The sequence below is a fragment of the Mucilaginibacter lappiensis genome, from assembly GCF_900155965.1.
GTDB lineage: Bacteria > Bacteroidota > Bacteroidia > Sphingobacteriales > Sphingobacteriaceae > Mucilaginibacter > Mucilaginibacter lappiensis.
In genome coordinates, this window is sequence record NZ_FTMG01000002.1 from 171,443 (window position 1) to 286,785 (window position 115,343).

Sequence of the window (115,343 nt, forward strand, 5' to 3'; positions counted from 1 at the left end):
CTATATAAAATAATAGAGCCTTTACTATTTGGGGGCTTAAAAAAGTACAAAAGCATTCCTGCTGCAAAAGTAGCATCGGCTATGTACAAACAATCAATGCATACTAACACGGGCTTGTTTATATATGAGTCTGACAAAATAAAAGAACTATCGTGAGCACTTACATTTCTGCTGAAAATCTTGGTCATCAATTTCATGACAACTGGCTGTTTAAAAATATAACCATCGGTATAAACCGTGGCCGCAGGGTTGCGCTGGTGGGTGTGAATGGCGCGGGTAAATCTACCCTGCTTAAATTACTGGCCGGTCACCTCAAACCTACCGAAGGGAAGGTGGTTCAGAGCCGAGACTTGAACATGGGTTATCTGGAGCAGGACCCTGGTTTTAAAGATGCGGTAACCATCAGTGATTATATTTTTCATGCCGATGATGTGCAGCAGCAACTGATCCGTAAATATGAGGAGCTTCTGGAAAACGAGCCCGACAATTCCAAGGCCATTGAAAAGGTGATGGAAGAGATGAGTGATGTTGATGCCTGGGAGTATGAGTACAAGATCAAGACTATTTTGGGCCGGTTAGATATCCATCACCTGAACCAAAAGATCAATACACTATCTGGCGGACAAAAGAAACGTTTAGCCTTGGCTAAGCTATTGATTGAAGACCCGGACATTTATATTCTGGATGAGCCCACCAACCACCTGGATATTGATACCATAGAGTGGCTGGAGAAATTACTGACCGAAGGAAACAAAACCATTTTGATGGTTACACACGACAGGTATTTCCTGGATAACGTATGTAACGAAATATTAGAGATAGACCGAGGCAAAATACAACCCTATAATGGTAGCTATGGATACTATCTGGAAAAGAAAGCAGAACGCGATGCTGCAGACGAAGCCACTTTCCAAAAAAACAGCAATCTGCTTCGCAAGGAGTTGGAATGGATGCGCAGGCAGCCTCAGGCACGCGGAACAAAATCAAAAGCCCGTATTGATGCCTACTATGACCTGGAAGACAAAACTAAAAGTGGTGGCATACGTGAAAAGGTTGAACTGAGTGTAAAAACAGCACGCCAGGGTAACAAGATCATGGAGATGGAACATCTTTATAAATCATTCAACGATCATACCTTTATTAAGGACTTTAATTACGTATTTAAAAAGGGCGATCGCATTGGTTTAGCTGGCCGCAATGGTAGTGGTAAGTCAACATTACTTAACCTCATTACTGGAGGTTTACAGCCAGATAAAGGAACGGTAGTAAAAGGAGAAACTACCGTATTGGGGTATTTTCATCAATCAGGTATTAAATTCAAGGAAGATGAGCGTGTAATTGATATTGTAAAAAACGTTGCCGAGTTCATCACCATGGCCGATGGTAAAACTATCTCTGCTTCTGCCCTGCTTACTTTATTCCTGTTTCCACCGGCAAAACAATATGGTTTTATATCTAAATTGAGCGGTGGCGAAAAGAAACGCTTGCAGTTAATGAGTATTCTGATGAAGAATCCTAATTTCCTGATACTGGATGAGCCTACCAATGATCTGGATATTGATACCCTAAACGTATTAGAAGAGTTTTTAACCAATTACACGGGCGTATTAATGATTGTATCGCACGATAGGTATTTGTTAGATAAACTAACCGATCAACTATTCATTATGGAAGATGGCGGTCAGGTGCGTATTTATAATGGCAATTACTCCTCTTATCGTATTGATCTGGAAGAAGAGAAACAACAGGCTAAAAAGCCAGCCCCTGTTGCTCCTACTACAGTTACTGCCCCTAAAAAAAGCAAATTAAGTTTTAAGGAAGCTAAAGAACTGGAAACAACAGAAGCAGAAATACAAGCTATAGAAATACAGATAAAAGATAAAACCGAGCAGTTAAATACTACAGGTATAGCTCCTATAAAACTGAATGAGATACTGGCCGAAATTGAAATTCTGAATAGAAAACTGGATGCTAAAAGCATGCGCTGGATGGAGCTAACCGAATTAAACGAGTCCTAGTATGAAAACATCAGATATTATTGCTTCTGTAGGTGTGATTATCCTTTTGATCGCTTTTTTGTTAAATTTATCTAACAAATTATCAGCCGAAAGTAAGACATACAAGCTCATGAACTTTATTGGAGCAGGCACTTGCTGTTATGCTTCTTATATGGTTAGTTTTTATCCATTTGTGGTATTAGAGGGTGTATGGGGCTTTGTAGCTTTAATATCATTATTAAAGGTTCCACGTGGAACATCAGTATAGATTGAATAATTTTGTATTCTATTATTCGAATCAAACTAAAAAAATCTAATGTTCCACGTGGAACATTAGTAATAAATAAGATCACCAAATCGCTTGTTTCAAGCATAATTGACTATAAGATCATAATGTTCCACGTGGAACATGGAGGTAAAAATGTTTAAGAAATATAATGTAATAGTTGTTGGTGCAGGCCATGCCGGCTGTGAAGCTGCTGCTGCTGCTGCCAACCTGGGATCATCTGTATTGCTCATTACCATGAATATGGGCACCATTGCACAGATGAGTTGTAACCCTGCTATGGGCGGAGTTGCCAAGGGACAAATAGTTCGCGAGATAGATGCTTTAGGTGGTTATTCAGGCATTATTACAGACAAAACTTCCATCCAATTCCGCATGCTGAACCAATCAAAAGGTCCTGCTATGTGGAGTCCCAGAGCTCAAAGCGACCGTATGCGTTTTGCAGAAGAGTGGCGCTTAGCACTGGAAAGAACTCCTAATGTCGACTTCTGGCAGGATACTGTTACCTCCCTTTTAGTAAAGGATAATTCCATCAAAGGGGTACGTACTTCTATCGGTGTAGAAATAGAAGCCGATGCTGTGGTATTAACCAATGGTACCTTTTTAAATGGTGTGATTCATATAGGCGAAAAGAAGTTTGGCGGTGGCAGATCCGGTGAAAAATCAGCTACCGGCTTAACCGAACAGCTAGTTAAATTAGGTTTTGATTCAGGCAGAATGAAGACCGGTACACCTCCACGTGTTGATGGTCGTAGCCTTAACTATAGCCTCATGGAAGAGCAATGGGGCGACGAAGAACGTGGCCGCTTCTCGTTTACCGATGTTGATATGATCCAAGAACAACGCTGCTGCTGGATCACTTATACCAATACCAAAGTACACGAAACTTTAAAAGAAGGCTTTGAAAGATCCCCAATGTTTACCGGGCGGATTAAAGGATTAGGTCCGCGTTATTGTCCTTCTATTGAAGATAAAATAAACCGTTTTGCCGAACGTGACCGCCACCAGATATTTGTTGAACCCGAAGGATTAAACACTGTTGAAATTTATGTAAATGGATTCTCAACCTCCTTACCAGAGGATGTACAATACAAAGCACTTACCCAAATACCCGGTTTTGAGAACGCCAAAATGTTTCGCCCGGGTTATGCCATAGAGTATGATTACTTCCCACCTACCCAATTAGGTTTAACTTTAGAGACAAAATTGATCAGCAACCTGTACTTTGCCGGACAGATTAATGGTACCACCGGTTATGAAGAAGCAGCATCCCAAGGGTTCATGGCTGGCATCAACGCACACCAAAAACTCAATGATAAACATGAGTTGATATTGAAAAGATCAGAGTCATACATCGGTGTTTTAATAGATGACCTGGTAACCAAAGGGACTGAAGAACCTTATCGTATGTTTACTTCCAGGGCCGAACATCGTTTACTATTGCGTCAGGACAATGCCGACATCAGGCTTAGTCCTATGGGTCATGAATTGGGATTGATCAACGATGAGCGCTTAGAAAAAGTAAAACAAAAGGTTAAAAACTCCGATGATATTGTTGCTTACACCAGGAGCAAATCAATAGATCCATCAAATGTGAATGGCTTATTGGATGACTTGGGTACTAGTACCCTATCGCAAAGTGCCAAACTCTTTAATTTATTAAGTCGCCCGCAAGTAGGTTTCAACGATCTTAAAAAAGTAGATGAACCCTTGGCCGAATTATTATCAGCTTATGATAAAGAAACTGTGGAGCAGGCTGAAATAAAAATCAAATATGAGAGTTACTTTATAAAAGAAATGGAAATTGTTGATCGCATGAAAAAAATGGAAGACAGGGAAATCAATCCGGAGTTTGATTATCACACCCTGGTATCACTTTCAAAAGAAGCACGCGAAAAACTGATGAAGATAAAACCACGCACTTTAGGTCAGGCTTCCCGAATTTCGGGGGTATCACCGTCTGATATTTCAGTTTTGATGGTTCATGTCTCCAGATAAACTATAACTTATTGATAATAAATACTTTATAAAATATTGTTTTAGATCAATTATTTTCATTTTTTAATATCGTAGCTCATAAAACTATAAAAATCGCTTATATCGCCTAAAAACCATGTTAAACAAAAAACGGGTCAATTTTCACAATTTTCCATTCTCTTTTTTGGCACTTTTAATTCTTTTTGGCTGCGCAGCTCAACAACCTCCCCAGGGAGGTCCGCGTGACCTTACTCCACCAAAATTGGTGAAGGCAATACCAGCCAATAAAACTCGGAATTTTAAAGCCAAGGAAATTGACCTCGAATTTGATGAGTTTATCAAACTCACCAATCAGTACCAGGAAATAAGCATGAGCCCGGCGATGGAAAAACAACCGGAGTACACTTCCAGCAAAAGAATCTTAAAAATAAAACTTAAGGACTCGCTTCAAAAAAATACTACTTATGTTATCAATTTTGGAAAAGCTATCCAGGATGTTAATGAAGGTAACGTGCTTAAGAATTTCACTTATGTTTTTTCGACCGGTCCGCATATTGATTCCTTAAGCATCTCGGGAAGTGTTACCAATACTTTGACCCAGGAGAAAGAAAAAGATGTAACCGTGATGCTTTTTACGTTAAAGCAAGACTCTCTCCTTTTCGGCAAAAAGAAACCAAGTATTTTTGCAACTACAGATTCTTCCGGAAATTTTAGTTTAAATAATTTGCGCGAAGATGATTACCGGATCTATGCCTTGAAAGAAGCATCTCCTAATAAAATATTTGACAACGATCAGGAACTAATCGCTTTCTTAAAAAAGACCATCCACCTCAGATCTGATACCTCAAACGTTCAATTGAATCTCTTCAAGCAAATTCCAGAAAAATTCAGATTTTCTGAAAAACGGTTTGATACCGACGGAAAATTACTTTTTGTTTTTAATAAGGCCTTAGCCAATCCTTCCATAAAAGTTATCTACCCTGCAGATATTGATAAACAAAAACAGGTAGATTTTAGTAAAACAAAAGATACGGCATCTGTTTATCTGCGAAATATGAATTTCGATTCTATCAGGGTGGCTGTATTTGATAATGGTAAACCTATCGACTCTACTTCGCTTTTAAAGGGTAAAAAGGAGAGCTTCCAGCGATCATTAACCTTTCAGTATAACATTAATGGCAACAACCTGTTAAAGCCTGGTACAGATTTGAAGTTGACAGCCAGCTTGCCCATAGAAAACTTTGACAACTCACTCATCACGCTTAATGAGGATTCTGTTTCTGTTGCTACCAGTGACCTTACGCTACAAAAAGATACCGGTAACTTTAAAAAACTAACTGTGAAATACCGTTGGCGGCAAGGCAGTAAATACGAACTTATTTTTAACGAAGCTGCATTTACCTCTATTTATGGTGATAAGAATAAAAGAATATCAAAAAAGTTCCAGATAGATAAAACAGATAATTACAGCACACTCACTTTAAAAGTTACGCTTCCGGATACCGGAAAAGCATATGTTGTTGAATTGCTAAACGAACAAAAGAAAGTTTTACAAAGTGATCCTATAAAACGCAATGGCTCTATCGTTTACAAAAATATCATTACAGGTAAATATATATTCCGGGTAATTTATGATGAAAATAAAAACGGTAAATGGGATAGCGGCAACGTACATCTGAGAAAACAGCCGGAACATATTTGGGTAAGTGAAAAGATAATATCGTTAAGACCAAACTGGGAAGCAGAGGAAGCCATAACAGTGCCTAAAGAGCCCATTACTCCTTAAACCAACCGGAGTACATGATATAATTATTGGGGAGCTGTTTAAGCATTACTTTCTGTTCATCAGTTAGCGGCTTAATCTTTTTTGCGGGGATACCTGCATATAGATATCCTGATTCACAAATAGTGTTCTCCAGTACTACAGCACCTGCTGCTATGATTACAAACTCGTTCACTACAGCGTGATCCATCACAATGGCACCCATGCCTACTAAGGTATGATCATGCAATGTACAGCCATGCACCAAGGCGTTGTGACCTATAGAAACATTGCTGCCTATATTCGTAGCTGCCTTTAAATAAGTAGCGTGTATTATTGCTCCATCCTGTATATTGGTATTGTCCCCTATTTTAATATAATGCACATCGCCCCGGATCACCGCATTAAACCAAACTGAACAATTTTTACCCATCACAACATCACCTACAATGGTAGCATTTGGAGCAATAAAACAATCCTCACCCCAAACCGGGATTTTATCTTTAACAGGCAATATAACAGGCATATTTTAATTATTGAACTATTGATTTGATGTACTTTTTATTTATGTTTGAATACAAATTTAAGCGGAAATAGCTCAGCTGGTAGAGCATCAGTTTCCCAAACTGAAGGCCGCGGGTTCGAATCCCGTTTTCCGCTCAACCTTAATACACTCTTATTAATTGTCATCCTGAGAAACGAAGGATCCATTAACCTATATGCAAACAGCCCAATAGATTCTTCACTTCATTCAGAATGACAAACAGCAGTTTTTAAAAAACCGTATCCTCCACTTTCTCCGCATGTACCGGGTAATCTGTTGTATAATGTAAACCTCTACTTTCCTTCCTCAACATAGCTGATTTTACAACGATAAAGGAAACCTGGATAAGATTACGTAGCTCGCAAAGTTTTACGGATAGTTTTGTTTTCTTATAAAAAGATTCTGTTTCCTCATACAATAAACCTAACCTCCTCAACGCCCTTTCTAACCTGAAATCAGAACGTACAATACCTACATAGTCATTCATCAGCTTTTGCATTTCACGTACGTTGTGTGTTACCAGGATATCTTCATTAGATAACTGTACACCTTTTTCATCCCAATCAGGGATATTATCCGGGATAACAAAATCCTGAAATTTACTTACCGCATCTTTATATATCCGATGCGCAAAAACTAATGCTTCTAATAATGAATTGGATGCCAACCGATTAGCACCATGTAAACCTGTTGATGAACATTCACCACAAGCATATAATCGTAATATAGATGACTGCCCAACATGACTTACCATAATGCCCCCACACATATAATGACAGGCCGGAGCAACCGGTATCATATCCTTGGTCATATCAATACCTATCTCCAGGCATTTGGCATATATATTAGGAAAATGATTTAAAATATCTTTTTTACTGCGATGCCTGATATCCAGATACACAAAATCCTCACCTGATTTCTTGATCTCGGCATCAATAGCCCGTGCAGTAATATCCCGCGGAGCTAATGATTTACGCGGATCATACTCCTGCATAAACTCTTCCCCATTAGTACGTCTCAGTACACCTCCAAAACCACGTACCGCTTCAGATATCAAAAAAGAAGGATACTCACCGGGATTATACAAAGCTGTGGGGTGGAACTGTATAAATTCCATATTCCTTACTTTTCCTTTAGCTCTGTAAACCATGGCAACTCCATCACCGGTAGCAATTGTTGGATTAGTAGTCACCGCATATATATGCCCTGCGCCACCAGATGCCATTACGGTTACCTTTGATAATATCTTTTCTACAATATTACTTTCGGTGTTGAAAGCATAAATACCATAGCAAGTGATGTCGGTACTGGATTTACCTACCAGCTCACCCAAATGATGCTGAGTGATCAGATCAACCGCGAAATAATGTGTTAATATCTCAATATTTGGATTTTTATGGATCTCTTCTAATAGAGAACGTTCTATTTCCCAGCCTGTTACATCTTTATAATGTAATACCCTAAATTCCGAATGCCCTCCTTCTTTAGCCAGGTCATAAAAACCTTCATTGGTCTTGTCGAAATTGGTTCCGTAATCAATAATTTCATTAATTCGGGCCGGTCCTTCTTTAACAACCGCTTCTACAACTTCTTTGTCGCAAAGGCCATCACCCGATATTAAGGTGTCTTCTATATGTTTTTCAAAAGAATCTTCCTTTTTATCCACAACCACCGCAACACCTCCCTGGGCATACTTCGTGTTTGATTCATCCTCATTTGATTTTGTAACTATCAGAACCTTACCATGTTTGGCTGCTTTTAGTGCAAAACTCAATCCGGCTATTCCCGATCCCACTACTAAAAAATCAACAGTTTTAGTCATCTTAAATGTATAATGTGTGTAAAAGTACCACTTGTGTTAATAACCCGTATAAAACGTGTTAACTTTATGTAAACAAATAACCAGTAAATAATCAAATTGTGGATAACCACCATTTTTGATGCTAATATGAATAATTTTTGAGCGACTTTTGAGGTACTAAAGTCATATACCTAACATTTTACCCACTCACAAAATATTAACATAAAACTTTTTTTAATAAAATTTGATTGTCATACAAATCACAAAATCAATCAAATATAAGATCAAAAGATGTGGATAACTGTTAGTAAAATGTGAAAACTAATTAATGAAACAAAATATATACCGACTTTTGCACATTACTAACACACCAATAAACAATAGTTTTATTTATATAAAAAAGTAGTTGTTATTAATTGAAATGTTGAAATGGATATCTTCGAAGAATTAAATGTGAAAGGATTTGTGGACGAATACATCGACCCCACGCTGGATCTTTTTGATGAAATTGAAAAACTTAAAAAGGAAAAAAATGCAGTTATTTTGGCGCATTATTACCAGGAACCCGATATCCAGGATATTGCGGATTATATTGGAGATAGTTTGGGGCTCTCACAGCAGGCCGCAAAAACTGACGCCGATATTATCGTTTTCGCCGGGGTACACTTCATGGCCGAAACTGCCAAAATACTGTCACCTAACAAAAAAGTTTTATTACCCGACTTAAAGGCAGGTTGCTCATTAGCAGATAGTTGTCCGCCTCATTTATTTAGAAAGTTTAAGGAAAACTATCCCGATCACCTGGTGATCACCTATGTAAACTGCACGGCCGAATTGAAAGCTTTAAGTGATATTGTTTGTACATCAAGTAATGCTGTGGCCATTGTAGAGAGCTTACCAAAAGATCAAAAGATCATATTTGGGCCGGATAAAAACCTGGGTGCTTATGTGGCTAAAAAAACAGGACGGGACCTGGTACTTTGGAATGGAGCCTGTATGGTTCATGAAATTTTTTCGAGAGAAAAGATAACTAAACTCAAGGAAAGATATCCTAATGCCAAATTACTGGCACATCCTGAATGTGAGGAAGTTATATTGAAGATGGCCGATTATATAGGTTCGACAACCGGGATATTAAAATATGCTGGCAGTCACCCGGATAAAGAATTTATTGTAGCTACCGAAGCAGGCATACTACACCAGATGCAAAAGGAAAATCCGGATAAAACTTTTATTCCGGCACCACCGAATAATAATTGCGCTTGTAACGATTGTCCGCATATGAAACGGAACACATTAGAAAAACTGTACCTATGCTTAAAAAACGGATCGCCTGAAATTACGGTACCTGAACATATTATTGAACGTGCAGTAAAACCTATTGAGCGTATGCTGGAAATATCGGCGCAACTGGGTTTATAAAGGAAAGGATTTTGTTGTGGACCTAAAAATCCTAAAAATTTTTTCCGCCTTCAGCGAATATCGGGCCTTGTTGCGCTACCGGTGGAAAAATTGCTAAGGGGCCTGAAATCTCAAAAAAATTTCCCGCCTTCGGCGGAAGACATCACGCGGGTTTTGCGACAGCCCGAAATTTTTTATACCGGTAATTGTAACCATTCGGTAATGCGATGGACAATTTTGTACTTTTGCAGATTATTATAGTTTAAAAGAAATGTTTGAAAATCAGGACAGGACGAATTTAGAGGACTTGGGCGAATTTGGCTTAATAGGACATCTTACAAAAAACATAAAGCTAACCCAACCAAGTACCGTAAAAGGTGTTGGCGATGATGCCGCTGTACTTGATTTTACCGGCAAAAAAGTGTTGGTAAGTACCGACATGCTATTAGAGGGCATTCATTTTGATCTGGCTTATACTCCTTTAAAGCATTTAGGTTACAAAGCCATACAGGTAAACCTGAGTGATATTTATGCGATGAATGGTACCGCTTCACAGGTTACAGTATCTATCGGGATGTCGAGCAAATTTCCGCTGGAAGCTATTGAAGAACTATACGAGGGCATTTACATAGCCTGCGAAAAATATAATGTTGACCTGGTTGGTGGTGATACTACTTCGTCAAAACAAGGTTTGGTGATTAGTGTAACCTCTATTGGTTATGCCGATGAAGCTGATGTAACCTATCGTAATACAGCTGGCGAAGGCGACCTGATCTGTGTATCCGGAGATTTGGGCGGAGCCTATGTTGGTTTACAGTTGTTGGAGCGTGAAAAACAGATTTACCTGGAAAATCCAAAAATTCAGCCCGATCTGGAAGGCAAAGATTATATCGTAGAACGCCAGTTAAAACCAGAGGCCCGTAGGGATATTGTGGAATTGTTGAAAAGCATCGATGTAAAACCAACAGCTATGATAGATGTATCTGATGGCCTGGCTTCAGAAATACTGCACATCTGTAAAGAAAGCGATAAGGGGTGTAACCTGTATGAAGATAAGATCCCGTTGGACCCGATGACTTATGAAACCGCCCGCGAATTTAACCTTGACCCTACCGTGTGTGCGCTGAGTGGCGGCGAAGACTATGAACTGCTTTTTACCGTAAAACAAGCCGACTACGACAAGATCAAGTTCAAGATGGATATCACCATCATTGGGCATATCACCGAGCCTTCAGCAGGCTGTAACCTTATTACCAAAACAGGGAACGTACATGCCCTTAAGGCCCAGGGATGGAATGCATTTAAAAAGGATTGATAAAGATGTTTAATAGTCTTTTCAAAAAGCTTAATACCGGACAAGATCAGGATAACAACAAACCAAAGGAGGTTGCTACCTCGGTAATATTTCTATATATTGGGTTTATCTTGTCTATGATCACCGATTGGCTCGATGGCATTACCGCCGTTCCATTTATTATTGTTTTTATTGTGATTAGCCTGGTGATTACTGCTGTTTCAGCCGGTAAAAAATGGGCTCGCATCCTGATTTTTCTGTTTGTTATTTTTAACCTGCTTTCCTTTGGGTTTAATATAGTTCAGTTGCTGAATCATAGTGTAAAGGAGAAATTCACCAATCTGGTTATGGTACTATATAGCATGGAAATCATCATAGAACTGATAGCCTTGCGTCTGTTGTTTTCAAAACCGGCTAATGGCTGGTTTAATGAGCAAAGGGAAGCGACAACGTAAGGGCATCTTTTTTCTCTCTTTTTGTCATGCTGAACGCAGTGAAGCATCTATATGCAATATGCAAAGTTCACTAATAGATCCTTCGTTCTTCAGGATGACAAATAAGTTAAATAGTTCATCTACTCATCCCCAATAAATTTCTGATCGATCTGCTTATCTGCTTTTGCCCCTAACTTTTTGATCTTCTCGGCAGTGGTAGTTAAATTTCCGCGACCTTCGGATAGTTTGTTCAGGGCGGTATTATAAGCACTTTGGGTTTGATTGATGTTACGGCCAATACTGTCCATATCGCCCAGGAAACCCACAAACTTATCATACATATCACCACTCAGGCGGGCAATTTCCAGTACGTTACGGTTTTGGCGCTCCTGTTTCCACATACTGGCGATGGTACGCAGCGTAGCCAACAATGTTGATGGACTAACGATCACCACCTTTTTATCCCAGGCATAGTTAAACAGCTCGCCATCCAATTGCACGGCAATACTAAAGGACGATTCAATAGGCACAAAAAGCAGCACAAAATCGGGTGAATTGATCTTGTACAGATCATGATATTTTTTGGAGGACAGGCTATTGATATGTGCCCGGATAGACTCTATATGAGCCTTGGCAAAAAGCTTCCTGTCTTCTTCTGTATCGGCATTCACCAGGCGCTCATAAGCTATCAGTGACACTTTAGAGTCGATTACCAGGTGTTTATCATCGGGCAGGTCTATGATCACATCAGGTTGATAACGGGTACCATCTACGGTTTGCATGGCCGCTTGGACTCGGTATTCCTGGTCGCGAAGCAGGCCAGAGCGTTCCAATACTCGCTCCAATATCACCTCGCCCCAGTTACCTTGCTTTTTATTGTCGCCTTTAAGCGCTTTGGTTAGATTCTGAGCTTCATCGCTGATCTGTTTATTCAGATCCATCAGCTGGGTAATTACCCCTTTCAGCGTGTTGCGCTCGGCAGCTTCCATATTGTAAACCTTTTCTACCTTATCCTCGAACGCCTTAAGGTTCTCTTTTAGCGGAGTAAGGATCATATCCAGATTGGTGCGGTTTACATCAATAAACTCTTTCGACTTTTCTTTCAGCAGCTTTTCGGCCACATTTTCAAATTCACGCTGAAACTGCGTACGGATCTGCTCCACCTCTACTTTTTGCTCCTGTAGTTTTTCCTGCTGCGATTGATAATATGATTTAACGCTTTCCAGTTGTTGGTTGGCCTGGGCCAGTTGGGTGCGCTCAAATAATAATTCATCCAATAGCCGGGTTTTCTCATCTTTTAGTAGCTGGATAATATTTTCCTTTTCTGAAGATATGATGCTGCCCTTTTCTTCGGCTTTGGCCAGATTAATTTTAAGCAGATACTGCTCATTCCGGAGCCGGTTCAATTCCTCGGCCGATATCAATTCCTGCGCTTTTGGCTTTTTTAGAAACAAAAATACCGATAACACCAGGATCACCAACGAAACAACTAATAAAATATCACCACTCATTTTGATAAAAATATTAGTAAAATTATGATAATATTTTTAGTATTTCAAAAATAAAATGTACCAGAATTTGACGGGTTTTATTTTTTGTTGCTAAGCGAGCTAATCAAACCGGGTTTTAGTAATTCCAGGTAAGGATTGCCATTTAACCCTAGTAATTTGGCAAAAGCAGACTCGGTTTTATAGCCTTGTTTTTTGAGTTCAATTACTTGTTGCCTGAATGATTCACCATAATGCTCGAGCAACAGATATTCAACTACCATATGGCGGTAGGCGTTTTGTTGCCTGGTAGGTATATACTGACCGAAAACCTCCACTGGCCAGCCATCGACAGAAAAAGCAGCTACTATGGTTTCCTGTTGATTAATAACAGTATCTGTAAGCTGGAAACCCTCAAAATCAGAAAAGGCCAAGGCTATGGCGTTTTTGAAATCTGCTTTACTGTTAAAACAGCAGATAATATCCAAATCACTGTTTTCTATATCGATATTGATAGGAATGGTACCGGCAAGTATAGGATGAAACTTCTTCAGAAGTTTCATCAATGGATATTGAGTAAACAATTGATAAGCTTGCTGTTGCCGAGGTGAACCGCTGGCTAAATACCGGATATCATCAAATTTAGCGAAAGACATAGTAAAAAACTACTTCGCTTTCTCCACCCTCAAACCAACGTCGCTAATCTCATGCAGGGGGTTGTCGCGCATGTTTTGTTCGATCTCGAAATGATAATTACCCTTGACCGGGAATTTAATATTTGTTTTAAAGGGCACCTGGTAACTATACAAGTTGCCCGATCCTTTGCCAAACCATTCGCCATCGCGGCCGGCCAGCTTTACTTCGTACCGGGTAACGCTTACCTTTTTATCGGGTGATGTTTCATAGATAAGCACAAACAGGTTAGAGTATTTGTAATTATCGGTAACCCGCAAATTCAGGTACAGGTTATAGGTTGCTGCATCATCATCAATTTTACAATCAAACCTTATTCTGTTCACGTAACTCCAGTTATGATCGGTAATGGGCGTATTATTATCCATCACCCAATTGGAGTTGGTACAGCTACTCAACAGTGCAATCAACAAAACACCTGTTATTGTACAAATGGTTTTTAATACCCGTTTCATTCTGATTTACTATCCGGCGGTGGGTTGCTATTGTTTTTATTCGGGCGGTTTGGCCTGCGCCTGTTGTTTCGGTTACGATTTTCCTGGGCCGGTTTATCGCCCTCTGCTTGCGGGGGGCGGTTAGCCTGTTGCTGTTGTGGCGGCCTGTTTGGTTGCGGCGCTTTAGGAACATCGGACTTCTGTTGCGGAGCCGGCTTATCTGTTGCTGCCCCCTGCTGGCGTGGTTGATTGGGTTGATTACCTCCGCGGTTATCCGGTGCTGGGCTGCCTGGTTTGCGGTCCTTATTGCTGCGGCTCCGGTTATTGTTATTCTTCTTTTTATTATTGTTGCGGCGCTCGTCAAGACGGGTTAAGCTGTCCTGCCCAACCACGTTTTCATAATCAAGCACTTTAGCCGGTTGGGTTTCTACTTCTACCAGTTCGCCCAGATCGGCAGGGATAATACCCTCTTTATTTTGCTGCTGAATTTCTTTTACTTTGCTGATAGGCAAAGGCACCCATGACTCTTCACGCGGATAGCTAAACCACATGATCTTTTTAAAGATATCCGTTTTTTGCAAGCGTGCGTCACCCTTTTCGGTACGCAGTACATTCACGTTATCGGGGATATATTTCAGGGCATCCATATAGGTGTCCAGTTCATAGTTGAGGCAACATTTCAGCTTGCCGCATTGGCCAGCCAGCTTTAAGGTATTAAGCGAAAGATTCTGATAACGTGCCGCCGAAGTGGATACGGTTTTAAAATCGGTAAGCCAGGTTGAGCAGCAAAGTTCGCGACCACATGAACCGATACCGCCAAGACGGCTTGCTTCCTGTCTCATGCCTATCTGCCGCATCTCGATACGGATACGGAAGGTTTCGGCCATTTTTTTGATCAGCTCCCTAAAATCAACGCGGCCTTCGGCCGTATAGTAAAAAGTGGCCTTGGTTTTATCGCCCTGGTAGTCCACATCGCTCAGTTTCATACTCAGGTTCAAGTCAAGGGCCAGCTTGCGCGATTTATGCATGGTTTCCCACTCCATATCTTTGGCGGCTTTCCACTTATCCACATCGGCAATAGTAGCTTTGCGGTATATCTTTTTAACCACCTCGGCTTCTTTTACGTGGCGTTTAACCATTTGCATGCGCACCAGTTCGCCGGTTAAAGATACGTGACCGATATCATAGCCACCGGTAGTGGCTTCTACAGCTACCAGTTCGCCGGCTTCCAGGTAAATATTGTCGGTATTTACAAAAAACTCCTTTCGTGAGCCTTTAAATTTTACTTCAATAACCGGGAACGGCTTATAATTTGTCGGCATGTCCATATGTGACAACCAATCGTAAACATCTAATTTGCTGCAACCATTAGTAAGGCATGAACCATTACTTTTGCAGCCCGCAGGCGAACATCCGCCACCTGTTGAGCAACTTCCACAACCCATAATTAATTTGGTATATATTGACTCCCCTGAGGGATGGTTTTTAAATTTAGTATTTTAATAATCTGTAAAGATACATCTAAAAATAAAATTTTAGGGTTTGCATTTCTCTCCACATGATAATGTGCTTTTTCAAGCTCATCACTTATATATTGTGCCTTGTCGATACTCAGGACCTGGGTCATTTTTTGCGCGGTTTCCAGCTCTTTTGCCGGCAGATGTACCAGGTTTCCGGCACCAGCCATCAGCAGGCAGCATTCGCGTATAAAGCTGATACCATAGCGTAAAAAGTTTTTCTGGTTCTCGCGGCCCATTTTGGCAAACTGGTCAACAAAGGTTAAAACCTCCAGTCCCTTATTACCAAAGCAAAGGCGCAGCCATTGTACAAAAAGGTTATGATAGCCTTTATTGTCCTGCTGCAACATGGTGAGGGCCTCGGTTAAGTTACCGTTGCTCAAATAAGCAATTTCGGCAGCGGCATCCTCGGTTTGGTTATGCCCGGTAAGCAAGTGTTGTTTTATTTCCTCGTAAGTAAGGCAGGGGATCTTGATTAGTTGCGTACGCGAAAGAATGGTGTTCAGTATCTGATCCTGATTTTGTGCTACTAATATAAACAGCGTGTTGGGCTGTGGTTCCTCAATAATTTTTAGCAGCGCGTTACCCTCTTTGTCCAGGTATTCAGGTAGCCAAAGGATCAGGATCTTATAAACCGATTCAAAAGGCTTAAAACTTAACTTTTTAATGATCTGGTGGCACTCGGCTATATTGATATTGGCTTGTTTGTTTTCGGCTTCGAGGTATCCGCGCCAGGCATCCAGGCTCAGGTACGGATTAGTGGTAAAGGCTTCGCGCCATTGCTCAATAAAAGTAAGTGCGGTATCATCCTTATGTTTAGCGAAAAACGGGTATGAGAAATGCAGATCGGGATGCATCAGTTTTTGGTACTTGCGGCAGGAACTGCACTCGCCGCAAGAATCATCCGGCTGTTTATTTTCGCACGATAAAAACTGCGCGTAAGCAACAGCCAATGCCAGGCTGCCCGATCCTTCGGGACCCAAAAATAACTGCGCATGGCTTACCCGGTTCTCGTTTACCGTGTTCACCAATCTTTGCTTTACAGCTTCTTGTCCAACTATATCTTTAAACTGCATTTGGTGCAAAATAAGAATTAGATATGAGATATGAGATATGAGATGTGAGATTGCCTTGCTTTTTTGTAATTAAAAATCTGTTAATAAGCTATTTAATTGATTGTTGCGATAGCAATAGTTTAAAAGGAATATCCCATACCTTTGCACAATGAAAATCTCATATCTCATATCTCATATCTCACATCTATTATGCGGATAATGGCTTTTGATTATGGTACCAAGCGTATAGGCATCGCAGTAACCGACCCTTTACAGATCATCGCTACCGGACTGGACACCATACATCCGCAGTATATTGTAGATTACCTGAAAACCTATCTGCAAGCCGAGCAGGTGGAGCGCTTTATTGTAGGCGAACCTAAGCAGATGGATAACACCCCATCCCAATCGGCTGTATATGTAAAGGGGTTTGTGACTATACTCAGAAAAAACTTTCCCGAGATACCCATCGAAATGCTCGACGAGCGCTTCACCTCCAAAATGGCATCAGCCACTATTGCCCAAAGCGGCATGGGTAAAAAGGCCCGTCAAAATAAAGAACTGGTTGATACCATATCGGCCGTGATATTGCTGCAAAGCTACATGGACCGCAGATTATTTTGATTGCGTTGATTTCGCTGATGCTTTGATTTTTTTAGATGATTTTAATCACTGATATCTTGCGGGCGATCAGTGATTTTTATTTGATGATTGTTGTTTAGCTAATTTGTATTCGTTAGTGATGCGTTTAAACTCAAGGCTTTTTGAGCCAAAGTTAAGGAGCAAGCCGGTTTCCAGCCTGTAGGCTTCCAGATAATTTATTACTTGTGCTAAATGTGCGTCCTCTAATTTTGATGTTGCTTTAATCTCTACCATAACTATATCGGCTATCAAAAAATCTACACGCCTTTTGCCAACTTCAATTCCTTCGTAGTATATCATCATTTCAAGTTCTCGGGTAAATGCTAAGCCTTGTTTTTCCATTTCAATAGCCAAAGCTCGCTGATAAATCACTTCCTGAAAACCACTCCCTAACGCACTATGAACTTTCATTGCGCAACCTATTATTTTTCCTGTCAGATCGGAGTATTTATAGGAATTATTTACTATTTCTTTCATTAATATAGGGTTATAGGTTTTGTTTAATAAAGCTATAAAAACCACATAAATAAGAGAAATATCAATACAAAAGAATCAACGAAATCAGCTCAATAAATCAAAATCAGCGGTTCTGACAATTGATTAGTCAAATAAAATCAATTAATAATCAGCTGTTTACAACAAAAATCAACGAAATCAACGGAATCAAACCCATCAACGGTTTATCTTTGCGCCATGGATATTCTACCCCATGACCTACAGGCATACTTAGATGACCATTGCGACCCCGAGCCCGCAGCGTTGCAAAAGCTCAACCGGGAAACGCATTTAAAAGTGCTCCGTCCGCATATGCTGTCGGGTCATTATCAGGGCCGTTTGCTCAGTTTTTTGAGCAAAATGGTACAGCCCAAACTCATCCTAGAGATAGGCACTTTTACCGGATACTCTGCCATTTGCCTGGCGGAAGGCCTGGTGGAAGGCGGCATCCTCCATACCATTGAAGTAAACCGCGAAATGGAGGAAATCATCAATTCACACCTTAAATCAACAAATGTTGAAAACAAAATAAAGCTGCATTTCGGCCAGGCAGAGGCCATTATTGCTGATTTAGAGGAAGATAATTTCGACCTGGTGTTTATTGATGCAGATAAAAAGAATAATTTTACTTACTTTCAAATGACTTTTGACAAGGTCAGGTCCGGAGGATTAATAATAATTGATAATGTTTTGTGGAAAGGAAAGGTGTACGGTGACGAAAAAGATACCGATACCGAGAACATCCGCAAACTAAATGACCAGATAACTGTTGACCCCAGGGTAGAAAAACTAATCCTGCCGGTACGCGATGGGCTGCTGGTTATCAGAAAAAAATAAATTATGAAGAAAATCTTACTGATTACATCATTGTTGATCTCAACATTAGCTGCTTCAGCACAGAAAAATACCTCAAGTTCTTACATTGAAAAGTTCAGAGATGATGCCATCCGCATCATGCACGAAACAGGGATACCCGCAAGCATCGTTTTAGGTGTAGCCATGCACGAATCGGCCTGCGGTAACAGCACCCTGGCGCAACACCTAAACAACCAGTTTGGTGTAAAAGGCGGCGGTGGCGCGGTTTTTTACAAAGGGCATAAAAAAGTACATACAGCCTATAAAAAATACGATTCGGTAATGGACTCCTTCCAGGATTTTGCCCGGATCATGACCGAGCGTAAACAATTCAGCCACTTGGCGGATGCGCTTACCCATTATGATTACCTGGGCTGGGCCAAAGGCATACAACGCAGCGGTTATGCCGGCAGTCGTAAATGGGCCTCACAGGTGTTGGGCATCATTAAAAAATATGATCTGCATGATCTGGATGAGAAACCAGAAGATCAGCCCAAGGCGACCGATAAGCCCCAATTAGCAGAAACAAATTAATAATTAAAGTGCCAGGAAATTAGAGTCAAGAATAAAGAAAAAATCTTTGCTGGTTGTTGGTATGCCGAAACATTTCCTGATTTTTTTCAGATGAATATTCAACATTTAGCTATTTTCTTACATCTTGCTTCTCGATTCTTGATTCACATTTGTAATTTGGCATATTTAAACCCATGTACTAAGGTTTAACCGTATGCAAAAACAAATCTATCTACTACTCATAGCGGGTATTTGCCTGGCGTCCTGCTCGGCCAAAAAGAAAACTATCTCCAACAGGCAGGTTCGGCAGAATAATAATACCATCAAAAAACAGAATCAGGATGCTATTACTAACTATCAGTCATATACATCCCTGTCCTATATCGACCGGTTTAAAGGCATAGCCATACAGGAAATGAACCAATATGGCATCCCGGCAAGTATTACCCTGGCGCAGGGTTTATTTGAATCGGGCAGCGGCAACAGCGACCTGGCCAAGGTTGCCAACAACCACTTTGGTATTAAATGTACCAGCGAGTGGAGGGGAAAAAGTTATTATAAAGATGATGACAGCCATAACGAGTGTTTCCGTGTGTATGACAATCCCGATGATTCCTACCGCGATCACTCCGCTTTCCTGAAACGTAAAAACTATGCCCGCCTGTTTGAGCTGGATAAAAACGATTACGAAGGTTGGGCTCGCGGACTAAAACAATGCGGTTACGCCACAAACCCGAAATATCCAGACCTCCTGATCAATATTATTGTACGCTACCATCTTGATCAGTATGATCGCCCGGAAGGAGAAATTGCCAAGATTAAACGGGAAGACCGTGTGCTGACGCAGATCAACAATAATATTGGCAAAGCCGATACCGATACGATTGCCAAAACCAAACCCGACGATAAAATATATACCGTTAAACAAGGCGATACACTATACAACATATCCAAACGTTTTGGAATAACAGTTGATGAGTTAAAGGGGCTAAACAATATTGTTGATGACCACATTGCCATTGGCCAGAAGCTGGTGGTGGTGAAGTAGCTGGGAAGTATCAAGTAGTTAGTATCAAGTATCACGCCTTTTAAAATTACATCTGTAGCCTGCCAGAAATCATGATACTTGATACTAACTACTTGATACCATCAAAAAGCTGTTAATTGTTGTTAAATAATATGACCAGACACGGCCGAACGCTTATTTTTGGCGCTGCAATGAAAATATGGCTGCTAATGTTTTTATGTACGTTATCTGCAACGGTTTTTGCACAACAAAAAACCGTTGACGGTATTGTATTTGATAAAGACAGCAAAGGCCGTATTGCCAAAGTGAATGTGCAGAATGCCACAACGGGCAAGTCTGTTTATAATACCTTTAAGGGCGAGTTTAATATTGAGGCCAAACCCGGCGACGTACTTATTTTTACCAAGCCCGATCATTACGCCGATACCCTGCAATTACAAAACAATGCCTCACTGGCTGTTTACATGAAACGCTCGGCTATACAGCTGAAAGAGGTTTTTGTGCGCGACACGATGCTCAATCCACAAAAACTACTGGAAGCAACTAAAAGAGACTACACTAAAATTTACGGATCTCTGGATAATCACGATCTGCTTACGGTTGCGCCGGGTATGGGAGCTGGCATAGGTATTGATGCTTTGTGGAACTCATTAAGTCGTAGTGGCCGTAATGCCGAAAAGCTACGCGGCATTATTGAACGGGATTACAAACAAAATGTAATCGACTTTAGGTTTAACCGTACTTATGTAGGCAACATTACCCAATTAAAAGACCAGCAGCTAACTGATTTTATGCAGCGTTACCGCCCTGGTTATTACCTGGTGACCACTGCCAGCGATTATGAGTTTATTGCCTCCATCAAATCAAACCTAAGGCGCTTTTTACGCTCACCCCGGGCGTTTGCTTTGCCTCAGCTGATTACGCCAAAGCCGCAGGATCTGGCCAATTAATTTGCCGTTTCTGGCAGATCAATATCATCATATATTAAATAGCTATTTCTGAAATTTTATGGCTCATTCACAACAATTTTTGATGTACGGCGGCCATCAACAGCTCGGCAGTGTTTTTTACTTCAAACTTTTGCAGCAGATTTTTTCGGTGAGTATCAACCGTTAGTGGGCTCAGGAACAGTTCGGTGGCAATGGCTGCTGTGGTTTTGCCCTGGGCCAGTAGCTGCAAAATCTGTTTTTCTCTTTTGGTAACGGAAGCCACTTCGTTAAGTCCGGCTTTTGACGGACGGCCCATAATCTCCTTGGCCTCTCTGCTAAAAGTGATCAGGCCATGCAGCGCTTCCTGTATACAGGTCAGTAATTCATCGGGCGATACATTTTTTAATAAATAGCCGCTGGCCCCGCTTTGCAGCATTTGCAGCATCATGCTCCGTTCGGTTTGATTGCTGAGGCCCAGCACAATAGTTTTAGGCGAAATTTTCTTGATCTCTTTACACAATTCAATACCATTAGCATCGGGTAAGCTAATATCCAGAAATACCAGGTTTACCTCGTTCTGACTCAAAAAAGAAATAAACTCCCGCCCTTTTGTAAAGCTTACTGAGGTATAAATAGCCGTTTCGGATTTTAATAATGATTTTAAACCTTCAATCACCATAGGATGATCGTCGACAATGGCGAGTATGATCTTATCCTGCTGCATTCAATTCAATGTTAATGATGGTACCCTCGTTGATCACCGATTCTATATCCATTTTTCCTTTCATATAATCTACCCGGTTTTTAATGTTGCTAAACCCTATTCCCTCTGCCTTTAAACCGGCTACGGTATCAAATCCAATCCCGTTATCTTCTATGGTTATTAAAAAGATCTCGGCATTTTGGCTGCATTGTAATACAATTTTGCTGGCTCTGGCATGCCGTACCGCGTTTGATAAAAGCTCCTGTACAATACGATAAATATTGGCCTGGATAACCGCCGTCATATCTTTCCGGATATCATATGCCTGAAATTTAATCTGTGTCTGATCGCTCATTAACGATTCGCACAGATCGCGCAGTGCGGTTTCCAGGCCCAGACGCAATAAGCTTTCGGGCATCATGTTACGGGCAATGCGCCGCAGTTCTGTTACCGAATGGTCCAATTGCTGTATCACCCCGTCAAGTTCCTGGTGCCCACCGGCCTTAGCCTGCCCCGAAAGTTTTATTTTGATGCCAGAAAGCATGCCCCCCAAACCATCATGCAGATCCCTTGCTACCCGCTGCCGCTCCTGCTCTTCGCCGGTGAGCATGGCTTGTGTAAATTGGAGTTTTTGCCGCTGCTCAATATCTTTAAGCTGTTGCTGATAATTTAACTCTTTTTGTTGCGCCAGTTTTTTGCTGTTGCGATAATAAAAAACGAGGGAAGCCAGGATAACCAGCAGCATAATACTGGCTATACCCAATAACCAGTTGGTGAATACTGCTTTTTGCCTGCCAGCTTCCAGTTCCGTAATTTTTTTCTGTTTTTGGGCGGTCTGGTATTTTATTTCCAGCGAGTTTATTTTGGTTTCCAGGGTACTGTGGGAAATACTATCGCTCAATGCGCTATATCGTTTCATCCAATCGTAAGCGCCGGCCTTGTCTTTTAACTCTTCATCCGTTAAAGCCAGGCAGTAAAACAACTGCGATCTGTTGGCGGCCATGTTCATGAATGGCTTACGATGGGTAAGGTCAAGCGCCACATCCTTAGCCTGCTGAAAAGCTTTTTTATTATAAAGGGCATAAAATTTTTGCATCAGCAGCCGCTGCTCCGGGTATTCCTGTTTTAGTTTTTGCGCCAGTTCAATGCCCTTGTCAATAACGCCGAGCGATTGATCAAACTGTCCGGCTATAGTAAGGCGCATGCCCTCGCCGGCATAGTAATCGAGCCAGTCATCAGCCTCGGGGTAAGGTGTTAGTAAAACCCGCATACTATCCAGCATAGCCGCGGCCTGTTTGGCCTTGCCCGACAAAGAGTAATTTTCAGACAAAGTATGATAGGCCGATGCCAGGTACTGAGGAGCTTCCGGTGCATTTTTTAATGTAGAAATGGCTTTAAACAAATAAACTTCGGCCTTTTTAAAGTTGCCTAAGTTTTTGAAAGCGAAAGCTACATCCAGATAAATTTTGCCGGTATATCCCAGGTCGCCGGCCTGTTGGGCCAATGGAAGGGCTTTATTCAGCAGGATATCTACGTAGGCTTCCGGGTTGTCATTTTTAAATTGCAGTAACCGGGCGTAATCGTGCCAGCCCTTGGCCCGTATTAAAAAAGCGTCGCGGGTATTATACTTTTTGAGCTCCTTCTCGGCTTCTAAATAGGTTTTTATTGCTGAATCTGGTCGTGCGCCCGGTAACACGCCTGCATTAAAAACCAGGGAAACAGATTGCAGATATTTATTATCCTTGCTGTATTGAAGCCCCAGGTGCAAATATTGCCGGGCTTTTACAGTGTCTTCAGACAGGATAAAATAGTCTGTTAAGCGGAAACAGCTCCTGGCTTTCGCGCTATCGGGTGCCGGTTTTTTTAAAGATAGCTGGATGCTATCGGCATAATGTTTTCCATTAAGAGGGAGCTGTGCCTTGCTGCCCAGGGCAATAGCCATAAAAATAATAAAGCTGTAATATATTTTCATATGGTATAAGCTGAGAACGATGGTAGATGCCGGCCCTTACCGGCCGAAATTAATGATCATGCTTTTTTATTCAAAAGTTGCCTCCAGGTATTTCCTTTTATGCAAAGTTGAATTATTTACAAAGTATTAAAAATACCTAACTATAGGTATAAAAAAATACCAAATATACCCGATTGATTGGTTTTGCCGCCAAACCTACTTTTGAGCCGCCTACTCCCTAACATGGCACCCGCCGGCAAAAAAGTGAAAACGCATTGGAGGAATGAAATATAAATAAGAACAAATAGTACAATCAGGAACAACAAGCATACCCGTATCGAATGATGTGGATGGGGAAGGATTTACCATAGTCGGGCGATTTTAAATATATAGCGAAGAAATAAAGAAGTAGCCTATCCTTATCAATAACAACATCTATATCTTAAAAAACCCCGGACGCGAGGCCCGGGGTTTTTTTATAAATCATAAAATATCCCGGCTGTTAGTGAATATGTGTATCTGCCAGGTTTAAAAAGGCATTATAAAATAGTTTGCAGCAGTCCACCGTCTGCGCGGAGCGCTGATCCGTTAGTGGCTGCAGATAATGGGCTTGACAAATAAACCACGAGGTTGGCCAATTCTGAGGGTGTTATAAACCGCTGGAGTAATGATGTTGGATTCATCGTTTTTGATAAATTATCCTTTACCTGCTCTACTTCGATATTGGCCGTCGCCGCAATTTGTTCAACAACCCCGGAAACGCCCTCTGAATAAGTGGGACCGCCTAAAATGGTATTCACTGTAACTGATGTGCCTTTGGTAAGCTCGGCAAGTCCGCGGGCTATGGATATCATCGCGGTTTTGGTCATGGCATAATGGATCATGTTACCAGGTATTTTTACAGCCGACTCACTACTGATAAAGATAACCCTGCCCTGCGTTTTTTCAATCATTTTTGGTAGCAGTGCTCTGGATAAGCGCACTCCGCTCATAACGTTTACTTCAAAAAACCTGAGCCAATCCTGATCCGTGATATCGGCAAATTGTTTCAGTTCAAAAATGCCCACATTATTAACCAAAATATCAATTTCAGGAAGCTGCGTTAGGAGTTTAGTGACCTCGTCTACATCCGCAAAGTTTGCAGTTATTCCGGAAACAACAGCTTCTGGAATAGCCAGTCTGAGTTTCTCGACGGCTGCGGCTACCTTTTCGTTGTTTCGGCCGTTAATAATTACATGGGCTCCTTCCTGAAGTAATTGTTTGGCTATGGCAAAACCAATTCCCTGTGTTGATCCGCTCACAAATGCGGTTTTTGATGTCAATTGTAAATTCATGATTGTTAATTGGTTTTTAATTTTGTGTTGATCAATACAAAAACAGATAAAAAAAATCAACGGATAATTTCAAGCTGCATTTCAATAAGTTCACTCAATTGCTGCTGATCGGGATACATGCGGCGGGTAACGTTTAAACCATTATAAAGATTAATAAGGTAACGGCCCAGGAGTGCGGGATTGGTTTGGTTTTTCAGTGTTCCGTTTTTTTGTGCTTTGGCAATGGTTTGAGTGTATAGTTGCTCTACATCCTTTAAAATAGCGATGTTTTCATTTTCCAATTCCGCGTCAAGCCCGGCCATTTCTACAATAGTATTGGCTATTAAGCAGCCTCTCCTATGTGTGTGTGTATCGGCATGGGCTAGGCTTCTAAAAAAACCTTTGATCAGATCAACAGGAGCATTGCTTTTTTCTACCTCGTATGCAAATTGTTTAAATGCCTGTCGCCGCTGATTTACAGCTTGCCTAAACAGTTCTTTCTTTCCGCCTTTAAACGCATTATAAAAACTTCCGCTACCCATGTTCATGGCTTCAAGTACATCTTCTAAAGATGTCGCAGTAAACCCTTTGGTCCAAAAAGCCTGTTGTGCCTTAATAACAACCTCTTCGTGTTTAAATGTATTTGGTCTCCCTCTCATGGCGTGTATGGTTAATTGTTTTATTTTGTGCTGATCGATACAAAAATACAAACAATTTTGAAACCGGGAAAATACATTCCAAAAATTGTTTTGCGGTTAGTAGCGCTGTTAATTCCTGGGTTTCGATTATAAACTACCACAAGCAGTGTTGCTTGCGGTAGCAGGGGTATTAAATTATTGTTTGATCAATTGGATATCGAAATGTAGTTTGATCTCGTCGCCTATCATTAAACCTCCGGTTTCGGTAAGCATGCTCCAGGTTAGGCCATAATTTTTACGGTTAATTTTTCCGTTTACCTCAAACCCAGCCCGGGTATCGCCATTGCGTCCTTTACCGGTACCGGTAAATTCTACATCCAGTACAATGGGTAGGGTGTTTTGGCGTATGGTTAAGTTACCTGTAAGTTCATACTTCCCGGATTGCTTTTGTAATAGGCCACTAAAAGTGATCTGGGGAAATTGAGGGGTATTAAAAAACTCTTCAGTTTTAAGATGGCCATCCCTGATCTCGTGGTTGGTGTCAATACTATCTGTGTCGATCTCCAAACTAATTTCTGCGTTGTCGAAATCCTCGTTGGGGCTGATTACATCTCCCTTAAATATTTTAAAAGTACCGGCAATATTTGATATAGCCAGGTGTTTTACCTTGAATTGTATCTCGGAGTGATCGGGGTCAATTGACCATGTTGATTTTGTGTGTTCCATTATCCTTATTTATTTGAACACAAAATTAAAACGCGGCCAGCCGGCACAAGATGAACCAGGTTATGAAATGAAGGGGGAAATATTGAACCAGGTTAAGCTTACTTTAATAACAACCGCTTACGGATCTTACTCAAAAACTCGGGTGTTATACCCAGGTAGGAGGCTATATGTTTTTGAGCGATGTATTGATCGATAGTAGGGAATTTTAATTGAAATTTTAAATATCGCTCCTCGGCAGTTAAAGAATAGCTTTCAATAAAGCGCAGTTGCTGCCTGATGAGTGATGTTTGAAAGCTGATGCGGAAATACCGTTCGAACTTGGGATATTTTTCAAATAACTGTTCCTGTGCCGACCGGGGTAGTAATAATAGTTCGCCATCGCTCAGGCCTTTGGTTGAATAAATGGTTCTGGGATCGGGGCTCAGGCTAAACAGATCGCCGCTCCACCAGCCCTGCGCGGCAAACTGAACCACATGATCGTCCCCCTCCTGGTCGGTATAATAACTCATGATGTACCCCGCGTTTACAAACATGATATACCGGGCAACATCACCGCTTTTTACAATCAGCTCGTCATGCCTGAAAGGTCTTGAAATTAAAACCGATTCCAGGTATGCGCGTTCATCCGCAGTTAACTGCACATGTTCGTTAATATTAGAAAGGATGATGGCGCTGTTCATTTGCTCTGATAAAAAAGCAAAGTAACCAAAATTTATGATTTGGTGCTACTTCCGCCACCGCAAACGGCACTTGGGATAGCGGGAAAACAAATGGATGTATTTACCACAACCAGGAAATCAGCAAAGCTACCAGGGCAGTGAAAGAGAAAGCTCCCCTGATCAAAATTAATTTTACCCAGGTGAGCTGCAGGCCCCGCCAATCAGAAACACCACCGGCAGGGTATTGATTGAATCGATTATTAATAGGGATGCTTCCTTTTAAGGCGATGAGTACATCCACCACAATGCATAGGGTTGCCACCAATGTACAAAGGAAAACCAGGCCGTTCATTTGCTGTCGCGACAACATTAATACGGTTATGCCTAAAGCCAGGGCGATGTAATAAAGGACCCTTAATCTGCCGGCTATGAAACTGTCCAATGCTTTCCGGTAATCGGCAAAAACGGGTACGGTGAGGTGCTTCATGGCTTCGGCGCAGCCAATAAAATAAAATATACCTTGAGAGGCAATGATGATGACAACTAATAATTGAAGAAGTCTGATTTTTTCTGTGTACATATTTTTATATTTAATAATGGTACAAAAGTCTTTATCTTCAATACCTTAAACCTTGATTGAAATCAAGAAATTCAGCTAATGACATTGATTATGGAACATGCACGCTTACGACAGCTGATTGCACAAGTGACGGAAATGAACGATGAAGCCTGGGAAGCATCCATTGATCGGTTTAAAATTAAACGCCTCAAAAAAAGGCAGTACTTTTTAAAACAGGGCGACGTTTGCCGGCAGGTGGGCTTTATTGTGTCTGGCTATACCCGCCTCTTTTATAGCCTTAAGGATGCTGAGGTGACCAAAGATTTTAATACAGAATATATGTTTTGCGGGTCATACGCCAGTTTTATAAGCAAAGCTCCCGCACATTTTAATGTTATTGCGATGGAGCCACTAACGCTGCTGGTGATTAACCGGGAAGATTTGCTCGATTTAACCGAGCGGTTCCCGTCCTGGCAAAAATTTTTACGCATTGCGATGGAGCAGCTTTTTATTAGCAAGGAAGACAGGGAAGCGCTTTTCCTGACCTGTACTCCCGATGAACGCTATGCAGACCTGGTTCACCATCATCAGGACTGGGTGAACAGGATTCCGTTAAAATACCTGGCATCTTATCTTGGCATGACACCGGAAACCTTAAGCCGGATCAGGGCTAAAAAAATATAAATTAAGTCCGCTATAAAACATTCAACTGGCATTCAGCCACATTGCACGTGTTACCTGCCTTATCAGCTCCACAGAGTTTTTAACCTCCATTTTTTCGAGCAGATGGCGCCTGTGTGTTTCAACCGTGTTGATGCTGATAAATAACTCTTGTGCAATACGTTTAGTTGAAAAGCCCTCTCCTATGAGTGTGAGCACTTCCATTTCTCTCTTCGTGAATTTTCTAACTTTTTCTATATACATGACGACTGTTTATTTAATGGGATAAAATTCCAGAAGTTTACCATCGCAAACCTTGATTGAAATCAAGAATTTTATACAGGCAGGGCTCCTTCTGGGCCCTTTTACCTTTCTTTTTGCGATGGCCCAGGGCCCCTTCACCAATTCCTCACCCGAGGCCGCGATCTTCACTTTTTTAAAACCATCGCCTCAAATTTTTATTAATCTGTTATAAAAGGAGATTTTTTGCTTTAATTTGTTTACTATGTTTAAAACCCGACTTGTACTGCTATTCCTGGCATTAATAGCCCTGGGCATCAACGCCAAAGCACAACAAACCGACTCCCTGAAGCACGACACTGTTAAAATTGATACCGCCCAGATCAACAAACTCCGGATAGATTCCCGTAAAAATGCCATCCCAACCCGTATAAGGCCGGTACAACTGCAAAGGGAACAGGTGCCGTTAACTATGCTGGATTACAAGGTAAACTACTGGAAAAAGTCCGTCACCTTTGGGTTAAACTTTAATCAATCGTCATTTACCAGCAATTACGCGGCGGGTGGTGTAAACGCAGTAGCGCTGGGCTCAAACTTTATTTACCATACGGAGTATAACAAGGCGCCGTTTAGTTATGTATCTGAATTGAACCTGCAATACGGTGTATCCAAAAATAAAGGTCAAGGCAAACGCAAAACCAACGACCGTATTTACTTTGACAACAAGGTGGCTTCGCAATTATCCAAGCATTGGTACGTGTTCGGGTCGTTAACGTTTGAGTCGCAATTTGATAAAGGCTATAATTACGTTGACTTGGGTAACGGCAAGTTTGAACAGGATTATATTTCCAATTTCATGTCGCCGGGTTATTTAACCGAATCATTCGGTTTTGAATATAAGCCTACCGGGTATTTTGATTTACGCATAGGTACCGGTACAGCGCGTCAAACGTTTGTTTTAGATGACTCCATTCATAAAAAACAACCTGACAATTACGGTGTACCAATAGGCCATACCATAAAAAACGACCTGGCCTTTCAAATGGTGGCCTTGTTTGATAAGGATATAGCGAAAAACATCCACCTCAACACCCGGTACGCCTTATTTATACCCTACGGACAGGATCTTAAATATATTACGCATCGTGTTGATATGGTTTTATCAGCCAGGGTTAACCGGTTAATCAATGTCAGTCTTAACGGTACCCTGCTTTATGATAAACATACATCGAAAGATGCCCAGGCTACGGAGGGTCTGGCGCTGGGCGTGTTGTATAAATTCCCGTAAGGTTAGTGAAACTTATTTTTGAGTCCCCGGCGAATAGCCATGATATTGTTTAAATGCCCTTATAAAAGAAGCATCAGAGAGGTAGCCCGTAATAGCGGCTGCCTCTCCTACTGTTATACAGCCGCCACGTATCAGCGTTAAAGCATGGTTCATGCGCAGGCTTTGCACATAGCCGAAAACCGTGCTGCCAAACAGTTTTTTAAAGCCGCTCTTCAACTTAAATTCATTCAGCAAAAAATCGCGCGACAGGCTTCGGAGGCTCATGTCATCCAGGTAATGGATGCTCAAATGGTCCTTAAGGCCATGCAGCTTTTCTACATCTGCCGGATTAATGGAGGCTTGTATACGGTTTTCATACTGGCCCGAAAGCGTGAGCAACGTAAGCTCGGTAATTTTAGTTTTGATATAAGCGTTACGCAGGGAATCGGCTACGGGCGGCGCGGTAAGCAGGTCCAGTGCGGAGCTTTGCAGGTAGCTTGTTTTTTTATTATCCGGGAACAGGACAAAGGATCGTGCGCTGCGGCTTTGCTGCAACAAGCCATCGTAAGTCTCGCCACAGGTTAATAGGATATCATTAAAAAACGCCGGCTTTAAGCCAATACAAACATACTCGTACTGTTTTTGCTTCGGAAAAACAAAGGAGCTTACCGGGTTAACACAATTAAGCAAATTAAACTGACCCCGGTTCATGGACGAAGTGGTATCGAAACCGGAAATAAGCGCATCTGAACTGCCATGCAGCTGAAAATGGATGCTTACATGGGTGGCATCTTGCATATTGTTGATGCGTAATCCATCCTCAAAGCTTGCCCCAAATCGCAGGATACTAAAATCATCGGCTTTAAGGCCTTGGGCATAGCAGTCAAAGCGGTTAGGTACGCTGCCGGTTGCATACGTGGCCTCAAAGGATGTACTGAACTCCCTTTTTAACAGCCTGGTAAACTCAATCCCTTCTAACTGGTACATAATCCGTTTATGCTAATTAAAAATCCGTTTGGGCATATTGTAAACGGCTCTAAACCGGCAATTTGCGACCATGAATAATATCTGCAAATATAAGGTGAATATAGCCGGCTGGAAACGCGAGGTGCATTATAATTTCTTCCAGGGCTTTGCACAGCCATTTTTTGGCATCAGTACCGATATGGATGCTACGGCGGCTTACAACTATTGTAAACAACATGGACTGTCGTTTTTTCTGTTTTACCTGCACCGATCGCTGCTGGCAGCCAACCAGGTACCGGAGCTGCGGCAACGGATAGAGGACGGCGAAGTTTATGAATACGACACCATATCCGCATCGGTTACCGTATTGCGGCCCGATGATACTTTTGGCTTTGCCTACATGGATCATTACGAGGAGTTTGAACAATTTGCCCCGCCCGCCCGCGCCGCGGTCGACTATGAAAAAACTACCGACAGGCTGCAGTTACGCGACGGTTTTAACAGCCTCATCCATTATTCTATCCTGAAAGATATCCGCTTTACCAGTATGCAGCACGCGCAGCCTTTAGCCGGGGATGATAGTGTTCCCAAAATCGTGTTCGGCCAGTTTTACCGGCGGGACGGCCGGGTTTGGCTGCCCGTAGCCATCCACGTACACCATGCCCTTTGCGACGGGCGGCACGTAGGCCGCTTTGTGCATTACTTTCAGGAGCAGATGAACCGGGTGCCCGCCGTTAATATGAATGCATAATGCTATTTTAGCAGAGCAAAAACCAATATGCTATGTCTACTATGAAATTATTTATGCTGATGCTTGGTTGTACACCACCAGGGAGGCATACCGAGCAACACGATATGTTTTTTGGAATTGGGGAAACGGTAAAGGACCTTATTCCCCAAATTCAAGCTTTTTGGCCCGAAGCCCAGGAAAGGCTGCATGTAGATGCCTGGCGCGAAGTAAGCCTGGTTAACGGATACAGTGTGCGGGTAGTTGAACAGCCCGGTAACACGGATGCAGAGCTCCTGCGGCTGTTTTTTATAAACCTGGGCGGTTACCAGGAGGGTTTGTTTGATGAGCCGCATTTTAAGGTGCTCACCGTACAGCCCAACAAGTCAAAGGCTTTTGCGTATGCCAAGGATACGTCGTTTTATCGCCAGGTTCATTTTCCCGGTGCCGAATCGCATATTGATGATAAGTATGGATTGGATGTAGATGATCTGCATGAGATAGCGGATATTTTACCCGCCGCTCAGAAAGCTCAATACGCGTTGCATATTTCGCCCGGATCAGATAATGCCCCGGAGGACCAGATCCATTTGGGTTACTTTAAGTTGAATAAATTGCCCTGAGAAGACAAGAGAATACTATAAAAGAGTTGTCATTTCGAACGAGGAACGAGGAGAAATCTTCTGCGATTTGTAAGTGTCTGCATGATGTAGAAGATTTCTCTTTCGCTCAAGGCACCAGCCTTCCCGGGCTCTATCGAAATGACAATCTGTGGTTATATTACAAAGCCGCCAGTTTCAACTCCCCTTCGGCAACAATGGCATCCTTGAGCTGAATAAGAAAATCGTTAAAGTTTACATGCTTGTCCATCATATAAAGCATTTCCTTTTCAATATCCAGCCAGGTGTTGATGTCAGCTTCGTTGTGTTGCACCTGAGCTTCCAGTTTATCTAAAGCGTTGGCCACTTTGGCTTCGTCGGTGGCTTTGGCTTCAAACTCGTGCCACAGGTGATAAAAATCTTCGCCCACTTCATTGTCCAGTTGCTTGCGGATATCCTCAATGGCGCGGGTTTCGTTTTCAATCTTCAGCTTTTTAATATCTTCATTAAAAGTATCAAAAGCGGGTACATCACCCACCAAAGCTTCAATAATGTCATGAATGATGATCATTTTCAGGATCCTGGTCGAATCAATTTTGATGCCCAGATGCGGTTCAATCAGCAGGTACATGATCGATACGCGCCAGGTATGTTCGGCCACGCTTTCCCGCCTGCCATCAGACAGCCAGCTATGGCGGGTTAATCTTTTCAAATTTTCGGCAACATGCAAAAACTGCAAAATTTTGTTGATCTCGGTTTTCATGGGGTTGTTGTAGTTGATCAATAAAAATAGGGATTAATTTGAAAATGCAAATGTTAACCTATCCTGCGGCCGACTCACCCAGGCTTTGCTTCGCTCGCCATCCCTCTCTTCACCTGCGGCAGAAAGAGGGGTTTTCTTTTTGTCATCCTGAGCAGTAACGAAAGATATTTTTTAGTATGTTCCTGCCCTCTCTTCGGCTTGCCGGAAAGAAGGCCGTCCAGCGAAGCGCCGCTGCGTTTAAGTCACCCCTTAAGCCAAATAATTTCCGTATATTTGATATACATCAACAGCCTGGTTCCCGATCAACGGAAACCGGGCTGTTCTGTTAAAGAGAAAAAGGGGCGAAAAACCAACCGTTTGGTATGTATTTATTTGACAATCAATAAATTAATACTTTTTAAAGTTTCAAAAACTGCTCAAAACAGCACTGGAATTTGTTAAAAAGTGTTAAAACGAAGATTTTTCAACAGATTTTGACCTGTTTTTACCCTGTTTTCGGCCAAAAAAGTGTTAAAATTGGGGGTTTAAAAAGTTTTTGTAGGCTGGATGTAAAAGCTCTTTTCAAAATGCATGGCCATCGCCAAAATAATTCAACGGATATATTTCAAAATCATACCTTTGTAACCTTTAAAGATTAAAAGTACTTTATAATAATGTTTGAAAATCTTTCGGATAAACTCGACAGGGCGTTCAAGGTCCTGAAGGGTCAGGGAACTATTACTGAGATAAACGTGGCCGAAACCATGAAGGAGATACGCAAAGCCCTTCTGGATGCCGACGTTAACTATAAAACCGCCAAAGCCTTTACCGATGATGTAAGGCAAAAAGCATTAGGTCAGAATGTATTAACAGCTGTTTCGCCAGGACAATTGCTTACCAAGCTCATGAACGATGAGTTGGCCGAGCTGATGGGTGGTACTACTGCCGAGCTTACTTTCCCGGCTACGCCAACCATCATCCTCATTGCGGGTTTGAATGGTGCGGGTAAAACAACTTTTACCGGCAAGCTGGCCAACTACTTAAAAACACAGAAAAACAAGAAGCCATTACTGGTTGCCGATGATATTTACCGTCCCGCGGCTATTGACCAGCTGGAAGTATTGGGTCAGCAGATAGGTATACCGGTTTACGCCAACCGTGACTCCAAAGATCCTATTGCTATTGCCCGTGAGGGTATTGCGCTGGCAAAACAGAACGGACATAACGTGGTGATCATTGATACCGCCGGTCGTTTAGCTATTGACGAGGCCATGATGGTGGAGATTGAGCAGGTAAAAGCAGCGGTTAATCCGCATGAGATCCTGTTTGTGGTGGATTCGATGACCGGTCAGGACGCTGTGAACACCGCCAAAACATTCAATGACCGTTTGGATTTTACCGGTGTGGTTTTAACCAAGCTGGATGGTGATACCCGTGGTGGTGCCGCCCTATCGATCAAATCGGTAGTCAACAAGCCGATCAAATTTATCGGTACCGGCGAAAAAATGGAAGCACTAGATGTTTTCCACCCCGATCGTATGGCCTCCCGTATCCTGGGCATGGGCGACGTGGTTTCCCTGGTAGAGCGAGCACAGCAGCAGTTTGACGAGAAAGAAGCTGCCGAACTGCAGAAGAAGATCCGCAAGAACAAATTTGATTTTAACGATTTTTACAGCCAGATACAGCAGATCAAAAAAATGGGTAACATGAAAGATCTGATGGGCATGATACCGGGCGTTGGCAAAATGATGAAGGATGTAGAGGTTGATGATAATGCTTTTAAAGCTATTGAAGCCATCATCCAATCCATGACCCCCTTTGAAAAAGGAAACCCTGAAACCATTAACCAAAGTCGCCGTACCCGTATAGCCAAAGGCTCCGGTACCGACCTGGCCGAGGTAAATCGCCTCATGAAGCAGTTTGACGACATGAAAAAGGTGATGAAACAAATGAGCAACCCGGCAGCCATGGCCAGCATGATGCGCCGTATGCCAAAGATGTAATTTATCCCCTACGTTTAGGGATCAAAAACCAGCAAAGCTTTTTGACTATGGTTAATAACTTTGCTGGTATATAGTTAATTCAAGAACTATATTTATACCATGAAAAAACCTGCCTTATTACTAATATTTATTTCTCTATTGTCACTGCATGCGTCCGCTCAAACAAAACAGATAACAAACAACGACTATGCTTTAGGTATAAAGGAGCGTTTCTATGTTCTAAAGTCAAACAAAGATTTTCGGGAAGGACAATATTTAGCCTATAACCAGACTGGAAACACAATATTTTGCCAAGGGTATTATAAAAACAACCAAAAAGATAGTCTCTGGACTTATTACTCCTTTGATGCTAAAGTGGCAGCGAAAGGCTATTATAAAGAGAATAAAAAAGTTGGGGTCTGGGATGCTTATAATTTTAAAGAAGAGTTACAGGTTCGGTACGATTACAGCACTAAGCAATTAATACTTTATAAGCCCAATAAGAATAACAGCGAAGACAGGCAGTTTAATGTAATAAATGATAAAGATACATTGAATGTCCAAATGGACCATTCTGCAGTATATTTAGATGGCGATGGGTTGATGATGAAACCCGCAGTGTTTAGATCGGTTAAATATCCCGCCGCCGCAAGAGAGCGCCATATTCAAGGGGTTGTTTTAATCGCAGTTACAATTGATACAGAATGTAAAATAACGAATTACAGGATAAAAAACTCGGTTGGGTTTGGATGTGATGAAGAAGCATTGAGGGCAGTAAAACAAATCACGGGTGATTGGATACCTGGAGTGTATCAGGGAAAATCAGTTATTTCTGAATATGATATTCCTTTTAGCTTTACTTTGGCAAATGATTAATCCAAACAAGAGAAGGAGATAATAATAGCCTCAAATTGTCCAATCCTTACAGGAATATAGCTAATGTTTAGGGTTGCTTTATTGTGGAGCTTTGCTCCATTAAATAAAACAACCATGAATACTACAACAGCATATAAAGAGCCGCTACAGGTTGCTATCATTGGCGCCGGTTTAGGAGGTCTCTGCCTGGTTCAGGGCTTAAAGAAAAACGGGATTGCTTTCCAGATTTTTGAAAAAGATTCCGCAGCCAATAGCCGCACACAGGGATACCGGATCCGTATTGATAAAACCGGGCAGGATGCGCTTGCCGCTTGTCTGTCTGAACGTTTATATACTTTATTTTCCGAAACCGTAGTCCCATCAGTCGGAGTGCGTACATTAAATGCACAGTTAGAATTGCTTACCGATAAATGGGTTGATTCCTGGGAGGATGGAGAAGCCAATGCGCAGCCCGATCTGAAAGCCAACCGTTTAACCATGCGCGAAATACTATTGCTTGGCTTAAACAAACAGGTGCATTTTAATAAAAAATTTGTGAGCTATGAAAAACAGCCCGATGGCCGGGTTTGCGTACATTTTGAAGATGGAACCTCATTTGCTGCTGATGTGCTTGTAGCCGCTGATGGCGTAAACTCCCGCCTGGGTGCACAGCGGTTTCCTGCTCAGGAACTGGTAGATACCGGCAGTGTTTGCGTGTATGGAAAAACCTTTTATACCGAGCAGGCAAAAAAACAGGTCGATCCGGTGTTACAAACGGATACTTCCGTTATTTTTGAAAACGAAATAGCGATGATTGCCGATGCCATGCAGTTTAAATCAACCTTTGTAAAGGCTGGCGAACAATACGGACCAGATGCCGGGCTTACCTATACAGAGGACTATATGTATTGGGCGCTCATTGGTAACCGCGGCCGCTTTGGCCTGGATAATGAACAGGTTTTAACATTTGCCTCCGGCGAGCTTTTTGATTGTCTTAAACAGGTAACATCGACATGGGCTCCTACACTTAAGGCGCTTTTTGAATCGGCAAACCCGGAGTCGCTGACTATAGTACCCGTAAAAACGTCGTTACCTAAAGATGCCTGGAAAAGCGATCATATAACTGCCCTGGGCGATTCAATACATGCGATGAGTCCGGCTGGGGGCCTTGGCGCCAATACCGCGCTTTATGATGCCGCCCTGCTTACAGCCTGCTTCACCAAAGTTGCTGCCGGGGATATAGAGCTACTTGATGCAATAGCGCAGTATGAAGAAAAAATGCGGGAGTACAGCTGTAACGCGATCAACGCTTCGCAGCAAGGAGGTAAAAAGCTCTATAAGCAATCAGCAGATTAAATAGGATTGCTGCTTTTAGGGAGCATCATTTTTAAATATAAATGGGGAGGTGATTGGCCGCTTTTTTATTTTAGTTTTGTGTAATACGATGCTATCCTCCATTTAATATATATGCGTAAAACGATACTATCTTCGGCCCTTTTAATTTTAAGCATGGCAGTTAAAGCACAAGTTCCCGGTGCTGTTATTGATGTGCAGCATTACATCTTTGCGCTGCAGTTAACAGATGCAGATAATAACATCAAAGGGCAGGCTACTGTAGGAGTCAAATTTTTGAAAAATGCAGATGCATTCAACCTCGACCTGGTTAAAAAGAATGTTGAAGGCAAAGGGATGCTGGTATCCGCCGTTACGGAAAATGGGAAAAATCTTCGGTTTGTACAGGATAGCGGAGCAGTTAAAATATATACGAACGCTAAAACAGGGAGTATGCACAGCTACAAAGTAAGCTATGCGGGTGTTCCTGCCGATGGGTTGATCATATCTACCAATAACTTTGGTCATCGTACCTTTTTTGGGGATAATTGGCCAAACCGGGCCCATAACTGGCTGCCCTGCGTAGATGCCCCGGCTGATAAAGCCTCAGTTGATTTTGTGGTCACCGCGCCTGATCATTACCAGGTAGTATCCAACGGTTTAAAAATAAAAGAGCAACAATTGCCCAACCACTTGAAATTAACACACTGGCACGAGGCTGTTGTTGTACCTACTAAAGTAATGGTGATAGGTGTAGCCGCCTTTGCTATTGATCATCCCGGCGATGCAGGCAATATCCCCGTATATACTTATGTATTCCCCGAGAGTAAGGAGGCGGGTTTTAAAAGCTATGCGGTAGCTAAAGATATACTGCCGTTCTTCATCAAAAATGTTGGTCCGTACAGTTATGAAAAGCTGGCCAATGTGCAGTCAAAAACCATATTTGGCGGTATGGAAAACGCCAGCGCCATATTTTACTTTGAAGAATCGGTAACGTCGCCGGGTATAGAGGAGCTAATGGCGCACGAAATTGCCCACCAATGGTTTGGTGATGGCGCCAGCGAAAAAAGTTTCTGGCACCTGTGGCTCAGCGAAGGTTTTGCCACCTATATGACCAACCTGTACCTGGAAAACAAATACGGCGCTGATACACTGAAAAAACGCATGCTGGCCGATCGTAAAAAGGTGCTGGAGTTTGAAAAAAAGCGCCTCACCCCAGTGGTCGATAGCGCAGTGAAAAGCGACTATATGCAGCTACTTAACGCCAACAGTTACGAAAAAGGAAGCTGGGTATTACACATGCTCCGGCGGAAGCTAGGTGACGACCTATTTTGGAAAGGTATACAAAACTACTATGCCAAATATCGCGGCAGCAACGCTAACACCGACGATCTGCGCCGAGAAATGGAACAAGCTAGCGGTCAGGATCTAAAACCATTTTTTAACCAATGGCTTCGCAAAGCCGGGCACCCCGATCTGAACATCGGCTGGCATTATGATGCGGACAAAGGTTCGGTTAACATCAGTGTTGAACAAAAGCAAGATAATTTATATGAGTTCCCGTTAGAGATAGCTATTAATGGCGAATTAGTTCACATAGAGGTAAAAGATAAAACCACTTCGGCTCAAATTCTGGTAAAAACAAAACCCGAAACGATCCTGGTTGATCCCGACGTAAATGTTCTGGACTCATTTAATATCGCGGCTCAATAGGGTTGATATTGAAAACAAAAAGTTTATCCTTACCCTTGATTTATAAGAATTTATAATTATCATTGTGTTAAACAAACACAATGATAATTATAGAAAAGATCTTGTTTTAAACAGGCCGATTCTGTTGTCCGTCCCCTGCTTATCTGTAGTATCATTCCTGGTTGTTATTCGGGCATTCTATAAGCCCCATATCTATAAACCAATTATACTAAACCAGATATGTTATGAAAAAACGTTCCACATTTTGGGCTGTTTTAGCCTTATGCCTGTTGCCTGTTTACGGATGGTGCCAGGGCAGTAGCGATGCCATTTTAGCCGGAAAAGATATCGCGGTAACCAATACCGATAACGGACAGGTACGCGGATACATCCATAATGGCACATTTACCTATAAAGGCATTCCTTATGCAAAAGCACAGCGATTTATGGCACCCGAAAAGCCGGAATCATGGCCAGGAGTCCGGACATCACTAACCTATGGTGCGGTATGCCCCATCGATCCTACTACTACAGTAAATGACCTCCTGGAGTTTGGTTTTAATCACAACTGGGGTTATATGAATGAAGATTGCCTCAAACTAAATGTTTGGACACCGGGTATACATGATCAAAAGAAACGCCCGGTAATGGTTTGGCTGCATGGTGGTGGCTTTAGTGCCGGCTCGGCCATTGAGCTTCCTTCCTATGATGGCGAAAACCTGAGCAAAAAGGGCGATGTGGTGGTGGTATCCATCAATCATCGCCTAAATTTATTGGGCTTTTTGAACCTATCTGCCTATGGCGATAAGTATAAAGCCTCGGCCAACGCGGGGATGATGGATATTGTGGCTGCTCTGCAATGGGTAAAACAAAACATAGCCAGCTTTGGCGGCGATCCGGATAATGTAACCATCTTCGGCCAGTCGGGCGGTGGCGCCAAAGTAGGTACACTGATGAACGCCCCATCAGCAAAAGGCCTGTTTCAAAAAGCTATTGTGGAAAGCGGCAGCTATCGCAGCGATTTTATGCCGGCTGATGTTTCGAAACGCATTGGCGCGGCTGTGCTGGAGGTGTTGAAACTGCAACCTAACCAGGTAGATTCCTTGCAGACCATGTCCTATGAACGTTTGAGTGCAGCCTGTAAAAAAGCATTTATAAAAGTACAGCTGCAACTAAAGGCAGAGGGTAAACCCGTTGGTGGGTTCGGGTTAATGTGGGAGCCGAGTATTGATGGTAGCTTTTTGCCCTATAACATGACTGATCCGGCGGCTATAGAGCTCTCCAAAAATGTACCACTATTAGTAGGATCAACCAAAAATGAATTTATGGCCTCGCTCATCAACCCCACTATCGCAGGTTTTACCATGGATGAGGCTAAAGCCTACCTGCAAAAAAAATATGGCGATAAAACGGATACTTATATAGCCGAAGTTAAAAAAGCATACCCCAACACCGTAAAACCGGCCGACTATATTGATATCGACCTGACTACCTTTAGACCGGGAACGGTGCGGCAGGCAAATGCTAAATCGGCTGTAGTGGGCGGAGCCCCGGTTTACATGTACCAGTTTGCATGGCAATCGCCGGTGATGGATGGGATGTACAAGTCGGTACATTGCATGGATATTGCGTTCCAGTTTAATAATATCGGTCGTTGCGAAGAGTTTACCGGTGCAGGAAAAGAGGCTTACGCGCTGGCTGCTAAAATAAGCCAGGCCTGGATAAATTTCGCACGCACGGGTAACCCTAATGCAAAAGGATTACCTAATTGGCCAATGTATACGGAGAAAAATGGAGCTGCAATGGTATTCGATAACCAGCCAGAAGTAAAATATCACCATGACCAGATACTGCTACAAATGGCTGCAGCTAAATAGACGTTAATAATTTTACGGCATCGGTAAAGATTATTTGCAACAATTTCATTTTTGAGTGACGTGGGGTATTTATTTAATAAAAATGCAGGGTTGATAAAAAACATTTAATTTAACGCAATAAAATTCTGAAAAATTGCGTTATTTCGATATATAATATCACATAGCGCCATTATTAACCTTAAACCAATAACCTATGAACACTACAAGATTCTATAAATCCATGTATGTAAGCTTTTACAGGTGGAGTTTCAAAAATTTTGGTCAGGGTAATTTACCCCGATTTAATTCGCTTTTTGGGTTGAATTTTTTGCTGATCATATTGTTAACTATCCTGCTGCTCATCGCACAGCTTTGTTTAAAATCAAGTTGGTTTAATGTTAACCCCATGTCGGGCACATTTATCTTGCTGGGGGCGGTTGGCGCATTACTGTTAAACTATTTTGTATTGCTAAACAATAAGCGTTTTAATAAACTTAATATCGCTTTTGAAAAAATAAGCAAACACCATCAAAAAATATGGTCGGTAATGATACTGGCCTGTGTAATCGCATCCTGCGGGTTTTTGATGGTTATTGCCCGGGTAGCTTAATTTCACGATCAATAATACCTGCCTGTCGTCTCCTGGACGACAGGCTTTTTTATATACTTATTTTAATATCCTGCCTCTTTCTTCTGCTGATTAAAAATATTTATCTTACGCGTTGATTAAACTTTATCACAGTGTTGGTTAAAACTTTTGGCAGTGCGGTTTATGGTATCGAGGCTATTACCATAACAGTTGAGGTAAATATAGCGGCGGGTACCAAATATTTTATAGTTGGCCTGCCCGATGTGGCCGTAAAAGAAAGCTATTTCCGGATTGAATCGGCATTGAAAAATACCGGTTTCCGGATGCCCCGCCAGCAGGTGGTGGTAAATATGGCCCCCGCAGATATTAAAAAAGAAGGTTCTTCTTATGATCTCACGATAGCTACAGCTGTTTTGGCAGCCTCTGGGCAGATGGAGTCGGAAAACCTGGATAAATATATTATCATGGGGGAGCTATCGCTCGATGGTAGTCTCCAGCCTATTAAAGGAGCTCTTCCCATTGCTATACAAGCCCGCAAGGATGGTTTTAAAGGATTTATTCTTCCCAAGCAAAATGCCCGCGAGGCCGCCATCGTAAATGATCTGGAGGTGTATGGAGTAGATAATATCAAAGAAGTAGCCAGATTTTTTAATGGCGACGTCAATATTGAACGGGAGATTGTAAATACCCGCGAAGAGTTTTATAACAGCCTGAGCAATTACGATAGTGATTTTAGCGAAGTAAAAGGCCAGGAAAATATTAAACGTGCGCTGGAAATTGCCGCGGCAGGTGGTCATAATGTGATCTTGATTGGGCCGCCGGGAGCGGGTAAAACCATGCTGGCCCGCAGGCTGCCTTCTATTTTGCCGCCGCTGAGTTTATATGAATCTTTAGAAACTACTAAGATACATTCTGTGGCTGGTAAGTTGGCGGCAGCAGATGCTTTGGTTACGGTTAGGCCATTCCGTTCGCCGCACCATACCATTAGTGATGTTGCCTTAGTTGGTGGCGGCGGAAATCCCCAGCCCGGCGAAATTTCGCTGGCACATAATGGCGTATTGTTTCTGGATGAATTACCCGAATTTAAACGGAGCGCCCTGGAAGTAATGCGTCAGCCATTGGAAGAACGAAGGGTAACTATCTCACGGGCCAAATTTACTGTCGATTACCCGTCGAGCTTTATGCTGGTGGCCAGTATGAACCCCTGCCCCTGCGGTTATTATAATCATCCCGAAAAAGAATGTATCTGTCCGCCGGGAATGGTGCAAAAATATTTGAGTAAGATCTCCGGTCCGCTGTTAGACAGGATTGACTTACATGTAGAAGTAACGCCTGTTAATTTCAGTGAATTATCTTCAGACCGTGCTGCCGAAAAAAGCGAACTGATCCGCGAGCGGGTGATAGCAGCCCGGGAGATACAGATTGAGCGTTTCGGCAATCGTCAAGATCTGCATGCCAACGCTCAAATGAGCCCCCAAATGGTGCGCGACCTCTGTAAAATAGATGTAGCCGGACAAACCCTGCTCAAAAGAGCCATGGAAAAACTCGGCCTCTCCGCCCGGGCCTACGACCGTATCCTGAAAGTATCCCGCACCATTGCCGATCTGGCCGGCAGCGAGGACATCAAACTGGAGCACCTGGCAGAGGCTATTCATTTCAGGAGTTTGGATCGGGAAGGTTGGGCAGGATAGTGAGGAGACGCAGTCTCCGGGCATAATAGTCCGTAGTTGGAAACTACGGACAGCGGGGCATCGGTTCCGTCTTCAACAACCAGGAGGTGTGAGCACAAAACATACTCTTATGTTTTATACTACTGCTGCGCATTTCTACAGTTATCAATAAGTGCTTACAGGTGTTTGATTTTTTTTGTCGTCCTTTCAAAGGATGTGTTGGCAATTTCATAAGAGTCTGGAAACACAAACTCCTTTGTAATCCCTGCCTTTATTATTTTATCCTTAATATACGGTACAAGGTTCTTATGGATGTTAATACACTTTGAAAATTTGTAATCATTATCATCGGTTTGATATTCAGCGTTGGCTATATTCTCTAACGGTTTGGTTGGATGCGCATTCCAAGTAAAAACACCTTGCTGATTAATGATATTCATGTTGTTCTGCAGACAATAACGAATGAGCGAATCCCTTTTGGCGTCTGAGAAATAAAGTATCGGACTATTTATTAAACGGTCAACTTTGGTCATAAAATTGATTGTCCCGGCACCGTACTCCTTTAAAATAACCAATTCGATAAACTCTTCGGTACATATTTTTTCTATTTGTTCGCTGCTTAATCCGTTATCGGCAAATTCAGCGACTATCTGTTGTTTAAAATGTTCTTTTTGTTGAGTCAGACCAACTTGGACAATGTGATTCAGGGAACTGCCTTCCAAATGTTCTTCTTCTAAATAGTAAACACACAAATAATTGTTTATTTCAGGTGCCTTTGTCGGCAGCGTAACGTTTTGCGTTGCGAAGTATAATGATACTCCAAAATTATATGTCCAGTCCAAAAGCGGGGTCGGGCAGCTGTAGTGTTGAAGAAAACTAAGAACTGCTACATCGTTATCGTAATCGAACCCGGAGTTTTCCAAATGCTTTCTTAAAACATTAAGGTTAACGTCTTTCGCATTTTCAATTAGATCCTTTAGAAAAGCCTCGTAAGTTACTTCCTGCTGCACCAATTTATTACTTATCCAAAATCTCTGCAATGAACTATAGAGGCGATACTTAGCCTCATTTAAACCCCTAAAAAGAATATTATCTGTAGAGGTGTATTTAGTAAACACTTCATTAAATTCGTGTTCGGTATCAATATTAATTTGATTGAAAAAATGAGATTTTTGATATAGTGTTTCATACTCGGAAAGGTGAAAATCAGATTGTAAAGGCTCGGTCATCTGTGTAGCTTCGTAAGCAAGCATAGCAGCCTTTACAATGGGACTGATAGTGTTTACATCTACGTTGCCATCTGATAGCTTTGTGACTTTTTGAAGGTCAACACATAGTTCTCTAAAAAAGATCTTTTGGATTCCACCGTTATCCAGATAATCTGTGTACAATTTCACTCTGTCGTTTATATTGAGCATAACAAAAATTTTATTCAATATACTTGTTTTTGTATAAAAAACTGCCCCGCTCCCGCAAGCGTCCCGCCATAAGTGTTCGAAACCTTGTTGTTTCGGCTAAAGCCAGGAACCGTTTCCATTATCCGTCCCATAAATGGGACGGCAATGAATAGAGGATATATTGATTTATCTTTCATTGCCGTTGGTTTTAACCAACGGATTTTAAATGATCAGCCATTGGCTTTCGCCTAAAAAATAATCAATTAGTTGTTTTTTAAGGTTTCGAACACTTATGGCGTCCCGCTTGTGGCGCTATGCAAGTAAGCATTGTATCCCTTTATCTTTACTATAAATGTCCCGCTTGTGGTAGCGGAGAATTCGTCCGACATTAGCAATTAATTATAAATGATATTTAAATATTCTTTAAGCTATGTTACTGAAAAAACTACTTGTTGCTATTATCTTGTTGGGTATCTGCACCAAAGCTCATAGCCAGATTAAATTACAACTAAAAATGTCTCATGCCGATAATAACGTAATCAACGGTATCAGCGTGACTTATGTACTGCCCCAAGGGTACAGCGATTCCAAAGACAAAACCATTCTCCTTTTTGACAAGCTCACGCCATTACAGCGGACACGTGATACCGTATTCGATTTAAATGCAAAAGACAGTTCGGGCCTGGTGAAATTTCACCAGGTAAAAAGTAAAACCATAAATGGCAACGATTACAGCTGCTTGCAGGCAGATCGTAGTATAACAGGGCCCTTGCAAATTTCTTATCGTGTACCGCTCGCAAATCCAATTCCTGCCCAAAGTGGCCCTGTCAGAGATTTGCAGGCCGCTGGTGACGGTATATCTGGATCATTTGGTAGTTTTCTACTGCTGCCATATACAGACAAAAATATGGAGATTCAGCTTGATTGGGAATTGCCGGAGAAGGCCGACGCCGTATGCAGTTATGGCCCCGGAAAGTCAGTAAAATTTCAAACAACTTTTGGCGATCTCTTGGAAGCACAGTTTTTAGCGGGAAAACTTAGTTCGTTTGTTTCAACAAATCACCCTGGCGGTTTTAGTATGTACGGCCTCGGTAAGGGATCAAACAGTGAATTCGGGGACGCTGCAAATTGGTCTGCAAAAACTTACCAGGTAATCAGGGACAGCCTGGAAGGATCACCCGAAAAGCCCTTTTATTACTTTTTTCGCTCCTACGATGGGCCGCCTTTATCAAGCGGAAGGGCGACCAGTGGTTCATTTGTTTTATATGTGCCCACGGGGACTTCATTGAATGATGAGGATATTAAATCACTATCTGCTCATGAGATGATACATGTTTTTGTTGCTGATCTGTACGATCCGGAAGGACTTGCTGATTGGTATGTAGAAGGTATCGCGGACTATTTGTCTGTTAAACTTTTGTATGATGCAGGATTGATTAGTGAGAAACGGTATTTAGAACTTAGGAACGGCGAGCTTGCGGAATATTATACCAATAGGCTTAGAAATGTTCCTAATCAAAAAATCCCGCAAATTATGTGGTCTGGCCGCAACGCCTGGACAACGCCCTATACACGTGGTGCGCTGTATTTTGCTGATTTAGAAGGGAAGCTTCGACAACACCGGGTAAAAAAGGTTTCTGTACTATCCTTGATCAGAGAAATGAACGGCATAAAGGCAAGTGGCCGGCAAACGACTGTACAAACGTGGGCCGACCTGATCAAAAAAAGAGCAGGTGACTGGGCCGTAGCCGATTTTAAATTGATGATGTCAGGCCGGTTACTCATCCCGGTTAATAATGCGTATGGTGAAAATTTCAAGCGGAAACCGGTTGCTGCGCAATTTTTTGATTTAGGCTTTGATAAACCCAAAGCTATAAAAGCAGGAGAAGTTATTGCCGGATTGGATCCAAAATCTCCGGCTGGTTTGGCCGGGTTAAAAAATGGAGACACTATTTCATCTGCTATCAATTTGATACCGGCTTATGAAAGCTATACTAGTGCTATAACTATTACTGTAAAGCGGAAAGGCATTGATTTTCCGATCACATTTCAGCCGCGTATAGGCCACGTAACGGGATACAAGTGGTTTTCTGTTGCTTCCGGATCTACCAGGTTAAAAAAACATTTATACAGGCGTCCGAAGGATCAGGTACATTAAATTTAACACAACGCTAAAATATTCCCTCGCTACCACAAGCGATTTTCTGTTTGTGGAACTCCGCAGCAGACTTTATATTTGTATGTCCCCACACTTGATTAATCTATTGAAGCACCCATGAAAATTTTCCACTCACCGGGCATGAACAGGAGAAGACAATAACTGTCTAAATTTCTAATACCAATAAATTATATGCGGATGAAAAAAACAGCACGTTTGCTCATTTTCCCGGCTTTTATTGTTACTACATTTATTTTTTCCTGCCAAAACGGAGATAAGGGTTCAAAAGCCAAAACACCATATGCGGAATCAAGTGGTGATGATGCCAACAGTATCATTAAGTATAATAATGGTCTGTTGGCTTTAGACGACAGCCGGGATCACTATTTAAAAAGCTTAGGCAGTAATATAAGAAACATGCGGAAAATATTTGATGATCCAAAGGCACCTATTCCCTACATGGGGATAGGGCCTTATGAAATGCCTTATATTCCGAGACTTGGCGAAAATCCATCCAATCCGCCAGGCGCGTTAAACAGTAGTGACAAAAAATTCTTCAAGGACAATGTTGCACAACTAAATGCGCTTTATGCACAGATCAAAGGCGTTTATAAAACGATGAGTGATTACGTAAAGGCGCAGGATTATAAAGATGATAACGGTGCCAAAGGAAAAGCATTAATCGATTCTATAGATAATTTAGGCAATAAATATTATAAATTGGATGATCAAATAAGAGCGAAATTAAGTTTAATTGCCGATGATGCTGAGCGTGTGATACTAAAAGATCATCCCCTGAAAGAATATATCTATTCAATGAAGGACGATCGCACTAAAGTAGCAGAAATTAATGCGTTACTGGATAGTTGTGCCAATAACTATAAAGCTTCGGAAGCAAGGGCGCAAGCAGCTTTCCAAGCCTTAAAGGCGGAGAACGAAAAACATACGGCAATGACGCTTCCGGGTGGTGAACAGTATGCTTCACAAAAGAACAATTTTGGACGTTTCAATGAAGCGGTCAATGATTTTCTGCTTGAATTAAAAAGGATTATGCGCGATGCTTCTTCATCGGGGAAAATCACCGATGATAATCTGAAATCCCTGGATTCTAAAAAAGAAACTATCAGGACTTATTATAACAATTTTGTAGACTAAAAAAGCAATATGATATAATTCCATTCTGAGCACGACGAAAGATCTGATCATTAATCAAAATTCTTCACCGTACTTAGACTGGTAATTTCTGGGTTTACACTTTTGGCGCCTTATTTTTTACAACTTATTGATTATGAGATAAATAAGCCAATTTTAACCATGAAAAGTGTAAACCATGTAAACCCACTTTTACGCTATTCTTATCAATTTACTTATCCCTCCAAAATTGCAGCCAATGCAGGTTATACCCTCCTTTATTGGCGTACACTCTTACCTTATTGCTTCCTGCTTTTAGGCGGATGTCTTTTACGGTGATCACCTGCCAGGTTTTTAGTCCCCCGGTGTTAGGTATCGCAACCTCTTTCGCCTGATCAGCTCCATTGATATTGAGGGATAGCTTGGCATCATCAGTGGCTGCAGCTACTTTTAGTTTAACGGAATAAACCCCTGCTGTTTTTACCTGTATGATGTATTGAGTCCATTCGCCGGTTTCTATGTGATCAACATAAAAACTGTTGTAAGCTGTGGAATCCTTGCTGATATCTACACCATCATTACGATAGATTCGACCTCTGTTTCCGATGCCTGGTTTTCCGGAAGTGTGGTAATCAGCAGTATCGGTATCAAAATAAGCAAAGCCATTGCGGCCAAGGTCATAGTCAACGGCATTGATGATGGTACCGTTGGTGACCTTATTGGCTTTAAATGGCTTGGTTGCGGTAGTGAATGGCTGCCTGAAAATAGCATCAATCACGTCATGGTGAATGATGGCGTTCTCCAGCTTAGCATGAATAGCCATTTCGAGTGTGCCGCTGTACACATTGCTTTCTTTGGGTTTATGCCTGCCGGTATTCAGATAGTTGGTCACATCATCATAATTCAGGTTGGATGGTATTTCTATCGGATTATTATTGCCCATCTTTTTTAATGGCCATAGCGCCCAACCTAAATTGTTTTTCTCCAGTAAATGGATCTCTTCTGTTAGCCATACGTTAGAGTTTTCCCCTGTCTCCCCTATCCAGGCAGGCACATTATACTGGTCGCGGGTTTTGATGATGTGTTCTACGGATTTCTGATCATTGAAATTCCAGTATTTGTGGAAACTCAGTACCATGTTTTTATCCCAGGTAGGCAGTATGCCATTGTAATTGTTACCCCAGCCATTACCCTCAATAATGATGATGTGTTTTTTATCCACCTCACGAATAGCGGCGGTAATATCAACCATCAGTTTGCGTAAAGGAGCGTTGCTTTTTTCTTTTAAGCCGTTCTTATCATTGGCCGGATCATCAAACCCCCAGTTGGGTTCGTTGATAATATCATAGCCAGCAATGTTAGGTTCGTTTTTATATCTATCAGCCAGTTTACGCCAAAGGGCTATCATTTTTTGTTTGTTGGCTTCGCTGTCCCATAATGATGGTAAATCAGGATTACGATCTGATATGTTCAAGTCGTTACCCTGGCCTCCCGGTGTTGCATGCAGATCAAGGATCAGGTACATGTGGTTGGCCTTGCACCAGGCCAGCAGGTCGTCGGTCATTTTGAAACCTTTTTCCAGCCAGGTATTTTGCCCGGCAACCGGTTCTTTTTCTATGGGTAAAGTATATAGATTATAATGCATAGGCAGGCGCACCGAATTAAAACCCCAGCGGTGCATCGAGTCGATATCTATCTTGCGGGTATTATTGGCCAGCCAGGTATCATAAAACTCTTTAGTTTCTGCAGGCCCCATCAACTCTTCCAGCCTTTCACGAATACGGTACTGGCGACTATCTTTATTCACATGCAGCATGTAACCTTCCTGGATCATCCAGCCACCCAGCCCCATGCCGCGCAACAATACGTTTTTGCCGCTTTCGTCCACTATTTTTTTGCCCTCGGCCCTTAAAAAGCTTTGCGCGCTACCTTGTAACGAAATGAACGAAGCCGGTAAAGCCAGAAGCAAAACCTTTACCGATATATTTTTAAAAGTTTGTAATAACATGGTGTACTTAGATTATTGATATAAACAAATATTTAAAGAATGCTTACCAAATATAGGTACCTACAGAACCTTTATCCAGCGTAGTAGTAACCGCCAGCCCGTTATATTTGATACTAAAAGATTGCGAGGAATCACTGGTGTTGGCTACTATGAGTACCTTTTTGCCATCAGGGGTTTTGAAAGCCACGTTGGGCAGTGTATCCGAATTATTGGAAGCGATACGAACCGAGCCCGGGCGAACAAATTTAGATGCATGGGCTATAGAATAATAGGCCAGATTACGTTTCACCGCGTTTTTATCAATGGTTACGGCTCCCTGGCACATGGGGCAACCACCCCTATCGGTATATGGTTTATAATCCGGATCGGCAGCCAGGTTCCATTCCAGTACGTTGCGGCTCCAGTTGCGGGTTGCCCCAATAATCAGCCTTTTAACCGGCGAGGCAATGTTGATGGTGGTGCTGTTCTCTTTTTCAACCACCATTTGCTCCGTAAAATATAGGTTTTTATCAGGATGAGCATTGTGCACGTCGGTTAGCGCATCAATATCCCCGCCATACAAATGGAAGCCGGAACCATCGATATATTTACGGGCCGCCGGGTCATTCAGGATAGAGATGGGGTAATCGGGCCTGTCGGCATTATGGTCATAAATAATGATCTTGGTTTTAATTCCGGCGGCTTTAAAGGCTGGTCCAAGGTGGTTTTTAATGAATTCGCCTTCATCCGGGGCTACCAGCAACAAACTTGGATTATTTCCCGGATGCAAGGGCTCATTCTGAATGGTAATAGCATCAATAGGTATACCATTAGCTTTCATCTCCTGTATATATTTGACCAGGTATTTAGCATAGACCCCGTAATATTCTGGTTTTAAACGACCTCCACGGGTATCCTCATTGGTTTTCATCCAGGCCGGTGGCGACCAGGGTGAGCCTAATATTTTGATAGCCGGGTTAATGGCCAATATCTGTTTCATAACCGGGATTACATCCTGTTTGTCGGGGCCCAGATCAAAATGTTTCAATGTCGGATCTGTTTGGCCGGCCAGCATATCGTCATATGAAAATACTTTTTCGTTGAGGTCTGATGCGCCAATACTCAGTCTGATATAACTCACACCAATGTTATTGCCATTGGTAGCAAATAACTCCTTTAGTAAGGCGGCACGACTATCCGGACTCATGCGAATGATGTGCATGGCACTGCCGCCGGTTAATGCAAAGCCAAAGCCGTCAATGGGCTGGTATGTTTTTTTATCATCAATAGTAATGGTAAATCCATTATCGGTTGCCGGTTTAAAGGTTAAAGCATCTTTTTGCTTTTCAAATAAAGCGGATCTATCGGCTTTGGTTAGCCATAAAGTAGCCTGATCTGCCTTTTGCGCATAGGTAATGGTAGTGCTAAATAGCAACGGCCACAATAAAAGTGATCGGATATTTTTATTCATAAATTAAAATTTAATAGGAAATGCAGTAATGCATTCAGGTTTAAATAAGGCTTAAATTGGATAGTAAATTTATTATTGTTTTCAATATAATGGTGTATAAATTATTGGGTAACTAATATATTACGAAAGTGTAAATTATACACCATATTGCCCGCTTAATTTAATGTTTTTATGCCCTATTTTAACACTACAGTCAAAAAACTATAAACTAAAACATTAATTTAATGGCTACGTATATTAATTAAGACTTTAAATTATTTGACAGTATTAAAATTTATTTATAGTTTCACTGGAAGTATACAAATGGAAGAACCGCACAAAAAGATCATCATATTTGATGATGATGAAGATATACTGTCTATCTGTAGTTATATCTTGGAAGAGAAGGGATGGGAGGTGCACACTTTTACCGATTGCAATAATATTGCTGATAAAGTTTTGCCAATTTTACCGGATGTTATATTAATGGACAACTGGATTCCTGATGCAGGAGGGATTGTTGCTACCCAAACCCTAAAAAAAGCAGATGAATTAAAGCATATACCAGTCATATACTTTTCTGCCAATAGCGATATCCAATTATTGGCCAGCCATGCTGGTGCGCAAACTTATCTGGCCAAGCCCTTTGATCTGGAAGATCTGGAACGGGTGATAAGTAATGTATTAACAACCGACTCTAATTAAAGATAAGTAGCAAAAGAGTTTCATAAAAAAAGCCTCATCTTAAATAGATGAGGCTTTTTTTATGACGGATTATTGCAGCCCGCCCGGTACTCCCGGTACACCACCGCCAGATCCACCGCCATCACGACGACCGCCGCCATCCCTGAATCGGCCACCAGGACCCATATTATCCTGAACAGGCGCTTTGCCTGCAAATTTTTTCAGGTTAAGCGTAAAGGTTAACAGATAATATCTCGAAAGACGGTTAACGCGTGATTGCGTCAATGAACTGGCTGTTGATGTTGATGTAAAGCCAGTGTTTTCATTAAATAAGTCAAAGCCTGAAAGACGTACAGTAGCCTGGTGATTTTTCAAAAAGCGGCGCTCCACATACAGATTTAAAATATTAGGATTAGTAACTTTTATATCTGAGCTGTAACCGTAATTGGTTGCTTTGGAATAATCGTAGCTAAATGTCCAGTCGCCAAAATAGTTTTTACCGGTGAGGCCAATATTCCAGGTCCTGATATTGGAGGTTCCTGCTAACAGTGGGTTTTGTACAGAGTTGCTGGTTCTGTTGATAGCGTAGTTGGTTAAAATTTGTGCATCAACAATGTTATTGATGTCAACCCTGAAACGTACTTCGGGGGTAAACACCAAATTTTTGGCAATGTTTTTCTCTGTTGTGGCGGCAAAAGAAGTGGAATCGATATTGGTCAGGTAACCTATATTATTGGTATAGGTAGCTGTACCATTAAAGGTAAGCGTGTATTTGCGGTTTTCCCATGGCTTAGAGTAAGTTAAACGACCAGAACCGGTATAATACCCATCGGCATTTAAATACTGAGTTAAAATGGTGTTTTGGAATCTTGTATTAGGCGAATAAAGACGAGGATAGGTGATAGTATTAGTCACCACCTGATTTTGCACACTTTGGAATGATAAGTTAGCAAATAATACATCGCCTGTTTGGAAACTAAACTTGTTATACCTGATGGAAAAATTGTTGGTAAACTGTGGTTTCAGATTAGGGTTACCTTCAACTGGGTAAAGCGCATTTGAAAAGTCGATCACGGGTTGTAACTGTGAAAAACTTGGCGTACTGCTTGATCCATTGTAATTAACACTGAATGACTGACTGCGCGAAAAGTTATAAATGAAACGCGCAGTAGGTATCACATTAAATGTGGATATATGTGTTGAAACCCCCGTTACTGGAGAACTGCCATCTAAAACGGATGGCTGAACACCCAGTCCCAGTGTATAATTGTACTTTTTTTCAATAAAGCGATAGTTTAAGCCAACTTTATTAGTTGTAAAGGTGTAATTGTAAAGATTGCTTAACGCGCTGTCGCTTCTGAAAGAAAAATCAGCTGCATTAAAGAGCGTATCAGTTTCTTTATTATTGGTTGTAATAGCACGATTAAACGCGTAGTTAAGCTCCAGGTATGAACGTTTGCCTATCGGGTTCAGATACGAAACGTTAGTGCCATAACTATTAGTCCGGCTATAAGTATTAATCATTTGATTTATAGGCGCAGTGGGATTGCCAGCTGTATAATCATAAATCGGATTTTGGTATGACCAGCTTGGGGCCGAACTTACGGAAGCATTGATGCTCAGATTGTGGCGATTTTTAAAACGATGGTTAAATAAAGCTGTAAAACCATAATTTGGCGCTTGTGAATCGCCATTAGTAATAGCGGTGTAAGCAGAGGAGACATTTCCATTTCTGCTGAAATTTACGGCTTCAGACTCACTGGTATTTGTGCCGGCGTAAGAGAATGTTGGAGTAACCTTTAAGTAGTTAATAGTATCAGGTTTATACTCCATGTTCCAGGTAAAACGATGATTTATATTCTGATCTTTTTCAACGCTATTTTGATTTTGTGTTGTAGGGTTTGAGGCTGACCTGTTTTCCTGCAATGTATTGGTCGTTGTTGTAACGGTATTATCGGCAAAGCTGTAGCTTCCATATACCGAAAGTTTTTTGCCCCATTGATCGCGGAAGTTGGTGCCTATTGAATGTGCATTGGTTTCACCATTTTGTGTGGTTATCAAACTGCCGGTGTTACCACCGCCCCTACCTGCATTACCCCGGCCGCCGCCGCCAAAACCACCGCCTCCAAAACCGCCACTGCCACCACTGGCGCTGCCAAATGAAAAGGTATTTACGTTAGTATTATTGATGCTTCCCAAAAGGGCAATTTGTTGGTCGCCATTAAAATTAAACACATTTACCGAGCCTATATAGCGGTTTTTATCGGGTATATCCTGACTTTGAGGTAAGGCGTCCCTACCGTCGCCGGCGGTAGCTTGCCCAAAATAACCGTAGTTTTTATCCTTGCGAATGGTAATGTTCATGATCTTATCAGGCTCCCCGGTTTTAACACCGGTAAGATTGGCCTGGTCGCCATAATCATCAATCATCTGGATGTTCTCAATCACATCAGCGGGTAGGTTTTTGGTGGCGCTTTGTACATCGCCGCCCATAAAGTCTTTGCCGTTTATGCGCACTTTGGTAACCTGTTTGCCCTGTGTAGTAATATTTCCATTTACGTCTACATCAACACCTGGTAGCTTTTTGATCAGGTCTTCGGCCGGTGCATTCTCCCTTACTTTATAAGCACTGGCGTTGTATTCTACCGTATCCTCTTTTAAGGTTACCGGGTTAACACCCACAATAGTAACCACGTTGAGCATATTGGTTGAGGCCTTCATGATAATGTTACCTAAATCAACAGGCTTTCCATCAGGATTCAATGCGAAGTGTTTTTTGATAGATGTAAAACCAATGGATGATAATGTAAGCGTTATTTTGCTGCCCTTGATTCCCGAAAACGCGAACTTTCCATTGGCATCAGCAATAGATATAGTACTATCTCCTCCGTTTGATATAAGCTTGATGCTGCTGCCTGGTAATGACAGTTTTGTAGTGTCAACAATTGTACCGCTAATATCATGCGTGGTTTGCGCCAACGTGTTGAATACAGTTAAAATGGTTAGGCTTAAAATAAGGTACAGGGCTTTCATATAGTGTATTTGTTCTGCTTGCAATTTTTATTAATTAAACATTGGACGCAATTCAATTGCAAATGTTCAACTTATAAAGTATTAAATGTTAAAAAAGCATATGATTGTTACAGAAATGGCACTAAACGCTTATTAATCATATCATTGTTACAAATTTTAAGTATAAAAGGGCCTATATCGTCGGCTCTTTTATACTTAAAATCACCTTTTGTTAAATCAGTTGATGTGTAGCGCTGTTGCTACTTCACTGTAATTTTTAAAGTTGATGCCAGGGTGCGCAACTTGTAAGGTGGTAACGCTGCCGCCAGGAATAACTACAATTTTAAAATCGAGCCCGGATTGTGAAAAATTGGCTTTGATATTAACATAACCAACGCCAAAATCTGATAAAGTAATAGTCCTGCCGGCTTCGCTGTAAGGCAATGCATAATATGCTCCGGTACTTCCGGTAGTTCTGAAGTAAGCTAATACAACGCCACTGTCAACGATGTCTTGAGTAATACCAGGTATCGCGAAATTGGTAAATCCGGTTAGAGTAACGCTTTTGTTAATTAACAAATAACTTTTAACGCTCATAGTGCCATCGGCTCCTGTAGGTCCAGTTGGGCCTTGTGGTCCTGCCGGACCCGTTGGCCCTTGTGGCCCGGTTGGGCCGGTTGGTCCTTGTGGTCCCTGGGGCCCCGTGCCGCCGGTTGATCCGGTATTGCCAGTTGGTCCTTGTGGACCGCCTGGTCCGGGTGAGCCGGTATCCCCTTTTGGGCCTTGCGCGCCATCGGTACCATTGGTGCCATTAACACCTGCGGGTCCAGGGTCCCCTTTTTTACAAGCGTTCATACTGAATACGCATATCAATAATGCAGGAAATAGTAGTCGTAGTTTTCTCATGAATTTTTTAAATTTTAGGTGGATTTGTGGCTTTATTACGGATGGATGAATAATTAGTTTCAGGTGATGGAGATAGCGGAACAATTATTGTTGCCGGTTAAAAAAGGAAATTAATGTATTGTTCAAATAATCCAAAAAAATGAACAACAAAACCGGCGAATGTTTCGTTATGTTTAAAATAAAATTAACCTATGAATAATATTAGCAGCACATTGCACTCAAAAGTGCACAATTGGATAGATGCGATCGGTTTTCGGTTAAATGCATCACAAACCAATAATAAAAGTCATGTAACAACTAATCATTATTTTTTTGAAACGTTTAATTTTTTTGAGAAAAAGCGAAGAAATCATCCGGAAAGCACTAAGTTTTTATGCTTTGATGCCTATGGAGAAAAAATTAATGTAAGATCACTGCTTGATCTGCAGGTTGCCTTTTTCGAAAACATCAGCCAGCTTAAATAGTGCTGCTATAGCTGGATATTAGATACTGTTTAATTTTACCTGATCAAGCTGCTCATCAGGTGTATTCATAAAAAAAAGCCGGCTTAAACTAAGCCGGCTTTTTTATTTTTAATGAGTAGATTAATAATCTGTTGGTGTTTTTGGCCAACAGTTCATATAACCACTATCAGTGTTTTCTTTGATTATATCACTGTTGTTTATACCGCGCATCATCATACCCTGAAAATTAATGATGGCTTTATCCGGATTTAAAGCATCCTTAATACGCAGGTGAAGATCGGTAAAGTGAGCTGTGGTTAGCGCATCGCCACCTTTTGGTAGTCCGGTATCTATTTTTTTCAATTCTGCACGTACCATTGGCCTGATATCAGATAAGGCAATGTTTATTGGTGTGAAGCCCCATGATGCCAATTGGGCACTTGTTAGGCCCGGAAATGAGAAACTCGCATCCGTCATCAACAAACTTTTCAGGTTTTCAATGTAACCACGTTGCAGATTGCGTTTGAAGGCATCCGGTTTATTATTGTTAAATACACCTGCGCGCACATCAGTAAATAATTCTGCAACGGTATAAGCGTTAGCGCCGTTTTTGGCCTCGTTATCATACATGCGGGCCAGTCTTGATGGGCTAAGTACATTTGATAATACGGCAACCTGCATAGCTTTGATACGGTTAAGCGTTACGCCATTATCAAATTTACCCAGTTCGGGTTTGTTTATTAACCAAAGTGGGGTATCAAACAATTGCTTGTTTAAAAACAGCGCAGCATCGTGCTGGCGGTCTTTACTTACAAAATCGTATACTGGGCCTTTTTGATCGTAGGTTTTAAAGTTTTCGTTCATCCCGCCAATGTTGGTGGTAACATGGCCCATATAACGGTAAAACTGACCCAGAACTTCGTTGTATAGTTCTGCTACATCGCTAAAATTCTCATTTTTTTGATAGGTCCATTTTTCCAGATTGGGTAAAATGCTTTTTAAGTTGGCTATACCATAGGTGCTGGCTTTCATAGCATTGTCGCCCAGATCCTCGTTTTGCAGGCGTGGGTCAATGGATGTGCCCTGGCGACCAAAATAATAAAGTGGGTTGCCAGCTTTTTTATTGGTCCAGTCGGCCAGTATTTCTTTCTCCTGTAAAGGGGTCTTGTTACCCGGGAACCAGCTGTAGCCCCATTTAATAGACCAAAGATCATACTCGCCTATTTGCGGATAAAGATGGGTAACACCATCACCTGGTTGAGCTATATAGTTAAAGCGGGCATAGTCCATGATAGATGGTGCTGTGCCATGTTTATCGGTAAATGTTTTGGAGCGAAGCGAATCAACAGGATAAGCGTAGCTTGAACCGAAGTTATGTGGCAAGCCGAGTGTGTGCCCAATTTCATGTGATGACACAAAACGGATTAGCTCACCCATTTGCTCGTCGGTAAATTGAGCTTTGCGGGCAGCTGGGTTTACTGCAGCGGTCTGTATCAGGTACCAATCGCGCAGCAGGCTCATTACGTTATGATACCAACCAACGTGGCTTTCCAGGATCTCGCCGGTACGCGGATCGGAAACATGAGGGCCGTAAGCGTTCTCTACGTCCGATGCAAAATACCTGATCACGCTGTAGCGGGCATCCTCCGTACTAAATTCAGGATCTTGTTTGTGAGTCGGAGCCTCTTTACCAACAATCGCATTTTTAAAACCGGCAGCTTCAAAAGCTTTGTTCCAGTCGTTTATACCAGCTATAAGGTAAGGAACCCATTTTTTTGGCGTTGCCGGATCAATATAATAAACTATTTGTTTCTTGGGCTCAACCAGTTCGCCGCGTGAATAAGCCGCAGGGTCTTTGGGTTCCAGTTTCCAACGATGGATATAAGCGGTTACCTGGGCTTTTTGAGCATCCGTACCATAGTCTGTTTGGCGCTGACCAAAAAAACCAACCCTTTCATCACTGATACGGGCTTTCATTGGTATTTTCGGTAGCAACAGCATCGAGGTATTGAACTCAAAAGTTATAGCTCCGGTAGAATTATCAGTAGGTGATTCCGCAGAACGATAGGTTTTTAAAGTGCGGGCTTCCAGATTTATCGGAAAGCTTTTAATGGTATCAATATAAGAGCGGGTGTTATCAACCCCCGAAACTTTATAGGCTTTTTTAACATTATCTGATAAGCCAATGGCGCTTATATCGCCATTGTAAAAATCGGTCACATCAATCAATACCCCTGTACTGTCTTTATTAAAGGCTTTAATGTCAAAAGATGCCAATACGGCATCGAGATTGGAATTTTTAACAGATTGGTACATATCACTAGTACTATCAGCTCTTATAGAATAGCTGGGCACACGGATGAAAATCTGTTTATCATGGCGTTCCCATTTCCAAACCTGATCGTTCAGTTCTTCACCGCCATATTGCTGACCAAATGTTTTTAAGCCACCCGGAGTTTTAACGTAACGGGTAACCACCAGCATTTCGCGGTTGATCAGGGAGTCAGGGATTTCGTAGTAATACTTACCATCAACCTTGTAGGTATTAAAAAGACCGCTATCGGCCTTTGTTTTACCGGTTATAACATCGCTGAATTTTTTAATGCCCTCTTTTTTTGGTGCGCCAACTGTTGCAGTAGCTACGGATGTTCCGCCCGGGCCCGATGTTGTTTTAAGGGTTAATGTTTGGTTTGCTGTGTGTTTTTTGGTAGCGCATGAGCTGGCTAAAACAGCAAAAATAAAGGCAGAACCTCGTAAATAACGGCCTGCGATAAGGTGTTTTTTCATTTATGTCAATACTTAATCAGTAAACTTAAATAAAATAAACGCGATGTAATAGTATATAATAGGGTGATTTTTAAAAATCACCCTATTATATACGTCTTTTTAAGGTAAGCACTACTTTATCCAGCTTTTTATCGTGATAAACGTCGAGCAAAAGGCTGCGGTCATTCCGGGATTTGAATATTTCGTCAATTTCTTCCAGTGTCATTTTAGATACCGGCTTAAAATTGATGGCCACTATCTCATCATCCCTTTCCAGGCCAACTTCGTCAGCGGCTGATCCTGGTTCAACACGGTTAATAATGATGCGATCAAAATTATCGCCGGCGGCATAATATTCAAGGCCGCTCATATCATGTTCAAACGGATCTTTAAAATTAGGACCGGCTTTTAAATACATGGTGTTGTGCGTATAATCCAGTATGACCGAAAAACGTTTTAAAGTTCCTATGCCCAGGTTACCATCGCGGGGAACAGAGAGTGCGGTTTGATTATTGTTGACATCCGGAAAGGACGCGATAACCTGTTTGATTTTAAATTTGCCTAATTCTAATGATTCCAAACGCCCTATATAGCCATTAATGGGCCCATTTAAACCAATGCCCAAATTTGCCGAGGCAATAAATTTTTGCGGAAGGCCATAACGCTTTACTACTGTTTCAAGCGAGATCGGGTGCCCGGCCCCCAGATCGATGATCAGTTTGGTTTTTATATTCTCGCCGCTCAGCAGCTTTACCCATGTTTCTACATAAGGTTTCCTGTCTTCAATAGTAATGGGGATTGGTACTCCTTTGCGAAACACTTTCAGATCTTTTGGTCTCCAAACGGTTAAAGTACTGTCTGGAACATTGATCCTGACAGCTAGATTGTTGAAAAACTCGTAGCCAATTAAACCATGTATAGGCATACCGGCATACCCCGATAAACTGAATAGATCCTTTTTAAGAATAGCCGCAGCTACATCGTAACTTACCAACCCGGGTATCTCAATATCCAAAGGAGAAGTAACATAAGCTTCAGCGTCCTCTCCCTCTCCCAGGCCGGGTATTTTTAAGGTTCGTTTATTGGGAATAGGAATAGAATCGGCTAATTTGGGGTCGGTAATGATCATTAATCCAACACCGGTATCTAATATAAAATTGTATGGACCTTTATGGTTAATGCTTAATTTAATAACCATTAGGCTGCGGACGAGCCGAAAGGGGATAGTTACTTTTTTTTTATGATAGTCCAGATCAAAGTATTGCGCTTGTGCGGCAAAAAAACAAACCGAAAATAAACACGCCAGCCACACTGCCCGGAATTGCTTTATTTTATGAAATAGCGTGAGTAGCAAGGTTATTATAGTTGGTATATTAAATTTACAACAATAATTGGTTAAATTGAATAAATGTATGTTAAAAACAACTTTTGTATTTCTGCTAATGATTTGCGGCTTACTATTATTTAGTGATACCATTTATGCCCATACTATTAAAAAAAGAAAGATAAAAAGACAATTTAAGCATTCGCTCATCATGCGCGATCATTTTACGGGTTTCGCTTTGTATGATCTGGACGATCAAAAAATGATATATGAGTTAAATGCTGATAAATATTTTATCCCGGCCTCCAATACAAAGCTATTTACTTTTTATACCTGCCTGAAAATGCTGGGCGATTCTATACCTGGTCTTCGCTATGAATTACGGAATGATTCATTAGTGTTTTGGGGTACGGGCGATCCGTCCTTTCTGCATAGCGACCTGAAAGGGACTAAAGGCCTGGACTTCTTGGCCCGGAGCAATAAAAAACTGTACTATGCAACAACGGGTTACAAGAATGATTTTTTTGGAACAGGCTGGGCCTGGGGCGACTACAACGATTATTACCAGGCAGAAATAACAGGTTTTCCTATAGAAGACAATGTTGCCTTAATATACGCAGATGGCAATGGTAACCTACAGATTAAGCCCTCCTATCTCAAACGTTTTTTAAATAGCGATACCAGCTATCATCCGGATAAGTTTAAGGTTAAACGCGACTTTTTGAGTAATAACTTTGTTTACCCGGCAATGCCAGTACCGCCAAATTTCAGACAGGAAACTCCCTGGAAAACAAGTACTGAGCTAACGTTGGAGTTGTTGCGGGATACGCTAAAAAAGCCCGTGTGGGCTGTTAGCATTCCATTAAATGCTACCGCAAAAACAATATACAACACCAGTACCCGCGCTGTTTATAAACGAATGCTACAACCCAGTGATAACTTTATTGCAGAACAGTTATTGCTAACCTGCTCATCGGTAAAGTTTAATACACTCAATACCGATTCGGTGATCAGTTACGCTAAAACACATTTTTTGAATGATCTGCCAGATGAACCTCAATGGATTGACGGCTCGGGGCTTTCGCGTATGAATCTGTTTACTCCCCGAAGCATTATAGTTTTATTGCAGAAAATTAAGAACGAGGTCAACAACGATCAGCTATTATACAGCATGCTACCGGCCGGCGGAGCTACCGGTACCCTCAGAAATGCTTATAAAACAGATAATGGACAGGTATTTGTTTGGGCAAAAACGGGCTCCTTATCCAACAATTATAACCAAAGCGGTTACCTGGTTACCCGAAAAGGGAAACGACTGGCGTTTTCGTTTATGAATAACAATTTTACCAGGCCTGTTAAAGAAATACGCGACGAAATGGTCCGGATCATGACTTATATTCATGAACAGTTTTAAGGTGGTTAATTCAGCCTACGCATGAGCTGCTCTTCTACCATTTTAAATACCTGTACCGGTTTTAATGTGCGCCAGCCCAGGTCATCCAATACGCCGCCAAAATTGATGTAATAATCAATATTATTGCGCTTAAATTCATCTATCACGTGTTCGCGGAAGTTGATCCCAGCTATCCAGCCGTCTTCAATATCCTGAAACCATTCCTCATAATAGCAGTCATCTGAGGAGTGAAAGTTGAGCACATTTTCGCCTATCAGTATAAAATGGGTAATGCCATTATCAATCATCAGTTCCAGCAGCTCGCGCTTCAGCATCATGATATCGTTGTTGATGGCATCGTTCCATTCTCCAATAAATTCAATAATTGTATAACCCTTTTCATAATCGGCAAACAACACTTTGAGGTATAAAGTATTGGAACCGAAGGAATCCCACTGGGGGTGCAACAGATAGTTATATACCTGCTTGTCAAATTCAAACTCACTGTATTCAGTAGCATAAAAAGGTGAATATTCATCCTCTGATGCTATATAATCATCGCGCCAACGGTAATATGGTTCTATCTCGTGCATATTTCAGATTTCAAATGTGCCTATATACAGATATGTAGATATGCAAATGTGCAAATTGTTCTTTTTCCCGATCATCTGCACATCTGAAATCTGCATATTTGCACATCAATTCTTTTTCTTATAATTATCTACAGCATTGCGTACGCTGCCATATTGTTTTAACAGTGCTGCAGCCTCATCTTCATTTAAGCCGGTTTCTTCCATCACCATACGGGCTCCGCGATTTACCAGTTTGTTATTGCTCAGTTGCATATCAACCATTTTGTTGCCTTTTACACGCCCCAGCTGTATCATAACACTGGTGCTCAGCATATTTAAAACCAGTTTTTGAGCCGTGCCTGCTTTCATGCGGGTTGACCCAGTTAAAAACTCAGGTCCGGTAATCACTTCAACCGGGTATTGTGCTTCGGCTGCTACAGGGCTGCCACCATTACAAACTATACAGCCTGTTACAATATTATTTTTATGGGCCATTTTTAACCCTCCTATTACATAAGGTGTGGTACCGGAAGCGGCAATACCCACTACAACATCTTTATCGGTAATATGAAATTCTGCCAGATCTTTCCAGGCTTGTTCTGTATCGTCCTCGGCAAACTCCACCGATTTGCGTATAGCGCTGTCGCCACCGGCAATAATACCTACAACCATATCAAACGGAACACCAAATGTTGGAGGGCATTCTGAGGCATCAACTACACCTAAACGACCGCTGGTGCCAGCGCCAATATAAAATAAACGACCGCCATCGCGCATTTTAGAGGCGGTTACAGTGGCCAGCTGTTCAATTTGCGGTAAGGCTTTTTTAACAGCAAGGGGAACTGTTTGATCTTCCTTGTTAATGCTTTCCAATATCTCAAGAACAGATAACTGCTCTAAATTCTTATAATGTGACTCCCTCTCAGTAATGGTTTCCATTAATTTAAAATAATTTATAACAAAATTCGGTAAAAAACATCAAATGCAATGATGCCAATAAAAATTATTGATGTGGCATTGATTAACTTTGTTTGCTGATTATGAAAAAGACTGCGGGAGTTATTTTCAGGACGATGATCCTGGTGCTGTTAGGGATTACCATTGGGCTGCTGATAGGTGATAGAAAATTTGCCGACCGTAACCTTGGTTTTTCATTTTCAGATAATAACAAACTGTCGAAAGTTTTGGAACTGGTTGATCACAACTACGTTGATAGTGTTAACATAGATAGCATTGAAGGAGCATCAGTTAATGATATGCTGCAGAGCCTTGACCCCCACTCCCTTTATTTACCCCCGCAGCAGGCGCAATCTATTAATGAACGTTTAGATGGCGGGTTTAATGGTATCGGTATTGAATTTCAGTTATTACGGGATACCATGGTCATTACCCAGGTTTATGCAGGTGGCCCGGCTTCTAAAGCTGGTTTACCGGCCGGCAGTAAAGTAATTACGGTAGATAATAAAAAATTCTCGGGCACAAAGCTTACTACAGATAGAGTAAATAATATTTTCAGAGGAGAAAAAGATTCCTCTTTATTGCTTGGTATTGCCGATGGCAGAGAAGTAAAAACGTATGCTATAAAACGAGGCCGGGTTGACCTCAGCAGTGTAAACGCGGCTTATATGGCTAATTCCACAACCGGATACATCAAAATAGGCAAATTTGCATCAACCACCGATGCCGATTTTCGCAAAGCGTTGAGTAAGCTTAAAACCGATGGAATGAACAGTCTGCTGCTTGATCTTAGAGGCAATGGCGGTGGATATTTAAACGCGGCCACATCCCTGGCCGATGAGTTTTTAGGCAAAGGCAAATTAATTGTATATACCAAAGGCATCCACGAACCCCGTACAGATTATTTTGCCACAGATTCGGGTTCGTTTCAGCAAGGAAAGGTAACTGTGCTTATTGATGAATACTCCGCTTCGGCCAGTGAAATATTAGCAGGGGCCTTGCAGGACCTGGATAGAGCCACCATTGTAGGTCGCCGCTCATTTGGCAAAGGCCTGGTGCAGCAGCAATTTCCCTTTGGTGATGGTTCTGCCGTAAATTTAACCGTAGCCAGGTATTATACCCCATCTGGCAGGTCGATCCAAAAATCATATAAGGGCGGCTTGGAGAGCTACCGGAACGAATTGGCCATACGCATGAAAAAGGGTGAGCTTTTTTCGGAGCAAAGCATCCGGAATGATTCTGTTTTTAAAGGCTCATACCATACGCTAAGCGGGCGTAAAGTTTTTAGCGGCGGCGGTATTATGCCCGATGTTTTTGTGCCGGCTGATAGTACGCAAAGCACCCAGGTAGTACAGAATTTAATTGATCAGCAACTTTTTTCGGCTTACGTGATCGACCGGATGCAGCCTGTACTGAACAAATTTGCCACCGGCGACGATTTTATAAAAAATTATACTGTTAGCGATGATGATTTCCACCAATTCATTCTGTATTCCTCAAAAACATTGAAAGAAATGGATTCGCACGAGTTGCTGATATCCCGCGACTATATAAAAAGTATCCTCAAAGCCAACGCCGCTCGCTTTAAATGGGGTGACACCGCCTTTTACCAAGTGATGAATAGCAATGACGAGGCCTTTAAAAAGGCGCTAACCATTTAACAGGATTTTTAGGATTAGGAAAAGATTTACAGGATTCTTTATTTACAAGATTAACTAGTCAATATAGCGCAATCGTCGTCGTATAGAAAAAATCCTGTAATCAATCTATTTAACCCTGCAAATCGTGCCCTATTTTTGCCTGAACCAAACCTGTATCGGTGCTCCGGAAAAATCAAAATTCTCCCTTAACTTATTTTCAATGAAGCGGTAGTACGGCTCTTTTACGTATTGCGGCAAATTACAGAAGAACGCGAACATGGGTGATGATCCTGCAATTTGGGTGATGTATTTGATCTTTACGTATTTTCCTTTGATAGATGGCGGTGGATAATTTTCGATAATCGGCAGCATCACCTCGTTTAATTTGGAGGTAGCTATTTTTCGGGCCCGGTTATGATAAACCTGGTTAGCTACATCAATTACTTTTAACACCCGTTGCTTTTCGGTAACAGAGGTAAATACGATAGGCACATCGGTAAACGGCGCAATTTTTTCACGGATCTGCTCTTCAAAAACCTTAACGGTTTTGTTATTCTTTTCTATCAAATCCCATTTGTTTACCACCACCATAATGCCTTTTTTGTTTTTCTCGGCCAGGTGGAATATATTGATATCCTGCGATTCGATACCTTCAACGGCATCAATCATCAGGATGATCACATCGGCTTCTTCCAATGCTTTAATGGTACGCATTACGGAGTAAAACTCGATATTTTCCTTAACCTTTGTTTTTTTACGCATCCCCGCAGTATCAATCAGCATAAAATCATGCCCGTACTGGTTGTAGTGGATGTGTATAGAATCGCGGGTGGTGCCGGCAATAGGGGTAACAATATTACGATCTTTACCTATAAGCGAGTTGATGATGGATGATTTACCCACATTTGGCCGGCCTACGATAGCATACTTAGGACGGGTGTTTTCTTCAATAACTACATCCTCAAAATGTTTAACTACTTCATCAAGCAATTCGCCGGTACCAGAGCCGGTCATAGATGAAATGCTGTAGATCTCGCCCAGGCCCAAGCTATAAAACACCATCGAATCGGCCACCTGGCTATTGTTATCCAATTTGTTTACCACCACAAAAACCGGTTTGCTGCTTTTGCGCAGGCGGGTAGCTATTTCATCATCAAGATCGGTAATGCCGGTAGTAACATCAACAATAAATAAAATTACCGAAGCTTCTTCAATGGCAATGTCAACCTGCTCGCGGATGGCGGCTTCAAAAACATCATCGGAGTTGGCTACATAACCACCGGTATCAATAACGGTGAACTGATGGTTCAGCCACTCGGCAACACCGTAGTGCCTATCCCGGGTTACACCGCTAAAATCGTCGACAATGGCTTTGCGGGTTTCGGTTAAGCGATTATATAAAGTTGATTTGCCTACGTTAGGCCTGCCCACTATGGCTACTATGTTACTCATTCTTTTTAGATTTGAGATGTAAGATTTGAGATTTGAGACTTTTTGGGTCTCCATATTCAAATCCACATCAAAATTATTTGATTAATTTATAAATACCAGATTTATCTCAAATCTAATATCTCAGATCTCACATCTGTGTTGTTATTCGTACCCGAATTTTTTAAGGTAATTTTTTTTGCTGCGCCAGTCGGGTATCACTTTGACAAACATCTCCAGGAAAACTTTCTTTTGGAAAAACTCTTCCATATCACGGCGTGCATAAGTGCCTACTATTTTAAGCATTTTACCGCCCTCGCCAATGATGATGTTTTTTTGTGAATCGCGCTCTACAATAATTTCGGCGCTGATGCGGTGTAGGGTTTCGCCTTCAACAAATGCGGTTACAATGACTTCGGCACTATAAGGAATTTCTTTTTTGTATTGTTTCAGGATCTGCGCGCGGATCATTTCGGATGCGAAGAAACGATCGTTACGATCGGTCAATGCATCTTTTTCATAATAGGCCGGGTGCTCAGGAAGGTTCTCTACAACAAAATCCATCACGGCTTTAATATTGTGCCCCAACAATGCTGAGATCGCGAAAACAGCCTTAGGGTTTAGTTTTTCCTGCCAAAACTCTACTTTCTTTTTTACAGTTTCCTCATCGCTCTGGTCAATTTTGTTGATCAGTACCGCGATAGGAGCTAATGAACCTTCCAGTTTCTTCAGTACGTCAGTTTCATCAAACTCCTCGTAAATGTCGGTAACCAGCAAAATAAGGTCGGCATCCACAATAGAGCCATCTACCTGGTGCATCATGCTTTCATGCAACGCGTAGTGTGGTTTGATAACGCCTGGCGTGTCAGAAAATACGATCTGGTAGTCGTCGGTGTTCACAATTCCCAAAATACGGTGACGTGTGGTCTGCGCTTTGGGGGTAATGATGGACATTTTTTCGCCAACGAGGGCGTTCATAAGGGTTGATTTACCTGCATTGGGCTTACCAATTATACTTACAAAACCTGCCTGATGACTCATATAAAAATAATTAAAAATATATTTGGACTGCAAAGAAACGAATTATATCTTTGCAGTCCAATTAAAACGGAGTGCAAATTGCATTTTTGACAATTGGAAGGAACTTTCCGAAGTTATGACGGAATGCAACATATAAGAATAACAGTGCGGGATGGAGCAGTTGGTAGCTCGTCGGGCTCATAACCCGAAGGTCGTAGGTTCGAGTCCTGCTCCCGCTACGAAAGTTAAAAGCCTCAAGTCGAAAGATTTGAGGCTTTTTTGCGTTTAGGGTATTTTGCAGGTTAGCGATGCGGTGATAACACAGACCATGCTTAATAAATAATTGTACGCGTTAAAGAAAAAACGTCAGACTACTTGTTTATAGATTGTATCTACACAGTTAAACGACTTAATGTATTTCATAGGGTAAAAAAGAGATCAGGTTTCTGCCTGCAAAAATTAAGGCTTAACAACCGCTCTTCTGAAGAAGCTTTCAATAAGTTCCGCTATTTCAGCTGTGTTATTTTCTGCTACTGCCCAATGGCCTCCGTTTAATAAATGAATCTCGGCCCTGGGCACATCTTTCAGAAAGGCTAATGCACCGGGTACAGTAAAGTAATTATCCTCTTTACCCCAGGTTATTAAAACCGGTGGTTGATATTTTTTCAGGTATTCGTGCCATTGGGGATAACTTTTCACATTGTTTCCATAATCAAACCACAATTGCATAAATAAATCCAACCTTCCTGGTTTTAGCATAATTTCGGCATCCATGTTTCGGCGGTCAGGGTTTATGCCAGTTCCCAGGTTTCTTTGCGATGGTAATACTAAACTTTCTTTACGATAAGAATCTATCCAGTTATTTTCATATTTTTTATTTTTATCACGCCAGTACCGTTCCAGGTCGCCATTAGGATCTTGCGCATCGGGAAACCCTTCGATATAAGCATTGCCGTTTTGGACAATGAGCGCGTCTATTTGTTGCGGATGTTTAACTGCCAACCGGAAGCCAACGGGTGCGCCATAATCCTGCATATATAAACTATAGTGATGGATACCCAGCTGATTTAACAAGGTATAGATTGTATTGCTTATATTTTCAAAAGTAAATGGATAGCTTGCCGGCGGTACATCAGAATAACCGTGGGCAGGATAATCTGGCGCCACCAGATAAAAATCATTCTTCAATAACTCCATCACTCCCTGATACATAACTGACGAACTCGGCACTCCGTGCAATAATACGATTGTGGGTTTAGAGGGGTTGCCGGCGGCCCTATAAAATATCTTTAAACCGTTTACATTTTCCCAATGATAGGTGAAATCATTTGATTGTGCGAAGGAATTACCGCCTAAAAGAAAGTAGAAACAAACAAAAAAAAGAGGCAGGATGATGGTGAGCCGATTTATTATATATTTCATCATATCGTTTTTAATTAGGGTTATAATGCTCAAGTTCAAACTGTTGATTAACCACCTCGCTTAATTTGGTCGTCGTAGATGCCGATCATCAGGAGATATGCAGATAGCAATTCATCCACATTTGCCTAAGATAAATAAAACATCTTCCTATGCATCTGTGGATATCACCTAATTATATACTCATTGATTATTTATCATTTAGTGCCAAAACTTATCATACATTTGCACCTCATCAAAACAGTGCGGGATGGAGCAGTTGGTAGCTCGTCGGGCTCATAACCCGAAGGTCGTAAGTTCGAGTCTTGCTCCCGCTACGAAAATTAAAAGCCTTAAGTCGAAAGATTTAAGGCTTTTTTGCGTTTTGGCTATTTTGTAGGTTAGCGGAGTGATGGCAGATGCCACAGGCTAATGTATAACTTAGGGTTAATTAAGCAACAGAGTTATCAGTAATTATCTTATACTTTTAAATTTCAGTCGGTATTTATTAGCGTGTCAATTAATTTTACAAACAAAAAGATATCCGTATTTCTATCGTTAATGTGCATGATAACCGCATGCGATTGGGGAAGAACGTCAAGCAAAGAACGATTTGAAAAAAATTCACACATTATTATACCAGCAGAGGCAAAGGTGCTGCGTGATGAATATCAAGACATGGGATCAAATTACGCTATTTACTATACAACAAAGCTTCCAAATGATGCTTTAGACGCATTTGTTATTAGCATAAAGCAGTCGGATTATTACAGTGATGCTGTAAGTCAGTAAAGTATGACTGATTACACCATGTTTAAAGGTAAGAATGGCAAGAGAGCGGTTTGGCGCAAATCATCCCACGGGTACAAGTTTTATAAAAGAGTTGGGGAGCGTAATTTTATAGAATTTAACATAGATTTAGATACCTCCTCACGAGTAGTTTCATTTGAAGAGACTGCTAATTAAGGGCTTAAAAACCGGAAAGGTTGCTGGAATCCAATACACCTCGCCCTCGCTATCCGTACAAAACTCTGAGCAGTGCGGTTCTATACCTGATTTTAAAATATAAATCGGCTTGAATCGTCCTATCTTTAATCATGATACATCGAGAACTTGACGCGCCTGCGGAAATCCGGAATAGCATAAGGGATTTTTGGTACTGGGAGAAAGAGTTCGGCGCATCGCCGGCCGCTTTCGAGGTATTGCCAGACGGTCACGCCGAGATTGTTTTTCATTTTGGCAGCGGTTGCAGTTTGATGTTTGATGGCCAGCTTGAGCCATTACCCTCGCCCTTTATAGTTGGGCTGTTAGGACAGCCGGTTTATTTTTATGCTCAGGATCGTTTACAGATCATTGGGGTAAAGTGTTTGCCCTGGGCAGTGTACGATCTGCTTAAACTCCCACCAGTTAAAGGCGGAATACAAATTTTTACGCACCCCATAGCCTTATTACAAGCAGATCTGCAACAGCTGCTTCAGGCCGAAAAGATTGATGAAGCGCTGACTTTGGTCCTAGACTGGTTTATGGATGCACACCAGGCAGCCGCCCCCGCTCCGGCATTAACCAAGGCTGGCCGGGCGATGTTGGAAGCAAAGGGTTCCTTGCCGGTAAATCGGGTAGCGGCGGCGGCACACGCCACGGTCAGAACATTGGAGCGAAAGTTTAAGGCCTCCTCCGGGCATACCCTAAAAGATGTGTCCGGCCTCATCCGTTTTGAACAGGCGCGTGATCGTTTGTGGAGTGCCCCCGATACCCCTATTTCCGGTTTGGCGCATGAATTGGGTTATGCTGATCAGTCTCACCTCAACCGGGAGTTTAAGCGTTATAGCGGCACTACGGCCGCTGCTTTTGCCAGGCAGACCAGAGCCCGGAAAAAAGAGTTCGGCGATGATTTTGTCGCAATTGTTCTATCCTCCTGACCGGCTTGTTCGGATTTTTGTGCCATGAAAGATCAAAAAGTACTTATTTCCGGTGCCAGCATTGCAGGGCTGTCAACGGCCTGGTGGCTGAACCACATTGGCTACCGGGTAACGGTTGTTGAACTGGCCGCCGCACCGCGCATTGATGGCGCAGCCGTTGACCTGAATGGCCCGACTGTAGAAATAGCCAAACGAATGGGCCTGTACGAACAGCTCAAATCATATCGTTTAGGAGTCGATCGCATCGAATACAAGAATGCAGATGATGTGACCGAAGGCACTATGATCATCAATGAAGGCCCAGAATCTCCTGGCGATGAAATTGAGATCGAGCGCGAAAAGTTTGTGGCGGTGCTGACAGGGGCGCTGAAAAATAAGGTGGAATTTATGTTTAGCAACAGTATAGCGGGGCTCGAAGAAATTGCAGACGGCATTACTGTTACTTTCAATCATGGTAGTCCGCAAATCTACAGCCTGGTAATCGGCTGTGATGGCGCGCACTCCGGTACCAGGAAGATCTGGTTCGGCCCCGAAGCCGCTTATGCACATTCTCTGAATGCGTATTTCTCGATCAGCATTGTTAATAAAGTGCTTGTTCCGCAAAGAACGATGCAAGCCTTTAGCGTGCCGTACAAATCTGTTATGCTGAATGCTTACAATCATAAAACGGATATCATATTTATGTTTGTTTCTGAAACTGACATACCTTACAACTACCGTGATACTGCACAGCAACGCCAGATCATAACAGCGCAATTCGAAGGGCAAGGCTGGCGGACGACTGAACTCCTGAAAGAAATTGAGCAGTCGGAGAGTTTCTACTTTGACAGGTTCTGCCAGATCAAAATGCCGTCGTGGTCAAAGGGGCGGGTGGTATTGGTTGGCGATGCCGCCTACTGCCCGTCACCTGCTGCAGGGCAAGGCGGTTCATTGGCCATGCAGGGTGCGGCCGCTATCGCGGATGCTTTACTTAAACATAATGGCAACCATGAGCTTGCCTTTACGGAGTATGACCGCAACCTGCGGCCTTCCATTGAAGAAATTCAGACCATCGCCGAACAAAACGTAAAAACAAATTTTGTGTTGAAAACGGAAGAAGAAATCCGCAGGCGCAATGCGGAGGCTAAGTTATTCTGAGCGTCTTCCTACAAACTTAAAAAGCCTTCAATCGAAAGATTGGAGGCTTTTTAAGTTTGGGCGCATTTTCTGGGTTTACACAATAGTGGTGTTATTTGTGAATTTAATCACATATTTATTTGATTGTCAATAATATATAAAAATGTTAACCATGAAAAGTGTAAACCATGTAAACCCACTTTTAAAAAAAACACCCCGCAACCGCAAGCGTCTTGCTTGTGGTTACCAGCCTTTAATTAAAAATTTATTTTAATAAGTTTGAGTTTCCTTCCAATACACCTATGATCATGCATAAAAACCTGTTTAAGTTAACATCATTCCTACTCATCATTAATTGTTCTTGCTTATTTGCCCAAGAGCCGTCTTTACCTACCTCGTGGACAAAAGCAGCTCTGGATGCCGCTGTTCCTTTTCCTGAATATCCAAGACCACAGCTGCAGCGCAGCGACTGGCTATGTTTGAATGGCAAATGGGATTACCTGGGAGGAAAAAATGTTGCCAACGCACTCGACCCGGAAAAGCCGGTATCTTTTGAAAGTAACCCCCAACAAATATTGGTTCCGTATTGTCCAGAATCCATACTATCCGGCATTCAGCGCAAGCAGGAGATCAATATGTGGTACCGCCGTAGTTTTGTAATTCCTTCCGCTTGGAAAAACAAACGGGTTCTTATTCATTTTGACGCTGTGGCCCACCATGCCACATTGTTTGTAAACGGACATAAAGCAGGCACACACGCTGGCAGCTATGATGCTTTCAGCTTTGATATAACGCCGTATTTAACCAATGGAAAGAATACGATAGTAGTCGCGGTTCAGGATCTGAATGACGGCCGTGTACCATCGGGCAAGAGCGGTCCCCGCGGTGATTATACCTTCTGTTCGGGCATATGGCAAACCGTATGGCTGGAGCCGGTAAACAAAGTGTATATGGAGGATATCCGCCTGTTGCCCAACTTGGCCAATAGCCGGTTAAAAGTACTGGTGAATACTACAGGCGAAGGAAAAGTGACGGCAGTAGCCCTTGATGGAAATAGCGTGGTTTCGGAAGCAAAATCAGCAAATGGCAATTACTTTTATCTACCCATTAAAACACCGAAGCTTTGGTCGCCGGATGATCCTTTTTTATATGGCCTTACCATCAGCCTGGAAGATGCTCATGGCACTGTACTTGATAAGGTAAAAAGCTATTTCGGCATGCGCGATATTAAGTTAGGCAAGGTTAATGGCGTTACTAGGCCTTTGATCAACGGTAAGTTTATGATGCAGCTTGGACTGCTTGACCAGGGATACTGGCCAGATGGTGTGCTGACCGCTCCTACAGAAGAAGCTCTCAAATTTGATATTCAGTTCACCAAAAACGCCGGCTTCAACCTCATCAGGAAGCATATGAAAACCGAGCCTCAGCGGTTTTATTATTGGGCCGATAAATTGGGACTGTTTGTTTGGCAGGATATGCCGGCCATATGGTATCAAAATGAGGATACCACCACAACCAGAACCGAATTCAGGAAGGAGCTAAAAACACTTATTGATGAACATTATAACTCGCCGTCCATCATCACCTGGGTGCCGTTTAATGAAAACTGGGGAGCGTTTGACGTTAAAAATATAACCAATTGGGTTAAGCAGTATGATCCGTCGAGATTGGTTAACGGCAACTCTGGTTTTAATAATAACCCATCTTATCAGAAAGCCTATGGCGACCCGGGAAATGGAGATTATGTAGACACGCATATTTACGTAGGCCCGTACGGCGCCTCGGTACCGGACGAACACCGGGCAGCATCATTGGGCGAATTTGGCGGAGTTGGCCTGTTTGCGCGTGATCATATGTGGCCTGTTGCCAATAATGCGTATGACTATGAACCAACCAAAACCAGGTTAACAGACAGGTACGTGTTTTTATTGGATGAAGTAGAACAGCTTATGAAATATAAAGGATTGAGCGTTGCCATCTATACCCAAACAACCGATGTAGAACATGAAGTTAATGGAATGCTTACTTATGACAGGGCTGTTGAAAAAATGGAAATGGAAAGGGTTAAAGCAGTTAATGAAGCCGTTATTAAAGCAGGTTATAAATTGATGCCTTAGATATAATGTGGCGAGAGGAGTCACCTAATCTGAGTAGCTGCTAAATTTGCAACTCACAAATTAAACCGCTCAATACCTATCTTTACAAATGCAGCATCAAGAATTTGAACCTCCTGAAGAGCTCCGGGATACCATAAAATGCTTTTGGTACAACAGCAGAGAATCTGGGGAACAACAATCCAGTTTTGAGGTAATACCTGATGGCTACGCCGAAATTATTTTTCATTTTGGAAGTGGCTGCAGCATTTCTTCCGATGGGGGCCTGCAGTCATTGCCTTCACCATTTATCATGGGGCTGCACAATCACCCGGTTCATTTTTATGTTAAAAACCGTTTTGAGGTTATTGCCATCAGGTGCTATCCCTGGACAGTGTTTGATCTGCTCGAACTGCCATCGGGTAAAGGTGGGGTACATCTATTTGAGCACCCTATCGCCCAGCTTCAGCCTGTGTTAAATAATTATATTCAAGCAGGTAAAATAAGCGAAGCGATAGCCGAAGTAAAACGATATTTTATGGATGCCCGGTTGAGGGTAGCTACCAGTAGTATGCTATTTAAGGCAGGTGTTGCCATGCGCAAAGCCAACGGCGCTATGCCGGTAAGCCAGGTTGCCGAAGCGGCTCATGCAACAGTCCGTACACTGGAGAGAAACTTTAAGCAATCTTCCGGCTATACGGTTAAAGACGTTTCTGCCCTGATACGCTTTGAACAGGTACGAAACCAATTATGGCATTATCCGGATACTAACATTGCCGGCTTAGCTCATGAGCTGGACTACACCGATCAAGCCCACTTAAGCAGGGAATTCAAACGCTACACAGGCACTACTCCGGCAGCATTTGCCCGAAAAGCAAAAAAAGAGAGACCAGTTATAAGCTACGATTTTGTCGCGTTTATACAAGCCTGACGCTGGAAAATTCCGGAGTTTTGTGTATAAATAATTCAATATGAAAACTACACAAAATAATGCTATATATGATGTAATCATCGCAGGTGCTGGACCTATAGGTCTGTTTTTGGCCTGCGAACTGGCTTTGGCCAAATGTTCTGTCCTGGTACTTGAAAAGGCTGAGGATCCGCACTCGCCCTTAAAACAAATTCCTTTTGGGATACGCGGACTTAATACGCCTACTATTGAAGCGCTATACCGTCGTGATTTACTAAAAGAGCTAGAGTTGCATAAACGCGTTAAAAATCCGCATCAAAATGCCAAGCCGGGAGCTCAGCGCCAGGGAGGGCACTTCGCCGGCATTCCATTTAATTTCGATAATGTCGACACCTCACAGTGGCAGTATCGCCTGCCAACCTCCACCGAAACCAATTTAATTTCTGAAATGTGGGAAGTGGAGACAGTGTTGACCCGCCGCGCTGAAGCCCTGGGCGTAGAGATCAGGCGCGGGCTTGCCATTACCGGCTTTCATCAAACCGGGGATGGGGTAAATGTTCAGTCAGACGATCAATCTTTTCAAGGTAAGTGGCTTGTAGGTTGTGATGGCGCCCGTAGTGTTGTTCGCAAAGGAGGCGGTTTTGAATTTGCCGGTACGGAACCGGAATTTACCGGCTACTCTACACTGATTGACATTGCCGATCCGGAAAAACTCAGCCCGGGCCGCAACGTAACATCAAGAGGGATGTATATGCAGTCTCAGCCAGGTTACGTATTAATACAGGATTTTGATGGTGGTGCATTTCATCATTCGCAAAAACCGATCACTCGTGAACACGTGCAGGAGGTGCTGCGCCGCATCTCCAATACCGACGTTACTATTACCGCCCTGCACACAGCCACCAGCTGGACAGACCGGGCACGGCAAGCCACAGCCTACCGCAATGGACGGGTACTTTTAGCCGGCGATGCCGCACACATTCACTCACCTCTGGGCGGCCAGGGACTTAATCTTGGGTTAGGCGATGCCATGAATCTGGGATGGAAGCTTGCCGCAACAATTCAAAATAAAGCTCCGGAAGGCTTGTTGGATAGTTATTATACAGAACGCTATCCACTCGGCGAGCAGGTTTTAGATTGGTCACGCGCGCAGGTTGCCATTATGAAACCAGATGAGCCAGCCCGTGCACTATACGGTATTGTTCGCGACCTTATGGAAACCCGCGATGGGGCCACTTACTTTGCAGGGCGGGTGTGGGGTGTCAACACACACTACAATCTTGTTGGTAGCCACCCACTGGCTGGCCACAGCGTACCCAATTTTGAGTTCGAAGACGGCAAGACAATTGGTGAGTTAATGCACGATGGCCGGGGGATACTGCTTGATTTTGATAATAATACTTCGCTAAAAACTTTGTCAAGTGAATATGGCGATCAATTGAAGTATGTTTCGGCCCCGGCGAAAGATCAATTAGGCCAGAGTGCTGTATTGATACGCCCTGATGGGATCGTCGCCTGGGCTGCTGATCAAAGCCCTGATCTTTTAGAAGCCAAAGAAGCTGCCGCACTCTGGTTTGTATAATATCATAAACGTACTAATCTGATCCTGTTAGCTCTCTCTTTACTGTGTCGATGGCACTGCCGTCGACACTCGCTTATTCTGTTATGAAAAAACCGCTTATTGTTATTTTCACAGCCATCGTTCTTGATGCGATTGGCATTGGACTGGTCTTTCCTATATTGCCAGGCTTGCTCCACCAGGTGACTCATTCCGGGAATGTAGCGCCTTATATTGGTATAACAACCGCAATATACGCGGTGATGCAGTTTGTGTTTGCGCCTGTACTCGGCGCACTCAGCGACAAGCTTGGCCGCCGCCCGGTGTTACTGATTTCGCTTGGTGGAGCAGCCATCAGCTATATACTGATGGCCTCGGCATCAACGCTTTGGATGCTGTTAATTGGTCGCGCTATTGCCGGGCTTACCAGTGCTAATATGGCGGTTGCAACAGCCTACATTACCGATATAACGCCTGAAGATAAACGCGCAGCCCGGTTCGGTGTTTTCAACGCGATGTTCGGTATTGGGTTTATTATCGGTCCGGTTTTGGGCGGTTTACTGGGCGATTATTGGCTTCGGCTTCCGTTCATTGTTGCTGCCGGTCTTAATGCCTGTAATATGCTGTTGGCCTTATTTGCGCTGCCAGAGTCGCGCAAACCCCAGGGCGGGAAGATTGATCTGGCAGCGCTGAATCCAATACGGCCAATGAAATGGGCTTTTTCGATGAGCGGACTAACGCCATTGATTTTAATCTTTTTCATTTTCAGCTTTTCGGGTGAAGTATACGGAACTTGCTGGGCCCTGTGGGGTGCCGACACTTTTAGGTGGGACGGATTATGGATTGGCCTTTCGCTGGGTACTTTCGGTGTTTGCCAGGCACTCGTGCAGGCTTTTCTTACCGGGCCTGCAGTGAAGCTTATGGGCGAGCGCCCAACTATATTTGTTGGTCTTGCCTGCGCTGCCCTTGCCTTGGTGGTGATGGCTTTGGCTAAACAAAGCTGGATTGTTTTTGCCATAATGCCGGTCTTCGCGCTTGGCGGCATCGGTACACCCGCGCTACAGTCTCTGGCTACAAAGCAGGTCGGAAAAGGACAGCAAGGACAATTTCAGGGAGTGCTGGCCTCTGTAATTAGCCTGTCAGCCATCATAGGTCCGCTGGTTTTTTCTTCCATATATTTTCTGGTTCAGAAAGAATGGCCCGGCGCTATCTGGCTTTCCGACATCCTTGTTTACATGATTATAGTACCCGTAGTGCTTAACCTGCGATTGAAGAAAGAAGAGCCTGATTTCATCAATGGATAATGTCCCCATCAAATAAAAGCCCCTCAGAGAAATCTGAGGAGCTTTTATTTTTGAAGCAAGATGCTTCATTTCAGCATGCTTTTTAAAGGTTATTTAGTTTCATTAGCTGATGCAGCACTGGTGTTATTTAACAAAGTGGCTATTTCGGTATTGTTTAAACCCTGAGCATAGTCAATAGCAGTTTTATGTTGTTTGTCTGTAATATCCGGTCTGGCACCATGTAACAATAAGGTATTTACTATTTCTTTGTTACCATTGTTTACGGCAGTGATCAAAGCGGTGGTACCCATTTTGTTTTTAGCATCAATTTTAGGGAAGTGACATAATATGTAACAAACACTTTCGGCATTTCCATTTTTGCAGGCCAGGATAAGCGCGGTATTTCCCAGTTTATCCTGGAAATCAACATCTACATCATTCATTTGCAGGATTAACTTTACAATGCGGGGCTGCTCGTTTTTAACAGCATTGATAATGGGTGTATTGCCTTCTGCATCTTTGGCATTTATATTGACACCGCCGCGGCTCAATAAAAATTTCACTCCGGGTGCGTCATTCTCCTGGATCGCTGTAAAAATGTTTTGTGCAAAAATTGGTAGCGACAATAGCAACGTTAATGCTAACAGCATCATTTTCTTTTTCATCATATCTTGTTTGGTGGCTTTTTCGCCGCTTTTAATAATGAGCGCATAAACGCAAAAAGCAAACCATAGCTACCCTTTATGAGGTCTAATAATCAACAACTTATAGTTGTGCGCCGCTGCTTTATAAATATTGCCTCAAAAGAAAAATATGTTGGGTATAACTGCAATCGATGACAATAGTATATTTTAAGTTGTCTCGCAATAGATTTATTAATAAGCATTTAAGCCTTGGTTCAATCGGGTTTTCTTATTAGATAATGTGCCTTCTTTCTGCAAGTTTACTTAAGTCGAGCTGTTGGGTTTAGTGCTGTTTAGAATTGGGTATAATTGAGGATTGTTTTACCCGAAGATGTCTCATTTTGTTGGATTTAATCCCCGACTAATGAATGAGTAAGGCACGATTTACTTTGGCATGCGTTCAGGATCAGAGTGGGTTAATTATCAAAAGCTATTACTGAATTGGGGCCCGGCCGTTCTTGTGTTATCGACGCTTGAGCCGATTTTACAGGTATCCATAGTTTCTTTCCAAAAGTATTTAAATCTGGGTAGGATCCTAAAAGCTTAAAGTGTTCAAATTCAAAAGGCAGCCCCTCTGCTCCCAATGGAGAATTTTCGGTAGCTATGTGAAGATGTAAGTGAGGCCCGGTTGTTTGCCCAGTAAAACCTAAAGAAGCTATCACCTCCCCTTTTTTTACTTTTTGACCAGGCTTAACTTTTATACTTCCGGGTTTCAAGTGTTCGTAAAATACAAATTGATTGGTTCCGATTTTAATAGAGATATAATTGCCCGTTGCGTTTTCGGGAGATGGAGATTTGTAGCTGGAAATAGTTTCGCTCTCCGGGAAGTCATTTTTAACCGAGGCGATAACGCCGTCGCAAACTGCCAGAACATCATTGCCGTAGCCATGCCAGTTTCTAATAGAATCTTCATTATTGGCGGCATATCGGCCATTGTTATCCAGTTTTATAAAATCAATGGCAAATCGCCCGGGGAGGCGGGCAGTTCCGTTGACGGTATAGAATACACGGCGATGCCCGGTTGACCAGGAGGGTTCATAAATTGCCGCCCATGGTCCACCATGTAACGGAGAGCCTATGATCAATGGTGCTTTCGGCAATATTTCTATCAAAGCGCCTTTTACCAAAACGGGTGTTTTTTTATTTCCATTGAACAGATCAAATCCAAGCTGATGAACTAAATGCATCCCGGTATTGCTGAACGGTAAATTAAACTCCAGGTAAATTACACCAAATGAACCCGGCGGTAGTATCATATTATCTTCTTTGGAGGATACCCCAACCCTTCTCATTCGCCCTTTTAAATGAATTTCATCAACGTTGAAAGTAGCGGAAGAATCGGTGGAGTTTAATACTTTAAGGCTTCTTAGTCTCAGGGAATCCTTTGCGAAATTGGTTATGTAGAGCTCATAGTAAATACCTGGCTTACCATTAATAACCGTTGGTGCCGAAACAAATGGCACATGCATATCAACAGTGGTTTGGTATTGTTGGGCATAACTCTTTTCAAAAGTTGATATAAGCCAGAAGATAATACAGAGGGTATACTTAATTTTCGCAGGCATTATGTTGGATGATTTATTGTCGAAACTAAAATTAGCATAATTAAAATGATGTCATCAAGCATTTTCAATAGGTATCCCTGAATATTCAACGTTAGCTGTATAGGAAATATAAATTGATGATAAATAAATATTGACTGAGGTGCAACGTATTTGATAAAAAGGTGGTCTTATGTAAGAAATAAACCAACGTCAAATCACATGAAAACATACTTTTTACTATTTGCACTGGCCTGTACCACAACTGCTGTTATGGCACAAGACGATAGCAGAACGCCATATCTTACCAAATCATTAAGCAGCGATGCCATTAACCGGGTTGTAGTAAATACCTCTGCCGGTGGTATTTCAGTTAGTGGCAGAAGCGGTGAAGCTCCGAGAGTGGAGGTTTACATCAGAGGTAATAATGGTCGCGAGCTTTCAAAAGAAGAAATCAAAAAACGCCTGGACGAGGATTATGACCTGGACGTTTCTGTTTCAGGGCATGAGCTACGTGCTATTGCTAAAAACAAGCATAATTTTTCTGATTGGAAAAGACAAATGAGCATATCATTTAAAATATATGTTCCTGAACAAACATCCACAGATCTGAGAACCAGCGGTGGTGGTATCAGCCTGGATAATTTAAAAGGAAATGAAAGCTTTACTACCAGTGGTGGAGGCTTGCAGATAGACAGGCTTAGCGGTATTGTACGTGGTGAAACCAGTGGCGGAGGTATCAATGTTTCCAATTCTGGAAATGATATTAACCTCGAGACTAGCGGTGGTGGCATTGTTGCTAAAAACTGCACAGGTAAAATTAGGTTGGAAACATCAGGTGGTGGTTTGCAGTTGGATAATCTCAACGGAAATATCAACGCCAATACCAGTGGAGGCGGCGTACGCGGCAACAATATAACCGGCGAACTAATCACCAGTACATCAGGAGGCGGTATTGATTTAAGGCAAATGGATTGCAGCTTAAACGCATCAACCAGTGCCGGCAGCCTGCATGCACAAATGAAACGGGTTGGTAAATATTTAAAACTGGATGTAAGTTCAGGCAATATTGATCTGGAGCTGCCATTGAAGCAAGGGCTTAATCTTGACCTGAGGGCCGACCGGATTAATCCTGAAAAAATAAGTGGTTTTAACGGTCAATGGGAAAAAGACCATGTACGCGGAACTGTAAATGGAGGTGGTGTCCTCGTTAATGCTGATGCCTCAAGTGGAAGTGTGAATGTGAAGTTTAATTAGTATATATTAAATAATAACACAACAAAGGCGACTCCTGAATTTCAGGAGTCGCCTTTGCTATTTAAAGAAAGAAAAATCGAATTTCAATTTATTATGTAGCTATTTTAAGCAGAGTAAAAAGGCACATTAAATTTTAAACAACACATTATTAGCTTTTTATATATTATAATATTTATGTGGTTAAACCAAATATTATAATCGCCGTCATACTCCCGATTATAAAACAAATATTAACCTTATAAACACAATTTTATGTTCAAAAAGCTACTCCTGGTAGTATTATCAGTTATTGCCTTGCAAACAGTTAAAGCACAAACCGAAAAGGGGAATCAACTCTTAGGTGCAACATTTGGGGTATCATTTACCAATTCTAACACCCGATCGGTTGATCTGGATAATAATATAAGCGATAATTCTAAGGGCAAGTTAACATCGTACTCCATTTCGCCCAGCTACAGCTATTTTATTGCAGATAAATTGGACATTGGTGCATCAGTAGGATATCAATATTCTAACCAGAAGTATGATCCATCCTATGGTGCACAGACCCAACAGCAAAGCAAAAGTTTTTCGGCCTCTGTATTTTTAAGGAAATACTTTTTATTTGATAATAAGATAGGGATACGCACAGGGCCGTACGTGGGTTATCAAAAGCAGAAACTACGGTACGTTTATACCAGCAATGAAAGCAACTATAATAGTGATAGTTATGGCGGAGGCGTAAACCTAGATTTTGTTTACTTTCCTTCTAAAAACATAGGACTTGCAGCTGGTTTAGCTAATTTAAGCTATCAGCATCAAAAATTTACTGGTAACAGCCAGGGCAATGCAAACACCTTTAATTTAAATTTTGTAAACTCTTTTATTCTGTCTGCTTATTACGCATTCGGAAAATAATTAAATCCTACAACCAAACCACAATGAGGCCTTGGATCGATATGATTTAAGGCTTTTTTGTTTTCGGATGGCGAAAAGGGCATAAAATTATTTATAAAAAACCGAGTAAAAACGATGTTTATTTTAGTTAATTAATTGAAAATGAGATAAATATTAAATAAAATATTTATATTTTAAATAAATAAATATGACGCTGCTTATAGGATGATAAACTTTGTTGCTAACCAATTAATCAAAGCCGGTTTTTAATTCTAAAATATGCGTAGATCTATACTCATTGCAGCGCTTATGCTCCATGCTGTGCTTTTTGTACAGGCACAGGAAATAACATCGCCCGATAAAAACCTCACGCTCAAATTTGAGCTGCAGGGAAACGGCGTACCAACCTATCAGCTCCATTACAAACAAAGGGAAGTAATTAAACCCAGTAAACTCGGATTGGAAACGAAGGATGTGCCCTCGTTTTTAGATGGTTTTACCATCACCAAAACAGAGCAAGGCACTTTTGATGAGTCCTGGAACCCGGTTTGGGGCGAAGAAAAAACAATCCGTAACCATTATAACGAATTGTTAGTGACGCTGACACAAAAGGCTGTTCAGGATAGGTATATCCGCATCCGTTTCCGTTTATTTAATGATGGCCTGGGTTTCCGGTATGAGTTCCCCTCGCAAAAAAATCTGAACTACTTTATTATTAAAGAAGAGCATACCCAATTTGCCTTAACCGGCGACCATAAAGCATTTTGGCTGCCCGGCGATTTTGATACGCAGGAATATGAAACGGTAACCTCCAATCTTTCGGAAATACGGGGTAAAATGAAGGCTGCCGTTACGCCTAATGTATCTCAAACCACTTTTTCGCCAACAGGGGTACAAACACCGCTGATGCTGAAAAGTAAGGACGGTCTGTATATCAACATACACGAAGCCGCTTTGATTGATTATTCGTGCATGTCACTAAACCTGGATGATAAGAATTTTGTACTGGAATCATTTTTAACCCCCGATGCCATCGGCGATAAAGGTTATATGCAGGCACCAACCCAATCACCATGGCGCACGGTAATCGTGAGTGATAAAGCCGCAGGCATACTGGAATCAAGATTGATCTTAAACTTAAACGAGCCAACCAAATACAAGGATGTATCCTGGATAAAGCCCATTAAATATGTGGGTGTTTGGTGGGAAATGATCACCGGTAAAAGTACCTGGGCCTATACCGATCTGGAAAACGTGCAGCTGGGAATAACCGATTATTCAAAAACTAAGCCCAATGGCAAGCATGGCGCTACTACGCAGCATGTAAAGGAATATATTGACTTTGCCGCTAAAAACGGTTTGGATGCCGTGCTGGTTGAAGGTTGGAACCAGGGCTGGGAAGACTGGTTTGGCAAAACCAAAGATTATGTATTTGATTTTGTAACCCCCTACCCCGATTTTGATGTAAAAGAAATACATCGTTATGCAGCCTCAAAAGGTATCAAGATTATTATGCACCATGAAACATCAGGCTCTGTACGCAACTATGAACGTCATCTGGATACAGCGTATAAGTTTATGGTGGAGAATGGCTACAACGCCGTAAAAAGCGGCTACGTTGGGCAGATCATCCCCCGGGGCGAGCATCATTACGGACAATGGCTGGTCAATCATTATTTATATGATATTACCAAAGCTGCCGACTATAAAATTATGGTGAACGCACATGAAGCGGTACGGCCGACAGGACTATGCCGTACCTACCCGAACCTGATAGGTAATGAAGCGGCCAGGGGAACAGAGTATGAAGCTTTCGGTGGTAACAATCCGGATCATACCACTATTTTGCCATTTACCAGGTTGATGGGAGGCCCTATGGACTATACCCCGGGTATATTTGAAACACAATGCAGTGTTTACAATCCCGAAAATAAATCATTTGTGCATACCACCCTGGTACACCAACTGGCTTTGTATGTGACCATGTACAGTCCGCTGCAAATGGCGGCCGATTTGCCCGAAACCTATAATAAATATATGGACGCGTTCCAGTTTATCAAAGATGTTGCTGTTGACTGGGACGAGAGCCATATCCTGGAAGCAGAACCTGGTGATTATATCACCATTGCCCGTAAAGCCAAAAATAAAGAAGAATGGTACATAGGCAGTATTACCGACGAAAACCCGCGTATAGCTAACATTACATTTGAATACTTGCCCAAAGGCAAAACTTACGAAGCAACAGTTTATGCCGATGGTAAGGACGCCAGTTATGATAAAAATCCGAAAAGCTATGCTATCCGGAAGATCAAAGTAACGTCTAAAACTATACTGAAACAGCCTGTTGCTTCTGGAGGGGGCATGGCTATCAGTATCAAATAAAAAGGATGAGTGCAGAGAGATAGGTGATTGAAATATATTAGTTTAAGGGGAACCCGCTATGGATAGCGGGTTTTTTTGTGCGGGGTTCATCATATGTGGGGACGCCCAATTTTTGCTGCGCAGCTTTTTTCCTATCTTGCATTTTTTGAAAACCAAATGAAGAGACTATTCTTATTAACGTTATTGAGCCTTTTTGCGGCTACTTTAACATTTGCGCAGCAACCGGACTTTATTCAAAACAAACTCGATGCCTATATTAAACAAGGCTTAAAAGACTGGAACCTTCCGGGTTTGGCCATAGCCATTGTAAAAGATGGTAAAACCGTGATCATGAAAGGCTATGGTGTGAGGGACATTAAAACCAATGAACCAGTTGACGAAAACACCCTATTTATGATAGCTAGTAACAGCAAGCTGTTTACCGGTACGGCATTAGCGCAGTTAGATGTGGATAAAAAACTGTCGCTTGATGACAAGATCACCAAATATTTTCCGGGTTACTCGGTGTATGACCCCTCTACCACGCCCTTGTTGACTATTAAAGATTTGTTGGGGCACCATTTAGGTACTAAAACTTTCCAGGGCGATTTTACCTTTTGGAATACTACCCTGTCCCGCCAGGAAATTATGAACCGGATGAAACTCCTGAAACCATCGATGGAATTCAGGCAGAGCTTTGGCTATTGCAATAGCTGCTTTTTAACCGCGGGTCAGGTGATACAACAGGTTACCGGTAAACCATGGGAAACCTATATTCAGGATAGCATCTTAACCCCACTGGGCATGAGCAATACCTATCCGCTAACCCTGGGTATAGCGGCGCGCAAAGATGTTTCCAAACCATATACCAATGCTTTTACAGGCCAGATGGTTGAATTACCCTATGACCAGGTGGATAACCTGGCACCGGCAGGCAGCATCGTGAGTAACGTAAAGGATGTGGCTAAATGGCTCACCATGCAATTGGATAGCGGCAAATATGAAGGTAAACAGATCATTGCCTGGAAAGCCCTTCAAAAAACCCGCGACGAAAATACCATTGTGAGCAGCAGGGCATCTGCAGTTTATCCTATGCACTTTAGGGGTTATGGCCTGGGTGTATTTGAGGCCGATTATAATGGCAAACAGATTTTCTGGCATACCGGCGGTGCAAACGGTTTTGTAACCAATACCTGTTTTGTGCCCGAAGAGAAACTGGCCATCACCATTTTAACCAATAACGATAACCAAAGCTTTTTTGAAGCCCTGCGTTACCAGATCCTGGATGCCTACCTGGGCGTTCCTTATATCGACCGCAGCCAGGCTATGTTAAAATACTTTAACCCCGATCAAAAGGAAACGGTAAAGAAAACCGATGATATGCTGGCGCGTGTAAAAGGGAAAGCGCCGGAACTTTCGCTTGCTGCTTACGCTGGCAAATATCAAAACCCGCTTTACGGGCAAATGGATATTTCGGTCAGTAAAAAAGACCTGTTGATTAAATTCAGCAATCATCAATACCTTACCGCTTCGCTAAAATATATGGATAATGGCGAATGGGTATTGGCATACAACAATCTTGCATTTGGTATTTTCCCGCTCAAGTTTAAAATAGACGGCAATAAAGTAGTATCTACAGAAATTAAAGTGAACGATGGATTGGAATATGATCCTTATTTGTTCACGAAAGAGAATTAACCAGATAAGATATCATAGAAAGGCCGTTGCAGATTTCCTGTATCGGCCTTTTTTATAAATGGATTATTCTATTTTTGACTTCTCCGGTTTACTGATAAATCCTGCCTTATACAATGCTCGGTTAACATCACCGGCTGATACATTTTCTACCGGAAATACGACCCTGTCATTACCTAACCAAACCTGTTGAGCGGATGTCAGATCAACCAGGTAGTAAAGAATTGAATAGCTGGGATTGCTTCCCGTCACCGTATTATTAGAATCATGAATGATTGCTCTGTGGGTATTTAAACTAATGATCAAAACAGCTTCAGCCCCGCTATTCCGGAGCCGGTTCAGATAATCGGCATAGGAAATATTTTCATGTATTTTAAACACATCTGCAGATTTAATGATGCTTGTTTCCGACGAGGATAACTTGCCGGCAAACTTATCTTCCAATACTGTTCGCTCCGGCATGTCTTTCAAATTATTAAAAACCGGATTCACGATACTATCGAATGATTGTTTACTGAAATCACGGAGCTCATCATGTGTGTCAATAACTGTGAGGGCTATTTTTTTATAAGGATGATCCGCCTGGATTGGGGTAACGGTTTTAAGCGTTGTACCGCAACTGCTGCCTAAAGAAATGGTCAATAACAAGGCGAAATATTTTACTGCGCCAGGGATGCGAAAAGTTGGAGGAGATTTGAATAAGGTCATATAACTTATATTAGATGCCTAATAGGAGTTATAAATAGTAAAATGGTTTAAATGCTTGGATAAATATAACCGAAAAAGTACAAAAAACGCTATTTCTTAAAAAGAGAGCCCTACCCCTCCCTGCACCCTAAATCCGCTATTTACAACCTCGTTTAACTGGGTTTTATCAACCTGACCATTATTAAGATAAAGCTCATCGGTGCCATTGCCGGTTTGCCAGTTGAAGTATCCGGCCCCGGCATGTATGCTGAGGTTGCGATAGATGGTATATACAAATTGCCCGCCGGCATCAACCCCATAACCATCGGCATGGTGACGATAGCTGACCGGGTGCTGAAAAGTTTGGATCAGATTCCAGTTGGCCTTGCTGTTATAAGTAACCTGGTTATAGGTAACATCGGCAGCGAATTTTAAATTTTTGATGATGCGTACAGAGGATGTTACTTTTAAAAAGGCCCCTTTCCAGTTGGGTTGGTAAGTACTGTTCAGATCGGGAAAATTACCGGTGCGATCCAGTAAATGTAACGACTGTTTGCTCATCGTATACCCTACGTAAGGTATCAGGCTAAAACGCTCGTTATTGATCAGTATAAAACCGGCCCCGGCGTTCCAAAGGGAAGTGTTGCCTTCATCGCCATTAAATGTTTCGTGATAAGTAGGATTGGTTCGATTATCGGCCCCATAATCAGTATCGGTTACAGATCCCGATGATATAGATTGCCGGTTGTAGCTAGCGTATAGGGAAAATCGTTTCCATACATTCCATTGTACATTGGTGGCTATGTTTTGCCCTCCCAGATGTTGCCATTTAAGTTCCGAATAAATATTAGGGTTTTGACCATTCAGATTACCGGCTATTGACCAGTGAAAATTTTGCTGCTGATAACCTGTGGATAAGGATACCTGCAGTTTTTTTTCGATAGACTGAGCATACAAAGACGATATGCCGTTAACAAATACAAAGCAAAAACCTATAAATTTTTTCATCAGGTATATAAAAAAGCCTGCCTCTTGGGGTAAGGCAGGCTAAATATAAGGATTTGGGTTTATTGATTTATAGCAAAAGCTTCCCAACCCGAGGCCGTTGTTCGGGTACAGGTCATGGGCTGTGTGCCATTCTCGCTCGAGATGAAATCGCCATTATTCCCTCTGAGCGTAACTTTGCCATCGGAGGTTGGGATCCAATCAAATTTTTCCCAGTCGCTAACGGTAGTGCGATTACAGGTAATGGCTTGTGTGCCATTTTCTGAAGACACATATTTACCCATGCTTTGCAGCGCAACTTTGCCACCGCCAGCATCAACCACGGTAAAAGTTTCCCATGTGGAAGCAGTTGGACGGTTGCAGTTCATGGCCTGCGTACCGTTTTCGCTGCTTACATATTGGTTATTAAAACCTTTAAGGGTGATGTTTTGACCAATAGGTGGGTTTGATGGAGGCGTGCTGGTGCCCGAAAGATCATAAACGCGCACATAATCAACCTGCATGTTACAAGGCAGGGAACCATTATCAATGTTATTGCCGGGCAAGTCGCCGCCGATAGCCAGGTTCAGGATAATAAAGAACGGATTGTGGAATGCGCCTGTATTGTTAATATTGTTGGCAATATTGCCGGTTACATACAGGGTATTATCCACATACCAGCGGATAGAGTTAGTATCCCACTCCACAGCGTAGGTATGGAAACCGGTTGGGCTGGTCGTAGTACTGCCACCATATTGGGTATGCTGATTGCCACCAGCCACGGCCCAATGCATGGTTCCCAGGATAGTATTGGAGGTGTTAACCTGCTCCATAATATCAATTTCACCGCAGCTTGGCCATGGTGTACCATTGTTGATACTGGCGCCCAGCATCCAGAAAGCCGGCCAGGTGCCCTGTACTGCAGGCAGCTTGATACTGGCTTCGATGCGGCCATACGTTGGGGCAAACTTGCCCGCAGTAGTTAGCTTGGCCGAAGTGTATGGCTGGCCGCCCACCGATTGCTGACGTGCGGTAATAGTAAGTAATCCTCCTCCTACCGTGGCATTGGCCGACTGATAGTACTCTTTTTCGTTATTCACATTTGGATTGCCGTTTTCAATGTTCCAGTTGGCCGTGTTTACGCTGGAGCCGTTAAACTCGTCAGACCATATCAACGTGCCTGCCCTTGGCGTACTAACTTGTGTAGGATCGGCTTTCGAAGCCGCGGACTTGTTCAGGTCTTTTTTACACGATGCGGTAAATACCAGGAGCGCCATTACTATAAGGGCTCCTTTTGCAGAAATTAAAAATGATTTCATAATGTCGGTTTATGTTAATAATTAAGTGGTTGTAACAAAACTGATGATGGTTTGGCTCAGACTATGGCAAGCTGTATACCCGTACATAATCAACCTGCATGGTGCATGGTAAGGCGCCATCATTAATGGTATTGCCAGGCAAATCGCCTCCAATAGCCAGGTTCAGGATAATGAAAAATGGATTGTGAAAAGCGCCGGTATTGTTAATGTTATTGGTAATGTTGCCGGTTACATAATTGTTGCCATCAACAAACCATTTGATACCGGTACTGGTCCATTCTATAGCATAAGTATGAAAATCGGTTACGCTGGTTGTGGTGTTGCCGCCATATTGAGTATGTTGGTTGCCACCGGCAACGGCCCAATGCATGGTTCCTAAAATGGTGCTGGAAGTATTCACCTGCTCCATAATGTCCATTTCGCCGCAGCTTGGCCAAGGGGTACCATTGTTGATACTGGCGCCCAGCGTCCAGAAAGCCGGCCAGGTCCCTTGTACTGCGGGTAGTTTGATTCGCGCTTCGATACGGCCATAAGTTGGCTGAAACTTGCCCGCAGTTGTTAGCTTACCCGAGGTGTAAGGCTGCCCGCCAACACTTTGTTTACGTGCCGTAATATTCAGGAAGCCTCCGGATACGGTAATGTTGGATGATTGGTAAAATTCCTTTTCATTGTTTACACCGGGGTTGCCATTAATAATGTTCCAGTTGTTGGTGTTTACACTGGTGCCGTTAAACTCGTCAGACCATACCAGCGTGCCCGCCCTTGGTGTGCTCACTTGGGTTGGGTCGGTTTGTGAAGCGGCTGGTTTGTTAAGGTCCTTTTTACAGGATGTTGTTAGTGCCAAAAGCGCCATGGCTGCCACGGCTCCTTTGGTGATGTTTAAAATTGGTTTCATAAGATAGGTATGTTAATGGTTAAGTAGTTAGTTGCATACATTATTGGTTTATGCCAAAAGCCTCCCAGCCCGATGCGGTAGCACGGGTGCAGGTCATGGCTTGTGTGCCGTTTTCGCTGGATACGAATTTGCTGTTGTTGCCGCGGAGGGTAACCTTGCCATCGGTGGTAAGTATCCAGTCAAACTTTTCGGTATCGGTGATAGAGGTACGGTTACAGGTAATGGCCTGTGTACCGTTTTCTGAGGATACATACTTGCCCATGGCTTGCAACGCGACTTTGCCGCCGCCTGCATCAACCACAGTAAATGTTTCCCATGCCGATGCCGTTGGTCGGTTGCAGTTCATGGCCTGTGTGCCATTCTCGCTGCTTACATATTGGTTATTAAATCCCTTAAGTGTGACGGTAGAACCTATTGGAGCTCCCGTTCCCGTACCTCCACCCGATGATTGGGTACCCGACCATTTGAAGGTGGCCACCGCGCCGGCTGCCAGGCTATAAGTAAACGACTCGGCACCCCATTTCACCTTAAAGCTAACGGCAGATGATCCGTTGTTTAAAGCTACAAGAACCTTACTGCCATCAGAGTTTTTGAAAGCCACATTTTGGATACTACCGGATAAATTCGACGAAATACGAACAGCTCCTGGGCGTACAAACCGTGCCGCGTGACCAATAATATAGTAACCAACATTACGGGTAATAGATGTACCGCTTACAGTAATACCGCCCAAGCAGGTGCTACAGCCCCCTGGTGTGTGTGGGTTGTTATTCGGGTCTGATGCCAGGTTCCACTCCAGTACATTGCGGCTCCAGTTGCGGGTAGCACCAATGATGAGGGTATTAAGGTGCCAGGAAAGATCGCCGCCAAAATTGCTTGGTGCGCCAACCCATTGCTCGGTAAAATAAACGTTCTTGTTAGGATAGGCATTGTGCACATCTGTCAATGCGCCAATGCTGCCTGCGTACAGGTGGAAGGCTGAGCCATCTACATAAGGATTAGCTCCTCCATCTGCCAGTACGGCTTCGGGGTAATCTATCCTGTCGGTATTGTGATCATAGGCGATGATCTTGGTATTCAGGCCGGCGCCTTGTAATTGTGGTCCCAGGTTGTTTTTGATAAAATTAGCCTGCTCACTGGCCTGCATCACCATACTTGGATTATTATTGGGATTCAGCGGCTCATTTTGGGGGGTTATGGCATCAATTGTAATGCCTTGCGCCTGCATGGCTTGTATGTATTTTACAAAGTAACGGGCATAAGCATCATAGTATGCGGTATTCAAGCTACCACCGGTATAACCGTTATTACCGGTGGTGTTTACCTTCATCCAGGTTGGGGCCGTCCATGGGGTGGCCAGTATTTTGATAGATGGATTAATGGCTAGTATTTTTTTGAGGATAGGGATCAGATCCTGGTTTTCCTGGCTGATGCTGAAGTTGTTCATGTTTACATCGCCCGATGTTTGATTATACGTAAAATCGCTGGAGCTCAAGTCGGATGCGCCAATGCTTATACGTAAATAACTAATCCCGATTTGCCCGTTGGAGGTACCAAAAAGTTCATTCAATACAGCGGCCTGGTTACCACCAAGGCCATTGAGCAAGCCTGCGCTGCCGCCGGTTAAGGTAAAGCCAAATCCATCAATACCCTGGTAAGTGGTGTTTTCGTCAACGGTTACGGTGGTAGCATTAGTACCGGCATCGGCAGCAAAATTGAAACTGGCTTGTGCCTCTAATTGTTTCGACCTGTCGGATGTCGTAACCCAGGCATTCACCACTTCATTTGCAGCACGCGATACGGTTTGCGTACCCTGCCCAGGAGCGGCGGCTGAAGCACGGGAATCCTTTTTGCAGGAATAAAATATCCCGGCGGATAGCAGGATAAATGCCGCCAGCCATTTTAAATTGTAATTGATCTTCATAAGTTGTTATTAGTTAATTAATTGGTTTTTGTGCATGAATCCTAACGGGCCGTTTATCTGCAACATGCGCAAAGCGCCTCATGTAATTTAACCACAGCTTAAAATAATTGAAATTTTAACCCGTGTATCAATTACACCAGCGTAAATGTTTTTCAGAAAGGCAACGTTATGTACGGTTTATAAATGTTGTAACAAATTTATGTTATTTTAAACGTAATAAGCAAGAAAAATATTCATAAATAACTGATTAATAATAAGTTATATTGAATTCGATACGCTTTAAACGCAGACTCATAAACTTTATAATAGGGCTGCTTAATGGTATAGGGAAGGTTTTTATAAATAAAATGAATATTTGTGATACGCTTGTATCGCAATTAATTTTAAAGAAAAAAGCGGGGGGGGGCTATACTTGAAAGTATAGTAAGAGCCTAATAAACAGGACGATGGATTAATTGGCCGAATTGTCGATCACTAGCTTGCTCCAGCCTTTATTGCCGGCATCTTTGATTTCTTTCTTCCTGGTTTCCATCACTTTTTTAATACGCGAACTATAGGCCCAGCAGGTACTTTGACGGATAGACAGGATCTCAGATAGCTTATGCGATGATATTTTTCCTTTAGTAGAATACATTAAAAATATCATATAAAAGGCCTTATTGATAGGTATGCGCGTATTCTGTAAAATGGTATAAGCTATTACCGATTCTTCATAGCCGCATTTGGAGCATCTACGGCTATAAGGTAAGTGTCCGCTGCCATAATGGGTGTTATTACATTTGCGGCAGGCATAGCCGTTAGCCCATTTCAAGTCTGACAGAAACTTAAAGCAGGTTTCCCGGTCTGGATATATCCTGCTGAATTCCTCAAAATCAACCTCGGCCGACATTACACGGTCGTGCGTCACTTTTTCAATGTCGTTATGTAAAATGATATTATCCTTTTCCAGTAATATATTCATCCTCGAAATTTCTTCGGCTTGCTGCTGCAACAATTCATTAACGGACCGGAGCTCTTCGTTCTGCTCGGCTATCATGCCCGATTTTTCGACCAGCTCTTTGGTGCGCTCCTGTACCTGCTCTTCCAGGCGTTTGTTGAGTACATCTTTAAGCTCCTCGTTTTGCTTCATTTGCATCATAATGCTATGCTGGGCATCATCCTTTTCCTTTTTCAATATCCTTACCTTATCGCCAATGGCAAAAGAGATAAACAGCATTTCCATAATAAAGCAACCACTCAGACTGTAATAATCAAACTCGGTAACGGGCAACCACCATATATTGAGGGCTATACAGCTTTTGATAATAAAGCCGATGAGCAAAAAACTATAACCTATCACAAAAAAACGTGCCGGCTTATACCCGGTAAGTAAAGTATAACAACCCGCATAAAACGCGAGCGACAAAGGAATAAATTCAACGATCTTGTAATTGAACCAGCAGTTATTGATGAAAAGGCAGGCGGCAAAAAACAAACAGCGACCTAAAATTACCCAGCGGATCAGCTTGTTTAAGCGCGGGGCGTTCTTCTTTAAATTAAGCAGTTTTTGGGTAAATAGCACCGCGAAAATACTGGCGGCAAATAAGGCTATGCCATAGGCGTACTGGTTCCAGAAGGGAGCGTTTGGCCACATGTACTGATAAGCAATACCATCGGCACACATTTCATATAAGCCAATGCTGATATTGTAGGCGATGTAATACAGGTATTGTATCTGCCGCATAGCAATAAACATCATGAAATTGTACAGGCCAAATACCAATATCATCCCATAAAAAACACCAAAGAAGAAATACTCATCCAGCGCGTAGCTGATAAACCGGCTTACCGAACGTAATACAATGATGATATTTACCGAATGGTTTGATTTGATACGAACGTAATAAACACCATCGTTATCGGTATTGGGGTTAAGGTTTAACGTAAGGTTTTTATGCTGATAGAACCGCGCCCCGAAGGGATGCTGGCTGCCAAGGGATGTTACCAGGTAATTACCCTGCGTTCCGGGCGAATAAACAGTAATGCTATCAATGGTTTGATCAAAAAACTCCAGTATCCAGCTGTTTTTGGTGCCCGGGGTTTTACCTATCTTCAAACGATACCAGTAGGCCGAGCCAAAATGTTTGGTTACCGGGGTGGGTTCGGTATTAATTTTAAAACCACCGGCAAGCGCCAGGCTTTTTACCTGGTTAAAAGTAAGTTTCCCGGTAGTATCTTCCAGGTATAAGAGTTGTTTGTATTCAAATATATGTTGCTGAACCTTATCATTGATGGGTACTATATTTTGAGCGCATGCGTTTACAATAAGGCACAAAAGCAGTACCTGGGTTATCTGAAAAGACCGCAATAAAAATTTCAACATGCTCACTCGCAGGGTAAGGAATCTTCGGTACCGATAATTTAATAATTACTGGTACCGAAGCTGGTTAGTTTTGGTTAGCGTCAGGCCGGATACAATTATAGTAGTTTTCTTTCTATTATCCTATTAAAAGTACGCAATACAGTTATTTAACGGGGTGTAAATAAGTATTATAAGGTTAATTTAATCATTTTTGCTTCAAAAAGAGGCCAAATAACCCTTATTCATGGGCCAACAGTGTATATTAGTATCTTTTATTGAACATTATGAATAAAAAACGGGTCCTATTTTTAATGCTTGCGGGGGTTTTACTGCATGGTGTAGTACTGGCTCAGAATATACGGGTGGCTGCCGCAGCCAATCTGCAATCGGTTATAACGGTTTTACAGAAAGATTTTAAACAAAGAACGGGTATCGTGATAGAACCTATTGTTGGCTCATCCGGAAAACTGGTAGCGCAGATCAGCAATGGCGCCCCTTTCGACATATTCTTATCAGCGGATATGAGCTTTCCCGAAACGCTGTTTAAAAATGGCTTTGCCGAAAAAAAGCCGGTAGTTTATGCCGCCGGGAGTTTGATCATCTGCAGTTCGCAAAATATTGGGTTTACTAATTGGGAGCGTTTATTACTGAGCGCCCGGGTAAAAAAAATAGCCATTGCCAATCCGGCCATTGCCCCATATGGTAAGGCCGCTACCGAATTATTGCAACAGAAAGGTATTCTGGATGATGTACAATCCAAAGTTGTTTATGGCGAAAGCATATCGCAGGTAAACACTTATATCACTACGGGGGTGGTTGATTTAGGCTTTACTACCCAATCGCTCATTAAAGAAACCGGCAGCAAAACCAAGTTGTATTACCAGGCGATCGACCCAAAACAATATGAACCTATATTACAGGGTCTGGTACTATTAAAACACGGGGCCAACAACCCCAATGCCGAAAAATTTTACCAGTATATACTAAGCCCGGCTGCAAAACGGATATTTACAGCGTATGGTTACCGGCTTCCATAAAAACAATTAACCCGATATTTTCTGATGGATTTTTCACCCATTTGGCTCACCCTAAAACTGGCGGGTATCACTACCCTGATATTGCTGTTTGTGGGCCTGCCCTTTGCCTGGTGGCTTTCCCGGGGGAGGTCGTTCTGGAAAATTATCATAGAAGCCATTATTACCATGCCCTTGGTATTACCGCCATCGGTATTAGGTTTTTATTTGTTACTGGCTTTTAGTACGCAGCATGGCTTGGGTAAATGGCTGCAAAAAGTATTTGATGTACAGTTTGTATTCTCGTTTCAGGGTCTGGTACTGGCATCGGTTATTTACAGTATACCCTTTATGGTTGGCCCGGTAAAATCGGCCTTACAGCAGTTGCCATCTTCGCTGGCCGAGGCTTCGTATACCCTGGGTAAAACCGAATGGCAAACATTCAGGTACGTATTACTGCCCAACATCAAACCATCGTTATTAACGGCCGCGGTGCTTACTTTTGCTCATACCCTGGGCGAATTTGGCGTGGTATTGATGATTGGGGGAAACATCCCCGGCGTAACACGGGTGGCCTCCATTGCGGTTTACGATGCTGTAGAACAGCGGGATTACGCCATGGCCAACAACTATTCGCTCATTTTATTTGCCATTACTTTTGTATTGGTGATAGCTGTTTTTGTGTTTAATAAATATCAGGCAAAAGGCCCTTTAGCATGATCAATATAGCCATCGAAAAAAAGCTAAAGGCCTACCACGGGCAACAGGTATTGAAGGTTAACCGCCAGTTTACTACCGGCAGCGTCACCAAAATATACGGGCCGTCGGGATCCGGGAAAACAACATTTTTAAAGATTATAGCCGGATTGGTAACGCCAGAAAAAGGGACGATTGTATCCGATGACATTACCTGGTTTAATGCAGAAACCAAGGTCAATATACCCACTCAAAAAAGAAATACCGGATTTGTTTTTCAGCAGTATGCGCTGTTTCCGAACATGACCGTAAGGCAGCACCTGGAATATGCCACTGCAGACGAAGCCTGGATAAAAAAATTATTGCTTTTAGGTAAGCTGGATACTTTACAGGAGCACAAGCCTGATTATTTATCGGGCGGACAACAGCAGCGCCTGGCCATATTACGTGCCCTGGCCACTAAACCACAGATATTATTAATGGATGAGCCCTTCTCGGCCCTTGATCCTAAAATGAAAACCGAACTGATTGGTGAGTTAAAAGAGGTGATTAAAGAGCTGAATATAACCACGCTGATCGTGAGCCATAACCCGCAGGAACTTGACGGATGGGCCGATGGGGAGCTGGTGTTTGAGTAAGAATACTGTAGATGTTGTGATCCTGAGGAACGAAGGATCTATTCGTAAAAAGGCATAGCGCACAATAGATGCTTCACTCCGTTCAGCATGACAAGGAGATTTGTTAGTGCAAAGGTAAAAATGCAAAAAAGTGGGTTTACATATAAATCCACTTTTTTGCACGTAAGTTCATTTAAATTGTTGATTATCAACTATATAAATTCATGTTAACCATGAAAAGTGTAAACCATGTAAACCCACTTTTCACAAGAATAAGCATGGTAGACGGGCTTCTGTGCACGATCCTTCGACAAGCCCAGGATAACATGCGGAGCACAAACAAAAAAGGGAGGAGCAAGCCCCTCCCCCTCAAACAATACATAAACTCACATTTTACCAGCAGTGTCTTTTGACATTTTCTTTTTGCCCATTTTGTCATTTGACATTTTGTCTTTGGACATTTTATCCATCTTGTCGGTTTTCTTTTTGCCCATCTTATCCATCTTGTCCATTTTTTTGCCTTTGGCCATCTTGTCCATTTTGCCGGTATCACTTACCGCAACGGTTGATGTTTTTAATGGTGTTACTGATTTGGCTTGTACGCTTAAGGTTAAACATACAGCTACTAAACCTGCGGCTAAAGCGCCTGAAATAATTGATTTCATACTTTGATTTTTAAAGTTTTAATGTGTGGTTCTTTATTAACATTTAAACCTTAGTCGGGCTGGAAACCCAAACCTTACAAAGTATTTTAATTATTTATTCAGTTCTCCTTCAATGCGGTCTTGCAGCTCTTTTTTAAAGTTTTCATCAAGCGAAAGTGTAGACACCTGCAATTCGGTATCATGAAAAAGCTGCAGCACCATCTGGTTGATGATCTGGCTTTGCTTATTATACAGCTTACACATCGAGCAACCGGCCAGGTGTATGCGGAGCTCAATGCTTTCCCGGAAACTCAGCTTCCGGATCTGTCGTTTCTCGATGAGCAGGGTAGCTTGTTTACAGTTATATATAACTTTTTTTAAGGGATTCATGGTTAATGTTTTTAGATCCAGTTTTTTTGAAGACAGGCTCTCAGACTAAGCTTGGCCCGGTGAATAATAACCCAAAAGTTGGCCTGTGTAACCCGAAGCTCGCTGCAAATAAATTCGGTAGTGGCCTCGTCCATATGCTTCATGGTGAAAACCGACATCCACATGGCGGGGAGTTTTTGCATACATAATTGCAGGATATGATTAAACTCCTTACCTCTCAGCGGCTCATGATCTTCAATGCCAAACGGCAGGGGCTGATGGGCCTGGGTCCAATGACCATTATCTTCCTCAAAAAAATCTTTTTGTTCTTCCTCTGCCTTCTGTTCGGCTATGTTGGCCAGGCCTGATGATTTTTTGCGGTAAACATCAATGATCTTATTTTTCAGGATAGCCGTAAGCCAGGTACGTTCGGAGCTTTTGCCCTCAAAACGGTCCACCTTTTCCAAAGCGGCCAAAAAAGTTTCCTGCACCAGGTCCTTCGCCTGTTCTTCGTCATTAAGGCGCGACAGGGTATACGAATACAGGTAATCGGCATGTGCCTTAACCCAATGATGCGGGTCCAGTAATTGTTTTTCAGTTACCATCAAATAAATTTACTCATAACATTTAAACTATTAGTCGCCAATGCACGTGAATCCTTACAAAGGAGCAGGAGTTTTTTGACTCTTCATGATATAATAACATTTATTAGTTAAATTTACTTATACCTCCTTGATCATAAAGTACTTGTACTGGTGGCATCAAAATCACATTCGCCAAAGAAAAAATAAAATTTATTGTAAGGTTATCGTACCCAAGCCGACTAAACAAGAAAAACGTATATCAAACCATAACAATATGAGATCAATTAAAATATTTGCCCTGGCTGCCGGTTTTGTAACCGCGGTGATGGTATTGGCGGCCTTTATTATTCCTAAAGCTAAAGCCCCGGAAAAAAATAAGATGATAGCCGACGGTAAAGGATTTGCCGTGATAGAGCTTTTTACCTCAGAAGGCTGCTCCAGTTGCCCTCCTGCCGATGAATTGGTGGCCCGGATACAAAAAGAAGATAAAGACAAGCAAGTTTACATACTGGCTTTTCATGTAGATTACTGGAACCGCCTGGGCTGGAAAGATGTTTTTAGCAGCGCCGATTACTCTAAACGCCAAAATGAATATGCCAATTGGCTTAATCTGCAATCGGTTTATACACCGCAAATTGTGGTCAATGGCAAAAAGGAATTTGTGGGCTCGGAAGAAGGAACTTTGCGTAATGCCATTACCGCCGGCCTGCGAACCAATCCTGCGGCAGCTTTAACCCTTAATACACAAAAAGGACAAGATCATATCACCATACAGTACCGTGTAAATGGTGCCGAAAAGAACACCGACCTGCTTTTAGCCCTGGTGCAAAAAGCGGCGCAAACCAAAGTTCAGCGTGGTGAAAACGGCGGGCGCACATTATCACACGTTCAAATAGTACGCAAAATGCAAAGCCTGGCGTTAAATGCAGGAGGTAATGGCAGTACAACAATTGCATTGCCTGAAGGCGTGAATGCCCAGGATTGGGAAGTGATTGGTTTGGTGCAAAATCAAAACAACGGAGAAATTTTAGCCGCCGCAAAGGCCAACTTTACGGCAACGGCTAACATGGGCAAGTAATGCTGCTGATTTGCGGTTTTATTAACATCACTAACAACCGGTAGTTTATAATTGCCGGTTGAAGGTGTTTTAACAGATAGATATGAAAGTTATCAAAGAGAAACATCCTTTAGCTATGCGTTGGACGCATTGGGTAAACTTTCCGATACTCACCATTATGATATGGAGCGGGATGCTGATCTATTGGGCAAATGACGAGTATAAGATAACGCTTTTTGGGCATACCTTTTTCAGCTTTTTCCCTGATTGGTTTTATAGCGCTTTGCGTATTCCCCATCGCCTGTCGGAAGGGATGGCTTTTCATTTTTTGTTTATGTGGTTTTTTACGCTGAATGGTATTTTGTATGTGCTGTACACCATCATATCGGGCGAGTGGCGCGAGTTGCTGCCTCAAAAAAAATCATTTAAAGAGGCCTGGCTGGTGTTGCTGCATGATCTGCATATCCGCAAAATGGCGCCGCCTCAAAATAAGTATAATGCCGCCCAGCGTATCGCTTATACAGCTATCATTATCATGGGCTTGGGGTCGGTGATAACCGGACTGGCTATTTATAAACCGGTACAATTTTATTACCTCACCTGGCTTTGCGGAGGTTATCATTTTGCCCGGATCCTTCATTTCGCGCTGACGATAGGCTACGTTGGTTTTTTTGTGATCCACGTGGTGCAGGTGATCCTGGCCGGATGGAACAATTTCCGGTCGGTGATCTCCGGATTTGAAGTGCTGAACGAAGAACCTAAACCCATTATTAAAATTACACCTCCAAGTGATGAAAAAAACATTCAGTAAAAAGCAGAAGGCCCCTAAAAAGCCGCTTACCATTGAGCAAAAGATCACGAGGCGCAATTTCCTCTCGTTCGGTACTTTTATTGTAGCCGGAAGCGTGGCTTATGGCGGTTGGAAATGGTTATACAACTCGCCCGAAGAAGCACGAACCGTAACCGCGGGTGCCCGTGCACCTTTAAGAAGGGCTCTCAACAAAACCGAGCTGGCTTTTCGCCGAATTTTTAGCAATAATAACCTCGTTAAAACCTATCCCAAAAACATGGCGGCCAAAGCCGTGCGTCATAACAGCGATATTGGTTCGGAAGGGAAAATAGACATCGACGCCTGGAAACTGCAGGTAAAAAAACATACCGGCGAAGTATTGCATATTTCGCTGGAGGACATTAAAGCACTCCCCAAAACAGATATTGTGTATGATTTTAAATGTGTGGAAGGCTGGGATCAGATATCGCATTGGGGGGGGGTGAAATTCAGCGATTTTATCAATCATTTTAAGCTCAACGCCGAAACGGAATTACAATATGTGGGCTTAGCCACGCCGGATAAAGAATATTATGTTGGGATAGATATGCCCAGCGCCATGCATCCGCAAACCTTGCTGGCCTACGAGGTTAACGAAAAGCCCCTGCCACCCAAACACGGTGCCCCCCTGCGGCTGATCATCCCGGTTAAGTATGGCATTAAAAACTTAAAGCGTATTGGCACGATGAGCTTTAGCGATACCCGCCCGCCGGATTATTGGGCCGAGCAGGGGTATGATTATTATTCGGGATTGTAACCAGATATGCAGATGTGCAAATTTCAGATGTGCAGATGATAGAAAAAAAGATATTCAATTTATCCATCATCTATAATTTGCACATCTATCATCTGCACATCTACAAAATATTTGCATATTGCAGATATGCCGGCTGCTAAACTGCCACTTTCAAAACAACTTGCTTATGCCTGCGGGATGATAGGCTGGAGCATCATGACTAATATCATCATCGTGATGCTACCCTATTTTTATTTGCCGCCTTCCAATGCCGGGTTGATACCTTTAGTTCCCCAGCTGCTTGTGTTTGGTGTGTTTAATATCATGTCGCTTATTGCCGCTTCTGGCAGGTTTGTTGACGCCATATTTGATCCCTTTATAGCATCGCTGAGCGATAAAAGCGGAAATGCCAAAGGTCGCCGAATTCCCTTTATGAAATGGGCCATTGTGCCCGCGGTTGTTTTTTGTTCGCTTACTTTTTACCCGCTGGTTAAAGGCGAAAGCATTCACAATGCTATGTGGCTTACCTTTACGCTCATCTGCTTTTTTATGGGGGCAACAGCCTATATCATTCCATATAACGCATTATTGCCTGAATTAGCCCGTACCGGTGCCGAAAAGGTAAAGCTATCCTCGTTACAGCAGGTGGGTTTTGTGCTGGGCATTATCCTGTCGGCCCTGGTCAATAACTTTGCTGATCTGGTGCAGCATATCATGCATACCCCCAATCGCGATACCGCCGTGCAGTACACCATTTTTGGGCTGTGCGTTTTTGCAGGCCTGGTAATGCTGGTGCCTGTTTTTGCTATCGACGAAAAAAAATACTCCAACAGTATCCCCTCGCACTTACCCCTGTTGCCGGCCCTGCGCCGCACTTTCCGCAACCGGAATTTTAAATATTACCTTATTTCCGATTTTTCGTACTATATGGCGCTCAGCATCATATCAAGCGGCTTGTTGTTTTTTGTAACGGTGCTGCTGCGTCTGCCCGAATCTATGGGTGGCGTACTGATGGGAAGTATGGTACTGTTTTCATTAGTGTTTTACCCGCTCATCAATTACCTGTCGAAAAAGATCGGCAAAAAACCAATCATGCTGTTTTCGTTCGGCTTGTTAAGTCTCATTTTTGTGGCCATATTTTTCCTGGGGAAACTTCCGCTATCGCCAACAGCACAGGTTTATATATTGGTTTTAAGTACATCATTCCCGCTGGCATCCTTGGGGATATTGCCCAATGCCATACTGGCCGAAATTGCCGAGAACGACGCCAAAAGAACCGGCGAGAACAGCGAAGGGATGTTCTTTGCGGTGAAATACCTTTTTGTAAAACTGGGACAAACGCTGGGCATAGCATTGTTTGCATTTTTAACCGTTTATGGTAAAGATCCCGGGCACGATTACGGCCTGCGGCTCAACGGGATTTGCGGTTGCGTGCTTTGTATACTGGCCATGATTTTTTTCAGCCGGTTTCGCGAGCGCAGGGTAAAATGAAAAAACAGATTCTTGTCTTTTTATTATCTTTAGCTCGCCCCAGAGGTAAGTATCTGCAATGAAAATAAATTTAAAACCGGTATTTAAAGTCCTGCCTTATTTATGCGTTGTATGGATAATTGGCGCTTGTCATCAGCCCGATACTAAAAAACAAAATGGAGGCAGCACAGATACTATTGCTCACAAACTACCGGTAAAAGCCATGCATGATGATCTGGCTATACTTTGGTCGGTCATTAAAGAAATGCACCCGGCTTACGGTGTTTTTACTCCGCCAGACAGCCTGCGCCATACTTTCGACCAGGTAGTGGCCTCTATCAACGAACCCTTGTCCGAAACTGATTTTATAGCACACGTTTATCCTTTTATCAGTAATCTTCGCTGCGGGCATACACAGGTAAAATATCCGGCAGGATACAAGCCATCGGGACCGCCGCAGCCTCATTTGCCGTTTGAGGTACTGGTAAAAAATCATCACGCCTGGATCACCACCCATAACAACAATGAATTAAATACTGGCGATGAGATCATCAGCATGAACAATACGTCTGTTGCTGCTATCATTAATCATGGATACGACCTGTATGGTGGCGACGGATATAATGAAACATTTAAAGAAGTATTTTTAAGCGAATACGGCGGCTTTGAGGATGCCTGCAACAAGTATTATCATTGGCAGCCACCATATCATATCACGCTACGCACCAGGCAAGGCAAATTAAAAAACCTTGAAGTTAATGCCCTTGCTCCCGGCGCCGCATTAAATACTTCAACAACAACAAATGCCAATAACCTGGCCGACTGGACCGAATCAAAAAATACTGATTACCTGCCCTTGCGCTTTTTTAAAAATAAATCGACCGCGTGGTTTGTCACCAAACCTTATCAATATGCCGATACCAATATTTATAAAGAAGCTTTTAAAGAGATACACCAACGGGGGATCAAAAACCTGATACTGGATATGCGGCATAATACCGGCGGCGATATCCGTGTGGCTATTCGCTTACTATCGTTCCTGGCCGATAGTTCATTCAGTATTATTAAAGATGTAAAGGCGCGTATTCCCAACCCGGCTATCAGTCGTTTTGAACGATATTTTGATACCGCGCGCACCTCCAGTTTTAACGAAGGTTTTGAGCCGGGACCGGAGGATGGTACTTATTATCATATCAAATTCAGGCCTACCGCCTGGGGACAGCTGTACGGCAAATTACCCTTATACAAGGCCGATCATTATAAGGGGAAGTTAGTGGTTTTAATTGATGGGGCCACCTTCTCTTCGGCGGCTTTGTTTACCGCGGCGTTAAAGGCCCAGCGTAAAGATGTGGTATTTGTTGGCCGTGAAACTGCCGGTAATGAGCAAGCTTGCAGCGGGGGCACCATTCAGCATTTAACCTTGCCTAATACCCATGTTATTGTTGATTTCCCGTGGATGCGTTTTGTATCGGCAGCCAAACATTATGATTTTGGCCGGGGCATTATGCCCGACTACCCGGTGGAGTACAGCCCGGAAGATATCGTGAATAAAACAGACCCCGATTTGCAAAAAGCCTTAAGCCTGGTTAATTGATACGGGTACGTCCAGTAGTTTGCCGAGGTGTTTGGTTTGTTTACCCTGCTGTGCTTCTGCTGCGCAGGCAAACAGGAAAGATGCTGCTAATGCTATCAGCAGGCCTTTTATCATATTGATATCGATCTTCATTTCCATATTTGTTAAAAAAATCACGCAGGAAGCGACCGGATATGATAAAACAAAACCATCGCTTTTAAGTATAAAACGATGGTTTGTATAGAATGTGCTATTGTAACAGAATTTTTAAACTAGGTTCTTTTTAATGTAGGTAATGCTTTGGGTGATGCTATCAAAAGGATCGCCAGGGCAAACGTCCTGCTCTACAAAGAAGTACTTTAAACCCGCTTTATCTGCTTGTGTGAATATCTTTTTAAAGTCGATGATGCCGTTGCCAACTTCGGTAAATTTGCGCTCTGGCGTTTTATCCAGATCCTTTACGTGCCACAGCGGGAAACGGCCCGGATGCTTATTAATTAAAGCGATAGGATCCTGGTTGGCTTTGGTTAACCAGTAGAGGTCTATTTCAAATTTTACCAGATTTTTATCGGTTGCCGCTAAAAGAATCTCGTAAGGGTATTTGCCATTTTCCTGTATAAATTCAAAATCGTGGTTATGGTAGCACAGCTGTATGCCCGATTTTTTGCAGATTTCGCCTGCTTTGTTAAAATCTTCGGCTATTTTTTTATAGTGATCCAGGTTGCCCCGTTCCGGGGTTGATAAATAGGCGCATACCATATATTTTACGCCCACCTCGGCTGCGTCTGAAACTGCTTTTTCCCAGTCATTCAGGATAGTGCCTTTTTGCGAGGCGCCGTTCACCTGTTCTTCGCCCAGGCGGTAATGCGCACTCGGCATAATGAGGCCGTTTTGTTTTAAAAGCGCTTTGAATGCTTTGCTATCCATGCCGTAAAACAATTCGTTGCCGGTATAGGTGGCACCCTCAACCGAGGTATAGCCAACCTGGGCAACCTTAGCCAGGGACGCTACCGGGTCTTTTGACATGGCATCACGTACGGTGTACAATTGCAGGCCGATATACTTTTTATCGTAAGCAAACAAGTTTGGAGCCGCTAAAAGTCCGGCCGAAAGTAATGCCGAAGTTTTGAGAAATGAACGTCTGGTAGTTGTCATCGATTTACTTTTAAAATTGGTTAATGTAAATATAGTGTATTATGAACACTAAAAGCAAGCGATTATTATCGCTATCCTGATTTAATTAAACCTGCGATGTGCCTGTTGGCTGTAACAATGTTGATGTAATATGGGTTATCAGCTTAGCATCAGAGTAATCGGGAATGCTGCTTACCTTTTTCCATTCCGGGTCGCTGCCAAAAGCTTTCCAGTGCGCGGCTTTGGCATCCAGATCGTCAAAAGTGATCATATAGGTAAGGTTTGGCCGGTGATCGCCAATGATAACCTCGCCAAAAAACACGGGATTAAACCCCAGTTTTTTAAAAATATCCACCTCGCCGGCATCGTTAAACATTTCCAGTTTCTTTTTGCCTGCGCTTTCGGTAGGATGTTCGTACCGGCGCAACTCAAAGATACGCGGACTTTTTTTAGGTACTTCCATTTTGGGCATGTGGGCAAAGGCTTTTAATAAGGAGCTTTCAATACGCTCATAAGCCGGTTCGGTAGCCGGGGCGTTTAAATAAGGTGCGCCTTTTTCCAGGTAAACCGGGTCGAGGTTTAGTTTTTCCTGCACGACTAAAAAATCGGCCAGACTACTAAATGGAATTAACACGTAAATTTTGGTTTGTCCCTCGGGTTTCAGCTCGGTGAACACGCCGATATGTTTACAGCCTAGTTTATTCAGTGCAGGTATGGCGGCGTTCTGAAAATAATCTTCTACCAGTTTTTGCTGGGTTTCGTTTTTTAAGAGATAGGTACGCAACTCGTAAAATTCGGTACTTTGTTTTTCTTTTACTGCTGATGCCATAACGCTATGGGTTGATATACCGGTTGCCGCTGCCGTTAAAGCCGAGGCTTTGAGAAATGAACGTCTTTTCATGGATAGGTGGTTAATAATAAAATAAAGGTAGCAAGATAAAGGTAAAACGTATTATTGAATATGCCATTGCGAGGCAACAGCCCCACCCAACCCTCCCCGGAAGGGAGGGCTTCAAAATATTTCCTAAAGTCTCCCCTACCGGGGGAGATTTAGAGGGGGCTGTTGCCACGAAATGACATGAGGAGAACTGTCATGCCCGTCGAAGCATGGTGGGCAGGCCTCTGCGCTCTACCCTTCCCGAGCTACCGTGTACCCACATTTTTTCATGCCCCATCGGGGCTACCTGTTTGTAGAAATAAATATTCATTGTGTTGTGTCTCATTAGAGGCTACCCATTCACAAAGCAACAATTTACCTGCTAGCTGAGGGACGCACCTACGGAGCGTACTTATTTTACTTATTTATCTACAAACAGGTAGCCCCGATGGGGCAGAGTGTCCTAAAGTTTTCTTCAGCAAAGATGTGGGTACACGGTAGCTTCCCGAGGGGTGATAGTCCTATGTTAAATATAGTATTTTTTCCTGAACCAGGAAGCCAGGTTAACCAAAGCAATCAAGGCCGGTACCTCTACCAACGGACCGATAACACCGGCAAAAGCTTCGCCGGAATTGATGCCAAATACACCGATAGCTACAGCAATGGCCAGCTCGAAATTATTACCCGTAGCCGTAAAGGCGATGGAGCTGCTTTTGGAATAATCGGCCCCGAATGATTTACCGATAAAGAAACTCAGCAGGAACATCACCACGAAATAGATAACCAGGGGAATAGCTATCCGGACAACATCAAACGGGATGTGTACAATAAGACCGCCTTTGAGGCTGAACATCAGCACAATGGTAAACAACAAGGCGATCAGGGTAACTGGCGAAATAAAGGGCACATATTTTTCTTGGAACCAGGCTTCTCCTTTAAGCCAGATCAATGCATACCGGCTGATGACGCCTGCCGCGAACGGAATGCCAAGGTAAATGCCTACACTTTTGGCTATCTCGCCCATGGTAATATGGACGGCTAGACCTTTAAGCCCAAACAGCGGCGGCAAAATAGTGATAAACACATAGGCATACACGCTGTACAGCAGTACCTGGAAAATGCTGTTTAGAGCGATTAATCCAGCAGCATATTCGCGGTTACCTTCGGCGAGCTCGTTCCACACCACTACCATGGCTATGCAACGGGCAAGCCCAATGAGGATTAGTCCAACCATATAGGCCGGATGATCACGCAGGAAAGTGATTGCCAAAAAGAACATCAGCATAGGTCCTATTACCCAGTTGAGCACCAAAGAGGCGCTTAATACTTTGGTATCCTTAAATACCTGGCCCATGTTTTCATATTTTACTTTGGCCAGCGGCGGGTACATCATTAAAATTAGTCCAATGGCTAAAGGGATATTGGTTGTACCGCTGGAAAATGAATTGATGAACCCAGCCGAGGACGGTATAAAATAACCCACAGCTACCCCTATCGCCATAGCCAGGAATATCCAGAGCGTAAGATATCGGTCCAGAAAGCTCAGTTTTTTACGCTCAGCCGGGGCGCAATGTTCAACCGGCATGGGATGATTTTAAGTTTTCGTTCACAAAATTTTGGGTGTACTGCCTGATCAATTCGCGCACCTGCCTGAATTGTTCCATGATCTCCTCTTCGGTGCCTGTAGCTTTTGCCGGATCTGGGAAATTGTAATGCAGTTTGACCGCTTTGGTGGGGAAGTATGGACAGCTCTCCTTCGCGTTATCGCAAACGGTTATTACGTAGTCGAAATCAATATTCAGGTATTCATTAACGTTGTTGGAGGTGTGGTGGGAGATATCGACACCATCCCGTTTCATGATCTCAATAGCGCGGGGGTTAACGCCATGCGTTTCAATTCCGGCACTGTAAATAGTTGCTTTATTGCCTGCAAAATAACGCAGGTAACCCTCGGCTATCTGGCTGCGGCAGCTGTTTCCGGTGCAAAGCACCAATACATTTTTCATTAGTTATTTTTTACTTCTTTATGGATATTTAACAACAGCCTGATTCCGGTGTGCAGCACGCCTCGGTTTTAATGGCCAGGGTCTTTAATTCTACCTTTGGGTTTGCGGGCGCGCAGCATTCCTCACCCTTTTCGTCTGTCCCACAGCTCCCGCCGCGACTAATCGCTTTGCATTGCACGGCATCCGGGCGCAGGTTGACGATCAGGTTGTCGCCATTTACAATCATATCTCCCGGAAACATCTGGCGGGTATCAAATTCCGAATTGCCAAATTCTATTTTAACAGTTCCGCTAGGATTAAGGGGTAGCATCTTTTCTACAATATCCACTATCGACAATGCCTTTTGTACCTTCATGGATCGCTCCTGTTGTTCGGCCTCGGGGACCCACAATTGCACAATGATCTCCGTCCAGGTGTTCATCACGCCACCACAATCAACCGAGGTAATTGGCGCCTGTTTAATTTCGGTGATGTGGTAAGCGGCATCTACCAGCTTGCCTTCGGCATATTGAAATTGGAGGTCCAGTTCGGGATGTTGTAACAGCTTTTCTTTAAATGTTGACCAATTGATAGCTTCTACTTTATTCATGATTGATATATTCTATTATTGCAATATTACGATTGATTGATGTAAAAAATTTTAGCAGCAACTATTCAAGTCCTTGTACGAAGAGAACAGCACATTTAACTCCTTTTGTAAATTTGCCCAGGCTTTGGGCTCTATACAATAGCAAACACTTACGCCCTCTATGGTTCCTTGTATTAGTCCCGCGTTTTTCAGCTCTTTTAGATGTTGTGAAATGGTTGGCTGCGCCAGGCCCAACTCATCGGCCAGATCGCCGCAGATGCAGGCTTTGGCGGCTATAATGTGTTGCAATATGGCAATACGCGCCGGGTGTGCTATAGCTTTTAACTGCACTGCCAGCTTGTTTTGCTCGTCGGTAAATATTTCTGTTTTGGTGATTCCCATAATATATATTGCAATATTACGATTAATGTAGATTTATCAAGAATTATTTTAAAATCTTTTCTATCCCCAGTTATTAAGTTACAGTCTGGATTTTATAATTTGCGAGTAATTCGGGCTACTTCTCAAACACAAAATGCCCCAATTATTTACAAATGAATATGATGTTATTTAAATACATGGTTATGACTGGCCTTTTGCTTACTGGTCAGATACTGCTGGCTCAGGATAAAACAATAAATCCAGGAGCCATTTGGCCCGATTCGGATGGTAATCATATCCAGGCCCATGGAGGTGGAATAATCAAAATAAAGGGAACGTATTTCTGGTACGGGGAAGAAAGGAGAAAAGGACTTGATTCAAATTTCAGGTATGTGAGCTGTTATTCGTCAACTGATCTGATCAATTGGAAGTTCAGAAATGATGTAGTAAAGATGTCAGATCCGGAAAATTTAGGGAAAGGTTGGATATTGGAACGTCCCAAAGTGTTTTTTAACGCAGAAACTAAAAAGTATGTGATGTACTTTCACCTTGACGATGTAACTTATCAATACGCAAGGGTTGGTATTGCTATCAGTGACCGGGCAGACGGGAACTTTCGTTTTGTTAAAAGCCTTAGACCTTTGGGAAGGCCCAGCAGAGATATTGGACAATTTATTGATGATGATGGGAGTGCCTTTCTGATATTTGAGGATCGGGAACTGGGTTTTCACATTGCTCAGCTTTCTGCTGATTATATGAATGTGGAAAAAGAGATGTGCCTCATCAAAATGCCATTGGAAGGGGGAGCATTAGTGCATTTTGAGGGATTATATTATGTTATTGGCTCGCAACTGTCTGGCTGGGCTCCTAATCCGAATAAGTATGCAACATCAAAAACACTTACCGGCCCCTGGACTGCATTTAACGATATAGCTCCTCCCGGTTCTAATACCTATCAGTCACAATCAACAATGATGCTTAAAGTTGTTGGTACAAACGCAACTGCGGTTATTTTTATGGCCGATCAATGGAACCCATCCCATCAATCAGATTCCCGTTATCTTTGGATGCCACTGGAAATTGGCAAAGGAAAATTATGGCTGCCAAAACCGCAGCCTTGGACAATTGATCTTAAAGAAGGTGCTGTAAAACTCGTTTCAAAAAAGCAATAGTGTTAAGGTTACCGCCTTAAGTCAGAAGCCACTAGTTGTGATTATAATTAGGTCATAAGGCTTTGCCGCTTAAGCGAGGTTAAATCGTTACTTTTTATTCTATTGAATATACAGCTTAGGTTATCTATCAATTAGGTAGCGTTTTTTACATATAAAACACATTCTTTTCCCTAAACTTGCATTAATAAGAGGCTGTTTCCTACAGCAGCCGGCATAAAACATGAGTGAGGATTTTTACGAGCAAATTTTTAACAAGCAGCAAAGGCTTGAGGCCGTGCCGTCGAACAAGGAGATCACCCGCTGGGCGCTCCAGGTAATTCATTTGCTATATCCCGAGCAAACCGGAAAGGTATTTGCCGATGTTGCGGCACTCAAAGCGGAGTTTACCCTGCTGGAGAATGAGCTGCATCACATGATGGAGGTTACCAAAGGCTGCGGCGATTGTGATAATAAGCAACGGGCCGACCGCTTTTTTAAAGGCCTGCCGGAGCTGTTTAGGGTATTGAATACAGATATACAAGCCATATTTACCGGCGACCCTGCGGCCCAAAGCGAGTTTGAAGTGGTGCGTACCTACCCGGGCTTTTTGGCTATATCCTTATATCGCCTGGCGCATAGTTTGTATATTGATCATGTGCCCTTGATCCCCAGGATACTCACCGAATACGCGCATTCCAAAACGGGTATCGACATACATCCCGCGGCCGAAATTGGCGAATATTTTTACATCGACCACGGTACCGGTATTGTGATAGGCGAAAGCGCCGTAATTGGCAACCATGTAAAATTGTACCAGGGCATTACCCTGGGTGCGCTGAGCGTGGATAAAAGCATGGCCAATACCAAACGCCACCCTACGGTTGAAGATCATGTAGTGATATATTCCGGCGCTACCATCCTGGGCGGCGAAACCATTATTGGAAATAACAGCCTTATTGGCGGTAACGTATGGCTTACTAAAAGCGTGCCACCATATTCGAGGGTGTATCACACTCCAAGTCACCGGACTATAAATAGCGACGAAGTGTAGCGATTATCTTACCGACATTTTATGACTACTCACCGAGAGTTTATGATCTCTGGCCTCGCTGCATCAATTAATTGAATTGTTTTTATTCATTATTGTAAATAATAAACAGATAATGGTTTAAAATTTACAACCTATAAAATGAAACCTTTCATTACAGCAGCTTTTTTTTATCTGTGTTTTGTCTGCTTAAGTGCCGGTGCTCAAGATAAAAATGCTTTATTGAGCGATAATAAACTTAAAAGCCGGATGGACTCGGCCGTTGATCTGGGAGCGAAACGTTATATGGATACGCCCAATACCATTGGGTTATCTATAGGAATTTACAAGGGCGGTAAAACATACACCTACAATTACGGCGAAATAAAGAGAGGTTCCGGTCAGCTGCCTAATGCCGATAACTTTTACAATCTGGGTTCGGTTGCCAAAACTTTTGTTACCACCATGCTTGCAGAAGCGGTAATTGAAAAGAAAGTATCTCTTCATGATGATATCCGTAAATACTTACCGGGCAATTATCCCAACCTGGCGTTCAATGGACATCCCATCAGGCTTGTCGACCTGGCTAACCATACCTCCGGGTTGCCGGGCACAGCGCATATTTTCCAGGCTTCGGTAAAAGATAGTGTCAGAAAACTGAGCCTTCCTGATCAGTTGCATTTTTATAATGTATACAAGGCCGACAGCTTGCTCAAAGATCTGCACCGATTAACCCCCGATACCATACCAGGCACAAAATACAGGTACAATGGCAACGGTATGATGGTATTGATATTATTGCTGGAGCGTATATATCACAAACCTTATGAGCAGCTGGTAACGCATTATTTAAAAACACATTTAGATATGGCGGACACCAAAACGCAGATCGTCATAACGAGTAAACGTTTGGCGCAAGGTTATGACAGAAACAATAAGCCACAACCCTACCTCAATTTGGTTGATTATTATAACGGCCCAAGCATGAACTCTACCATTCATGATATGCTTAAATATATAAAGGCCAATTTAGCTGAACAGGATCCGGCCATAAAACTTATTCATCAGCCAACCTGGAAAGATGCGGAAGGTACAACCATTGGTTTGGGCTGGATGATAGATACGGATTATAAAGGAACCAGAATTATTTACCACGATGGACATACCGGAATTGGCTTTAATACGCTTTGCCTGTTTTATCCTGGGAAAGATCTGGGTTATATTATCATCGTGAACGATAATATCAGTCAGCAACGGCTTTTCGATCTGCAAAAAAACGTACAGCAGCATTTAGATCAATAACCGGGCTCTATCATATCATTTTCATAATCCCACCTGTTTTTAATTTGTAGTACCTAAAGCAAAATATTCGGCTTAATTTAGCTATCATACAAATAAAAATTATGGCCGGCATTATTGATATCATAGGAAATACGCCACTGGTTGAAATACAAAAACTAAATCCCAATCCCAACGTAAAGATATACGCCAAACTGGAGGGTAATAACCCCGGCGGCAGCGTGAAGGACAGGGCTGCGCTCAACATGATCCGCAGCGCTATCGAACGAGGTGACATCAAACCGGGCACCAAACTCGTTGAGGCTACCAGCGGTAACACGGGCATTGCGCTGGCTATGATAGCCCGTTTGTTTAATTTGGAGATTGAACTGGTAATGCCCTCCAACTCTACCCGGGAGCGTACATTAACCATGGAGGCTTACGGAGCCAAAGTAACCCTGCTGGAAGGTATTGAGCTTTGTAGGGATTACGCCGAAGAGAAAGGTGCTACCGAGGGCTATTTCCTGCTGAACCAGTTTGCCAATCCCGATAATTATATGGCCCACGTAAAAACTACCGGTCCGGAAATATGGCGTGATACCGAAGGTAAAATAACCCACTTTGTAAGCGCTATGGGCACCACGGGTACCATTATGGGTTGTTCTAGGTATTTTAAAGATAAGAATAAAGATATACAGATAGTCGGCTGCCAGCCTACCGAAGGCTCATCCATCCCGGGCATCCGTCGCTGGCCCGAAGCCTATCTGCCCAAAATATTTGATGCCAGCCGAGTTGACCGCGTAATGGATATATCCGAAGCAGAAGCTACCCAAATGGCTCGCCAGATGGCTAAAGTTGAAGGCATATTTGCCGGCATGAGCAGCGGCGGCGCACTAGCTGGAGCCATTAAACTGGCTGCTGAGCTAAAAGAAGGCGTCATTGTATTCATCTGCTGCGATCGTGGCGACAGGTATTTGAGTAGTGACCTCTTTGGGTAAAGGCAATATAAAAATATTGTCATCCTGAGGAACGAAGGATTTTCTTCACCGAACCTATCGTACAATAGATACTTCACTCCGTTCAGTATGACAAACTTTTCACCGTACACAAATTTGATCCTCTCCTTAACTTTTCGTATATTTATACATCTAACAGCCCGCTTATCTTTTCAGGAGATAAGCGGGCTGTTAGGTTAAAGGGAAAATAAGGCCAAAACCGGCCGTTTACTATGTAGTATTCTGTATGTCAATAAATTAATACTTTTTAAACCTTTCAAAACACATCAAAAATTTGTTAAAAAGTGTTAAAATGGCGTTAAAGGTTTGTTTAAATAGGCAAAAAGCAAGCGCTTTTACCTTGTTTTGACTAAAAAAGTGTTAAAATTAAAGGTTTAAAAAGTTTTACTACTTCAATTTTCTGGCGGTTACGCCCTCATTGGTAATCTTCACGGGTTGAATATTACCATCTTTATCAAAGTGCATTTTGTCGATACACATCACCCGGTGGTTGGCATCAGTTTCGGTAAGTGGCCTGCGGTGGTAAACAATATACCATTCGTCTGTACCGGGTACATTGATCACCGAGTGGTGGCCCGCACCGGTAGCGATACTGGCATCTTGCTTTAAAATAGTGCCGATGCGCTTAAATGGTCCAAATGGGGTATCACCAATAGCATAAGCCACCCGGTAATCCGGACCGGTCCAGCCGCCTTCGCTCCACATAAAATAGTATTTGCCCTTGCGCTTAAACATCACCGGGCCTTCTACATAGCCTTCGGGGGTTATTTTCTTATAGGTTACGCTATCGTCAAAAGGCACAACACCTGTAAAATCGTTCTTTAATTTCACGATGTTACACTGGCCCCAGCCGCCATATATCATATAATACTGGCCATTATCGTCCCTGTAAACAAACTGGTCGATAGGTTGTGCTTTGTTGATGATCTGGTCGATAAGGGGTTTGCCCAGGTAGTCTTTAAAAGGGCCTTCGGGTTTGTCGCTTACAGCCACACCGATGCCGCCTTTTTCATTATTGTTCTGGATATCATTAGCGCCGAAGAACAGGTAGTATTTGCCATCTTTTTCGGTAACGGCAGGGGCCCAAAGTGCACGCCTTACCCACTTGACTCCGCTGGTATCAATCACATGGCTGTGCTTGGTCCAATGTATTAGGTCGGGCGATGAAAAGGCATCCATAAATACCTGCTCATTGTATTTGGCAGAGTAAGTGGGATATAGCCAGTACTGATGATTGAATATTTTGGCTTCCGGATCGGCATACCAGCCCTCAACCACAGGATTGCCTGATGTTTTTTTGTTTTGTGCGTAGACGTTAATTGCTGGTGCTAATAATGTTACACCTAATAGTACGCTTGAAAGCAGCTTTGAGACTATGCTCCTGTTCATTTTTGGGTATTGGTATTATTATTCTTTGGCTTTTTCTTATTAAAGCGTCTATTGGGTTTCCTTTTATTGTCTGATTGATCGGTACTATGGCTATGACTAGGCTGGATAGCTGCCAGTTCGTCGGGTAAACCAACCAGGCGAATAGGGCGCTCTATGAGCTGCTCAATGTTCTTAAGCTTACGTTCATCACGGTGATTTACAAAGGTGATGGCGGTGCCTGTAGTGGCTGCACGGGCAGTACGGCCAATGCGGTGAATATAATCTTCCGGATCGCCTGGAACATCATAGTTGATCACCAGGTCGATACCCTCCACATCGATACCACGCGATAAGGCATCGGTACCAATAATTACAGGCAATTGTTTGTTCTTAAATTGCAGTAGTATCTCTTCGCGTTCGCGCTGCTCCAGGTCGGAGTGAAAGGCGTTGGCGTTAATTTTGATGGCTTTGAGCTCTTTGTATAATGATTTAACGATCTCCTTGCGTGAGGCAAAAATAATGGTGCTGGCGTAGGCCGAATCGCGCAGGATGAGCTGCAGCAAAGGCGTTTTCTGCTGATCATGCAGCCGATAGATCTGCTGATCGATACCCACAGCGGGTTGCGACAGGGCGATGTTGATCTGCTCCGGCTCTTTCATAATAGCCTTGGCCAGTGCACGGATGCGGCCCGGCATGGTGGCCGAAAAAAGCAAGGTTTGTCTGTTCTTGGGCAGGTAACTGATGATTTTTTTGATATCGTCAGAAAAACCCATATCCAGCATGCGGTCGGCCTCGTCCAGTATCAGGTGAGTAAGATGGTTCAGCTTTAAAACTCCTGAGGTAAGGTGGGCTATCAGCCTGCCGGGTGTGGCTATAATAATATTTACATTATTTTGAATTCCCCGGCGTTGCTGCTCGTAAACAGCGCCATCGCCACCGCCAAATACAGCTATAGAGCTGATGCCTGTAAAA

The 115,343-nt window shown here is 42.6% G+C and carries 103 protein-coding genes and 3 tRNA genes (2 of these 106 running past the window's edge); 56 read left to right on the forward strand and 50 right to left on the reverse strand.

Annotated features, from left to right (window positions below; all coding sequences use genetic code 11):
- From BW976_RS04875 to BW976_RS04895, 5 genes are all read left to right on the forward strand, one after another.
- Positions 1–156 carry the 3' end of a Rossmann-fold NAD(P)-binding domain-containing protein gene (locus BW976_RS04875; RefSeq protein WP_245834639.1) on the forward strand. Its footprint begins 459 nt before the window's first position, so the window shows 156 of its 615 coding nt (coding positions 460–615); its start codon lies off the left edge, out of view; the stop codon is at positions 154–156.
- Entirely contained in the window at positions 153–2,018 is a 1,866-nt protein-coding gene (locus BW976_RS04880) for an ABC-F family ATP-binding cassette domain-containing protein (protein WP_076371024.1), read from the forward strand. The genes BW976_RS04875 and BW976_RS04880 overlap by 4 nt, the downstream gene beginning before the upstream one ends.
- Position 2,019: 1 nt before the next feature.
- A complete protein-coding gene (locus BW976_RS04885) occupies positions 2,020–2,265 on the forward strand; it encodes a CBU_0592 family membrane protein (protein ID WP_076371026.1) in 246 nt (81 codons plus the stop codon).
- Between the two features lie 153 nt (positions 2,266–2,418).
- On the forward strand, positions 2,419–4,281 hold the full coding sequence (gene mnmG, locus BW976_RS04890) for a tRNA uridine-5-carboxymethylaminomethyl(34) synthesis enzyme MnmG (RefSeq protein WP_076371841.1): 1,863 nt from the start codon (positions 2,419–2,421) through the stop codon (positions 4,279–4,281).
- Between the two features lie 115 nt (positions 4,282–4,396).
- Positions 4,397–6,046: an Ig-like domain-containing domain gene (locus BW976_RS04895; protein ID WP_076371028.1), complete on the forward strand. Its 1,650-nt coding sequence runs from the start codon at positions 4,397–4,399 to the stop codon at positions 6,044–6,046.
- Here the strand turns inward: BW976_RS04895 and BW976_RS04900 are convergent.
- Positions 6,036–6,548 carry a gamma carbonic anhydrase family protein gene (locus tag BW976_RS04900; protein WP_076371030.1) on the reverse strand — a complete coding sequence of 171 codons (513 nt, stop codon included), beginning with the start codon at positions 6,546–6,548 and terminating at the stop codon, positions 6,036–6,038. The genes BW976_RS04895 and BW976_RS04900 overlap by 11 nt on opposite strands.
- A 61-nt stretch (positions 6,549–6,609) precedes the next feature.
- Here BW976_RS04900 and BW976_RS04905 point away from each other — a divergent pair.
- Positions 6,610–6,682: transfer RNA gene (locus BW976_RS04905), tRNA-Gly, on the forward strand.
- Between the two features lie 113 nt (positions 6,683–6,795).
- Here BW976_RS04905 and nadB read toward each other — a convergent pair.
- A complete protein-coding gene (nadB, locus tag BW976_RS04910) occupies positions 6,796–8,388 on the reverse strand; it encodes an L-aspartate oxidase (protein WP_076371032.1) in 1,593 nt (530 codons plus the stop codon).
- A 408-nt stretch (positions 8,389–8,796) separates the two neighbouring features.
- Here nadB and nadA point away from each other — a divergent pair, with 408 nt between their 5' ends.
- The 3 genes from nadA (at position 8,797) to BW976_RS04925 (ending at position 11,517) form a co-directional block, all read left to right on the forward strand.
- On the forward strand, positions 8,797–9,789 hold the full coding sequence (nadA, locus tag BW976_RS04915; RefSeq protein ID WP_076371034.1) for a quinolinate synthase NadA: 993 nt from the start codon (positions 8,797–8,799) through the stop codon (positions 9,787–9,789).
- Positions 9,790–10,039: 250 nt separating this feature from the next.
- Complete coding sequence (gene thiL / locus BW976_RS04920; protein WP_076371036.1) at positions 10,040–11,083, forward strand: thiamine-phosphate kinase; 1,044 nt, start codon at positions 10,040–10,042, stop codon at positions 11,081–11,083.
- A gap of 5 nt (positions 11,084–11,088) precedes the next feature.
- Positions 11,089–11,517: a hypothetical protein gene (locus BW976_RS04925; protein ID WP_076371038.1), complete on the forward strand. Its 429-nt coding sequence runs from the start codon at positions 11,089–11,091 to the stop codon at positions 11,515–11,517.
- 119 nt (positions 11,518–11,636) lie between these two features.
- Here BW976_RS04925 and BW976_RS04930 read toward each other — a convergent pair whose 3' ends face one another.
- The 5 genes from BW976_RS04930 to BW976_RS04950 form a co-directional block, all read right to left on the reverse strand.
- On the reverse strand, positions 11,637–13,007 hold the full coding sequence (locus BW976_RS04930) for a DNA recombination protein RmuC (RefSeq protein WP_076371040.1): 1,371 nt from the start codon (positions 13,005–13,007) through the stop codon (positions 11,637–11,639).
- A 77-nt stretch (positions 13,008–13,084) separates the two neighbouring features.
- Positions 13,085–13,639 carry a DUF4269 domain-containing protein gene (locus BW976_RS04935; protein WP_076371042.1) on the reverse strand — a complete coding sequence of 185 codons (555 nt, stop codon included), beginning with the start codon at positions 13,637–13,639 and terminating at the stop codon, positions 13,085–13,087.
- Between the two features lie 9 nt (positions 13,640–13,648).
- On the reverse strand, positions 13,649–14,131 hold the full coding sequence (locus tag BW976_RS04940; RefSeq protein ID WP_076371044.1) for a gliding motility lipoprotein GldH: 483 nt from the start codon (positions 14,129–14,131) through the stop codon (positions 13,649–13,651).
- Positions 14,128–15,555 carry a PSP1 domain-containing protein gene (locus tag BW976_RS04945; RefSeq protein ID WP_084192070.1) on the reverse strand — a complete coding sequence of 476 codons (1,428 nt, stop codon included), beginning with the start codon at positions 15,553–15,555 and terminating at the stop codon, positions 14,128–14,130. Before BW976_RS04945 ends, BW976_RS04940 begins: the two co-directional genes overlap by 4 nt.
- Positions 15,556–15,557: 2 nt before the next feature.
- The gene (locus tag BW976_RS04950) at positions 15,558–16,703 is read right to left on the reverse strand and encodes a DNA polymerase III subunit (RefSeq protein ID WP_076371048.1); all 1,146 of its coding nucleotides are present in this window, start codon (positions 16,701–16,703) and stop codon (positions 15,558–15,560) included.
- 189 nt (positions 16,704–16,892) lie between these two features.
- On the opposite strand from BW976_RS04950, the gene ruvX reads away from it, so the two are divergent.
- Complete coding sequence (ruvX, locus tag BW976_RS04955) at positions 16,893–17,306, forward strand: Holliday junction resolvase RuvX (protein ID WP_076371050.1); 414 nt, start codon at positions 16,893–16,895, stop codon at positions 17,304–17,306.
- Between the two features lie 66 nt (positions 17,307–17,372).
- On the opposite strand, the gene BW976_RS04960 is transcribed toward ruvX, so the two are convergent.
- The gene (locus BW976_RS04960) at positions 17,373–17,801 is read right to left on the reverse strand and encodes a GxxExxY protein (RefSeq protein WP_076371843.1); all 429 of its coding nucleotides are present in this window, start codon (positions 17,799–17,801) and stop codon (positions 17,373–17,375) included.
- A gap of 216 nt (positions 17,802–18,017) precedes the next feature.
- Between BW976_RS04960 and BW976_RS04965 the strand changes: the two genes are divergently transcribed.
- From BW976_RS04965 to BW976_RS04980, 4 genes are all read left to right on the forward strand, one after another.
- The gene (locus tag BW976_RS04965; RefSeq protein ID WP_076371052.1) at positions 18,018–18,656 is read left to right on the forward strand and encodes an O-methyltransferase; all 639 of its coding nucleotides are present in this window, start codon (positions 18,018–18,020) and stop codon (positions 18,654–18,656) included.
- Between the two features lie 3 nt (positions 18,657–18,659).
- Positions 18,660–19,208 carry a glucosaminidase domain-containing protein gene (locus tag BW976_RS04970; RefSeq protein ID WP_076371054.1) on the forward strand — a complete coding sequence of 183 codons (549 nt, stop codon included), beginning with the start codon at positions 18,660–18,662 and terminating at the stop codon, positions 19,206–19,208.
- Positions 19,209–19,401: 193 nt separating this feature from the next.
- A complete protein-coding gene (locus BW976_RS04975; protein ID WP_076371056.1) occupies positions 19,402–20,235 on the forward strand; it encodes a glucosaminidase domain-containing protein in 834 nt (277 codons plus the stop codon).
- Between the two features lie 131 nt (positions 20,236–20,366).
- Positions 20,367–21,164 carry a hypothetical protein gene (locus BW976_RS04980; protein WP_084192071.1) on the forward strand — a complete coding sequence of 266 codons (798 nt, stop codon included), beginning with the start codon at positions 20,367–20,369 and terminating at the stop codon, positions 21,162–21,164.
- Between the two features lie 67 nt (positions 21,165–21,231).
- Here the strand turns inward: BW976_RS04980 and BW976_RS04985 are convergent, their stop codons facing one another.
- From BW976_RS04985 to BW976_RS05015, 7 genes are all read right to left on the reverse strand, one after another.
- Entirely contained in the window at positions 21,232–21,867 is a 636-nt protein-coding gene (locus BW976_RS04985) for a response regulator transcription factor (protein ID WP_076371058.1), read from the reverse strand.
- A complete protein-coding gene (locus tag BW976_RS04990; protein WP_084192072.1) occupies positions 21,854–23,818 on the reverse strand; it encodes a sensor histidine kinase in 1,965 nt (654 codons plus the stop codon). The genes BW976_RS04985 and BW976_RS04990 overlap by 14 nt, the downstream gene beginning before the upstream one ends.
- Positions 23,819–24,336: 518 nt before the next feature.
- Positions 24,337–25,131, reverse strand: coding sequence for an SDR family NAD(P)-dependent oxidoreductase (locus BW976_RS04995; RefSeq protein WP_076371849.1), 795 nt, complete (start codon positions 25,129–25,131; stop codon positions 24,337–24,339).
- Between the two features lie 56 nt (positions 25,132–25,187).
- Positions 25,188–25,769 carry a TetR/AcrR family transcriptional regulator gene (locus BW976_RS05000; RefSeq protein WP_076371851.1) on the reverse strand — a complete coding sequence of 194 codons (582 nt, stop codon included), beginning with the start codon at positions 25,767–25,769 and terminating at the stop codon, positions 25,188–25,190.
- A gap of 174 nt (positions 25,770–25,943) precedes the next feature.
- Entirely contained in the window at positions 25,944–26,474 is a 531-nt protein-coding gene (locus tag BW976_RS05005; RefSeq protein WP_076371060.1) for a YceI family protein, read from the reverse strand.
- 98 nt (positions 26,475–26,572) lie between these two features.
- Positions 26,573–27,154: a Crp/Fnr family transcriptional regulator gene (locus tag BW976_RS05010; protein WP_076371062.1), complete on the reverse strand. Its 582-nt coding sequence runs from the start codon at positions 27,152–27,154 to the stop codon at positions 26,573–26,575.
- 100 nt (positions 27,155–27,254) lie between these two features.
- Entirely contained in the window at positions 27,255–27,713 is a 459-nt protein-coding gene (locus BW976_RS05015) for a DUF1772 domain-containing protein (RefSeq protein ID WP_076371064.1), read from the reverse strand.
- Positions 27,714–27,803: 90 nt separating this feature from the next.
- On the opposite strand from BW976_RS05015, the gene BW976_RS05020 reads away from it, so the two are divergent.
- Positions 27,804–28,376, forward strand: a complete 573-nt coding sequence (locus tag BW976_RS05020; protein ID WP_175614046.1) for a Crp/Fnr family transcriptional regulator — start codon at positions 27,804–27,806, stop codon at positions 28,374–28,376.
- A 21-nt stretch (positions 28,377–28,397) separates the two neighbouring features.
- On the opposite strand, the gene BW976_RS05025 is transcribed toward BW976_RS05020, so the two are convergent.
- Positions 28,398–28,616 (reverse strand): response regulator transcription factor, encoded by a 219-nt coding sequence (locus BW976_RS05025; protein WP_076371068.1) that lies wholly within the window; start codon positions 28,614–28,616, stop codon positions 28,398–28,400.
- 241 nt (positions 28,617–28,857) lie between these two features.
- Between BW976_RS05025 and BW976_RS05030 the strand changes: the two genes are divergently transcribed.
- Positions 28,858–29,880: a DUF3078 domain-containing protein gene (locus BW976_RS05030; protein WP_076371070.1), complete on the forward strand. Its 1,023-nt coding sequence runs from the start codon at positions 28,858–28,860 to the stop codon at positions 29,878–29,880.
- A 12-nt stretch (positions 29,881–29,892) separates the two neighbouring features.
- Here BW976_RS05030 and BW976_RS05035 read toward each other — a convergent pair whose 3' ends face one another.
- On the reverse strand, positions 29,893–30,846 hold the full coding sequence (locus BW976_RS05035; protein WP_076371072.1) for a helix-turn-helix transcriptional regulator: 954 nt from the start codon (positions 30,844–30,846) through the stop codon (positions 29,893–29,895).
- A 70-nt stretch (positions 30,847–30,916) separates the two neighbouring features.
- On the opposite strand from BW976_RS05035, the gene BW976_RS05040 reads away from it, so the two are divergent.
- Both BW976_RS05040 and BW976_RS05045 read left to right on the forward strand, forming a co-directional pair.
- Positions 30,917–31,576, forward strand: coding sequence for a CatA-like O-acetyltransferase (locus BW976_RS05040; RefSeq protein WP_076371074.1), 660 nt, complete (start codon positions 30,917–30,919; stop codon positions 31,574–31,576).
- A gap of 32 nt (positions 31,577–31,608) precedes the next feature.
- Positions 31,609–32,175 (forward strand): DUF1543 domain-containing protein, encoded by a 567-nt coding sequence (locus BW976_RS05045; RefSeq protein WP_076371076.1) that lies wholly within the window; start codon positions 31,609–31,611, stop codon positions 32,173–32,175.
- Between the two features lie 157 nt (positions 32,176–32,332).
- On the opposite strand, the gene BW976_RS05050 is transcribed toward BW976_RS05045, so the two are convergent.
- Positions 32,333–32,914 (reverse strand): HD domain-containing protein, encoded by a 582-nt coding sequence (locus tag BW976_RS05050; RefSeq protein ID WP_076371078.1) that lies wholly within the window; start codon positions 32,912–32,914, stop codon positions 32,333–32,335.
- A 653-nt stretch (positions 32,915–33,567) separates the two neighbouring features.
- Here BW976_RS05050 and ffh point away from each other — a divergent pair.
- The 7 genes from ffh to BW976_RS05090 all read left to right on the forward strand — a co-directional run bounded on the left by ffh (position 33,568) and on the right by BW976_RS05090 (position 42,890).
- The gene (gene ffh / locus BW976_RS05060) at positions 33,568–34,896 is read left to right on the forward strand and encodes a signal recognition particle protein (RefSeq protein WP_076371082.1); all 1,329 of its coding nucleotides are present in this window, start codon (positions 33,568–33,570) and stop codon (positions 34,894–34,896) included.
- 99 nt (positions 34,897–34,995) lie between these two features.
- A complete protein-coding gene (locus tag BW976_RS05065) occupies positions 34,996–35,751 on the forward strand; it encodes an energy transducer TonB (RefSeq protein WP_076371084.1) in 756 nt (251 codons plus the stop codon).
- A 114-nt stretch (positions 35,752–35,865) separates the two neighbouring features.
- The gene (locus BW976_RS05070) at positions 35,866–37,086 is read left to right on the forward strand and encodes an FAD-dependent oxidoreductase (RefSeq protein ID WP_076371086.1); all 1,221 of its coding nucleotides are present in this window, start codon (positions 35,866–35,868) and stop codon (positions 37,084–37,086) included.
- Positions 37,087–37,197: 111 nt separating this feature from the next.
- Positions 37,198–38,775, forward strand: coding sequence for a M1 family metallopeptidase (locus BW976_RS05075; protein WP_076371088.1), 1,578 nt, complete (start codon positions 37,198–37,200; stop codon positions 38,773–38,775).
- A 224-nt stretch (positions 38,776–38,999) separates the two neighbouring features.
- Positions 39,000–40,631, forward strand: a complete 1,632-nt coding sequence (locus BW976_RS05080) for a carboxylesterase/lipase family protein (RefSeq protein ID WP_076371090.1) — start codon at positions 39,000–39,002, stop codon at positions 40,629–40,631.
- 193 nt (positions 40,632–40,824) lie between these two features.
- A complete protein-coding gene (locus tag BW976_RS05085; RefSeq protein ID WP_139332207.1) occupies positions 40,825–41,220 on the forward strand; it encodes a hypothetical protein in 396 nt (131 codons plus the stop codon).
- Between the two features lie 131 nt (positions 41,221–41,351).
- Positions 41,352–42,890, forward strand: a complete 1,539-nt coding sequence (locus tag BW976_RS05090) for a YifB family Mg chelatase-like AAA ATPase (protein WP_076371094.1) — start codon at positions 41,352–41,354, stop codon at positions 42,888–42,890.
- 155 nt (positions 42,891–43,045) lie between these two features.
- Here the strand turns inward: BW976_RS05090 and BW976_RS05095 are convergent, their stop codons facing one another.
- A complete protein-coding gene (locus BW976_RS05095) occupies positions 43,046–44,287 on the reverse strand; it encodes an FRG domain-containing protein (protein WP_076371096.1) in 1,242 nt (413 codons plus the stop codon).
- A 409-nt stretch (positions 44,288–44,696) separates the two neighbouring features.
- Here BW976_RS05095 and BW976_RS05100 point away from each other — a divergent pair, with 409 nt between their 5' ends.
- Both BW976_RS05100 and BW976_RS05105 read left to right on the forward strand, forming a co-directional pair.
- Positions 44,697–46,424 (forward strand): M61 metallopeptidase family protein, encoded by a 1,728-nt coding sequence (locus BW976_RS05100; protein ID WP_076371098.1) that lies wholly within the window; start codon positions 44,697–44,699, stop codon positions 46,422–46,424.
- Between the two features lie 198 nt (positions 46,425–46,622).
- Positions 46,623–47,579, forward strand: coding sequence for a YiiG family protein (locus tag BW976_RS05105; protein WP_076371100.1), 957 nt, complete (start codon positions 46,623–46,625; stop codon positions 47,577–47,579).
- Between the two features lie 208 nt (positions 47,580–47,787).
- On the opposite strand, the gene BW976_RS05110 is transcribed toward BW976_RS05105, so the two are convergent.
- Together BW976_RS05110 and BW976_RS05115 are read right to left on the reverse strand one after the other, a co-directional pair.
- Positions 47,788–49,563: a cellulase family glycosylhydrolase gene (locus tag BW976_RS05110; RefSeq protein WP_076371102.1), complete on the reverse strand. Its 1,776-nt coding sequence runs from the start codon at positions 49,561–49,563 to the stop codon at positions 47,788–47,790.
- A gap of 43 nt (positions 49,564–49,606) precedes the next feature.
- Complete coding sequence (locus BW976_RS05115; RefSeq protein WP_076371104.1) at positions 49,607–51,013, reverse strand: glycoside hydrolase family 30 protein; 1,407 nt, start codon at positions 51,011–51,013, stop codon at positions 49,607–49,609.
- Between the two features lie 303 nt (positions 51,014–51,316).
- Between BW976_RS05115 and BW976_RS05120 the strand changes: the two genes are divergently transcribed.
- Complete coding sequence (locus tag BW976_RS05120; RefSeq protein WP_076371106.1) at positions 51,317–51,697, forward strand: response regulator; 381 nt, start codon at positions 51,317–51,319, stop codon at positions 51,695–51,697.
- A gap of 69 nt (positions 51,698–51,766) precedes the next feature.
- Here BW976_RS05120 and BW976_RS05125 read toward each other — a convergent pair whose 3' ends face one another.
- Positions 51,767–54,709 (reverse strand): outer membrane beta-barrel protein, encoded by a 2,943-nt coding sequence (locus BW976_RS05125; RefSeq protein WP_076371108.1) that lies wholly within the window; start codon positions 54,707–54,709, stop codon positions 51,767–51,769.
- Between the two features lie 216 nt (positions 54,710–54,925).
- On the reverse strand, positions 54,926–55,594 hold the full coding sequence (locus BW976_RS05130; RefSeq protein ID WP_084192074.1) for a hypothetical protein: 669 nt from the start codon (positions 55,592–55,594) through the stop codon (positions 54,926–54,928).
- Between the two features lie 191 nt (positions 55,595–55,785).
- Between BW976_RS05130 and BW976_RS05135 the strand changes: the two genes are divergently transcribed.
- Positions 55,786–56,058 carry a hypothetical protein gene (locus tag BW976_RS05135; protein ID WP_076371112.1) on the forward strand — a complete coding sequence of 91 codons (273 nt, stop codon included), beginning with the start codon at positions 55,786–55,788 and terminating at the stop codon, positions 56,056–56,058.
- Positions 56,059–56,178: 120 nt separating this feature from the next.
- Here the strand turns inward: BW976_RS05135 and BW976_RS05140 are convergent, their stop codons facing one another.
- Both BW976_RS05140 and BW976_RS05145 read right to left on the reverse strand, forming a co-directional pair.
- A complete protein-coding gene (locus BW976_RS05140) occupies positions 56,179–58,824 on the reverse strand; it encodes a zinc-dependent metalloprotease (protein WP_076371114.1) in 2,646 nt (881 codons plus the stop codon).
- Positions 58,825–58,909: 85 nt separating this feature from the next.
- Complete coding sequence (locus BW976_RS05145; protein WP_175614047.1) at positions 58,910–60,157, reverse strand: aspartyl protease family protein; 1,248 nt, start codon at positions 60,155–60,157, stop codon at positions 58,910–58,912.
- 58 nt (positions 60,158–60,215) lie between these two features.
- Between BW976_RS05145 and BW976_RS05150 the strand changes: the two genes are divergently transcribed.
- On the forward strand, positions 60,216–61,541 hold the full coding sequence (locus BW976_RS05150; RefSeq protein WP_076371118.1) for a D-alanyl-D-alanine carboxypeptidase/D-alanyl-D-alanine-endopeptidase: 1,326 nt from the start codon (positions 60,216–60,218) through the stop codon (positions 61,539–61,541).
- Positions 61,542–61,546: 5 nt separating this feature from the next.
- Here the strand turns inward: BW976_RS05150 and BW976_RS05155 are convergent, their stop codons facing one another.
- Positions 61,547–62,113: a hypothetical protein gene (locus tag BW976_RS05155; protein ID WP_076371120.1), complete on the reverse strand. Its 567-nt coding sequence runs from the start codon at positions 62,111–62,113 to the stop codon at positions 61,547–61,549.
- Positions 62,114–62,218: 105 nt separating this feature from the next.
- Positions 62,219–63,031 carry an N-acetylmuramic acid 6-phosphate etherase gene (gene murQ / locus BW976_RS05160; protein ID WP_076371122.1) on the reverse strand — a complete coding sequence of 271 codons (813 nt, stop codon included), beginning with the start codon at positions 63,029–63,031 and terminating at the stop codon, positions 62,219–62,221.
- 101 nt (positions 63,032–63,132) lie between these two features.
- Here murQ and BW976_RS05165 point away from each other — a divergent pair, with 101 nt between their 5' ends.
- A complete protein-coding gene (locus BW976_RS05165) occupies positions 63,133–64,710 on the forward strand; it encodes a S41 family peptidase (RefSeq protein ID WP_076371124.1) in 1,578 nt (525 codons plus the stop codon).
- A gap of 129 nt (positions 64,711–64,839) precedes the next feature.
- On the opposite strand, the gene der is transcribed toward BW976_RS05165, so the two are convergent.
- Positions 64,840–66,141, reverse strand: a complete 1,302-nt coding sequence (der, locus tag BW976_RS05170) for a ribosome biogenesis GTPase Der (protein WP_076371126.1) — start codon at positions 66,139–66,141, stop codon at positions 64,840–64,842.
- 141 nt (positions 66,142–66,282) lie between these two features.
- Entirely contained in the window at positions 66,283–67,158 is an 876-nt protein-coding gene (gene era / locus BW976_RS05175; protein WP_076371128.1) for a GTPase Era, read from the reverse strand.
- A 145-nt stretch (positions 67,159–67,303) separates the two neighbouring features.
- Here era and BW976_RS05180 point away from each other — a divergent pair.
- Positions 67,304–67,376, forward strand: a tRNA-Met gene (locus tag BW976_RS05180).
- Between the two features lie 220 nt (positions 67,377–67,596).
- Here the strand turns inward: BW976_RS05180 and BW976_RS05185 are convergent.
- Entirely contained in the window at positions 67,597–68,562 is a 966-nt protein-coding gene (locus BW976_RS05185) for an alpha/beta fold hydrolase (RefSeq protein WP_084192075.1), read from the reverse strand.
- Between the two features lie 238 nt (positions 68,563–68,800).
- On the opposite strand from BW976_RS05185, the gene BW976_RS05190 reads away from it, so the two are divergent.
- The 8 genes from BW976_RS05190 (at position 68,801) to BW976_RS05225 (ending at position 77,435) form a co-directional block, all read left to right on the forward strand.
- A tRNA-Met gene (locus tag BW976_RS05190) sits at positions 68,801–68,873 on the forward strand.
- 229 nt (positions 68,874–69,102) lie between these two features.
- Positions 69,103–69,327: a hypothetical protein gene (locus BW976_RS29240; RefSeq protein WP_175614048.1), complete on the forward strand. Its 225-nt coding sequence runs from the start codon at positions 69,103–69,105 to the stop codon at positions 69,325–69,327.
- Positions 69,328–69,632: 305 nt separating this feature from the next.
- Entirely contained in the window at positions 69,633–70,454 is an 822-nt protein-coding gene (locus tag BW976_RS05200; protein ID WP_076371132.1) for a helix-turn-helix domain-containing protein, read from the forward strand.
- A 24-nt stretch (positions 70,455–70,478) separates the two neighbouring features.
- Positions 70,479–71,591: an FAD-dependent monooxygenase gene (locus BW976_RS05205; protein ID WP_076371134.1), complete on the forward strand. Its 1,113-nt coding sequence runs from the start codon at positions 70,479–70,481 to the stop codon at positions 71,589–71,591.
- Positions 71,592–71,872: 281 nt separating this feature from the next.
- A complete protein-coding gene (locus BW976_RS05210; protein ID WP_245834640.1) occupies positions 71,873–73,687 on the forward strand; it encodes a glycoside hydrolase family 2 protein in 1,815 nt (604 codons plus the stop codon).
- Positions 73,688–73,775: 88 nt separating this feature from the next.
- Positions 73,776–74,594, forward strand: a complete 819-nt coding sequence (locus tag BW976_RS05215) for an AraC family transcriptional regulator (RefSeq protein ID WP_076371136.1) — start codon at positions 73,776–73,778, stop codon at positions 74,592–74,594.
- 40 nt (positions 74,595–74,634) lie between these two features.
- Positions 74,635–76,155 (forward strand): FAD-dependent monooxygenase, encoded by a 1,521-nt coding sequence (locus BW976_RS05220; protein WP_076371138.1) that lies wholly within the window; start codon positions 74,635–74,637, stop codon positions 76,153–76,155.
- A gap of 83 nt (positions 76,156–76,238) precedes the next feature.
- The gene (locus tag BW976_RS05225) at positions 76,239–77,435 is read left to right on the forward strand and encodes a TCR/Tet family MFS transporter (RefSeq protein ID WP_076371857.1); all 1,197 of its coding nucleotides are present in this window, start codon (positions 76,239–76,241) and stop codon (positions 77,433–77,435) included.
- 89 nt (positions 77,436–77,524) lie between these two features.
- Here the strand turns inward: BW976_RS05225 and BW976_RS05230 are convergent, their stop codons facing one another.
- Positions 77,525–78,082: an ankyrin repeat domain-containing protein gene (locus BW976_RS05230; protein WP_084192076.1), complete on the reverse strand. Its 558-nt coding sequence runs from the start codon at positions 78,080–78,082 to the stop codon at positions 77,525–77,527.
- A 431-nt stretch (positions 78,083–78,513) separates the two neighbouring features.
- Complete coding sequence (locus tag BW976_RS05235) at positions 78,514–79,662, reverse strand: M23 family metallopeptidase (RefSeq protein WP_076371142.1); 1,149 nt, start codon at positions 79,660–79,662, stop codon at positions 78,514–78,516.
- 198 nt (positions 79,663–79,860) lie between these two features.
- On the opposite strand from BW976_RS05235, the gene BW976_RS05240 reads away from it, so the two are divergent.
- The 4 genes from BW976_RS05240 (at position 79,861) to BW976_RS05255 (ending at position 85,830) form a co-directional block, all read left to right on the forward strand.
- Complete coding sequence (locus tag BW976_RS05240; RefSeq protein WP_076371144.1) at positions 79,861–80,895, forward strand: DUF4097 family beta strand repeat-containing protein; 1,035 nt, start codon at positions 79,861–79,863, stop codon at positions 80,893–80,895.
- A gap of 252 nt (positions 80,896–81,147) precedes the next feature.
- Complete coding sequence (locus BW976_RS05245; RefSeq protein WP_076371146.1) at positions 81,148–81,792, forward strand: autotransporter domain-containing protein; 645 nt, start codon at positions 81,148–81,150, stop codon at positions 81,790–81,792.
- A 258-nt stretch (positions 81,793–82,050) separates the two neighbouring features.
- Positions 82,051–84,153 carry a glycoside hydrolase family 97 protein gene (locus BW976_RS05250; protein ID WP_076371148.1) on the forward strand — a complete coding sequence of 701 codons (2,103 nt, stop codon included), beginning with the start codon at positions 82,051–82,053 and terminating at the stop codon, positions 84,151–84,153.
- A 156-nt stretch (positions 84,154–84,309) separates the two neighbouring features.
- Positions 84,310–85,830 carry a serine hydrolase gene (locus BW976_RS05255; protein ID WP_076371859.1) on the forward strand — a complete coding sequence of 507 codons (1,521 nt, stop codon included), beginning with the start codon at positions 84,310–84,312 and terminating at the stop codon, positions 85,828–85,830.
- Between the two features lie 63 nt (positions 85,831–85,893).
- Here the strand turns inward: BW976_RS05255 and BW976_RS05260 are convergent, their stop codons facing one another.
- The 6 genes from BW976_RS05260 to BW976_RS05285 form a co-directional block, all read right to left on the reverse strand.
- Positions 85,894–86,535: a hypothetical protein gene (locus BW976_RS05260; RefSeq protein ID WP_076371150.1), complete on the reverse strand. Its 642-nt coding sequence runs from the start codon at positions 86,533–86,535 to the stop codon at positions 85,894–85,896.
- Positions 86,536–86,631: 96 nt separating this feature from the next.
- Entirely contained in the window at positions 86,632–87,522 is an 891-nt protein-coding gene (locus tag BW976_RS05265; protein WP_076371152.1) for a hypothetical protein, read from the reverse strand.
- Positions 87,523–87,581: 59 nt separating this feature from the next.
- Positions 87,582–88,817 (reverse strand): family 16 glycosylhydrolase, encoded by a 1,236-nt coding sequence (locus BW976_RS05270; protein WP_076371154.1) that lies wholly within the window; start codon positions 88,815–88,817, stop codon positions 87,582–87,584.
- Between the two features lie 61 nt (positions 88,818–88,878).
- A complete protein-coding gene (locus BW976_RS05275) occupies positions 88,879–89,712 on the reverse strand; it encodes a glycoside hydrolase family 16 protein (RefSeq protein WP_076371156.1) in 834 nt (277 codons plus the stop codon).
- 40 nt (positions 89,713–89,752) lie between these two features.
- Complete coding sequence (locus tag BW976_RS05280; protein WP_076371158.1) at positions 89,753–91,636, reverse strand: glycoside hydrolase family 30 beta sandwich domain-containing protein; 1,884 nt, start codon at positions 91,634–91,636, stop codon at positions 89,753–89,755.
- Positions 91,637–92,087: 451 nt separating this feature from the next.
- Positions 92,088–93,998: a 7TM diverse intracellular signaling domain-containing protein gene (locus BW976_RS05285; RefSeq protein WP_076371160.1), complete on the reverse strand. Its 1,911-nt coding sequence runs from the start codon at positions 93,996–93,998 to the stop codon at positions 92,088–92,090.
- A gap of 263 nt (positions 93,999–94,261) precedes the next feature.
- Here BW976_RS05285 and modA point away from each other — a divergent pair, with 263 nt between their 5' ends.
- From modA to BW976_RS05300, 3 genes are read left to right on the forward strand one after another with little or no spacing between them, the layout of a single operon-like run.
- Complete coding sequence (gene modA, locus BW976_RS05290; protein ID WP_076371162.1) at positions 94,262–95,014, forward strand: molybdate ABC transporter substrate-binding protein; 753 nt, start codon at positions 94,262–94,264, stop codon at positions 95,012–95,014.
- Positions 95,015–95,038: 24 nt separating this feature from the next.
- The gene (modB, locus tag BW976_RS05295) at positions 95,039–95,710 is read left to right on the forward strand and encodes a molybdate ABC transporter permease subunit (RefSeq protein ID WP_076371164.1); all 672 of its coding nucleotides are present in this window, start codon (positions 95,039–95,041) and stop codon (positions 95,708–95,710) included.
- On the forward strand, positions 95,707–96,324 hold the full coding sequence (locus BW976_RS05300; RefSeq protein WP_076371166.1) for an ATP-binding cassette domain-containing protein: 618 nt from the start codon (positions 95,707–95,709) through the stop codon (positions 96,322–96,324). The genes modB and BW976_RS05300 overlap by 4 nt, the downstream gene beginning before the upstream one ends.
- Before the next feature lie 365 nt (positions 96,325–96,689).
- Here BW976_RS05300 and BW976_RS05305 read toward each other — a convergent pair whose 3' ends face one another.
- The 3 genes from BW976_RS05305 to BW976_RS05315 all read right to left on the reverse strand — a co-directional run bounded on the left by BW976_RS05305 (position 96,690) and on the right by BW976_RS05315 (position 97,921).
- The gene (locus BW976_RS05305; protein WP_076371168.1) at positions 96,690–96,968 is read right to left on the reverse strand and encodes a hypothetical protein; all 279 of its coding nucleotides are present in this window, start codon (positions 96,966–96,968) and stop codon (positions 96,690–96,692) included.
- 90 nt (positions 96,969–97,058) lie between these two features.
- The gene (locus tag BW976_RS05310; protein WP_076371170.1) at positions 97,059–97,337 is read right to left on the reverse strand and encodes a hypothetical protein; all 279 of its coding nucleotides are present in this window, start codon (positions 97,335–97,337) and stop codon (positions 97,059–97,061) included.
- Positions 97,338–97,348: 11 nt separating this feature from the next.
- Positions 97,349–97,921 carry a sigma-70 family RNA polymerase sigma factor gene (locus BW976_RS05315; protein WP_076371172.1) on the reverse strand — a complete coding sequence of 191 codons (573 nt, stop codon included), beginning with the start codon at positions 97,919–97,921 and terminating at the stop codon, positions 97,349–97,351.
- A gap of 253 nt (positions 97,922–98,174) precedes the next feature.
- On the opposite strand from BW976_RS05315, the gene BW976_RS05320 reads away from it, so the two are divergent.
- The 5 genes from BW976_RS05320 to BW976_RS05340 all read left to right on the forward strand — a co-directional run bounded on the left by BW976_RS05320 (position 98,175) and on the right by BW976_RS05340 (position 103,586).
- Positions 98,175–98,978: a DUF1223 domain-containing protein gene (locus tag BW976_RS05320; protein WP_076371862.1), complete on the forward strand. Its 804-nt coding sequence runs from the start codon at positions 98,175–98,177 to the stop codon at positions 98,976–98,978.
- Between the two features lie 82 nt (positions 98,979–99,060).
- Complete coding sequence (locus BW976_RS05325) at positions 99,061–99,768, forward strand: cytochrome b/b6 domain-containing protein (protein WP_076371174.1); 708 nt, start codon at positions 99,061–99,063, stop codon at positions 99,766–99,768.
- Entirely contained in the window at positions 99,749–100,543 is a 795-nt protein-coding gene (locus BW976_RS05330) for a molybdopterin-dependent oxidoreductase (RefSeq protein ID WP_084192077.1), read from the forward strand. The genes BW976_RS05325 and BW976_RS05330 overlap by 20 nt, the downstream gene beginning before the upstream one ends.
- 126 nt (positions 100,544–100,669) lie before the next feature.
- Positions 100,670–102,013 carry an MFS transporter gene (locus BW976_RS05335; protein ID WP_076371176.1) on the forward strand — a complete coding sequence of 448 codons (1,344 nt, stop codon included), beginning with the start codon at positions 100,670–100,672 and terminating at the stop codon, positions 102,011–102,013.
- Positions 102,014–102,071: 58 nt separating this feature from the next.
- A complete protein-coding gene (locus BW976_RS05340; RefSeq protein WP_076371178.1) occupies positions 102,072–103,586 on the forward strand; it encodes a S41 family peptidase in 1,515 nt (504 codons plus the stop codon).
- On the opposite strand, the gene BW976_RS29245 is transcribed toward BW976_RS05340, so the two are convergent.
- The 7 genes from BW976_RS29245 to BW976_RS05370 all read right to left on the reverse strand — a co-directional run bounded on the left by BW976_RS29245 (position 103,569) and on the right by BW976_RS05370 (position 108,552).
- Entirely contained in the window at positions 103,569–103,718 is a 150-nt protein-coding gene (locus BW976_RS29245; RefSeq protein ID WP_175614049.1) for a hypothetical protein, read from the reverse strand. The two genes, BW976_RS05340 and BW976_RS29245, sit on opposite strands and share 18 nt — an antisense overlap.
- 114 nt (positions 103,719–103,832) lie before the next feature.
- Positions 103,833–104,720, reverse strand: coding sequence for a sugar phosphate isomerase/epimerase family protein (locus tag BW976_RS05345; RefSeq protein ID WP_076371180.1), 888 nt, complete (start codon positions 104,718–104,720; stop codon positions 103,833–103,835).
- Between the two features lie 85 nt (positions 104,721–104,805).
- Positions 104,806–105,600, reverse strand: a complete 795-nt coding sequence (locus tag BW976_RS05350; RefSeq protein ID WP_076371182.1) for an NIPSNAP family protein — start codon at positions 105,598–105,600, stop codon at positions 104,806–104,808.
- A 502-nt stretch (positions 105,601–106,102) separates the two neighbouring features.
- Positions 106,103–107,161, reverse strand: coding sequence for an ACR3 family arsenite efflux transporter (gene arsB / locus BW976_RS05355; protein ID WP_076371184.1), 1,059 nt, complete (start codon positions 107,159–107,161; stop codon positions 106,103–106,105).
- Positions 107,151–107,582 carry an arsenate reductase ArsC gene (locus tag BW976_RS05360; RefSeq protein WP_076371186.1) on the reverse strand — a complete coding sequence of 144 codons (432 nt, stop codon included), beginning with the start codon at positions 107,580–107,582 and terminating at the stop codon, positions 107,151–107,153. The genes arsB and BW976_RS05360 overlap by 11 nt, the downstream gene beginning before the upstream one ends.
- A gap of 28 nt (positions 107,583–107,610) precedes the next feature.
- Positions 107,611–108,171 (reverse strand): DUF6428 family protein, encoded by a 561-nt coding sequence (locus tag BW976_RS05365; protein ID WP_076371188.1) that lies wholly within the window; start codon positions 108,169–108,171, stop codon positions 107,611–107,613.
- Between the two features lie 51 nt (positions 108,172–108,222).
- A complete protein-coding gene (locus tag BW976_RS05370; protein ID WP_076371190.1) occupies positions 108,223–108,552 on the reverse strand; it encodes an ArsR/SmtB family transcription factor in 330 nt (109 codons plus the stop codon).
- Positions 108,553–108,734: 182 nt separating this feature from the next.
- Between BW976_RS05370 and BW976_RS05375 the strand changes: the two genes are divergently transcribed.
- The 4 genes from BW976_RS05375 to cysM all read left to right on the forward strand — a co-directional run bounded on the left by BW976_RS05375 (position 108,735) and on the right by cysM (position 112,985).
- Positions 108,735–109,703 carry a family 43 glycosylhydrolase gene (locus tag BW976_RS05375; protein WP_217696210.1) on the forward strand — a complete coding sequence of 323 codons (969 nt, stop codon included), beginning with the start codon at positions 108,735–108,737 and terminating at the stop codon, positions 109,701–109,703.
- Between the two features lie 220 nt (positions 109,704–109,923).
- Entirely contained in the window at positions 109,924–110,733 is an 810-nt protein-coding gene (gene epsC / locus BW976_RS05380) for a serine O-acetyltransferase EpsC (protein ID WP_076371192.1), read from the forward strand.
- Positions 110,734–110,871: 138 nt separating this feature from the next.
- Positions 110,872–112,011, forward strand: a complete 1,140-nt coding sequence (locus BW976_RS05385; protein ID WP_076371194.1) for a serine hydrolase domain-containing protein — start codon at positions 110,872–110,874, stop codon at positions 112,009–112,011.
- Between the two features lie 101 nt (positions 112,012–112,112).
- Complete coding sequence (cysM, locus tag BW976_RS05390) at positions 112,113–112,985, forward strand: cysteine synthase CysM (protein WP_076371196.1); 873 nt, start codon at positions 112,113–112,115, stop codon at positions 112,983–112,985.
- 405 nt (positions 112,986–113,390) lie between these two features.
- On the opposite strand, the gene BW976_RS05395 is transcribed toward cysM, so the two are convergent.
- The gene (locus BW976_RS05395) at positions 113,391–114,392 is read right to left on the reverse strand and encodes a glycoside hydrolase family 43 protein (RefSeq protein WP_076371198.1); all 1,002 of its coding nucleotides are present in this window, start codon (positions 114,390–114,392) and stop codon (positions 113,391–113,393) included.
- Positions 114,389–115,343 carry the 3' portion of a DEAD/DEAH box helicase gene (locus tag BW976_RS05400; protein ID WP_076371200.1) on the reverse strand. 284 nt of this gene lie beyond the right edge of the window, so 955 of the gene's 1,239 nt are visible here — the last part of the coding sequence; its start codon lies off the right edge, out of view; its stop codon occupies positions 114,389–114,391. The genes BW976_RS05395 and BW976_RS05400 overlap by 4 nt, the downstream gene beginning before the upstream one ends.

What these genes read in the sequence shown, in the direction of transcription:
- BW976_RS04885 (WP_076371026.1), top strand. Translation starts at nt 2,020, where the DNA reads ATGAAAACATCAGATATTATTGCTTCTGTAGGTGTGATTATCCTTTTG.
- mnmG (WP_076371841.1), top strand. Translation starts at nt 2,419, where the DNA reads ATGTTTAAGAAATATAATGTAATAGTTGTTGGTGCAGGCCATGCCGGC.
- BW976_RS04895 (WP_076371028.1), top strand. Translation starts at nt 4,397, where the DNA reads ATGTTAAACAAAAAACGGGTCAATTTTCACAATTTTCCATTCTCTTTT.
- BW976_RS04900 (WP_076371030.1), bottom strand. Translation starts at nt 6,548, where the DNA reads ATGCCTGTTATATTGCCTGTTAAAGATAAAATCCCGGTTTGGGGTGAG.
- nadB (WP_076371032.1), bottom strand. Translation starts at nt 8,388, where the DNA reads ATGACTAAAACTGTTGATTTTTTAGTAGTGGGATCGGGAATAGCCGGA.
- nadA (WP_076371034.1), top strand. Translation starts at nt 8,797, where the DNA reads ATGGATATCTTCGAAGAATTAAATGTGAAAGGATTTGTGGACGAATAC.
- thiL (WP_076371036.1), top strand. Translation starts at nt 10,040, where the DNA reads ATGTTTGAAAATCAGGACAGGACGAATTTAGAGGACTTGGGCGAATTT.
- BW976_RS04925 (WP_076371038.1), top strand. Translation starts at nt 11,089, where the DNA reads ATGTTTAATAGTCTTTTCAAAAAGCTTAATACCGGACAAGATCAGGAT.
- BW976_RS04930 (WP_076371040.1), bottom strand. Translation starts at nt 13,007, where the DNA reads ATGAGTGGTGATATTTTATTAGTTGTTTCGTTGGTGATCCTGGTGTTA.
- BW976_RS04935 (WP_076371042.1), bottom strand. Translation starts at nt 13,639, where the DNA reads ATGTCTTTCGCTAAATTTGATGATATCCGGTATTTAGCCAGCGGTTCA.
- BW976_RS04940 (WP_076371044.1), bottom strand. Translation starts at nt 14,131, where the DNA reads ATGAAACGGGTATTAAAAACCATTTGTACAATAACAGGTGTTTTGTTG.
- BW976_RS04945 (WP_084192070.1), bottom strand. Translation starts at nt 15,555, where the DNA reads ATGGGTTGTGGAAGTTGCTCAACAGGTGGCGGATGTTCGCCTGCGGGC.
- BW976_RS04950 (WP_076371048.1), bottom strand. Translation starts at nt 16,703, where the DNA reads ATGCAGTTTAAAGATATAGTTGGACAAGAAGCTGTAAAGCAAAGATTG.
- ruvX (WP_076371050.1), top strand. Translation starts at nt 16,893, where the DNA reads ATGCGGATAATGGCTTTTGATTATGGTACCAAGCGTATAGGCATCGCA.
- BW976_RS04960 (WP_076371843.1), bottom strand. Translation starts at nt 17,801, where the DNA reads ATGAAAGAAATAGTAAATAATTCCTATAAATACTCCGATCTGACAGGA.
- BW976_RS04965 (WP_076371052.1), top strand. Translation starts at nt 18,018, where the DNA reads ATGGATATTCTACCCCATGACCTACAGGCATACTTAGATGACCATTGC.
- BW976_RS04970 (WP_076371054.1), top strand. Translation starts at nt 18,660, where the DNA reads ATGAAGAAAATCTTACTGATTACATCATTGTTGATCTCAACATTAGCT.
- BW976_RS04975 (WP_076371056.1), top strand. Translation starts at nt 19,402, where the DNA reads ATGCAAAAACAAATCTATCTACTACTCATAGCGGGTATTTGCCTGGCG.
- BW976_RS04980 (WP_084192071.1), top strand. Translation starts at nt 20,367, where the DNA reads ATGACCAGACACGGCCGAACGCTTATTTTTGGCGCTGCAATGAAAATA.
- BW976_RS04985 (WP_076371058.1), bottom strand. Translation starts at nt 21,867, where the DNA reads ATGCAGCAGGATAAGATCATACTCGCCATTGTCGACGATCATCCTATG.
- BW976_RS04990 (WP_084192072.1), bottom strand. Translation starts at nt 23,818, where the DNA reads ATGAAAATATATTACAGCTTTATTATTTTTATGGCTATTGCCCTGGGC.
- BW976_RS04995 (WP_076371849.1), bottom strand. Translation starts at nt 25,131, where the DNA reads ATGAATTTACAATTGACATCAAAAACCGCATTTGTGAGCGGATCAACA.
- BW976_RS05000 (WP_076371851.1), bottom strand. Translation starts at nt 25,769, where the DNA reads ATGAGAGGGAGACCAAATACATTTAAACACGAAGAGGTTGTTATTAAG.
- BW976_RS05005 (WP_076371060.1), bottom strand. Translation starts at nt 26,474, where the DNA reads ATGGAACACACAAAATCAACATGGTCAATTGACCCCGATCACTCCGAG.
- BW976_RS05010 (WP_076371062.1), bottom strand. Translation starts at nt 27,154, where the DNA reads ATGAACAGCGCCATCATCCTTTCTAATATTAACGAACATGTGCAGTTA.
- BW976_RS05015 (WP_076371064.1), bottom strand. Translation starts at nt 27,713, where the DNA reads ATGTACACAGAAAAAATCAGACTTCTTCAATTATTAGTTGTCATCATC.
- BW976_RS05020 (WP_175614046.1), top strand. Translation starts at nt 27,804, where the DNA reads ATGGAACATGCACGCTTACGACAGCTGATTGCACAAGTGACGGAAATG.
- BW976_RS05025 (WP_076371068.1), bottom strand. Translation starts at nt 28,616, where the DNA reads ATGTATATAGAAAAAGTTAGAAAATTCACGAAGAGAGAAATGGAAGTG.
- BW976_RS05030 (WP_076371070.1), top strand. Translation starts at nt 28,858, where the DNA reads ATGTTTAAAACCCGACTTGTACTGCTATTCCTGGCATTAATAGCCCTG.
- BW976_RS05035 (WP_076371072.1), bottom strand. Translation starts at nt 30,846, where the DNA reads ATGTACCAGTTAGAAGGGATTGAGTTTACCAGGCTGTTAAAAAGGGAG.
- BW976_RS05040 (WP_076371074.1), top strand. Translation starts at nt 30,917, where the DNA reads ATGAATAATATCTGCAAATATAAGGTGAATATAGCCGGCTGGAAACGC.
- BW976_RS05045 (WP_076371076.1), top strand. Translation starts at nt 31,609, where the DNA reads ATGTCTACTATGAAATTATTTATGCTGATGCTTGGTTGTACACCACCA.
- BW976_RS05050 (WP_076371078.1), bottom strand. Translation starts at nt 32,914, where the DNA reads ATGAAAACCGAGATCAACAAAATTTTGCAGTTTTTGCATGTTGCCGAA.
- ffh (WP_076371082.1), top strand. Translation starts at nt 33,568, where the DNA reads ATGTTTGAAAATCTTTCGGATAAACTCGACAGGGCGTTCAAGGTCCTG.
- BW976_RS05065 (WP_076371084.1), top strand. Translation starts at nt 34,996, where the DNA reads ATGAAAAAACCTGCCTTATTACTAATATTTATTTCTCTATTGTCACTG.
- BW976_RS05070 (WP_076371086.1), top strand. Translation starts at nt 35,866, where the DNA reads ATGAATACTACAACAGCATATAAAGAGCCGCTACAGGTTGCTATCATT.
- BW976_RS05075 (WP_076371088.1), top strand. Translation starts at nt 37,198, where the DNA reads ATGCGTAAAACGATACTATCTTCGGCCCTTTTAATTTTAAGCATGGCA.
- BW976_RS05080 (WP_076371090.1), top strand. Translation starts at nt 39,000, where the DNA reads ATGAAAAAACGTTCCACATTTTGGGCTGTTTTAGCCTTATGCCTGTTG.
- BW976_RS05085 (WP_139332207.1), top strand. Translation starts at nt 40,825, where the DNA reads ATGAACACTACAAGATTCTATAAATCCATGTATGTAAGCTTTTACAGG.
- BW976_RS05095 (WP_076371096.1), bottom strand. Translation starts at nt 44,287, where the DNA reads ATGCTCAATATAAACGACAGAGTGAAATTGTACACAGATTATCTGGAT.
- BW976_RS05100 (WP_076371098.1), top strand. Translation starts at nt 44,697, where the DNA reads ATGTTACTGAAAAAACTACTTGTTGCTATTATCTTGTTGGGTATCTGC.
- BW976_RS05105 (WP_076371100.1), top strand. Translation starts at nt 46,623, where the DNA reads ATGAAAAAAACAGCACGTTTGCTCATTTTCCCGGCTTTTATTGTTACT.
- BW976_RS05110 (WP_076371102.1), bottom strand. Translation starts at nt 49,563, where the DNA reads ATGTTATTACAAACTTTTAAAAATATATCGGTAAAGGTTTTGCTTCTG.
- BW976_RS05115 (WP_076371104.1), bottom strand. Translation starts at nt 51,013, where the DNA reads ATGAATAAAAATATCCGATCACTTTTATTGTGGCCGTTGCTATTTAGC.
- BW976_RS05120 (WP_076371106.1), top strand. Translation starts at nt 51,317, where the DNA reads ATGGAAGAACCGCACAAAAAGATCATCATATTTGATGATGATGAAGAT.
- BW976_RS05125 (WP_076371108.1), bottom strand. Translation starts at nt 54,709, where the DNA reads ATGAAAGCCCTGTACCTTATTTTAAGCCTAACCATTTTAACTGTATTC.
- BW976_RS05130 (WP_084192074.1), bottom strand. Translation starts at nt 55,594, where the DNA reads ATGAGAAAACTACGACTACTATTTCCTGCATTATTGATATGCGTATTC.
- BW976_RS05135 (WP_076371112.1), top strand. Translation starts at nt 55,786, where the DNA reads ATGAATAATATTAGCAGCACATTGCACTCAAAAGTGCACAATTGGATA.
- BW976_RS05140 (WP_076371114.1), bottom strand. Translation starts at nt 58,824, where the DNA reads ATGAAAAAACACCTTATCGCAGGCCGTTATTTACGAGGTTCTGCCTTT.
- BW976_RS05150 (WP_076371118.1), top strand. Translation starts at nt 60,216, where the DNA reads ATGTTAAAAACAACTTTTGTATTTCTGCTAATGATTTGCGGCTTACTA.
- BW976_RS05155 (WP_076371120.1), bottom strand. Translation starts at nt 62,113, where the DNA reads ATGCACGAGATAGAACCATATTACCGTTGGCGCGATGATTATATAGCA.
- murQ (WP_076371122.1), bottom strand. Translation starts at nt 63,031, where the DNA reads ATGGAAACCATTACTGAGAGGGAGTCACATTATAAGAATTTAGAGCAG.
- BW976_RS05165 (WP_076371124.1), top strand. Translation starts at nt 63,133, where the DNA reads ATGAAAAAGACTGCGGGAGTTATTTTCAGGACGATGATCCTGGTGCTG.
- der (WP_076371126.1), bottom strand. Translation starts at nt 66,141, where the DNA reads ATGAGTAACATAGTAGCCATAGTGGGCAGGCCTAACGTAGGCAAATCA.
- era (WP_076371128.1), bottom strand. Translation starts at nt 67,158, where the DNA reads ATGAGTCATCAGGCAGGTTTTGTAAGTATAATTGGTAAGCCCAATGCA.
- BW976_RS05185 (WP_084192075.1), bottom strand. Translation starts at nt 68,562, where the DNA reads ATGATGAAATATATAATAAATCGGCTCACCATCATCCTGCCTCTTTTT.
- BW976_RS29240 (WP_175614048.1), top strand. Translation starts at nt 69,103, where the DNA reads ATGATAACCGCATGCGATTGGGGAAGAACGTCAAGCAAAGAACGATTT.
- BW976_RS05200 (WP_076371132.1), top strand. Translation starts at nt 69,633, where the DNA reads ATGATACATCGAGAACTTGACGCGCCTGCGGAAATCCGGAATAGCATA.
- BW976_RS05205 (WP_076371134.1), top strand. Translation starts at nt 70,479, where the DNA reads ATGAAAGATCAAAAAGTACTTATTTCCGGTGCCAGCATTGCAGGGCTG.
- BW976_RS05210 (WP_245834640.1), top strand. Translation starts at nt 71,873, where the DNA reads ATGATCATGCATAAAAACCTGTTTAAGTTAACATCATTCCTACTCATC.
- BW976_RS05215 (WP_076371136.1), top strand. Translation starts at nt 73,776, where the DNA reads ATGCAGCATCAAGAATTTGAACCTCCTGAAGAGCTCCGGGATACCATA.
- BW976_RS05220 (WP_076371138.1), top strand. Translation starts at nt 74,635, where the DNA reads ATGAAAACTACACAAAATAATGCTATATATGATGTAATCATCGCAGGT.
- BW976_RS05225 (WP_076371857.1), top strand. Translation starts at nt 76,239, where the DNA reads ATGAAAAAACCGCTTATTGTTATTTTCACAGCCATCGTTCTTGATGCG.
- BW976_RS05230 (WP_084192076.1), bottom strand. Translation starts at nt 78,082, where the DNA reads ATGATGAAAAAGAAAATGATGCTGTTAGCATTAACGTTGCTATTGTCG.
- BW976_RS05235 (WP_076371142.1), bottom strand. Translation starts at nt 79,662, where the DNA reads ATGCCTGCGAAAATTAAGTATACCCTCTGTATTATCTTCTGGCTTATA.
- BW976_RS05240 (WP_076371144.1), top strand. Translation starts at nt 79,861, where the DNA reads ATGAAAACATACTTTTTACTATTTGCACTGGCCTGTACCACAACTGCT.
- BW976_RS05245 (WP_076371146.1), top strand. Translation starts at nt 81,148, where the DNA reads ATGTTCAAAAAGCTACTCCTGGTAGTATTATCAGTTATTGCCTTGCAA.
- BW976_RS05250 (WP_076371148.1), top strand. Translation starts at nt 82,051, where the DNA reads ATGCGTAGATCTATACTCATTGCAGCGCTTATGCTCCATGCTGTGCTT.
- BW976_RS05255 (WP_076371859.1), top strand. Translation starts at nt 84,310, where the DNA reads ATGAAGAGACTATTCTTATTAACGTTATTGAGCCTTTTTGCGGCTACT.
- BW976_RS05260 (WP_076371150.1), bottom strand. Translation starts at nt 86,535, where the DNA reads ATGACCTTATTCAAATCTCCTCCAACTTTTCGCATCCCTGGCGCAGTA.
- BW976_RS05265 (WP_076371152.1), bottom strand. Translation starts at nt 87,522, where the DNA reads ATGAAAAAATTTATAGGTTTTTGCTTTGTATTTGTTAACGGCATATCG.
- BW976_RS05270 (WP_076371154.1), bottom strand. Translation starts at nt 88,817, where the DNA reads ATGAAATCATTTTTAATTTCTGCAAAAGGAGCCCTTATAGTAATGGCG.
- BW976_RS05275 (WP_076371156.1), bottom strand. Translation starts at nt 89,712, where the DNA reads ATGAAACCAATTTTAAACATCACCAAAGGAGCCGTGGCAGCCATGGCG.
- BW976_RS05280 (WP_076371158.1), bottom strand. Translation starts at nt 91,636, where the DNA reads ATGAAGATCAATTACAATTTAAAATGGCTGGCGGCATTTATCCTGCTA.
- BW976_RS05285 (WP_076371160.1), bottom strand. Translation starts at nt 93,998, where the DNA reads ATGTTGAAATTTTTATTGCGGTCTTTTCAGATAACCCAGGTACTGCTT.
- modA (WP_076371162.1), top strand. Translation starts at nt 94,262, where the DNA reads ATGAATAAAAAACGGGTCCTATTTTTAATGCTTGCGGGGGTTTTACTG.
- modB (WP_076371164.1), top strand. Translation starts at nt 95,039, where the DNA reads ATGGATTTTTCACCCATTTGGCTCACCCTAAAACTGGCGGGTATCACT.
- BW976_RS05300 (WP_076371166.1), top strand. Translation starts at nt 95,707, where the DNA reads ATGATCAATATAGCCATCGAAAAAAAGCTAAAGGCCTACCACGGGCAA.
- BW976_RS05305 (WP_076371168.1), bottom strand. Translation starts at nt 96,968, where the DNA reads ATGAAATCAATTATTTCAGGCGCTTTAGCCGCAGGTTTAGTAGCTGTA.
- BW976_RS05310 (WP_076371170.1), bottom strand. Translation starts at nt 97,337, where the DNA reads ATGAATCCCTTAAAAAAAGTTATATATAACTGTAAACAAGCTACCCTG.
- BW976_RS05315 (WP_076371172.1), bottom strand. Translation starts at nt 97,921, where the DNA reads ATGGTAACTGAAAAACAATTACTGGACCCGCATCATTGGGTTAAGGCA.
- BW976_RS05320 (WP_076371862.1), top strand. Translation starts at nt 98,175, where the DNA reads ATGAGATCAATTAAAATATTTGCCCTGGCTGCCGGTTTTGTAACCGCG.
- BW976_RS05325 (WP_076371174.1), top strand. Translation starts at nt 99,061, where the DNA reads ATGAAAGTTATCAAAGAGAAACATCCTTTAGCTATGCGTTGGACGCAT.
- BW976_RS05330 (WP_084192077.1), top strand. Translation starts at nt 99,749, where the DNA reads ATGAAAAAAACATTCAGTAAAAAGCAGAAGGCCCCTAAAAAGCCGCTT.
- BW976_RS05335 (WP_076371176.1), top strand. Translation starts at nt 100,670, where the DNA reads ATGCCGGCTGCTAAACTGCCACTTTCAAAACAACTTGCTTATGCCTGC.
- BW976_RS05340 (WP_076371178.1), top strand. Translation starts at nt 102,072, where the DNA reads ATGAAAATAAATTTAAAACCGGTATTTAAAGTCCTGCCTTATTTATGC.
- BW976_RS29245 (WP_175614049.1), bottom strand. Translation starts at nt 103,718, where the DNA reads ATGAAGATCGATATCAATATGATAAAAGGCCTGCTGATAGCATTAGCA.
- BW976_RS05345 (WP_076371180.1), bottom strand. Translation starts at nt 104,720, where the DNA reads ATGACAACTACCAGACGTTCATTTCTCAAAACTTCGGCATTACTTTCG.
- BW976_RS05350 (WP_076371182.1), bottom strand. Translation starts at nt 105,600, where the DNA reads ATGAAAAGACGTTCATTTCTCAAAGCCTCGGCTTTAACGGCAGCGGCA.
- arsB (WP_076371184.1), bottom strand. Translation starts at nt 107,161, where the DNA reads ATGCCGGTTGAACATTGCGCCCCGGCTGAGCGTAAAAAACTGAGCTTT.
- BW976_RS05360 (WP_076371186.1), bottom strand. Translation starts at nt 107,582, where the DNA reads ATGAAAAATGTATTGGTGCTTTGCACCGGAAACAGCTGCCGCAGCCAG.
- BW976_RS05365 (WP_076371188.1), bottom strand. Translation starts at nt 108,171, where the DNA reads ATGAATAAAGTAGAAGCTATCAATTGGTCAACATTTAAAGAAAAGCTG.
- BW976_RS05370 (WP_076371190.1), bottom strand. Translation starts at nt 108,552, where the DNA reads ATGGGAATCACCAAAACAGAAATATTTACCGACGAGCAAAACAAGCTG.
- BW976_RS05375 (WP_217696210.1), top strand. Translation starts at nt 108,735, where the DNA reads ATGACTGGCCTTTTGCTTACTGGTCAGATACTGCTGGCTCAGGATAAA.
- epsC (WP_076371192.1), top strand. Translation starts at nt 109,924, where the DNA reads ATGAGTGAGGATTTTTACGAGCAAATTTTTAACAAGCAGCAAAGGCTT.
- BW976_RS05385 (WP_076371194.1), top strand. Translation starts at nt 110,872, where the DNA reads ATGAAACCTTTCATTACAGCAGCTTTTTTTTATCTGTGTTTTGTCTGC.
- cysM (WP_076371196.1), top strand. Translation starts at nt 112,113, where the DNA reads ATGGCCGGCATTATTGATATCATAGGAAATACGCCACTGGTTGAAATA.
- BW976_RS05395 (WP_076371198.1), bottom strand. Translation starts at nt 114,392, where the DNA reads ATGAACAGGAGCATAGTCTCAAAGCTGCTTTCAAGCGTACTATTAGGT.